The organism is Anaerosporobacter faecicola (assembly GCF_012070565.1).
Taxonomy (GTDB): domain Bacteria; phylum Bacillota; class Clostridia; order Lachnospirales; family Lachnospiraceae; genus Anaerosporobacter; species Anaerosporobacter faecicola.
In genome coordinates, this window is sequence record NZ_JAAQRO010000033.1 from 1 (window position 1) to 92,888 (window position 92,888).

A 92,888-nucleotide genomic window follows, 5' to 3' on the forward strand; every position below is an offset into this window, starting at 1 on the left:
AAACGAATCAAAAAATACAAAGAAAAATGGTGTGCATAAAAAATGACCATACCTCATACGAAGTATGGTCATTCAGTAAACACTCATTTTAGATATTTAACCTGTCTACTTGACAGGGGGCATATCATTTGAAATAACATTCAAAGCCGCCGCTTTTTTAGCAGAAATGTATGTGTGAATATATTGTTTTTACTTGACAAAGCGACATGAGTGTCACATTATAAGTATAGTAAGTTTGTCATGTATTACTTGAATTAGGCTAATGTTTGTACAAACTAGCGAAAGAAAGCTTTATTATTATTGATAAAAGAAGGAGTAAGAGTATTAAGATGGAGGGTATCGATGCCAACTAAAGGAGAACAGACAAGGTCGTATATTAAAGAAAAAGCATATGATCTTTTTGCAGAGAATGGTTTCAATGCAGTAACCATGAAGGATATCTGCGAGAAAACAGGTTTAAGTCGAGGCGGTTTATATCGACATTATGGAAGCACAAAAGAAATCTTTTGTGAAATCTTTGAAGATCTGAATCAAAAGGATTCCTTTCAAGTAGAGGAATTGATTAAGAAAGGACATTCCGCAGAGGAGATTTTATCTGGGCTGTTACAGCAACTCTATGAAGAGATGAATTGTCCAGAGAAGTCCCTAAGTTATGCCATTTATGAATATGCCAATACAGTAGATTTCGCATTCTTTGGGGAAAAGAATGCCATTGGTCGTGAAAAATGGATTCGCTTGCTACAATATGGTATCGAAACAAAGGCATTTCCGGAGGTAGCAGTGGAGGAACTTGTTGATGTTATCCTATATTCCTATCAAGGGGTACGTATGTGGAGCAGAGTGCAACCACTTGATACAAAAATAGCAGATCATATCGTACAACATATACGACGAATCTTAACAAAATCCTAGCGTGAGTTCGTCAAAGAATGTGTTAAGATGGAACAAGCATTTTTTGATGAAGGGAGAAAAATCATGCAAGATATGATGATCGACTTAATGAATCAATATGGGTATCTCGGTATTTTATTGCTGATTGCAATCGAGAACCTGTTCCCACCCATCCCCTCAGAAGTTGTATTAACATTTTCAGGGTTCTTAACAACCTATACGCAGATGACGATATGGGGGGCGGTACTTGCGTCCACAGCAGGAGCAGTTATTGGAGCTATTATTCTATATTGGCTTGGACGAATTCTGAATAAAGAACGGTTTATGCGGATTGTGGAAGGAAAAATCGGACGAATCTTACGTTTGAAAAAAGAGGATGTTGAAAAAGCGGATCATTGGTTTGGAACGAAAGGAAATATGGTCGTATTCTTCGGTCGATTTGTTCCAATTATTCGTAGTCTCATCTCCATACCAGCCGGAATGAGTGAAATGCATTTTGGTCGATTCTTACTTTTAACAACCATTGGATCAGGAATCTGGAATACGGTTTTGATTTTTGTGGGAAGTGTAGTGGGAGAATCCTGGGAAGATGTTGTTGCCATCATGGAGGAGTATTCGTTTCTGACCCTTTGTGTTCTTGGAATTGTGGGAATCATAGCGGTTTGGCTATATTATAAAAAAAGAATACGTAAGCAGTAAGAAGAACATTCTTAAACTATGCACTCGCTGTTCTCAAACGAGCAGATGCTTGCTATATTCATCAGAAAACGCGTGCTCGCTTGGCTACAGCTTTTGACACCCAAATCAGAAATAATCTATAGCGGGAACTCCGTTAAAGTAAAAGAGTTCTTGTGAAATGTAAGAAGTCCCTCGTCCCGTAATTTGCATAGTTCATTTGACATGGCGCTTCGATCGACGGAGAGATAATCTGCCAATTGTTGACGATTGAATGGTATGGTAAATGCATTCGTGCCCTGTTTTGTCGCTTGTGCAGAGAGATAGGCGAGGAGTTTGTCCTTAGTGGAACGTTGACTGATATAGTCCAATTTCTGCATGAGAAATACGTTCTTTCTTGCAAGAGCCTTCATTAGATTTTGAATTAATCTTGTGTGAAAATGGCAAGCGGAAGAACATACAGTTACAACTTTTTGCATATCAAAAAACAATATGGTGGTTGCTTCTGTGGCAACACAGCTAATCTGGAATGCTTCTTGCTTCAGACAAGCATACGCTTCTCCGAAGTATTCACCGGGCATAACTTCCGATAAGATGGTATGGTTACCCCAGTAATCTTCTTTCACAAGGTGTGCACAGCCAGATAAGATAAGACCAATCTTACTCGTGGTGTCCCCTGTATGAAAGATATAGTTGTCTTTTTTATAAGATTGTTCCGTAGCAGATAGACAAGGAAGAAGGCCGACAATCTCATCGGAAGAGATTCCATCGAATAGTTTGGAAGCTTGTATAATAGGAATATATTGTTGTTGTACCATAGTAATCTCCTTATATATTTAACGTATTAGGTAGCTCTACTGGTTCTATTTTGGAATCGGTAGGGCTTTTCTTTTTGTGTTGGGTTTGCGCAAAAGCGCTACTTGACGAATTGTTCCGTTGCGTTGCAACTCCCACAATTCTAAAACATTCCGGGTCCGCATAAAATGCTCCTTGCTCATGTTTAGCGGGTCAACAAGTCATATTCACTTATGTGCAAGCCGGGCGTGAAATGACCTTTTGACCCTTGCAGATGCACGAATTGTTCCGTTGCGTTGCAACTCCCACAATTCTACACATTCCGGGTCCGCATAAAACGCTCCTTGCTCATGTTTAGCGGTTCCCAAGGTCATATTCACATTTGTGCAAGCACAATGTGAAATGACTTTTGGAACCTTGCATCATATTATAATTTAATTATGTTGTAAATACAACAGAATTATGTATGCGATTTCAATATAATAAGGTCACAAGCTTAGTTAAGCGAGGAGTTGCAAAGCAACGTAACAATTCACACATTAGGAAGGGACAAATGTTATGTTTGTATCTTCCATAATAAAAATAGAAAGTTGAGGAGAAGATCGATGGAAAACAATATGTTTTGTTATCAATGTCAAGAAACAGCTGGGAATAAAGGTTGTACAAAAGTAGGTGTATGTGGTAAAAGTGCGGATCTTGCTAATATGCAGGATTTATTAATCTACGTAACGAAGGGATTAGCAGAAATTACAACGAAATTGCGTAAAGAAGGAAAAACTATTTCCAAAGATGTGAATCACTATATAACCTTAAATCTATTCACAACGATTACAAATGCAAACTTCGATGATGAAGTATTCTATACAAGAGTAAAAGAAACGTTAGCAATGAAAAATGACTTGATGAAGCAGTTAGCAGATCAAACTAGTTTATCAGAAGCAGCTACGTGTGATGTGGAAGAAGATAAGAAATCTGGTTTTCTTGCTACATTGAAAACGATTGTGGCAGGGAATAACAGTGGAAAAGAAGTAAATGCTATGTTAAAGGCTAAAGCTGAATCCAAAGAAGTTGGCGTATTAGCCACAGAAAATGAAGATGTACGTTCTTTACGTGAATTGATTACGTACGGACTAAAAGGATTATCTGCATATTCCAAACATGCCAATGCATTAGGGTATGATAACGAAGAAATTGATGCATTTATGCAAGAAACCTTAATGAAGTTAATGGATGATTCCTTAACAGCAGATGATTTAGTTGCATTAACATTGGAAACAGGTAAAGTTGGTGTTGATGGTATGGCACTTCTTGATACAGCCAATACAACAACTTACGGAAATCCAGAAATCACAAAAGTAAATATTGGCGTTGGCAAAAACCCTGGAATCTTAGTTTCTGGTCATGACCTTGCGGATCTTGAACAATTATTGATCCAAACAGAAGGAACAGGAGTAGATGTTTATACACATTCCGAAATGCTTCCTGCACACTACTACCCACAATTAAAGAAATACAGCCATCTAGTAGGAAACTACGGAAATGCTTGGTGGAAGCAAAAAGAAGAGTTCGAAAGCTTCAATGGACCAATCTTAATGACAACAAACTGTATTGTACCTCCAAAGGATTCTTATAAAGCAAGAATGTTCACAACAGGTGCAGCAGGCTTCGCTGGTTGTAAGCACATCGAAGGGGAAGCTGGTTCAAAGAAAGATTTCTCTGAAATTATTGCATTAGCAAAAACATGTGCGGCTCCAACAGAAATCGAAACAGGAGAAATCGTTGGTGGATTCGCCCATGAACAAGTATTTGCATTGGCAGATGCGGTAGTTGATGCAGTAAAATCGGGAGCAATTAAGAAATTCGTTGTTATGGCTGGATGTGATGGTAGAGCTAAAACAAGAAACTACTACACAGACTTTGCAAAAGCTCTTCCACAAGATACGGTAATCTTAACAGCAGGATGTGCCAAATACAAATACAACAAATTAAACTTAGGAGATATAGGCGGTATCCCTAGAGTATTAGATGCAGGACAATGTAACGATTCGTATTCCTTAGCATTGATCGCATTAAAATTAAAAGAAGTATTTGGTCTTGCAGATATTAATGAATTACCAATTATCTACAACATTGCTTGGTATGAACAAAAAGCGGTTATTGTTTTATTATCCCTTCTATATCTTGGTGTAAAAGAAATCCACTTAGGACCAACATTACCAGGATTCCTTTCTCCAAATGTAGCGAAAGTATTAGTAGATAACTTTGGAATCAGCGGAATCTCTACAGTAGAAGAAGATATGGAACTGTTCTTTGGTGAAGAAGTAGCGGCTGCAAAAGCAGAAGAAGGTGTAATCTCCAAAGATATGATCATTGGAGATATCCTAAAGGCAAACCCTGACAATGCCAATGTATTATTGGCTGCTGGAATGCACTGTCTTGGTTGTCCATCTTCACAAGCAGAAACATTAGAAGAAGCTTGTATGGTTCATGGGCTTGATGTAGAAGAACTATTAGCGAAATTACAATAGGAATGTAGATTTTACATGTAAAATATAAAGAAAAATAAAAGGTTATGCAATTCATATTGGGATGAAGGGCATAACCTTTTTGGTATTTGTGTTTTCGATGTAGTATAATACGATTAAGCAAGGACAAAAAGTTCATTCACCTTGTGCTTACATAAAAGGAATATGCCAAAAGGAGAAGGAAGATGTCAAAACCATTATCAGAAATGAGTCTAGAGGAATTGTGGCAGTTATTTCCCATAATTCTATGTGAACATAAAGCAGAATGGAAAGTATGGTATCAGGAAGAGTATACGTTCCTATGCAACCTATTCAAAGCAAAACCAATTTGTCAGATTAGCCATATAGGCAGTACCGCCATTCATGGTATCTGGGCAAAGCCAATTGTTGATCTGCTCGTTGAAATTCCGAAGGAGTGTGACCAAACAGAGTATAAGAGCATTCTTCTACAAAACGGTTATCTGTGTATGAATCAGGATCAGAGGCGAATGACCTTTAATAAAGGCTATACAGAGCACGGATTTGATGAACGAGTGTTTCATCTGCATTTGCGTTATGAAGGGGATAATGACGAAGTGTATTTTCGGAATTATATGAATGAAAATCCAGCATTAGCAAAACAGTATGAAGCATTAAAGTTGTCATTGTGGAAACCATATGAACATGATCGGGACGGGTATACCAATGCAAAAGGCGATTTGGTGCGCAAGTATACGGAGGAGGCCAAGAAACAGAAGACGGTTTTATAAAGAGTGATTCTGTGATATAATGATGCAAGGATCAACAAGTCATATTCTCTTATGTGCAAGCACAAAGTGAATATGACCTTTTGATCCTTGCATCATATATTCATAAAATTACACAGGAGGATAATATGAAAGTATTATTAGTAAATGGTAGTCCAAATCAAAAGGGTTGTACATATACCGCTTTATCAGAAGTGGCGAAGACATTAAATCAACACGGAATTGAAACAGAAATCTTTCAAATTGGAGCAAAGCCAATCGGCGGTTGTCTTGGTTGTGGTACTTGTATTAAAACAGGAAAATGTTTTATGGAGGATACCGTTAATGAATTCGTAGAAAAGGCAGCAAGTGCAGATGGTTTTGTATTTGGTTCCCCTGTCCATTATGCAGCAGCTTCCGGAATGCTAACTTCTTTTCTAGATCGTGCGTTTTATGGAAAAAGTGCCCTATATGCAGATAAGCCAGGTGCTGCAGTGGTAAGCTGTCGTAGAGGTGGTGCAACCGCAACATTTGATCAGATAAATAAATACTTTACCATCAGCAACATGCCAATCGTCTCTTCCCAGTATTGGAATATGGTTCATGGTAATACTCCTGAGGAGGTTATACAAGATGAAGAAGGAATGCAGACAATGCGAACACTTGGTACAAACATGGCATGGTTGATGCAATGTATTCAAGCAGGAAAAGACGCAGGTATCGCAAAGCCTACAAGAGAGAAAAAGATTAGTACGAATTATATTCGGTAAGAAATGAAATTCCGTGTGGTGCCTTTGCAAGTTTGTAAAAGTGGAGTATAATTGTTGAGAATATAGTAAGGCTTAAAAGGTATATGGAGGTAATCACATGTACAATGAATTAACAAAAAGTGATATTAAGAAAATACAAGAGGAAATTGATTACCGTAAATTGGTCGTTCGAAAAGACGCAATTGAAGCGGTTAAAGAAGCTCGTGCACAAGGAGATCTAAGTGAAAACTTTGAGTATTATGCAGCCAAAAAGGATAAGAATAAGAATGAAAGTCGGATTCGTTATCTGGAACGAATGATCAAGACAGCGAAAGTGATTGATGATTCTTCTGATGATGACGTGATTGGTATGAATAATACAGTGGAGTTGTTATTTGAAGAAGATGATACAATAGAGACCTATCGAATTGTCACGACCGTTCGGGAGAATGTATTGAAAGGATTGATCAGTATCGAATCTCCTTTAGGAAAAGCAATTATGGGGCATCGTGTCAATGATCGAATCCATATTCAAGTGAATCCGCAATATGGGTATGATGTTGTAGTGAAGTCCATAATGAATACACCAGAAGATGAGAATGATAGAATACGAGGATATTAGAAGATAAAAGCTGTTACAATAGCAAAGGCTAGCCAATAAAGGATTAGCTATGTAGCAGCTTTTTCTATTTTTTTATGGCTAGATAGTACCATTAGAACAATATTTGGGTAGAAAGAAGGTTAAAAGGTGGGAAAAAAGAAAGTACATAGAATTATTTTTTGCCTCCTATGTATTCTGTTAGTTACTGGTTTGTCAGGATGTAAGAAGAATACTATGGTAGAGAATAGTTTTCAGAATCAAAGCAGTTCATCTACTAAGGAAAATGGGCAGATGCAAGAAGAGGAACAGAAAAAAGAAGGTGAACATAAGCAAGAAGAGGAACAGAAACAAAAAGAGGAACAAAAACTAGATAAAGAACAGAAATTAGATGATGAACAAGAGCAAGATCATCAGGAAAGCGAACTAGAACAGACGAAGGAGTCAAACGAAGAAAAGAATCAGACAAAGCAGAAACAAGAAGAACAGAATGAACAGAATGAACAGGAGTATGAGTCCTATACAGGAGAGATTCCACATATCTTCATCCATGCTTTAATTGCAAATCCAGAGATCAAGGATTCCAATGGACTTATGCGTTATGATGCAGATTGCATTACGGTAAAGGAGTTCGAAAATCTATTAGAAGAACTCTATAACAATGGGTACAGTTTGATTGATATCAATAAGACCTTTTATACAACGAAAAAAGGAAAAATGAAAACTGCCAAAAGTATACAGGTACCAAAAGGAAGAAAGCCTTTGATTTTTTCTGTAGACGATGTAGTGTATGATGTAAAAAAACGTGGAAATGGAATGGTTGATTTTCTTGCAATTGATGAAAAAAAACAGATCGTTTCAGGAACGTATCAAGAAGATGGTTCTGTGCTATATTCCAGTGAGAATGAATTCGTTCCAATTTTGGAAAAGTTTATAGAAAAACACCCAGAGTTCTCAACAAATGGAGCAAGAATGACGTTATGTATGACTGGGTTTACGGGTGTGTTTGGTTATCGTACAGACCGAAACTATGAGGGCGATCGAGAAGAGGAGATTAAGAAAGCTAAGAAAGTAGCCAATCGGTTAAAGGAACTAGGGTATACTTTTGCATGTCATAGTTATGGGCATTATGATTGTACAAAACATACGAAGAAGAGCCTGAAGACAGATTTGCAGCATTTTCAAGAGGAAGTAAAACCTATTATTGGAGATACAACGATTTTCGTCTATCCTTATGGAAAGTTAATAAAACCAGAGGATGAGAGATATCAAGTGCTCCTTGATTATGATTATCGGGTGTTCTGCTCTGTTAGTAATTTCTTCTACTTAAGAGATTATGAGGAAGGTCATTCGATCTATATGACGCGTGTTGCTATTGATGGTTATTCCTTGCGAAACTATAAGACTGTACTCGCACCTGTCATCGATGTTGACCATGTAATTGAACGATAATAGGATATAAACATTTTGTTTTGAGGAATCACATCATTTGTACTAATATATACAGAGAAGTTTGAAAAATACTGAAAATTCGACATAATACATCGATTTATCGAAAACTACTATGATTATTCTGAAAATAGTTATAAATAAATGTTTAGTAGAAGGGAAAAGTTATAGGATTAATGAGCTTTTCATAGAGTATTACGAATACTTTTTATTTGTTGCTTTTACAAAAACCTCTATGATATAATAAGCCGATGTATGTAAAGACGCATTCGTAAAAGGTAAGATGATCTTACGAAGGCACAAATGGTAATTATAGTAGGAGGATTTAAGCGATGAAAGAACTGGGGAATCAGGTTAAATCGAATTCAAATGATGGGATTTATAATGTGAAGCAATTGGGGTTATCGAAGACGATTTTGTTAGGGTTCCAACATACGTTTGCAATGTTTGGTGCAACGGTATTGGTTCCAATTTTAACAGGTCTTAGTGTTTCTACCACATTATTAATGGCTGGTCTTGGAACTTTGTTATTTCATTTATTAACAAAGGGAAAGGTACCAGCATTTTTAGGGTCTTCTTTTGCTTTCCTTGGTGGATATGCAGCTGTTGCACCACTAAAAGATGGGGTAGCAGATCCAACTCAACTGGCGTATGCATGTGGAGGAGTTTTTGTAGCTGGGTTCTTATACTTGATTGTAGCAGGTTTGATCTATGCCTTCGGAGCGAAGAAGGTTATGCGTTTCTTCCCACCTGTTGTAACGGGACCAATTATTATAGCAATTGGTCTTACACTTGCACCAACAGCCATTAATAATTGTAACTCCAATTGGACGCTTGCAATCGTAGCTGTAGGAATCGTTATTGTCTGTAACATATGGGGAAAAGGAATGGTGAAGATCATTCCAATTATGTTAGGAATTGTTGGTTCTTATATTGTGGCATTGTGTATGGGCGAAATTGATTTTACTGCAGTAAAAGAAGCTGCCTGGATCGGAGTTCCATTAACAACAGCTAACTTTGCAAAGTTTGATATTAGTGCAATCGTAACCATTGTGCCAATCGCGTTGGCAACCATGATGGAGCATATCGGTGATATATCTGCAATCGGTGCAACGACTGGAAAAAATTATATTGCAAATCCTGGACTTCATAGAACATTATTAGGAGATGGACTTGCAACAAGTTTATCCGCATTATTTGGTGGACCTGCCAATACAACATATGGAGAGAATACAGGTGTGCTTGCATTGTCAAAAGTATATGATCCACTTGTTATGCAGATTGCAGCAGGAATCGCAGTGGTACTTTCTTTCTCGCCAAAATTCGCAGCAATTGTAAGAACGGTGCCAACCGCGATCATTGGTGGTGTATCCTTGATTTTATACGGAATGATCTCCGCAATTGGAGTTCGAAACGTGGTAGAGAATGCAGTTGACTTTACAAAGAGTAGAAACTTGATCGTAGCAGCAGTAATCTTAGTGAGTGCATTGGGAATTCAGTACCAATATGTGTTTAATGAAGCAATAGGAGCAAATGTTATAAATTCGGGAATTTCTTTTAATATAGGAAATTTTGATATTACATTATCAGGTATTGCAGTGGCAGCGTTAGCAGGTATTATACTTAATGCAATCCTACCTGGTAAGGATTATGAGTTTAATGAAGAATAAAAGCTGTCGAAAGAAGCGACATTAGCACGACGTAAAATTATTCCCAAACAAATAGTAATGAATATGATATAGTATAACAATAATTCCAGTCTAGTTAACAAACTAGACTGGAATTTTTATTAGAAATGGAAAAGGGAGAGTTTTATGTATTGTAGAAATAATGATTCTTGTCACGACAAGATGGATAGATGGAATCGCAAACCAGCATGTGAGAATGTAAATAATACCTGCAGTTATGTAAGGCCAGCCTGCGAATATGAAAAGTCAAAGTGTGGCAGTATGAAACCGGTATGTGAAAAAGAAAAACCAAGCTGCGGTGATAGGAAACCAGTATGTGAAAGAGAAAGACCAAGCTGCGGTGATAGGAAACCAGTGTGTGAAAGAGAAAGACCAAGCTGCGGTGATAGGAAACCAGTGTGTGAAAAAGAAAGACCAAGCTGCGGTGATAGGAAACCAGTGTGTGAAAGAGAAAGACCAAGCTGCGGTGATAGGAAACCAGTGTGTGAAAGAGAAAGACCAAGCTGCGGTGACAGGAAACCAGTGTGTGAAAGAGAAAGACCAAGCTGCGGTGACAGGAAACCAGTATGTGAAAGAGAAAGACCAAGCTGCGGTGATTGGAAACCAGTATGTGAAAGAGATCGATCAAGATATGGCGACATGAAACCAGTACGTGAGAGAGAAAGACAAGAATGTGGTGACAGGAAACCAGCATGTGAAAGAGAAACACCGAGATGCGGTTGTAGAAATGAGCAGATGGAAAATGAAGGCGCAGATTTGAATATTATCTTAGTAAATGATTGTTCTTGTCAGGAATTCATGAGAATGTACGATTGGTATAACTGTTCTGCAGATAAAGCGCATAGAGAATTCATGATTGCAGAGAAGAATCTACGTGATGCGATGGAGTACATGAAGATGGGAATGGAATATAATCAAAAAGCAAAAGAAATTCATAGTTATATGGAAGAATTCCTTGATGGAATGGACGGTACGGATGATGGAGTAGAAAAGGGGTGTAAACGTACTTGTCATGCTTGCAACTGTGATCCATGTAAACAGATGCGTGAGGAATGGATTGAGATGATGGATACCCTGAATACCATTGAGAATGATAGTTTGAAACATACCAAGGAAGCGATTACTTGCTTAATGGATGCACAAAATCTTCATCGTTCGCTATGTCAATTAAAGAATAAAGTTGCGAACACATGCTTCCCAAAATGTTAAGAAAATGAGGGATATATAATGTGATATAAGAGGAGCCATTGCACCAAATCCGATTCGGTTGGTGTAATGGCTCTTTATTCTTATTTTTTTTCGTTCTTATAGCACCAGAACCAATCCATACATTGCAGGTTCATGGATTCCGGATTATCTTCCCTCGCCATTAATTCGGTATAAGTTTTAGCTGGTGGAACTAAGACCGGTTGGTTTTTTGTCCAGTTTGCAGGAGTTACAACGCCCTGTTGGTCGGTAGTCTGTAAGGCTTGTAACAGACGTAGAATCTCTGGAATACTCCGTCCATTGGTTAGTGGATAGATTAGAATTGCGCGGATCACTTGATCCCGATCAATAAAGAACACGTTACGCACCGTTTCAGTTTGGCTGGCATCAGGAGCAATCATACCATACAAACGAGATATGGAACCATCCCGATCGGCTATAACAGGAAAAGGCACCGTGATTCCTGTGAGTTGTTGAATGGTATAGACCCAATCCAGATGAGAAGGATTACTATCAATGCTAAGACCTATGAGATCAGCGCCTAAGTCTTGAAATTGTTGGTATGCCTGTGAAAATGCAACGAATTCTGTAGTACAAACAGGTGTAAAATCACCAGGATGGCTAAAGAAGATGACCCATTTTCCTTTGTAGTCAGACATTTTTTTTGGACCGAATGTAGTTTGTGCTGTAAAATCAGGCGCATGCATTCCAATTGTAATATGGTTTTGTTCCATGAAGATTACCTCCAAAGAATAGATTCTATGGTCATTGTATGCGGTAGGTTGAAGAATGAAGCAATGTTCATTTACATTTTATTGGAAAACGATTACAATATAGGAGATCTGCAAGTGTATTTTTTATATAAGTACAATTGATACTTTAATTGTCTGGGAAATTGATTTATGGTATACTAAATAAATATGAAAAAAAGTGCATATTTGTGGTAAGTATGCAAAGACATAACAATACGTTGTATCAAGAATACTTGCGTATTTTTGGAACATATTGTGATATAGAAAAAAGGAAATCGTATTCAATGAGGGTATCTACAAATGAGAAAAAAAGAAAATGAAAACGCAGAACAAGTAAACGTACAACAGACAAAAATGAAACAAACCAAGCAGAAGCTTTTGAAATTACAAAAAAAGAAACAGAGAAGATTAAGCCATCATAAGATGCTAGTATTGTTAATAGGAGTTGTTCTTGTTAGTACGGTATTGGGAATGATATTCTACCTTCAATATCGTGGAGAAAAACCATTAATATCAAAAGAAGAAAATAAAGCAATCCGAATGATTGAGGATTTAAGTTTACATAACATATCAGCAGATATGGACTATATCAAACAGATAACGGGGACAATCCGCCAGAAAGATGAAGACACATGGAATGCAGAAGAGTATTTTCTGTTAGCAGTAGAGTCCTACATGGATTATAAGGATGCAGAAGCAAAAGACTTATTCCTTGCGGCTATTTCTCATATAGAAGAGAAGACTGATGGATTTGTAAAAGTAGCAACAGGTTTTTATTTGAGTAATTTAGAGGATTGTCAACTAGATGAAATCCTTGAACAGATGAATCAGATCTTCCCTACATTGCGGGTTAATGATTGGAATGAGAATATTGATGTTATCTTATCCTATACCTATGTAGTTATGAATGAAGCAGCGGGAAGAGAAGTATGTATTTCTTATTTTGAGGATATTTTAAAAGAGGAAAAGAAATTGTCGGTATCCACAATCCTTAATGTAAAGAACAATCTTGGTGTTATGTACAGTGCATCTGGGAATTATGCAAAAGGGTTGGAACAAAGTCTGTCGGTAATAGCGTTGGCACAGGAAAAGAATAATGCTTACTTTGAGGCTAAAGCGTCAGCAGATTTAAGTGCCATTTACAATGCCTTAGAGAATTATGAGAAAGCTGAAGAAGCCTCGTATTCTGCAATGGAAGTGAAGATTGACGACCCAATGGAAGCAGTGTTTATTAAGTCGTATGCAATTGGTAATCTATGCCAAGCTGTTTTTGCGGTAGGGGATTATGAGAAGGGGATTGCACTCAGAGAAGAATTGGAATCGCTATATCCAGACTTACCAGAAGAAGAAAGTTACGGGTACCGTGTTAGTATGGAAGTATTTGAAGCGGAATATTACGTGAAGAATGGAGAATTTGATCGTGCTAAGGAATGCATTATCAATGCAGAAGAATACTTAGATCAAGCGACAAGTTCTAGTACGCTGAATACAAGACTGCTGTATCTGTTGGCATATGGTGATTATCTGGCAGCTACTGGGCAATCACAAGAGGCACTTGGCAAATTCAAAGAGGCATTGGAAAATGCAGATTCTGATGCGTACTATAAGAAGATTATCTTGTCGAAAATGGTTGACCTTACTACTGCAGAACATGCAAGCGACGAAGCAATTAAATATTATGAAGCAATTAACCAAATCTATGATGACGAAAGTTCTCGATTGAATAACGATTATGCTGACTATTGCATACAAAAATATAACAATGAACGAGAAAACATTCGTATTAATGAAGAGAAGATTCGACGACGAATCTACTGGAGCAGCATCATCTCAGTGCTCATGATTCTTTTGATTGGGATTCTTATGAAATTAAAAAATCTCCAGAGAACGAACAAGATGGATAGCCTGACCCAATGTTATAATCGAAATTATTTTGAACAAATATATGCGAAACATAAAAAAGAGCAGAATACAATGAACCTGATTATGTTTGATATTGATAATTTTAAGAAAATAAATGATACATATGGACATATGAAAGGAGACGAGGTGCTTCGACAATTAGGAGCAATTGCGAGGAAAATAGTTGGAAAACAAGGACAAGTTTTTCGATATGGCGGAGAAGAATTCGTTGTCATTCTTACCAAAACTTCATTACATGGCGCAGAGGTATTCGCAGAACGAATAAGAGACAATGTAGAACATTTTAAATGGAAAGACATTGGAAAAGTAACAATAAGTGTGGGGGTTGCGTCTAACTCCAATGAAGAGAGGGAAGAAGAACTGCTACTTCTAGCGGATGAATGCTTATACTGTTCAAAAGAAAAGGGAAAGAATCAAGTTACCATTAATGGATATGCATAAAGCAAGGAGGAAGAGACAGTATGGATCGAATCTTAATGGAACAACTATCGAAGATTACAAAAGAAGAAGAGAACATACTGGAAGGAAAAAAAGATATCAACCGCTCTCTCTATACGAAGAAAGAAGACTGGGTGATTGATTGTGACAATTTGTTGCAGAAGGGAAAACTGATTCAGGTACGACCACATACCAGATTCACCCATTTCCCGAAGCACACCCATAATTATATAGAAGTAATCTATATGTGCAAGGGGCATACAACTCATATCATTGATGGGAATGAGGTTGTTTTGCAAGAGGGGGATTTGTTGTTTCTAAACCAGAATGCAGTGCAAGAAATCTTGCCAGCGGGGTATGAGGATATTGCGGTGAACTTTATTATTCTGCCACATTTTTTTGATGTAGCCTTTTCTATGATGGGAGAAGAAGAAAACTTGCTAAGAGAATTCTTAATTGGTTGCTTACGACAGGATTCCAGTGTACCAAGCTATCTGTATTTTCATGTAGCTGATATTCTACCTATACAGAATCTACTGGAGAATATGATCTGGACAATTTGGAATGACCAACAGAATAAACGTAGTATTAATCAGATTACCATGGGGCTATTATTCTTGCAATTATTAAATCATATGGATAAAGTGGAGTATGGGCAGAATCCGTATGAAAAGAATATCGTTGCACATACGCTTTCGTATGTGGAAGAACATTATAAAGAAGGAACGTTGACGGAACTGGCGACATTGATGAACCAGGATGTGTACTGGTTGAGTCGGGAGATTAAGAAATTAACGGGAATGACGTACAAGGAAATCCTACAGACAAAGCGTTTGAACCAAGCCATGTATCTGTTGGTGCATACCAAAATTTCGGTTACTGATATAATTGAGACCATTGGATATGATAATACGAGTTATTTCTATCGCATCTTTAAGAAGCGTTTTGGGAAGACACCGAATGCATATAGAGAACAAATAGACTTAAAAAACACCCTTGACGAACGATAGCATGTATAGTAGAATAATCAAAGAATTGGGAATGAAGTTCTCCCGCGATGATGATCGAAACCGCTTATAAGCTGATGACTTCTGTGAATATCACAGGAGAAGTCGGCTTTTTTTATATACTAGGAAAGTCTTGCGACTTCCCTAGTATATAAACACTCCGTGGGATGCGCACTCGCACATAAGGTAGATGTCAGCTGAAGCTGACAGTGCTCGGCGCGGAGAACAAAGTGTACTTTTAAAGCTGTTATTAACGCGAGAGTGTACGAAGTACACTTTGTTATATATTAGGAAAGTCTTGCGACTTCCCTAGTATATAAACACTCCGTGGGATGCGCACTCGTACATAAAGTAGATATCATTACCGATATGAAGGAGGAGATAAAAATGTTAACAAGTCTTGCACTGATTTTTTTACTGGGACTCTTACTGGGTTCAATATTTCAAAAATTAAGATTACCCGCATTATTGGGAATGATCTTAACAGGAATCCTTTTAAGTCCCCATGGGTTTAATATGTTAGATGATTCCTTGCTAGTAATCGCTTCTGATTTGCGTCAACTTGCTTTGGTGATTATATTGACAAGAGCGGGCTTATCCTTAAATATTAATGATTTAAAAAAAGTTGGTCGTCCAGCTATATTAATGTGCTTTGTACCAGCATGTTTTGAAATCATAGGTATCGTAATCTTTGCTCCACATATTATGGGGGTTACGATCTTGGAAGCTGCAATTATAGGAAGTGTGGTTGCTGCGGTATCTCCTGCAGTAATTGTGCCACGTATGCTTCGATTGATGGAAGAAGGGTATGGGAAAAAACATGGAATTCCTCAATTAATCTTAGCGGGAGCTTCCGTAGATGATGTATTTGTGATTGTCTTGTTTAGCTCCTTTACATCGTTAGCGACAGGTGGGGAGATTAATATGGTGAATTTTCTAAAAATTCCAGTATCCATCGTGCTTGGTATTTTAGTTGGCATTCTAATTGGAATGTTTTTATCGTGTTTCTTTAAAAAATTTCATATGCGAGATTCGGTTAAACTATTGATTCTGCTGAGCTTTTCTTTCTTACTGATTGAGTTGGAGAGCCTCTTAAAATCATATGTTCCAATATCAGGCTTGATTGCAATCATGACACTGGCAATAACCATATATAGAACCTACGAAGTATTAGCGAAACGGCTATCTGCACGATATAACCGATTATGGGTTGCGGCAGAAGTTTTGCTTTTTGTGTTAGTAGGAGCTACAGTAGATCTCAAATACGTATATTCTGCAGGCTTTGCTGCAATTCTTCTAGTTGTAATAGCACTACTGTTCCGTATGGTAGGTGTGTTGTTTTGCTTGGTCCAGACAAAATTAACAAAGAAAGAACGTGTATTCTGTATGATCGCATATACACCAAAAGCAACGGTACAGGCAGCAATAGGAGCAGTTCCATTATCAATGGGTCTAGCGTGTGGGAACAAAGTGCTTACTGTAGCAGTATTGGCAATCTTGATCACAGCGCCATTTGGAGCAATTATGATTGATTCATTTTATAAAAAATTATGTGAAAAAGAGGAAGTGGAGTAAACAAAATATTCCTAGAATAGGTTTTATACAAAGTGAGATAATAACTCATGTACGAGCGAATAAGCTTGTTAATAAACGTATATGGAGGCTATTATGGAAAAAAATCTTTGTATTGGTTGTACCGTAAACAATTGTGAATATCATGCACAAACAGAAAATTATTGTACGTTAGATAAGATCGATGTGGGTACACATGAGAAAAATCCTACAAAAGTCGAATGTACAGATTGTAATTCCTTTGTCTGTAAGTCAGAAGCTTGCAAATAATAAATCATAGAATGATTTAAAGAAATCATATCTTATGAAATAGCAAGTTGGAAAACACGAATGAAAAAGGAAACGAATAGATAAAGAGAAAAGGCTATATCAGAACAGAAACTACCTGTTTTTATCTGATATAGCTTTTTTACGATAGACGGGACTATTGATGCTTAATCAAGTTATTTAATTGAATTTGCTTTTTATAATGCTTTTTGCTATAGTGATGTTGTTGGAAACGAAAGTCATTAGAAGAAGGATTTATGGGGGGAAAACATGACATTACAGCAATTAAAATACGCAGTAGAAGTTGCAAAATTAGGATCGATTAATGAGGCAGCAAAACGTCTTTTTGTCTCACAACCTAGGTTATCCAATACAATCAAAGAATTAGAACAAGAGATGAAGATAGAGATATTTACTAGAACAAATAAGGGAATTCAAGTTACTTTAGAGGGGGCAGAGTTCTTGGGATATGCCAGACAAGTCTTAGAACAGGCAGATCTGTTAGAACAAAGATATGGGGATACAAAACCAGTGAAACAAAACTTTTGTGTATCCACCCAACATTATGCTTTTGCAGTGAATGCGTTTGTGGAATTGATGAAAGAATATGGGCAAGAGGAGTATGAGTGTTCATTACGAGAAACAAAAACGTATGAGATCATTGATGATGTGAAAAATCTTCGAAGCGAGATTGGTATCATCTATATCAATGAGTTTAATAAAAAGGTTATGTATAAATTAATCAAAGAAAACAATCTTACCTTCACTGCGCTTTTTACGGCTAAACCCCACGTATTTATAAGCTCGCAAAATCCTTTGGCAGCAAAGAAATCAGTTCGACTGGAAGATTTGGAGGAATATCCATATCTGTCCTTTGAACAAGGTGATAATAATTCCTTTTATTTTTCGGAAGAAATTCTAAGTACAAGAACGCGAAGAAGGAATATTCATGTGAGTGATCGAGCAACTCTGTTCAATCTATTAATTGGTTTAAATGGATATACCATATCCACTGGAATTATCAGTGCGAAACTCAATGGGGATAATATCATAGCAGTACCATTATCCATAGAAGAGGATATTATCATTGGGTACCTCACGCACAACAATAGTAGGCAGAGTGAACTTGCAAATCGATATATCATGTATATGAAACAATACATTGTCGAAAAAATGGACTAATATTATACGCAATTTCGAAAAAAATGTAAATAAAAACAGAACTAATTGCCTATACTTTCTCTTTTAATTTTACATAATTTATGCTATTATAGGTAAGTTGAAACACCATGTGTAGAAGGGGAGAAAAGAATTGAATATTGAAGTTTTAAAACAAAATGGCAAATTTCGAACATTTCAAGCAAAAGACGAGATGTGCCGAGAAGGTGAATTAGGTGAAACCGTATATCTATTGCTTAGGGGAGAGGCAGTTGTATACATGAATACTAATTTACAGAACGAAAGAATGCCAATTGGTAAGATTTTAGAAGGTACATTTTTTGGTGAGTCTGCATTGCTAGAGGGTATGAAAAGGGAAGCTTCTGTTGTAGCGACAGGAGACCAAACCATCGTGCTTGCTTTTGAATATAAACGATTTCAAGAGATCATTGAACGAGAAAATGTATTGGCGTATAAACTATTAAGGACGTTGTTATCCCGGATAGATGGGGTTATGGATACTTTAATATCAAAGGATCCGGCGTATGTGTTTCAATGTCGCACAGATGATATCTATTCCATGGTTTCTTCCTTGGATGTGGAAACGTTTACTGCAATAGTAACAGAGAATAGAGAATATACAATAACAGCAGTTAAGGCATTATGTGAAATGCTACGATCATCAAATAAGAGGCTATTATCATAGGAGGGTGGATAACACTTCCTATGATTTTTTTTAGGATAATATGTGCAATACGTGCAGTGCGTACTATTGCATCTATCGTATTAATAAGAAATACTACGTTAGATGTATAAAGTGATAAAACATTAATGTGATAATAAAAGAAATACATTCGAATTTATGTATATGCATACCTGAAATAAAAAAAATGCAATTTTATCGCAAAAAAATATGAATAATTTTGTTGCAATATTATAAAAGAGCATGTATAATTTAAAAACAGAATGAATATATAAAACTATATACAGATTGCTTTTGGAAAAAGAGCTTTATTATAAGGATTTACATAGGATATTGGCTGGTTCGAACGAAAGAGACATGGACAGAACAGTAAGAGATAAATTTGCCAATAATGTCATGAATTTCGTAATAAATATGCAAACTTAAATTTTATAATACAATTATGTAAAAAAAAGCCAAAAAAAATACAGTTGACAAACAATTTAAATGACAGTATAATTCATAACTGTATTGAACAAGGGTGTTCTGGTAAACCAGGATACCCTTTTATACCTTTTATAATTTTTTATGATAACGCTTTATCACGGTAAAGTTGAGATGACGTAAAAGAGCATAACAGTGCATTTGTGATTAGAAAAGGTGATCATGATATTGCACACAAAAGAATTTCATTCATTTTAAGATTATTCACACAGTATATGGCATACGAGAGAAGGATAGGAGGAATCCTATCATGTCATCTACAATAGGTTTGCTTGCGAGGTTATTTCTATTGTTTGTGTTTTATACTAGTGTTGTATAATAAATGTAATTAATATTTAAGGAGGAAGCTTTTATGAAGAAAAAAGGTTTGGCGTTATTATTAGCTTTAACACTTACTGTTTCTATGATGGCAGGATGTTCTAAGAATAATAACAAGAAAGACGAAACGACTACTGAAGAGACTACTACAACTGATGATGCAGCAGCAACTGATGATGCAGCAGGATCAGAAACAGCTGAAACAACAAATACAGAACCTACTGGACAAATCATCCTTGGTGATGTAACAGAATTCAATGGTAGTTTCATTGAAGGTTGGGGAAACAACGGTGCCGATGCGGTAATCAAAACATTAATCGGTACATATCCAGGATTTTATGGTACAGCAGAACTTACAAGTACGGATGAATATGTATATAATCCAACCGTATTAGCAAAAGATCCAGAAACGACATTAAACGATGATGGTTCTAAAACATTCAAGTTCACATTAAATCAAGACTTAACATGGAGTGATGGTTCTGCTATCACTGCAAAAGATTATGTTGGTAACTTAATGATCTATGCTTCACCTGCATTTGGTGAAATTGAAGGATCGAATACAGCTGGAAACACTGTTGTTGGTTTTGATGCATATAACAGTGGTGATGCAAAAGAATTTGCAGGTATTCATTGGATTGATGACTATACATTCTCTATTGATATCTCTGCAGAAAATATTCCTACATTCTTTGAAGCAGCTGCTTCAGCAGTAACTCCAGTACCTTTCTCTGTATACGCTCCAGGCGTTGAAATCAAAGATGATGGAAAAGGATGTTACTTATCAGATAACTATACAGCAGATCTTATCAAAGAACCTATGACTGCTGAAAGATACAACCCTACAGTAACTTGTGGTCCTTACAAATTTGTAAGCTATGATTCAACAAATCAAGAAGTTGTTCTTGAAGTAAATGATCAATTCAAAGGTAACTACGAAGGAAAGAAACCTTCTATCCAAAAAGTTATCATGAAATACACAGAAGAAGCTACTCAACTTGATGAGTTAGCTGCTGGTAATGTAGATCTTCTTGCTGGTATCTCTGGTGGAGATAAGATCAATGCTGGTCTTGACTTAGTAGATCAAGGAAAAGCTGATTACGCTACTTACTTAAGAAATGGTTACGGATTACTTGCATTCCACTGTGACTTTGGACCAACTCAATTCAAATCCGTACGTCAAGCAATTGCTTACTGTTTAGATAGAACTACATTCTGTTCACAATATACAGGTGGTTTCGGTTCTTTAGTTAATTCAGAATATGGTCTTGGACAATGGATGTACCAAGAAAAGAAAGATGTTATTGATAGTGAATTAAATCCATACTCATATAGCATTGATAAAGCAAAAGAAGTTCTTGATGCTGATGGTTGGAACTTAAATGAAAAAGGTGAAGCTTACGTTGATGGAACAGATACATTACGTTACAAAGATGTAGATGGCGAATTAATGGCATGTGAAATCCAATGGGCTTCTTCTGATAACTCTGTTGCTCAATTACTTGCAACAATGTTACCAAGTGAAATGGAAAAAGCTGGTATGAAATTAACTACTACTGTAGTTGACTTCCCTACTTTACTTAACAACTATTATCGTGAAGGAATTGATGAACCTCAATTCAATATGTACAACTTAGGTACTGGATTTACTCCAATTCCACAATTTGAATACAGCTACAACACTGGTAAGAGCTTCTTAGGAAACTTCAATACAAACTTCTGGATGGATGATGCAATCATGAACATGGGTTATGATTTAACAAAGACAGATCCTTCCGATCGTGATGGATACCTTAACAAATGGGTTGAAATTATGAAGACAATCAACGAAGAAATGCCTAATATTCCTCTTTACTCAGATGAATATCATACATTCTTCAATCCAAAGGTACAAGGATATGTTGGTGATGATACATTCTCAATTGGATATTCATTAATCTACATGTCAGTAACTGAATAGTTTCGATTGTAGTTTTGTAGAATCTAATGTACACGGAATAGGGCATTCTTATAATGCCCTATTTCCGTGATAATAGAGATATACGCAATTTATAGGTATTACTGCAAAGTAATCAATTACCGTGAAGTAAGAAGCAAATAAGTGTGAAAATATCTCGCAATTTGTGCGACCATAGGGGATGGTTGCATCTCATTGAAAGAATATGGCGTCAGCATAAAGAGCAAGAAAGCAGGTGTGGATAAGATGGCAAAATACATTGCAAAACGTTTGGTGTATATGGTATTTGTATTCTTTATTATGTCGATCTTAATGTTTGGAATCTATAAGATGGTACCTGGTGATCCAGCAAGACTTCTACTAGAAGGTTCAAAAGCAGGGATGAAACCAGAAGTTTACGAAATGCAATATCAACAAGCAAGAGAGCGTTTAGGTTTGGATAAACCAATTCCCGTACAATATGCAGTATGGATTACAAATATGTTAAAAGGTGATTTTGGATATTCATCCAATTACCGTAAAGATGTTATTGATGTAGTTGCACAGCCATTAAGTAATACGATGCAGCTGAATTTAGTGGCGATAGTTGTTGTATTCGCAATAACAATTCCTTTAGGAATTATATGTGCCGTTAAAAAAAGGAGCACTTTCGATAACGTGGTACAGGTATTCTCCGTCGTCGGATATAGTTTGCCGACATTTATTATAGCCCTTGTGCTAATCTGTCTGTTAGCGGTCAAAGCGCCAATCTTCCCAGTTAGTGGTGTTAATTCGGTTGGTTTTACAGGGTCCGCATTAGCAAAAGCGTTTGATAAGTTATGGCATATGGCATTACCAGTTTTAGTTATGGTTTTAGGCTCAATTGGTTCCATTACAAGATACGTTAGAGCCGCAATGATTGAATCTTTAAGTATGGATTACATCAGAACAGCAAGAGCAAAAGGTGTAAGAGAACGAGCAGTTATCTATTCTCATGCATTCCGTAATGCTTTGCTTCCAATCGTAACCATTGTTACTGGTTGGATCATGAGTGTATTCTCTGGTTCTGTTATTATAGAAAATATCTTCTTATGGCCAGGTATTGGTAAAATCTTATTTGATGGGTTAATGCAACAGGATTTCATGGTTGTATTAGCAATGCAGATGTTTTATGTAATTATAGCTCTATTAGGTAACTTGATCATGGATATTGCTTACTGCATGGTTGACCCTAGAGTTAAATTAGATTAGGAGGAAGAGAGAGATGAGCAAAGAAAACAAAGCGAAGAAATCTCGCGTAAGCATCTTAGGCTTATTGTTCGGGAATCGAAAGAAACAACTCTCTTTCTTAGAAGAAGAGCAGTTGCAAAGTCCAATGCGTACAGTCATTAAAAACTTTGTAGCAAACAAAGTTGCAATGGTGTCGTTAATTATATTCCTTATCATATTTTTAAGTGTATTAATTTACCCAGCGGTAAATCACATTGATTTAACTTATCAGGAACAAACGCAGCAAAATGTTGCTCCTGGATTTAATATGATGAAAGTACCAAAGAAGTTACAAGGAAACATAAAAGAAATCTCCGTAGGATCAACCTTCAGTGTTGGTGTGTCCAATGATGGAGAAGTATTCGTTTGGGGTAAGACAAAGATTACTTCTGTAATCGATGTAAAAGATATTCCTGAGAATATGGGAAAAGTTGTTCAAGTTGCTGCTGGTGCAGACCATGTTCTGGCATTGAATGATCAAGGCGAATTGTTTGCTTGGGGTAATTCAAGAAATAAACAATGTGCAATTCCAGAAAACCTAAAGACAGTAAAGAATATCAAGAGAATCTATTCTGGATTCCAATGTTCAGCAGCTGTAACAGAAGATGGTAATGTATACTTCTGGGGTAATACCGGTATTATTGATTTTAAGATTGGTGAATACCAAGGTCAGATCGATAAGATCGCAATCAATTCACAAGGTGTTCTTGGTTTAACAAAAGATGGTCAGGTTGTAAGCTTAACAGCGAATGAACTTGCTTTCTCAAGAATTCCAGAAGAGATGGGAAAAGCAGTTGATATTGCTTTAACAGCACAAACAGGTGCAGCCGTTACAGAAGACGGTAAAGTATATGTTTGGGGTAATAAGACGAAAACCATTCATGAAGGAGAAACACTAGAAGGTGTTGTTTCTATTGAAGGAGGTCGTTATCATTATACAGCAATGTTAGCAAATGGTGATGTTGTAGCATGGGGACATGATGATTTTGGTCAATCTAGCGTTCCTTCAAAAGTGAACAAAGCCAATGTTACTACAGTTTATACAGGATATTACCAAAACTATGCAATCACAGACAGTGGTAAAGCAATCACTTGGGGTCTTAAAGGATATATCTTAGGAACAGATAATTATGGACGTGATGTATTATCTCGTATCATGCACGGTGGTAGAATGACCATGACAATTGGTGCAATTGCCATTATTATATCTGTTACGATTGGTATCATTATCGGTGGTGTATCTGGTTACTTTGGCGGTAAAGTGGATATGATCCTGATGCGTATAGCGGAAATCGTATATGCATTGCCATTCTTACCGTTTGCAATGACCTTATCTGCCATCATTGGTAATAAGATTAATGAGACGCAGCGTATTGCTTTAATCATGGTTATCTTAGGTTTGTTATCATGGCCAGGTGATGCAAGATTAGTACGTGCGCAAGTTCTTGCAGAACGTAACAAAGAATTCGTTACTGCAGCTCGTGCAGTAGGTGTTCGACAAAAAGGTATTATCTTTAGACATATTATCCCTAACGTTGTTTCCGTTATCATCGTTAGTGCTACATTAGGATTTGCTAGTGCGATGTTAACAGAATCCGGTTTATCCTTCTTAGGATTTGGTGTTCGTGAACCAAGACCTACTTGGGGTAACATGCTGAATGGTTGTCAATCTTCAACCGTTATTCTTCAATATTGGTGGAGATGGGTATTCCCTTCTATAGCATTAGGATTATCAACAATTAGTATTAACTTGATCGGTGATGGACTACGTGATGCAGTCGATCCAAAAGCAAATGAACGATAGGAGGGATAAGAAATGGCTCTATTGGAATTAAAAGATTTACACACGTTCTTCCAAACAAAAAGAGGAACGGTTAAGGCTGTAAACGGCGTTTCTTATTCTGTTGACGCTGGTAAGACTTTAGGTGTCGTAGGAGAAAGTGGTAGTGGTAAAAGTGTATCTGCAATGAGTATCTTACGATTATTAGATAGCAATGGTTATGTTGCAGATGGTGAAATCATCTTTGATGGTAAGAACATTCAGGATTGTACGAAGAAAGAGATGTACAAGATTCGTGGTAATGAGATTTCTGTAATTTTCCAGGAACCAATGACAAGTTTGAATCCTGTATTTACTATTGAAAGACAGTTAAGTGAACCATTTATCATTCACCAAGGAATGAACAAGAAGCAAGCAAAAGCAAAGGTAATTGAGATGCTTTCTTCTGTAAAGATCCCTAACCCAGAAAGTGTTGCAAAACAATATCCTCATCAATTATCTGGTGGTATGAGACAACGTGTTATGATTGCAATTGCACTTGCCTGTCAACCAAAACTGTTGATTGCAGATGAACCAACTACAGCACTTGATGTTACAATTCAAGCACAGATTTTGAAATTAATGAACGATTTGAAGAAGGAGAAGGGAACCTCCATCCTATTCATTACCCATGACCTTGGTGTTATCAACCAAATGGCAGATGATGTTGCTGTTATGTACTGTGGTCAGGTAGTTGAGATGGCTCCTGCAAAAAAGATCTTTACTAAACAAAAATATTCTCATCCTTATACAGAAGGACTTATGGAATCCATTCCACGTTTGGATACTCCTGCTGGAGTACGTTTGGAGGCAATTCCAGGTGCGGTTCCTCATCCACTTGATCTTCCAAAAGGTTGTAAGTTTGCACCTAGATGTAAGTATGCTACTGATAAATGTAGAGAGGAAGAACCAACCTTAGTTAAAATTGAGGAGAATCATCAAATCAGATGTTTCTACCCAGAAAAGGAGATGAGAAAAGATGGAAAATAAGAAGAAAGATAAAAAAGTTTTACTTCGCATCTCTAATTTAAAGCAGTACTTTCCTATTAAGAAAACAAGTATGTTCCAAAAAGAACAATTATACGTAAAAGCGAATGATGGTATTTCCATTGATATCTATGAGGGAGAAACATTTGGTCTTGTAGGTGAAAGTGGTTGCGGTAAATCAACTTTTGGTCGTACCTTGTTACAATTATACAAACAAACAGATGGACGTACGATGTATTATGGTCGTCCCCTTGATGAAATCGCTCCACGTTATATGGAGGACACGCTAAAACATCTATCTACTAAGATGAAGAATTATGAGACACATCAAGCAAAAGCGGATCTTCTTCAAAGTGAGTATGATAAACTTACAACGGACGAAGAAAAGTATAATATGCATGCAAAGGTGAAAGAAGCGAAGAAAATTGCCAATGATGCATTTCTTGATATTGTTCAAGTAATCGGTGGTTTCTTTATAGAAAAAGATCTTCAAAAAGTGTCAAATACTTTCTTAAAAGAGTACCAGGATAATGTGGCATGGTGTATTGCCAAGGAAGAACTTAGAAAATTAGAGAGTGAATTCGAAGCTGCTGTTGCAGAGAAAAAGGCGAAGAAAGCTTCACAATCTGATATTGATGCTGCTACAGCTAAGATCAAAGCAAAAGTTGAAGCAAAAAGAAATGATGTAAAGGCAAAACAAGCAACTTTTGAAGCATCAAAGAAAGAAATCGATGCAATGCGTGCAGCATACAAAGGAAATGCAGAGTTCGAAAAATACGAATCCTATCGTGATGAAGGTGTTGATTTAGCAAGATTAACAGAAGAGGAAACTCGTCGTCTTCGTAAAGACTTACAGTTGATCTTCCAGGATCCATACTCTTCATTAAACCCAAGAATGTCAGTAGGACAGATCATTGGAGAAGGATTGAATGCACATAAAGTATTCCATAAGAACAAGGATAAGATGCAGGATTATATCATGCAGGTTATGGAAGACTGTGGTCTTGCTTCGTACATGATTCATCGCTATCCTCACCAATTCTCAGGTGGACAAAGACAACGTATTGGTATTGCTCGTTCCTTAGCATTAAAACCAAAATTCGTTGTATGTGATGAAGCGGTTTCTGCTCTTGATGTTTCCATTCAATCACAGATCATTAACTTATTACTTGATCTGAAAGAAAAAGAAAATTTAACATACTTATTCATTTCACATGATTTAAGTGTTATCAAATACATCAGTGATCGTATCGGTGTTATGTACCTTGGTAATATGGTTGAATTAGCAACGACAGAGGATTTATTCGCTGCGCCTATGCATCCATATACAGAAGCTCTTCTTTCTGCAATTCCAACAACCGATGTTGAGAATAAGACAGAACCGATTCTGATCGAGGGAGATATTCCTAGCCCAATCAAACCACCTAAAGGCTGTAAGTTCCATACACGTTGTAAGTATTGTACGGACATCTGTAAGAAAGTGGTACCAGATTTGGAAGAGATGACACCAGGACATTTTGTTGCTTGTCATCATAAGAGAAATGTTGTAGAATCTAAGTAGTATTTTACTTAGGTTATAGGAAAAGAAAAGACTATTGCCAAAGTTTATGGGGTAGTCTTTTCTTTTTTTTGATATTGTTATAGCATGCTCATGTATAGGAGTATAGGAGGAACTATGTTATTTAGTAAGAAAGCAACAAAAGTATTAGATGAACAGACGGAGTTATTTGAGAATAGAGAAAAAGACAGAGAGAAAAAAGGTCTTGTAGATGATGAACAAGAAAAATTACAGTGGCGTGATCTTGTAGCAATGTGGATTGCGGGATTCATTACATTTGTACCAGCCATACTATTGGTATGTGCTTTATTTGGACTGGTTATTTGGCTATTTTTCTTTCGATTTATGTAGAAGCAATAGTTTTATTAGAAAAGAGAGAATCAAATGAATGTTATAAATTATCAAAAAAAATTAGATCAACTGATTGCATCATTAAAAAAAGAAAATCGTGTTCCAACAGTATTCTTACACAGTTGTTGTGCACCATGCAGTTCCTATTGTTTGGAATATCTAGCGGAATATTTTCATATAACGTTACTTTACTATAATCCCAATATCTATCCGGCGGAGGAATACAACCATCGGGTAGCGGAACAAAGACGTTTAATCGATGCTATGAATGAGAAGGTGAAGTATCCAATTCGATTTATGGAAGGTAAATTTGAACCAGAGAAATTCTTTGCCATGGCGAAAGGACTTGAAAAAGTTCCTGAAGGAGGCGAACGTTGTTATCGTTGTTATGAATTGCGATTGCGGGAAGCAGCAATATTAGCAAAGGAAGGTGGTTTTGATTACTTTACAACCACACTTTCCATTAGTCCGCTGAAGAACGCACAAAAATTAAATGAAATTGGTGGGGAGTTAGAACAGGAATACGGTGTATCCTATCTATATTCTGATTTCAAGAAGAAAAATGGTTACAAGAGGTCTACAGAACTGTCGAAGGAATATGATTTATATAGACAGGATTACTGTGGCTGTGTCTACTCTAAGGCACAAAGACTGGAGGAAATGAAAGAAAGGGGAGAATAATTATGAGATGTCCATCTTGTGGAAGTGAAAATTGTCATATTATTGAGGAATCCGAAACAAAACAAAAGGGGTATGGTGTCTGTTCTGGCTTATGTGGCTATATCATCTTAGGACCAATTGGCTTCTTATGTGGGTTATGTGGAATGGGTGATGGTAAGACAACAAGGCGAGCTTACTGGATCTGCCCAAACTGTGGAAGAAAGTTTCGCGTTTAATAAGTATGAAATACAAAAAAGGTGTTCTTATGAATGATATGTCGTTTAAAGAAAGTAAGAAAAACAATTTCAGTCATGAAGATAAAAAAGAATATGAAACTTGGCTACGTCTGATGAAAATAGGAGAGAAAACAGGCTGTCATCAACGAGCGGATCGAAGTTTCTATTATCATGGGATGCAATTCCCGGTCTGTGCACGTTGCACGGGTGTTTTTATTGCATATATTAGTTCCATTCTATGTTATATCTGTTACATCCTATTCCAGTGCATATTCCGGCGGAAGAAAGGTAACAGGCAAAGTAATACGGGAAACATTTTTGCACTTTTCGGGTGTATGCTTATGTTTTTTGATTGGTTGATGCAGGCATTGCATATAAAAGAATCTACGAATGTAAGAAGACTAATAACTGGATTTGTTGGTGGACTTGGAATTATGCATTTTTATCGAATAATACTACGAGTAATATATAAAAAAGGAAAAGAGCTATTCGGATTCGAATAGCTCTTTGTGTTTTGTTTTATTTTGTACCGTAGATACGGTCACCAGCATCTCCTAAACCAGGAAGGATATAACCGTTTTCATTTAATTTTTCATCCAAAGCACCGATGTAGATATCTACGTCTGGGTGTTCTTCTTGTAAATGTTTTACGCCTTCAGGAGCAGCAATTAAACATAAGAAGTGAATCTTTTTGATTCCTCTTGCTTTTAATTGTTTGATAGCACTAATAGCAGAACCACCAGTAGCAAGCATTGGATCTACAACGAAGATTTCACGTTCGGCAGCGTCAGTAGGTAATTTGCAGAAATACTCAACTGGCTCTAAGGTTTCTTCATCGCGATATAGACCAATATGTCCCACCTTTGCATTTGGAATTAAGTTTAAAATACCATCTGCCATATGAAGACCAGCACGTAAAATTGGTACGATACATAATTTCTTACCAGCAATTTCTTTTACGGTTGTTTTCACTAATGGGGTTTCGATTTCGATATCAGCTAGAGCTAGATCTCTAGTTGCTTCATAACAGATAAGCATTGCGACTTCTGTAACAAGATCACGGAATTCCTTTGTAGAAGTTGTTTTAACTCTCATGATTCCAATTTTGTGTTGAATCAATGGATGATCCATAACGATAACTTTAGACATTTTATACCTCCATAAATGTAGTTACACATTCACTATTATGTTATTAAACCTACGTTCTACTCATTATAACACTCTTGTCCGTGATAGAAAAGCAATTTTTTTGAATTATTTTATATACAAACGTTTCGTTATGTCAGGAAAGTGTGTCTTCATTTATCATAACTCGTTATGTTCTTTTTTATTTCAAATAATTGGTCCATAATTTCTGAAGTAACGGTAGAATGGAAAACATCAAAGGATTGACGAATGGTATCAATCGGGAAATTCCACCATTCGAGTTCGAGAAAACGTTCGATTAGATCTTCCGAAAATCGATATCGAATGACCCTGCTTGGGTTTCCAACGACAATAGCATAAGGAGGTACATCTTTGGTAACAACGCTACCAGCACCAATTACTGCACCACTTCCGATGGTAACACCACGTAAAATATTCACGCCTGCACCAACCCAGATATCATTTCCTAAAGAGCATTCCTTATTACAGGATTCCCAATTACTATGACCACCCATTTCCCATTTGGGATAAACCAAAAAGCTATGAGTTGTAACACGGTTCATATCATGGGTATTACCGCCAATGCTTACATTCCAAGAAATTGAGTTAAACTGGCCCAAGGTAGCATTTCGTATCGTTGTATTAGGACCAGTGTAGCAATACCTTCCAAGCTGTGAGTAAAGAATGGAATTACATCGTCCTAGTTGTACCTTAGTACCGAGGGTGGAATGGTTCACCTGAGTATATTTATCAATTATGACTTCATTTGCAAGGTTGCTTTGTTCAATGTCTGCTTCCTGAGAAATAGAACACTGTAATCCAAGGGTTGAATGGATATCAATCATAAAATACTCCTCCTTTGTATGGTTGTATCACTCTAATTCGTATTATGTACATTGTATAGGAATGACGGTTAATCAATCCTTTTATAAGTATACCATAAATTACTAGAATGTTATGCTTTAAAATAAAGCTGATAAATACGAATGAATTCTTATTAATGATCAAAAAATATTTTCTAAGCAAAATAAAAGCTGGTATAAACCAGCTTTTATTCATTCATTTATAAAAAGAGGAGTCCAGATAGAAAGGGGAAGAAAAAAACTATCTGGTTTTATGAAAAAACAATTTAGTATTGAAACAACATGTTGCTTCTTTATGAATCTTATTATATACAACATATATGAGGATAGTATGGATAAAATATGAACGTTTTGTTAATATGACTCCATGCTTCTCTTTATATTTATTAACAAAACTTTCATTTCATGATTTAGATTGAATAAGGAGATAATAAAAGAAAGGAAAGATAAAATGATAAAAGGATATTCCAAAAAGATATTCGAAAAGATACAAAAATGATATTCCAAAAAGTTTTCTTTTCTAATGTATAGGTAAAAGGGAAGAGAATTCATATGATTTCTATTGATACTATTTGACTGTATAATCATATAATAATAGTAGAGTCAAAGTACGGAACAATCCGTAATACTAGGCGAGAAAGATTTAATATGCATTATGCAGAGAAGGGAAAGATAAGCTTGAAACTTGACGAATAAAGGGAAATATACTAGAATAAGTTAACAAATAAGCAAAGTGTTAGGCGGTGAAGATATGGTTAATGTTTTTAAAAAACTAATACGAACTGAATTTGGTATTAACAAATATAATCAGTATGTTGGAAGTTATCATAAAAAGATGTTAGAAAAGAATTTTGATTATCGTAATCTGAAAAATGAAGAAATCTATAATGACATATATAGCAGTTTGAAAGATAAAGATCTGGAATCTTTGAAAAAGATGTTTGATCGTTTGACAGAAGCCATGCTCCTAGTAGTGAAGATTAGTAGGACATATTTTTCCATTCTTTTGGTATATATATTTGGGGCAATCTTCTTAATTACGAGAGACTTGGTACCTTGGGTAACAGTGGTCAGTATTCTGTTAATGAGTGGTTGCTTCTTGTATAAGACCTATGAATATGTAGTGAATAAGTTTTGCTATATCGATGCAAGAATTATCATCGTATACAAATCAGTGTTGGATCAGCTTCTTCGAGGTAATCCGAATACAATTAAAAAAGTATAATGCTAGAAAAAGTAGAATCCGAACATATAGGAACATTGTATTCCTATTGTTCGGATTTTGTTTATATATAGGAAAGTCCTCCGATATCCTATATAAACCCACCGGGGGATTCGCGCTCGCACATAAGGTAGATATCAGCTGAAGCTGACGGTGCTCAGCACAAAGAACAACGTGTACTTTGAAACTGTTACTAACGTGGAGTGTAAGATGTACAATTTGTTCATTCACGATTGATGGCAATTTGAAGAAGATGCTATATCAAATTGAAATGTTTTAATGCATAGGATATTCCATTGTCATCCACATCTTTTGTAACGAAGGATACCAGTGGAAATAGAGAAGGATCGGAATTACCCATAGCAATACTATGTGGTACATAGGTGAGCATGGATAAATCATTGGTACTGTCCCCAAAAGCATAAGCATCATCAATTGAAAGATTGAAGTGATCAAGCAGAAATTGAATACCTGTAGCTTTGGAATACCCATGTGGTACAATCTCAAAGAAGGAATTGCCACGGTCAATGAATGTAAAATTCTTTTTTTGACTTTCATAAAAGGAAGAATAATCGCTGGTATCCTGCACCCATATCGTAAATTTAGTAAAGTCTATGTCAGAATCATCAAAAGTTCCAAGTTGAAAATTACGAGCTTTCATAGAAGCACGTAAGGAACAGATTGTATCATTCGTTGAGTCTTTATCAAAGTAAACCTTGTTTACACCCTCTAAGCAGGCTTCTAGATTGCATTTCTTTAAATCAGAAAGTACAGAATCCATTACCTCTTTGGTTAATTTTTGGTTTAGTAAGACTTCCTTTTCGTGCAGAATATAAGTTCCGCAACCACATACTAATCCATCAAAATCAAGAGAAAGAATACGATCATCCAACTCTTCTAAGGTCCGTCCTGTATTGATAAATGCCAAATGACCGTTTTTTCTTGCTGCTTCTATTGCAGCTTTTGTATCAGCAGAGATGACATGGGTTACTTCGCTTAGTATTGTACCATCTATGTCAAAAAATAAAATATGTCGGTTCATAAAATCTCCTTTGGTGCTTTGCTTCTTTTTTCCTTCCACATACTAGCATAATAACAAACAAAATTCAACATTGTCCGTGTATTCTATAAGAAATTCTAAGAATATCTTGACGAATGAGGTTTGTTATACTATACTGTCTTTAATGAAAATGATAGTGATTCTCAATAAGGAGGTTTATATATGACGTTATTTGAAGGGGACATCAATCAGGAATATCGAATCGATCAGGTTGAGGTAGAAGGAAATGTTGGAAGAAGGTTACAATCCCTTGGTTTGATCCATGATACATTCATCAAAGTAGTGAATAAAAAAAAGAATGGAGCAATAATATTTAAAGCAAGGGGTACAAGACTAGCAGTGGGAAAAGATATTGCCAAGAAAATCTTGGTTTGCACAAAAGAATGTTAAGCCCAACAGAAATAGGGGAGAATGGAGAGACATATGAAAGAAGAATTGCAAGTAGCATTCATAGGCAATCCCAATTGTGGCAAGACCACACTTTTTAATGCCTATACAGGAGCAAAATTAAAAGTAGCCAATTGGCCCGGCGTAACAGTAGAAAAGAAGGAAGGTGCGTTTAAGTACCATAGTCATCTGTTTAAACTAGTTGATCTGCCTGGTATCTATAGTCTTACGTCGTATACACTAGAGGAAAAATTGTCAAGAGAATACATATTAGATGATACCGTTGATGTAATCGTTGATGTTGCAGATGCATCTTGTCTTGAACGAAATCTTTTCCTTACATTACAGTTGATTGAACTTGGTAAACCAGTAATTCTGGCTCTTAATATGATGGATATTGTAAAAGAGAGAGGAATGGAAATCGATCTGCATCGTTTACCGGAGATGCTTGGTATTCCTGTAATTCCCGTGTCAGCCAGAAAGAAGACAGGGCTTGATATACTTATGCATGCAGTAGCACATCATCAAGTGAAGCATATGGATAGTAATTTGGAACATCATCATGATGGGAATGTCAGTAATCATAAACATAGTCATCATTTGGAATATGCAGTGGTATATAGCGATGAGATTGAAGACAAGATTGATGAGATTATTGATCGACTCTATATGCATGACCCTGATTTAAAAAATCCAAGATGGTATGCCATTAAGATTCTTGAACAGGATCCGGAGATATGCGAACAATTCCAAATCGACTTTTCTGATGTTGTACCACGCAGTTATGAAACAGACATCATCAATCAAAAGTATGATTTTATCGAAGAAATAATAGATGAGGTTTTAGTAAATAAAGAAGAGAAAGCGGCGAAGACGGAAAAAATCGATCATTACCTCACACACCGAGTTCTAGGATTGCCAATATTCTTAGGAATCATGGCACTGGTTTTCTTTCTGACATTTACCATTGGTGACTGGTTAAAAGGATATTTCGAGGTTGGAATAACCGGTATATCAGATGGTGTATTGGCATTGCTGCAACATCTGCACGCCAATGATATGGTTATCTCTTTAGTAGTAGATGGCATTATCTCAGGAGTTGGCGGTATTCTAACTTTTTTACCTAATATATTTATATTATTCTTGGCATTAGCATTCTTAGAGGATAGTGGATATATGTCTCGTGTAGCGTACATCATGGATGGAATCATGGGAAAGATTGGTTTGTCAGGTCGTGCATTTATTCCTATGTTATTGGGATTTGGATGTAGTGTTCCAGCGGTTATGGCAACGAGAGCACTAGAAGACAGTAATGATCGTAGAAAGACCATACTTGTAACTCCATTTATGTCTTGTAGTGCCAGATTACCAGTGTATGTTTTGTTTTCCGATATGTTCTTTGGGAATTATGCAGTAATTGCAGCATTCTCCATGTATGTTATCGGTCTTGTGATAGCCATTCTTATTGCTTTTATCATGACGAAACTTCAAAAGAAGAGTGAAACACATTCGTTGTTAATCGAGTTGCCAGAATACAAAACGCCAAATCTTCATACAATTGTTATCTATGTATGGGATAAAATTAAGGATTACTTAACGAAAGCGGGAACAACAATTTTTGTTGCCTCTATCATCATCTGGTTTATCCTAAATGTAGGTCCACATGGAATCGTAACGGATATTACCGAAAGTTTTGGAGCTGGAATTGGAAAATTCTTAGTCCCTATATTGGTTCCTACTGGTTTAGGTTTGTGGCAGATTGCATTAGCACTCATATCTGGTTTGGCAGCAAAAGAGGTAGTCGTATCTAGTATCGGAGTACTCTTTGGAATCGGAAACATTGCTTCTACCAATGGAAGAAGTGCTTTGCTAGAGGTATTAAGTAATGCGGATTTTACTGCTGTGAACGCATATTCCATGATGATTTTCGTACTCTTGTACACGCCATGTGTTGCAACGATTGCAACAATCAAACGAGAAATGAAATCCGTAAGGTGGACAGTATTTGCCATCGTGTTCCAGGTTGCAGTCGCTTGGTTGGTATCAACGCTATTCTTCCAAATTGCACAGATTCTTATGTAATCGAAAGATAGAAGTTTATTATAAGTAAAGCAATGTAGGAATAATCCAGCAAAGAAAGAAGGAAGGTATATGGTTTCAATTCTAATTGTAGCTGCCATTGTAGCATATGCAGGATTTGTAATACGGAAAAAGGTCAAAGATATAAAAGAAGGAAAATATTGCAGTTGTGGCTGTTCTGGTTGTGGTATGCGAGGACAATGTCATAAGGAATAATACGAGTTGTTGCAGAATACGACTGGAGGCGATTTACGAAAAAACGTAAGATTCAGAAAATATTTTGCAACAGCTTTTTTTGTTTTTTTCTTAAAATTTTGTATTTTTTAAAAGAACCCTTTTAAATTGTGATATAATTTAGTATAATATAGGTATTTAGCACGATAAAAAAAGTAAAAATTAATCGGTACGTAGAATATACATAGTATTAGGCAATTACTTTTGCTAGGGAGGTTTTATCAAATGGATAAAAATCTTAAATTATTGGAACAATTAAGAAAAGCAGAAGTTATGTTAGAGAATGAGAAAGGGTTAAATCTACGCCAAAAACAGGAACTACGCGAACATCAGAATCTGAGTCCCTTTGCCTCGTTTAGTGATGAATCTCTTGGTAGAGATAATTGGGAAGAACCTTGTGACCTAAGAACCGCATATCAACGAGATCGAGACCGAATTTTGCATTGTAAAGCATTTCGAAGATTAAAACATAAGACACAGGTGTTTCTTGAACCGGAAGGTGATCATTATCGGACAAGATTGACGCATACATTGGAGGTTGCACAGAATGCACGAACCATTGCTCGCGCACTTCGGTTGAATGAAGATTTGACGGAAGCCATTGCGCTTGGACATGATTTAGGGCACACCCCTTTTGGGCATGCAGGAGAAAGAGCATTGAATGAAGCATGCAAATCTGGGTTTGAGCATCATATACAGAGTATACGTGTTGTAGAATTACTTGAAAAGCATGGGGAAGGGTTGAATCTGACGCAAGAAGTACGAGATGGTATATTAAATCACCAGACATCGGGAAAGCCAACTACCTTGGAAGGAAAGATTGTCCGTTTATCCGATAAGATTGCCTATATCAATCATGATATAGATGATGCCATTCGAGGGAAGATTATAACGGAGGAGGGAATCCCCGCCGTATACACAGAAGTTTTGGGACATAGCCCAAGAGAACGGCTGAATACCCTAATTCATGATATTGTAATCCATAGTGAAGGTAAAGATGATATTGTAATGTCTCCTGAAGTGGAGGAAGCAATGCTTTCCTTACGAAAGTACATGTTTCAAAGTGTCTACACAAATCCGGTAGCAAAAAGCCAGGAGAAGAAAGCTGAAAACTTAGTAAAGCAGTTGTTTGATTACTATGTGGAACATATAGAAGAATTACCAGAAGAATATTTGGAGATGAGAGAGCAGGTACATGAATCAGAAGAACAAGTAATATGTGACTACATAGCGGGTATGACGGACCGTTATGCGATTAGTAAGTTCAAAGAGTTGATGATTCCCAGGTCATGGGGAATCTATTAGTTAGAAAGGAAAGGCAATCTGATGTATTACCCAGAGGATTTAGTAGAAGAGATAAGACAAAGAAATGATATAGTCGATGTGATTTCTGAACATGTGAAGTTAAAACGTTCTGGAAATAACCATATGGGATTGTGTCCATTTCATAATGAAAAATCCCCTTCCTTTAGCGTTAGTGGTCAAAAACAGATGTATCATTGTTTTGGTTGTGGTGTTGGAGGTAATGTATTTACCTTTGTAATGGAGTATGAGAATTATTCTTTTGTAGAGGCTTTGAAATATCTTGCAGAACGAGCCGGTATTCCTTTACCAGAGGAAGAACAGAATGAAGAGGCAAAACGAAAAGCCGATTTAAAAACCCAACTATTAGAGATTAACCGTCAGGCTGCGAAATACTTCTTTTATCAGTTGAAGTCGGAGAGAGGGAAGATCGCTTATGAGTATTTGACAAACCGTAAACTTACAGACGAAACCATTAAGATGTTTGGTCTGGGGTATTCTAATAAATATAGTGATGACTTATATCAGTATCTAAAACAAATGGGATATAGTGATGAAATCTTACGACAATCAGGTTTAGTAACATTTGATGAGAAAAAAGGTGCCTATGATAAGTTTTGGAATCGGGTAATGTATCCAATCATGGATGGTAACAACCGTGTCATTGGTTTTGGTGGACGAGTTCTTGGACAAGGTGAACCCAAATACCTCAATTCACCAGAGACATTATTATTTGATAAAAGTAGGAACTTGTATGGTTTGAATATAGCAAAAACGGCAAGAAAGCATAATATGCTGATTTGTGAAGGCTATATGGATGTAATAGCTCTTCATCAAGCCGGTTTTACCAATGCGGTGGCATCGCTAGGAACTGCATTTACGGGGTTACAGGCGAATCTTTTGAAGAGGTATACAGACGAAGTATTGCTGACCTATGATAGTGATGGTGCAGGAGTAAAAGCCGCTTTACGTGCAATACCAATCATGAAGGAAGCCGGACTTCGTACAAAGGTCATTAATATGCGACCATATAAAGATCCAGATGAATTTATGAAAGCATTAGGTGCGGAAGAATTCCAAAAGAGGATTGATGAAGCACAAAATAGTTTTTATTTTGAAATTGAGGTGTTACAAAAAGAATACGATCTTAATGATCCAGAACAGAAGACAAAATTCTTCAATGAAGTAGCGAAAAAGTTATTAGTTTTCACGGAAGAGATTGAAAGAAATAATTATATTGAAGCAATCGATCGAATCTATCATATGGGATTTGATAATCTGCGTAAACTTGTTAATCATTATGCTGCAACGATGGTAACAACGCCTACTATGATTAAAAAAGTACAGGAACGAAGTAACAATAAACGGGTTACTGCGCAGGATAGCATGAGACAAGCTAGCAAATTATTATTGACTTGGCTGATTGAGGATACAAGATTGTTTTCGAAAATAAAGGGAATCATTAGCGAAGAAGATTTTGATGGGGAACTTTATCAGAAGGTTGCTGGAATGTTATTTCAACAATACAAAGAGCAAGGTCAAGTGATTCCAGCGAAGATCATTAACCAGTTTGAAAGCAAAGAGGAACAGAATGAAGTTGCTTCCCTTTTCAGTACTACATTTCAGGAAGAGATGAGTATAATGGAAAAGGAAAAAGCATTGAATGATTTGATCTATCGAATCAAGAAATACAGCTTGGACAATCGGAGCAGAAATGTCACGGATATTGCACAAATGCAGAGCATCATCAAAGCACAAGCCGATTTACAGAAATTGCATATTTCTCTTGCGGATGGTTAGAATATTAGTAATTGTGTGAAGTATTTGTAATTTATGAGTTATAACTTAGAGATTGCGAGTATAACTGATTAGGAAGAGGTGGACTACGATGGACGAAAGTATGGCAAAGTTTGTAGAAAAATTAAAAGAGCTTCTTGTGTTTGCTAAATCGAAAAAAAATGTTCTAGAGTATCAGGAAATTAATGATTTCTTCTCAGACATGGACATCGATGAAGAGAAAATAGAGAAAATCTACACATACCTTGAGAAAAATGGGGTTGATGTATTACGTATAACAAACAGTGAAGAGGAAGAAGATCTAGGTCCGGAAGATGATATGTTACTAGATGAGGAAGAGGAGATTGAAGATTTAGAAAAGATCGATCTGTCTGTTCCAGAAGGTATCAGTGTTGAAGATCCAGTACGTATGTATCTGAAGGAAATCGGTAAAGTTCCATTGCTTAGTGCAGATGAAGAAATTTCACTTGCGAAGCGAATGGAAGAAGGCGACGAGAATGCAAAGAAACGTCTTGCAGAAGCCAATCTTCGTCTTGTTGTTAGTATTGCAAAACGATATGTTGGTCGAGGAATGCAATTCCTTGATCTGATTCAAGAAGGAAATCTTGGATTGATCAAAGCTGTTGAAAAGTTTGATTATACGAAAGGCTATAAGTTCAGTACTTATGCTACATGGTGGATCCGTCAGGCTATCACAAGAGCCATTGCTGATCAAGCAAGAACCATTCGTATCCCCGTTCATATGGTTGAGACGATCAATAAATTGATACGTGTTCAACGACAATTGCTACAGGAATTAGGAAGAGAACCACAACCGGAAGAAATTGCAAAAGTCATGAAATTACCAGTGGAAAGAGTTCGTGAGATTCAGAAGATATCCCAAGAACCAGTATCACTTGAAACACCAATTGGTGAGGAGGAGGATAGCCATTTAGGTGATTTTATTCAAGACGATAATGTACCTGTTCCAGCAGAAGCAGCAGCATTTACCTTACTGAAAGAACAACTGGTGGAAGTTCTGAGTACCTTAACAGAACGGGAACAAAAAGTACTTCGTCTAAGATTCGGTTTAGATGATGGAAGAGCTAGAACACTCGAAGAAGTAGGAAAAGAATTTAATGTAACAAGAGAACGAATTCGTCAAATAGAAGCCAAAGCTCTTCGTAAATTGCGCCATCCAAGTAGAAGCCGCAAATTAAAAGATTATTTAGAATAAACAATACAAGGGTCAAAAAGTCATTTCACTTTGTGCTCGCACAAAAGTGAAAATGACCTTTTGACCCGCAAAACATGAGCAAGTAGCGCGAAAGCGCGGATTGCGAATGCTTTAGGATTGCGGGAGTTGCGAAGCAACGGAGCAATACGTGTATTGCAAGGAATACAAAAAGTCATTTCACTTTGTGCTCGCACAAAAGTGAAAATGACCTTTTGACCCGCAAAACATGAGCAAGTAGCGCGAGAGCGCGGATTGCGAATGTTTTAGGATTGCGGGAGTTGCGAAGCAACGGAGCAATACGTGTATTGCAAAGCAACGGAGCAATACGTGCATCTTAAAACTACAAAGAGAAAATGCCATATGATCGGGGATAAATCCATCGTATGGCATTTCTTCTGTTAATTTAATTTGTTATTTAGCTAATAATTATAAAACTAAACATAAAATTAACATAATGCACAAAAAAACAGATAAAAAGTATGAATTGTTAATAAAAAAAATGGTTTTTTTCCTAGAAATGTGTTATAATGTTGGTAAAAATAAGAATAAAATTAGGGAAAAGTGCCAATAAGTAGAGAGGTACAATATGCAAATTTCAAAAAGACTACGTGCTGCAGTAGCACTTGTAACGAAAAATAATCGAGTGGCTGATATCGGGTGTGACCATGCGTATACTTCCATTTATTTGGTGGAGAATAAGATTGCATCTAAGGTTATTGCTTGTGACATTAACAAGGGACCTTTAGAGAGAGCAAAGGAAAATATCGCACACTATGGATATGATTCTGTTATTGAAACTCGTCTATCAGACGGTGCAAAGAAGATAACTCCAGGAGAGGTTGATACGTTGTTCCTTTCTGGAATGGGAGGAGCACTTGTAGTTAAAATCTTGTCCCAAAGTAAGGAAGTTACATTACAGTGTAACGAGCTGATCTTACAACCACAATCGGAAATCTTTTTAGTAAGAAGATATCTTCATGATATTGGATTCGAAATCACCAAAGAAGATATGGTGATTGATGATGGAAAATATTATGTAATGATGCGTGCTACGAAGACGGATGAAGAACAACAATATACCAGTGAAGCGGAATATCTATATGGCGCTGAACTGTTGAAAAATCGTAATCCAATCTTACTTCAGTTTCTTCATAAGGAAAAGAATACCTATGAAAAGATCTTATCGACATTAGAAAAAACACAATCGGATAACTCGATGAAACGAATTTCCGAAGTAAAAGAACAACTAGAATATATAGAAGAGGGATTGGGATACTATGATATGTAGAGAATTGATAAAACATTTAGAGAAGATTGCACCAACGTCCTATGCAGAGCACTGGGATAACGTTGGTTTACTTGTAGGTGAAGATACGAAGGAAGTAAAGAAAGTGATGATTGCTTTGGATCCTTCCACAGAGGTAATCAAACAGGCAATAGAAGAGCAATGCGATATGCTTATTACACACCATCCTTTAATATTTTCTCCGATGAAACGAATCATTGGAACTGATTTTATTGGTAAAAGAATTCTTACACTGATGAATCATTCCATTGCATATTATGCAATGCATACGAATATGGATATTGCCATTATGGCAGATGAATCTGCACGAATGATAGGATTGCAAGAAACAAAGGCACTAGAACCAATGAAGTCTGATTCGGACCTAATTGGTATTGGACGAGTTGGAACAATAACTGCGACTTCCTTGTATGATCTTGCAGTTGAGGTGAAGAAGCAATTTAATCTGAATGATGTTCGAGTAGTAGGTAAACTTGATCAAAGAATTGAAAAAGTTGCTATTTCTACTGGTTCAGGAGAAGATTTCATAGCGAATGCAATTGAGATGGGAGCTGACGTGCTAATTACAGGAGATATCAGACATCATAAAGCATTGGACGCAATGGAAGAAAATCTTTGCATAATTGATGCTGGACATTACGGAACGGAACGATTTATGGTAGAATGGTTAAAAACATATCTACAAGATACAAAACTAACAATCGTTGCGGCAAAAGAGCAATCACCATTTAAAATTGTGTAGAGGAGATTAGGCTATGAGTGTAAAAGTAACTATTAACGGAATAGTAAAAGAGTATGCAGAAAATACCACGTTGTTCGATATCAGCCAAGAATATCAGAAGGAGTATTCTGATGACATTATTCTTGCGTTCGTTGATCATAAATTACGAGAGCTGTTCAAGACTGTTACGAAAGATTGCACAGTAGAATTTGTAACTACAAAGGATTCTGCTGGACAGAAGACGTATATGAGGGGGATGACCCTTTTGTTACTGAAAGCAATCTATGATGAGATTGGAAATCAAAATGTAGAGAAAGTCTTAGTTGAATATGCAATCGGTCCAGGTTACTATTGCGAAATTCGTTCTGATGCAACATTAGATGATGCATTAATTGGGCGAATTGAAGCAAGAATGCACAAAATCGTGGAAGAGGATATACCATTTCAAAAGAGAAGCATTACCACAGATGAAGCAATTGATTTGTTCCGTAATTACCGAATGTATGATAAGGAAAAATTATTCCGTTACCGTCGTGTATCAAAGGCAAACATATATAAACTGGGTGGCTTCGAAGATTATTTTTATGGTTATATGCCTCCTAGAACGGGTATGCTCAAATATTTCAAACTATATAAGTATGATGATGGTTTGATTATGCAGTTACCAAGAAGTTCAAATACAAAAGAGGTACCAGCATTTGAACCAAGACATAAGTTATTTCACGTACTAAAGGAATCCAATTGTTGGGGAAATACCATGGATATTGAGAATGTAGGTTCCCTAAATGATGTGATCTGTAAAGGTGGCATCAATGATCTGATCCTAGTACAGGAAGCTTTGCAAGAAAAGAAAATTGGAGCAATTGCTGAGAAAATTGTTGAAAACCGATCAAATAAATTTGTAATGATCTCAGGACCATCTTCTTCAGGAAAAACGACCTTCTCGCATCGTCTATCCATTGAGTTGCGGACACATGGGCTTAATCCATTACCAATTGCATTGGATAATTATTTTGTAAATCGTGAGAATACGCCGTTAGATGCAGATGGAAATCCGAATTTTGAATGTTTAGAAGCAATTGATATTGAACAATTTAATAAAGATATGCGTGGATTATTAGATGGTCAGCGTGTGGAATTACCTACATTTAATTTTAAAACGGGTAAAAGAGAGTATAAAGGAAATTACCAACAACTTGGCAAAGATGATATTCTGGTTATTGAAGGAATCCATGGATTAAATGATAAGTTATCCTATTCTTTACCAAAGGAGAGCAAATTCAAAATCTACATAAGTGCGTTAACGCAGTTGAATATCGATGAACACAATCGTATTCCAACCACTGATGGTAGATTGATCCGTCGGATGGTGCGTGATGCCAGAACAAGAGGTACTTCAGCGAAAGAGACAATTGCAATGTGGCCTTCTGTTCGAAGGGGAGAAGAGGAGAATATCTTCCCATTTCAAGAGGAAGCTGATGTAATGTTTAATTCTGCATTAATCTATGAATTAGCTATATTAAAATTATATGCAGAACCAATTCTTTTTGGAATTGATCGAGATTGCCCAGAGTATGTTGAGGCAAAACGATTATTAAAATTCCTAGATTACTTTATTGGCGTTAGTCCAGAAGAAGTACCACATAATTCCATTATACGTGAATTCATAGGTGGCAGCTATTTCAAAGTAGACTAAGAAGATAAAAAAAATTAGATAAAAAAAAGTAACTGTTCCATTGTAGAGTGCAATGGGCAGTTACGAAAACGAAGAAGGATAGTATTCTTTTTATGTGAGCAACACTATAAGCCGAGTTCTGTATTAGATGATTATCTATCTAGTCTCACTGTTACCAGTAAGCTCAAGCGACCAACCCGAAAACACGGCGGGCAACCGTATTGTTTTCCATTCGGTCTTGCTTCGAGTGGGGTTTACATAGCCATTCTTGTTACCAAGAATGCGGTAGTCTCTTACACTGCCTTTCCATCCTTACCAACGAAAGTTGGCGGTATATCTCTGTTGCACTAGCCTTGGAGTCACCTCCACCGGACGTTATCCGGCACTCTGCCCTATGAAGCCCGGACTTTCCTCACCTAAGACCTTTCGGTACCAATAGGCGCAATCATCTGTGCTACTCACAGAGATATATTCTAACATAAATTGTTTAGGTTGTAAATCGTAAAATAACTTCAAATGAAATTATAATACCAAAGAGGTATATCTATAGATTTTGATAATGTACTGCTTACAGGAAATGAACAGCATCGTATCATATGCTTTGGTATTTGTTAGTTTCCAATGTTCGAAATAGATTGTTACAGTATGATCTGAATGTGGTCTTAGACACCGTTCATAGCCTGTGTACGGAAAAAAATACACAGTAAAAGAGAAAATATAACATTTATTTTAATTTTAGGACATATATATATAAGCGTGGGTGATATTTGTTTGAACGCGTTAGCAATGCATTCTTTTCATAAAGAATGATATTCATAAATGCTACAAATTAAATAATCATTAGTGGAACATTTGGGGACAAAGGAGGAGAAATTTATGAATTTATTACAGAAGCCATTATCGTTGTTAGAAATCGAGGAGATGTTAGAAAATGAGTTTCGGGATGACCAAAAAGGAATTCGTATAATCGGGGATTTGGACTTAACTTATGAGGATTATTGTTTTTTGGAACTGAAAGCAAAGGGACTTCAACGGTATTCCAATAACATGGTAATGGTAGAAAAGTATCGATTTGTTGTATTAACAACATGGGTATTCGCTTTGCGGTATGGAAATCTTGATAAGATCAATATGGCTAAGGTGAGTAAGAAGTTTACCTCCCTTCAACAGCATATTATGAGGAAATCGATTCATATTATTTCAGAAACGTTCGATGAGTTTGGACTGAATACATACGGTCAAAATACCTATACATTAGAAGGACTACTAACAGCAATTGGTTTGCATGCAGGAATCCCTACCAATGTACAGGAACGACTATTTACTGTTTTGGAAGAATCCATGAATTATCAGGATATGAACCGTTTTGAGCAACAATTAAAGTTTGATCTAGAACCTAGGTTAAGTATGATTTTTTCTTACGTAGGGTCAAAGATGACACGTAAAATATTACTTGAATACCGTGATATCTTTCTTGAATGTAGGTTGAATAACGTAAACATTGAGCAGCTGCTGGAAAGGTATATGAATGTTTCAAAGGGCTTTATAGAAAACCTTGTACGTTGGTGTGAAGAGATGGATTATAATAATACGCATTCACAGAAGCAGTTGATGTATAAATAGAGACCCATAATGAGGCTACTTTTTCATACTTTTAGGGAATAATGTTATGTTTTTCATACATGAATGAATTCATAACGTACTTGTCCATAAAAAATCTTCATGACTTCCCAAGAAGACATATATGTTCTTCTTGGAAGTCTGAAGATTTTTTGTTTTATGCACGAATATCAAAGGAAAATCTTTTTAAGGATGTTGCTGGTTGGTCTTTTTCAATGATATCTTTTACAATATCAACATTTTTCTCTCTTTGAAAGAACTCTGCATGGAAGAGATAACCGTTTCTTGCTAGTCCATCTTCTAGAAGATCGATATTGTTCTTTAGTAGCTCCGTTGAAAAATCATCTGACAGATAGAATTTGGCTTGTACAGAACTTCTTGCTAGAGTGACATGAATATCGGTTGCGCCCAGATTCTCCATATCGAGATGAAGTAAAACACTGATGTTCTCAGGATGCTCTCTGAGATTCTTTTTCTTTGTGTATACATACAGATCACTATGAACATATTGTTCTTTTAGTTTAATTGGTAGTTGAACATAAGGAAAGAGCTGGTTAATCACACGCATGAATTCCATGTTCTCCTGAAGGTTTGATGCCGTGTTGTGCATTTCCTGAAATGCTTCCTTTAATCCTGTGTTTTCTAGGAAAGATCGAATAGAGTTAATCTGTTGATAGGTATTATCGTAAAACTGATTTACATTACCAGAGGCAATGTCTTGTGGAGATAGGGACATTGTGCTTTTGGTATGTTCCTTAAGTACCCATTGAAAAACCTGAGATGAATAGAGGCTTTTGGCATCAACGGGGTTTGTATCTTTCATAGCATTTTGAATGGCACGAAGCAGCTCGTTGGTTCCGATTTGACCATTTATGATCGAATTACGAACCTTTTCGGAGAGTGGAAATGGTGCCAGTGAAAGAGATAAGGTTTGTCTGTTTTGTAAACTGAGAAACGTAGAGAGTTCATTATTATTAAATTGTTGGGTTGTGAACTGATCAAGAACATGTCGTACGATAGGTGCTTGGAATACATCCGTTAAGGAGAGTTTATTACTATTCGTATTGCCCGTTCCATCGTTTGTTAATACCGTTTGTCCTGTTTCTTCAGCAATAACTGGATTCTCTAATGCTGCTGATTGCTCCTTTTCCATCTGTTCAGCCATGGCAATACTATCTTGAATACAGGTAACGACTTCTCGTAAGGAAGCAGTTTGCTGGTGGATACTCTGCTCAAGTGTATTGGTTAAGGCAAATGGACGGAGAAGATCAAGAAGCATCATTTGCTCTTTTTGCCCGGAAAGAACAGAATAGAGAGGAGTTTCTTGAGGAATTGCCGTGTCATCGATCAGAATGTTCATGACACCATCATGAACTGCCATAAAAGTATTGAAATTGGTGAAGGTGCTTACTTTATCTAACATCTTTGGAATCTGATCAGCCAGTACTCCAATATCTTTGCTTAACTGGTGATCAAAATTACGATAATTTTCAAACTGAGTTGAAGTTGCATCCGTAATAGGAAAATCATATTTGTTCATTAAAACCAGTGTACTGATAGAGGCATTTTTATTAAGCAATGATTGCTGGAAAATCTTTTGGATACTTTGCTTATCAATAGACATCTGGTTATTCAGTAATTCTAAGACGATTGTTTGGTTTCGTTCACTTTTTTGAAGGCCTGCTTCTTCCAATGCTTTATTAATTGTTGCAAGTCGAGCTTGGGAAGGTCGGGCAGATATTGCACGTAAAGCAATACCATCTTCTGTTTCCACTGCTTTGAACGTTGCAGTTTGTCCAATGGTTAGTTCGGGATCTCCTTGCAAAGGATATGTGATCGTTTCGCCAAGATCAACTTTAACCGAAACGGTGTTATTTCGAATATCAGTAACTTCCCCGCGAATGATTTGTCCTTTGTCAACGAGAATCTGTCCAGTTGCTGTATAGCTGAGATTACTGGATACAGCAGTAGAAGAAGTACTTCCTGCAGTTGCCTGAAAGGAAGAGGCTTGCCCGTTGGTGAAAGCAGGACGTTTTTTGGGGGTCATGTTGCTTGGATTTGAGCCAACATTTCCAATCGTATTATTTAATAAACTCATTCTTGTTGCTCCTTTTAAGCAAAATTAGTAGATAAACGTGTTTTAGATCAAATTCCCTGGGAGAGAATTTATCACACGAATCAGTCATATTATATATATCGGACTAATTACCTATTTGGTTTAGATGATGTTTTGGAAGTGTTTGTGGGCGTAGTTCTATACATACATTCTCTCCTTGTGTCATAGGGTTAGTATACAACAGAATGGCTGGAATATCACTTGGTTTTTATCTATTATTCTGGCGTTGATTAGATACAAACTAAGATAATAAGGTTAGGTGGGAGAAAACAAAATGATTCTAGCGTGAAAACGGACGATAATTAATTATTTTATAGATTCACGTAAGAAAAGTAAGTAAAAGTATGAAAAAACTTATATAATATAAAAAATGCGCAAAAAATGTACTTAAATATATTGTATTTTTATGCACTTATACAAATGTTATAGAAAATTACATTTTTAGGTTGAATCTATGAAACAACTAGACTATAATCACGTTTAAGAACAAAGGCGTTCTTGGAATCATAATTTACAATTAGATCCAAGAATGCCTTTTTGCGTATTTTCGAATATTCCATAGTATCAAATCATACTGATTTCTAAAAGGAGCGTGTTTTATGAAAATGATAAATTATGAAGAAGTAAACCGAGTAAAACAAGGATTATATGATCCCAGATTTGAACATGATAACTGTGGGATCGGTGCAGTTGTCAATATCAAAGGTGTTAAGACGCATAAGACAGTAGAAGATGCATTACGTATTGTCGAAAATCTGGAGCATAGAGCTGGTAAAGATGCAGAAGGAAAAACAGGAGATGGTGTAGGAATCCTCTTACAAATCTCTCATAGGTTCTTTAAGAAAGCAGTGAAACCACTTGGTATTGAATTAGGGGAAGAAAGAGAATACGGTGTTGGTATGTTTTTCTTTCCACAAGAGGAATTAAGTCGTAACCAAGCAAAGAAGATGTTTGAGATCATTGTTGAAAAGGAAGGATTGGAGTTCCTTGGTTGGAGAGAAGTACCAATCAATCCAGATACGTTAGGACAAAAAGCGATTGAATGTATGCCATATATTATGCAGTGTTTTGTTAAAAAACCAGTTGATATACAAAAGGGATTGGATTTTGATCGGAAACTTTACCTTGCAAGAAGAGTATTTGAACAGAGTAATGATAATACCTATGTGGTATCCCTATCAAGCAGAACGATTGTTTATAAAGGAATGTTTTTGGTAAAGCAACTTCGTTTATTCTTCGAAGATTTACAATGTCCAGAGTATGAGTCAGCGATTGCTACCGTACATAGCCGATTCAGTACGAATACGAATCCAAGTTGGCAAAGAGCCCATCCGAATCGTTTTATCGTACACAATGGAGAAATTAATACCATTCGTGGAAATGCAGATAAGATGTTAGCCCGTGAGGAAACAATGGAGTCACCTTACCTAAAAGGACATATGCACAAAGTAATCCCAGTTGTGAATGCAGAAGGTTCGGACTCCGCAATGCTTGACAATGCACTGGAATTCTTGGTTATGAGCGGAATGGAACTACCATTAGCTGTTATGATTACCATTCCAGAACCATGGAGCAACGATCGGGCAATTAGTAAAGCAAAGAAGGATTTCTACCAGTATTATGCAACTATGATGGAGCCATGGGATGGACCGGCATCCATTTTATTTAGTGATGGAGATCTAATGGGAGCAATCCTCGACCGAAATGGTCTTCGCCCTTCTCGTTACTACATCACAAGTGATGATAATCTTATCTTGTCATCAGAAGTTGGTGTTTTGGATATTCCAGCGGATAAGATCGTGAAAAAAGAGCGTCTTCGTCCAGGTAAGATGTTATTAGTAGATACGGTTCGTGGAAAATTAATCGATGATGAAGATTTGAAAAATCATTATGCGATGAGAAAACCATATGGTGAATGGTTAGATGCCAATTTAATACGATTGAAAGACTTAAAGATTCCGAATAAGAAAGTAATTGAATACAGCAAAGAAGAAAGAGCAAGATTGCTGAAAGCCTTCGGATATACATATGAAGAATATAAAACAACCATTCTTCCAATGGCAAAAACAGGTGCAGAACCGATATCTGCAATGGGAACAGATAGCCCACTACCGGTATTGTCTAACAAAGAACAACCACTTTTTAATTACTTTAAACAATTATTTGCACAAGTTACAAATCCACCAATCGATGCCATACGAGAAGAAATTGTGACTTCAACATCTGTCTATATTGGAGAAGATGGTAACATCTTAGAGGAAAAAGCGGAAAACTGTAATGTACTTAAGATCAATAATCCAATCTTGACCAATACCGATTTACTTAAGATAAAGAGCATGAAGGCAGATGGGTTTAAAGTGGAGGAAATACCAATCATTTATTATAAGAATACTTCCTTAGAAAAAGCCATTGATCATTTGTTCGTGGAAGCAGATCGTGCATACAAGGAAGGTGCAAATGTGCTGATCCTAACGGACCGTGGTGTTGATGAAAACCATGTTCCAATTCCTTCTTTATTAGCCGTATCTGCCCTACAACAACATCTTGTTAAGACAAAGAAGAGAACACGTGTTGCGATGATCTTGGAAAGCGCCGAACCAAGAGAAGTACATCATTTTGCTACATTATTGGGATATGGTGCTTGTGCAGTAAATCCTTATCTTGCACAGGATTGTATCAAACAACTCATTGATAATAATATGCTAGATAAAGATTACTATGCGGCAGTTAATGATTATAACAATGCCATTTTACATGGTATCGTTAAAATCGCTTCGAAGATGGGAATCTCAACAATCCAGTCTTATCAGGGATCAAAGATCTTTGAAGCGATTGGTATCGATAAAAAAGTGATTCACAAATACTTTACAGATACAGTAAGTCGTATCGGTGGAATTACTATAAAAGACATTGAAAAACAAGTAGACCGTCTACATTCCAAAGCATTTGATCCATTGGGATTGAATGTGGATCTGACATTGGACAGTGTTGGTAGCCACAAGCTAAGAAGCAACCAGGAAGAACATCTCTATAATCCAAAGACCATCCATCTGTTACAAGTTGCAACGAGAACAGGTAATTATGACGTATTCAAAGAATATACTGCTTGTATTGATGAAGAGGGAAGTGGCTTGAATCTTCGCGGATTGATGGACTTCAATTTCCCTGCAAAAGGAATTGATATCAAAGAGGTAGAAAGTGTGGATTCCATTGTGAAACGATTTAAGACAGGTGCGATGTCATATGGATCTATTTCACAGGAAGCACATGAAACATTGGCAATAGCCATGAATCACTTGGGAGGAAAGTCGAATAGTGGAGAAGGTGGAGAGAGTCTGGAGCGTCTCCATATTGGAAAAGATGGCTTGAATCGTTGCTCTGCAATTAAGCAGGTTGCATCAGGACGTTTTGGTGTAACATCCGAATATCTTGTTAGTGCCGATGAAATTCAGATTAAGATGGCACAAGGGGCAAAACCTGGTGAGGGAGGACATCTACCGGGCAAGAAAGTATATCCATGGGTAGCAAAGACAAGACATTCAACCCCTGGTGTAAGTTTGATCTCTCCGCCACCACACCATGATATTTACTCCATCGAAGATTTGGCTCAGCTGATCTATGATCTGAAGAATTCTAATAAAGATGCGAGAATATCTGTAAAACTTGTATCAGAAGCAGGGGTTGGTACCGTAGCAGCGGGTGTTGCGAAGGCAGGAGCAGGTGTAATCCTAATCTCTGGATATGATGGTGGTACAGGAGCAGCACCAAGAAGTTCCATATACAATGCAGGTCTTCCTTGGGAACTTGGTTTGGCAGAAACCCATCAAACCTTGATCATGAATGGATTACGTTCAAAAGTTCGGATTGAAACAGATGGTAAGTTAATGAGTGGCCGTGATGTATTAGTTGCAGCATTACTTGGTGCGGAAGAGTATGGTTTTGCAACAGCTCCACTTGTTACCATGGGTTGTGTGATGATGCGTGTGTGTAATCTGGATACTTGTCCAGTGGGAGTTGCCACACAGAATCCAGAACTTCGTAAAAACTTTAAGGGAAAACCGGAATATGTAGAGAACTTTATGCGGTTCATTGCACAGGAACTTCGTGAATATATGGCAAAATTGCGGATTAAAACAGTAGATGAATTAGTTGGACGGACCGATCTGTTGAAAGTAAAAGAGTCCTTCAAGAAAGAACAAGCAAAGAAAGTTGATCTTTCTGCAATCTTGAATACTGACCTTGCGGAAAAAGATATCCCACATACATTTGATCCAAAACAAATCTATGATTTTAAACTGGAAGATACGATTGATGAAAAAGTATTTTTAAAGAAATTACGTTCTTCTATCGTAAATCGTCAGAAGAAGACGATAGAGGCAGAAGTAACCAATATAGACCGTTCTCTTGGTACCATCTTAGGTTCGGAAATTACAAAGCTTCAAGGCACTTCACTAGAGGAAGACACCATTACAATCAAATGCCATGGAGCTGGAGGGCAGAGTTTTGGTGCGTTTATTCCAAATGGTTTAACCTTGGAACTATCAGGTGATTGTAACGACTATATTGGTAAAGGGTTATCCGGTGGTAAGATTATCGTGTATCCTCCAAAAGGATCTACGTTCAAGGCGGAAGAGAATATCATTGTCGGTAACGTTGCGCTATATGGTGCAACTAGTGGTAAAGTATTTATCAATGGTGTGGCAGGTGAACGATTCTGTGTACGTAACTCTGGTGCGACAGCCGTTGTTGAAGGGGTAGGAGATCATGGATGTGAATATATGACAGGCGGTCGTGTAGCTGTACTTGGTCGTACAGGTAAGAACTTTGCAGCAGGTATGAGTGGTGGAGTTGCATATGTGCTTGATGAAGACAGCAATCTATACATGCGATTGAATAAAGAAATGGTTGCAGTTGAACCAGTTACAGACAAATATGATGTGATGGAATTAAAGGAAATGATCGCGGAACATGTGAAAGTTACCGATTCAAAACGTGGAAAAGAAATCTTAGATGATTTCATGGAATACCTACCAAAATTCAAAAAGATCATTCCTCATGACTATCGCCGAATGTTACAGACGATCGTTCAGATGGAGGAAAAAGGACTTAGCAGCGAACAGGCACAAATCGAAGCATTTTATGCAAATACAAGACAATAGAGCCGACAGTAACGCATAGAGAATTGAGTAAGTTTGTAACGTGAAAACGTTAGAATTTAGAAAGGGGCACGTTAAGAATGGGAAAACCTACTGGATTTATAGAATATGAAAGAAAAGGAAATCAGGCGGTACAGCCAAAAGAGCGAATAAAGAATTTTAATGAATTTCATACTCCGTTGACAAGAGAAGAACGTAGAAAACAAGGTGCAAGATGTATGGAATGCGGTGTTCCGTTCTGTCAATCTGGAATGATGATCGGTGGAATGACATCGGGATGTCCACTGAATAATCTTATACCAGAATGGAATGACTTACTATATACGGATAATTTAAGCCAGGCATTAAATCGTTTATTAAAGACGAATAATTTTCCTGAATTTACTTCAAGGGTTTGTCCTGCTCCATGTGAGGCTGCTTGTACTTGTGGGCTCAATAACCAACCGGTAGCCATCAAGGAAAATGAAATGGGAATCATTGAAAATGGTTACGAGAAAGGATATATGAAGGCAAACCCTCCGAAGATTCGAACGGGTAAGAGGGTTGCGGTTATTGGATCTGGCCCATCAGGATTAGCAGCGGCAGATCAATTGAATAAGCGAGGTCATCTGGTAACGGTATTTGAACGATCCGATCGTGTGGGTGGTCTATTGATGTACGGTATACCCAACATGAAATTGGAGAAACATATTATAGATCGAAAAGTCTCTCTTATGAAAGAGGAAGGAATTACATTCGTTACAGGTGCAGATGTCGGAGGAAACTATAAAGCAAGCAAGATTATTAAAGAATTTGATTCGGTCATCTTAGCATGTGGTGCTTCCAATCCAAGGGACATTAAGGTACCTGGAAGAGGAGCGAAAGGAATCTATTTTGCTGTTGACTTCTTAAAATCAACAACGAAGAGTTTATTGGATTCCAATCTTGCAGAGGGGACATATATCAGTGCAAAAGATAAGAATGTTCTTGTAATTGGTGGTGGAGATACAGGAAATGACTGTGTTGGTACTTCCATTCGACATGGTGCAAAATCCGTACTTCAATTAGAGATGATGCCAAAATTGCCAGATTGTCGCACAGAGAATAATCCTTGGCCAGAGTGGCCACGTATCTGTAAGACCGATTATGGGCAAGAAGAAGCAATAGCTGTCTTTGGTCATGATCCTCGTGTTTACCAAACGACAGTGAAAGAGTTCGTTGCAGATGAGTCAGGAAATGTAAAGAAAGCGAAGCTTGTTAAATTAGAGAGCAAATATAATGAAGAAACAAAACGGAATACAATGGTAGAAGTGGCAGGAAGCGAATATGAGGTTGAGGTTGATCTTGTACTGATTGCAGCAGGCTTCCTAGGAACACAAAGCTATGTTGCAAAGGCATTTGGTGTAGATTTGAACGAGAGAACCAATGTAGCTACAGAGAAAGGAACTTACCAAACCGGTGAGGAGAATATCTTTGTTACAGGAGATATGCATCGTGGACAATCGCTTGTAGTTTGGGCAATCCACGAAGGAAGAGAAGTAGCCAAAGAAGTAGATACGCATCTTATGGGATACAGTAATCTACGATAAGAAGAATATGATATATCATACGATGGCGTATAGAGTCTAGTAAAACAAAGTATCATTAATTGAAAAAGATCCTAGTAAGAGAATCGGATTATTCCCTTACTAGGATTTTTTTATGTTATGTAGTAAATGCGGACCGATTAGGAAAGGGAGAGTCTATGAAAAAAAGGATGGCAAACTTAGGGAAATAATGTTGAAAATAGTATAATACAATATAGAAAATGACGAAAAAATTGTGGTAAATATATATAGAATGAGGGTAAAATAGGGTACTTGAATGTTAAAGATTACGAAAGATTCGAAAAAATTCGAAAAAAATTTTGTGCAAACTGTTGATTTGAGTATAGGTTTGTGGTATTAATAATAGTATGATTTGTTAATTAAATACCAGTGAAATTTACTGTGCTTATTGTAAAGTTTGCGAGTACTTGGTAAGCAAATCATAGGCTCTGTGTATAACACAATACACGGAGTTTTTTGGGGAAAGTTTATAAGAAAGAGAAGGAGAGGTATTATGAAGCAAAAAGCTACATGTCGAAGAGTAATCAGTATCCTAATGGTACTGGTTATGGTGGTTACATTGTTGCCAGATCAATTCCGAATGGTCAAGGCAGAAGCAGAGACGGTAAGAAGACTTGATGATAAAGTCGAACTTGTTGTAGGTGGACAACCTTATACTATGAACTTATATAGTGATGGGGTTTATGAAATTGCAGTACCGGCAGCATCTGGTGCAGCAATTGAGGTAAATGTAAATGGGACAAAAGCAGGAAGTTCAACATGGGAAACTGCTGGGACAAATGACGTTTATGTTACCTATAATTCAGTAACAAAGGAAATTCAGAATTCCATCTCAAATAGTGGAGCATTTAAGCAATCTGCAACCTGGGTGGGAAAATTATCAGATCTTACAGGAGCGGATTTAGCTGATTGGACACCAGGGGATGAAAAAGCCGATTTAGATTATATGGGGGGCGGCATATTCCAGAAAACATTCGGGTTTTCAGAGTTAGAATCTGATTTTGTTTTACAGCATGATGGATATAAAGTAGCGTATAACCATGACTGGGGTAACGGAGAAGTTTCTGACGGAGATAAAGTTGCACTTACAATTCCAAGTGGAAGCAATCAGATAACCGTTTATGCAAATTCAAGAACGGGATACATAACAGATTCAGTGAACACACCAACCATTGAAAAAGAGGTTTCCTTAATAGGAAGCATAAGAAATGATGAAGCAGTGAATTGGGAAATCGCACAAGCTGGATGGGAATTTACGAATATAGATGGTTCGTATGCGGTATATAATCAAGTATTTGATGCGGGAACATACGATTATAAAGTAGTATTTAACAAAAATGAATGGGCAGAAGGCGGAAATAATACAATTATATTACCAGATACGACAAATGTAGTATTTGTCTATGATTATTCCACCAACATGGTATATGATTCTGTGAACGATTACAATACAGTAGCAAGTTTTCTTGGATTCCCTGGCAATGGAGAAGAAGAACTGGTTCCAGATAAGATTGTTGCACAACCAGGAGGACAAAGTGTATGGAGAGTAACAGGTAATTGTGCACAGTTTGATAATTGGAATACAACAGGGGCAAATAGTGTTATGAGCCATCTGGTAGGAGAATACTATGCAAAATCCGTTGTATTAAATGCAGGTTCCTATGAGTTCAAGTTTACCAAGAATGGAACTTGGGATGGTGCCATTGGAGGAACAGAGGACAATTTCAAATTAACACTGACAGAAAAAACAAAGGTTAATTTTTATATCAATGATGAGCTGGAAGGAAATGATCGAGCAAGAATCAATATTGATTCATTAGAATCACAAGGATTAAAACAATACATTCCACAACGTACACAAGAAACTTGGCCAAGATTGGTAGGGAATATCCAGACTTTACTTGGAGATGAAGCAGACTGGAATCCTGCATCTGCAAAGAATTTCTTAGTAGATTATTATTTTAATGATACGGAATATCGGATACAAAGAACGATAGCTCCAGAACGTTTTCCAGCAGAATATTCTATAAAAGTAGTATACGGGAATAGCTGGGATTCAGTGGATTATGGAGATGGTACTGATAATCATGTCTTAAAAGTGTTAGATGCAGCAAATGTTACCTTTACAACAACCGTACCAACAGAATTTGCGGATGGAAAAGGTGTACTAAAAGATGATTACAAGCCTCAAAATTCTGCATATGATGGTAAGATTGATACTGCTGAATTGTATTATGACAGCCAGTCAACTACTTACAAGAGTCCATTTGGTGCAATTCCGATGGAAGGGGAGAATGTAACCTTCCGCTTGGCTGCAAAGGCAGGCGATGCACAGCTTGTGAAACTGGAATTAGCAAATAGTAATGATATTGCAAAGACTTATCCTATGAGTATTGTTACTGTTCTAGATGATAAGGATTATTGGGAAGTTACTGTCCCTGCAAAAGATTTTGACTCCATTGGTGTGTGGTCCTATAAGTTTATTGTTGTAGATGGTACGGCAAAGGTAGAGTATGGAGATGATGGTGTCTCAGGTGGAACGGGAGCTTATGCAGAAGAAGGACAAACTGGTTATGATCTTACCGTATATGAGAAAGATTTTAAAACACCAGATTGGATGAAGAATGCAGTTGTGTATCAGATCTTTCCGGATCGTTTTTATGATGGAGATTCTTCCAATAACAATGCCAAATTAGTGGATGGTTCAAGAGGAGATGGTGTTCAACTTTTTGATGGTTCAGAAGGTGCAGCAGGAAATTGGTCGGATTATCCAGAAAATCCAAGACAATCAGAGGAAGCCAATAAACCATATTATCCAGATGCAACCACAGATGGGGTTTGGTCGAATGAATTCTACGGTGGTGATATTAGTGGAATTCGTACGAAGTTATCCTATCTCCAACATCTTGGGGTAACTGCAATCTATCTCAATCCAGTATCATGGGCTGCGTCAAATCACAAATATGATGCGACGGATTACAAACACTTAGACCCAATGTTTGGGGAACCAATCTATAACGTGGCAGGAGATCCGACTTCCGGTTTGAACTATGAAGAGACGAAGAAAGCGTCGGATCTGGTATATAAAGCATTTGCAGATGTATGTAACGAACTTGGAATCTATTTGATTGCAGATGGAGTATTCAATCATGTAGGAGATGATTCCATCTATTTTGACCGTTATGAAAAATATCCAGAGATTGGTGCTTACGAGTATTGGAGCAAGGTATGGAATACCGTAGAGACCCAAAAAGTAACACAAGCAGAAGCAGAAAAACAAGTAAAAGCAAACTACAAGGCACAGATTAATCCGAATACCAATACCTATTATACAGAGGAAGACTTTGTCTATACAACTTGGTTTGAAGTTGGTCCAGATAAGGTTTACGATAAAAATGGAAACTTTGAACGGTATGAATACGAATGTTGGTGGGGCTATGATTCTCTTCCATGTGTGAAGTCTGTTACAGCAGAAGAGACCAACTTGACCAATGATGAGAATGCAACAATAGCGGGAAGTCACGAATACAATAATGTAGAATACCGCAATGAAGTAATTGGTTATGAACTGACAGGAAAGTCAGATGCAGCAGCACAAGAAGCAATGCAAGAAGCCAATTCTCAAAGATGGTTGTGGATGGGAGCCAATGGATGGCGACTTGATGTTGCACCAGATGTATCCGATGCAACATGGCAGCAATTTAGAAAAGCAGTGAAATCGGCAGCGGGTTATACGGATGCCAATGGTAATACAATTGCAGATCCAATAATTCTAGGAGAAGAGTGGGGAGTTGCAACGAAATATCTCTTAGGAGACATGTTTGATTCCGTTATGAATTACCAATTCCGTTCCGCATTACAGAATTTTATCATTAATGGGGCAGATGCTAAGACATTTGATGCGCAGTTGGAAACAATTCGAGAGAACTACCCAGAAGAAGCATGGTATGCGATGTTAAATTTGGTGGATTCCCATGATACCGTTCGTAATATCACGAAGATTGACAATCCAAGTTGGGAAGAAGAGAATACAGCGAATGCAAAAGAAGCATCGGAACGAGCAATACAATTACAGGCATTAACAGCAATCTTTCAATTAAGCTATCCAGGGGCTCCAACCATCTACTATGGAGACGAAGTTGGTGTAACAGGAACGAAAGATCCAGATTCTAGACGTACCTTCCCATGGGAGCGAATCAATGCTAGTACGAATGAAATCGCTACTGCATATGCAGATCAATATGGTACGCTATACAATACATATGTTAATGCAGCAAATGTTCGTAATGCGAACAAAGAGCTATTCGCAACTGGTGATATTAAGACAGCATATGCAGAAGGAAATGTTATCGCATATGCAAGAAAGAGTGATACAAAAGGTGGTCTGGCAGCAATTAATACATCGGATCAGGCAGTAACCTTTGAAGCGGATGTTACCGACTTCCTTCCAGAAGGATTGGTTCTTAAAGACCAATTAGGCAGTTCAGTACAAAGCGTAGTAAATGGCGGAAAAGTAAACATTACAATTCCAGCATATTCAGGAATTATGATGGTTTCCACACAAGGATTTGATGAACTTCCTGTAGCACCTACTACGGTAACAGCAGTTGAAACCAATGGTGCAAAAGGAAAGGTTACCGTTTCTTGGGATGCAGTGGAAGGCGCAGATTCTTACGGTGTGTATCGTGCATATCTAGATGGTGCAGACAAAGAATTTCTTGCAACTGTTACAGAAACAACATATGAAGATACAAGCGTAACCAATGGTACAAGATATTATTACTACATCAAAACAAATAAAGATGGTTTATCAAGTAACTATAGTACTTATGCCTCTGCATTACCATCGTATGAAATTACTTCCCTTGGAAAACCAAGCGATGCGCAAGACGTAACATTAGGTATGGGCAATACGACAGAAGAGATTACAGCAACGATTGCAATACCTGGATTGACGGATGATGAGCAATATACGAATAAAGATGTACCAAACCTTTCTTTGATGCTATTCTATTATACGGGAGAAAAAGAGAGTGCAGAAAGCGTGAAACTGCGTTACAAAGAAGATGTCCTTACGGATGGAAAAGTAACTGCCAAAACATATAGTACGTCCTTCGAACCGACAAGAGTAGGAGAATATAGATATTTTGCAAAAGCTACTGTTAATAATGGCTATACCTTTACTTCTTCAGAAGAAAATGTACTGACTGTTATAGCATCTGCGAATACGGATAAACCAGTAAAACCAGAATTACAACAGGCATTATCAGAATCAAATCGTGCTACACTGAATTGGACTTGTGAAGATTCATCTGTGAAAGGATTTGATATCTTCCGTAGTCAGGCAACGAAGAATGGGGAAGGTGCTGTAACATTTAGTGAATTCCAGCGTATTGATACGGTTGATGCAGCAACGAATGGTTATGTTGATTATGCAGTCAATAATGATACAACCTATAAGTATTATGTTGAAGCATTTAATGAATATTATAATCGAACAAAATCTGAGATAATCGAAGTTACACCAAAACTTGTAATGGTGGAAGTTACTATGCGTTTGACGATACCGACAAAAGTTTATACGTCAGCAACGGATTCTATCTATATTGCTTCCGATGCGAATGGCTGGACACCAGATGGATGGGAACTGAAAAAACCAAGTGGTGCAACAGACGGCAATATCGTGGAATACACCTTCAAGATGATGGCAGGTAAGAAGATTCAATACAAGTATACAAGAGGTTCCTGGGAAACAGAAGCATTAACAAGTAGTAATCCAAACGATACAACTTCAGCAGGAAACTATGGATATAGTGCCATGGACACGAATATTCCACTTACAATCCGCAACCAAGGCGGAAATAAGATGCTTGTAGAAGATTATGTATTACGTTGGGTTGATATGCCATTAATGATTACTGTACCAAGAATCTCCTATGGAAATGAGGATATTAGCTATGAGACAACAGAGGAAACCTTTGATCTGCAAGCAAGCGTCCCTATGGGAGGTATATTTACCATCAATGGTACGGATATTAATTCCATTCAAGCTGGAGCGCTTGATGCGTATGGTAATGTTCGTTTAAACAAGATTCCTTTGGAAGTTGGAGTGAATACCTTCGTTCTTCATATTGAGCCAACAGAAGATACAAAGAAGAAAGAATGGTTAACGGATTCAGGTAGAATTGAAACACAGATGACTGCCACAAAAACGATTACCATTACAAGAAAGCAAAGTGGTGTACAAGAAGGGGATAAGGAAGACGATAAAGGAGAAGGAACGAATACAGGAAGCAATGGATCTGCTCCTTCTAGTGAACCAAGAATAGTTGGACAAAGTAGTACATCAGGCTGGGAAGCAATCAATGAAAGTTTGGTTCGTATGGTGAAAGATTTAGACAAAGAGCAGATAGAGGAAAAAGTTGTGGAAGTTATCATGAATGAAGCAACAAAAGTTCCTTATAAGATCTTTACCACAATAGCAGGTACTTCAATCAAATTGGTATTGATAACAAAAGATTATCAATGGACGATTGAGGGAGAACGCATTGATACTGGCATTTTATCTGAACTTAGCAAGTCAGATGAGGCGATAGATCTTGGTTTTGTAAATCTTGATAAAGATACGAAAAAGCAAGAAATTGATACCATCTTAGAACATACATTAGCTAAGAATAAGGATACAAGAAAGGTTACTGGTATTACGTATTTTGAATTAGCTCATGAAGGAAAATTCCCATTCGAAGCACAGTTAACATTTACGGTAGGAAAAGAGTATGCAGGAAAAACTATTTTCTTAAATTATGTAAATGAAAAAGAAGATCAAGTAGAACCACAATGCTATGTACGTGTAAAGGATAACGGCCAGGCTACTGTTCGTTTCGAACATGCTTCAAAGTATGTAGTAACCCTTGAAAATACAGTTTTACCTACATTATTAACGAAAAAAACACTTTATACAGGAAGTACATATAAGATTGGAACGAAAGTTAAGAACTCTTTACCAGGTGATGCGGCTACTTACTATACGAGTAAGAAATCTGTTGTATCAGTAAGTAAATCAGGAAAACTTACGGCGAAAAAAGCGGGTACAGCAACGATCACCACTCGATATGTACAAAACGGTAAGGTATATGTGTTCTTAACAAAAGTAACTGTGAAAAAACCATATATTAAATTGACAAAGGTTCCAACGAAATTAAAAGTCAAAGAAAGCTTTACCTGCAAAGCAAAAGTATATGGAGCAAAAGATTCCCTTGTATGGTCAGTTTCTGATACAAAAGTCGCTTCAATCAATAAGAAAACAGGAAAGATCAAAGCGAAAAAGGCTGGGAAAGTAGTTGTTACTGTAAAAGCAGGAGATATTACAAAGAAATTCACAATAACAATAACAAAATAAATAGTTAACATATGAAAATGGGATTTCGTATTCCATAATTAAAAACAATTTTCATTGAATGGTGCATAAGGAGAAGGTATAATACCGAAATCAGAATGTACTATTCGTGAAAATTGTTTTTTTTAAACGAATTCTTCTCTTTAAGCGAGGGGCATTATTGAGGTTTGTATCAAGTTAAACTATAAGTTGCATTTATAGGTATAAAGATGACTTGAGAAATCATGGTAGAAATGGTATGATTAGTATTACAATACGCATTTATCCAATTGTATCTCAATTCAATGGAAAATGCTAAGAGAGGACATAATAGGAAAGTGGAGGAGCTGTATGAAAAAAAGAAAGATATGGTTTTGCATTTTACTAACTTGCGCTTGTGTAGCCACGGGATGTGCAAAAGAAAAGACAAAAAATAATAACACAGAAACAGAGAACAAAACGGAAACACAGGATACGACGCAAAAGGAGAATACACAAGGGTGCAAAGTAGAAAAGGATAAGATTACCATTCATTTTGAACTCTATCAGGTGAACACGGAAAAGCAAGACGATGGAAAGATGAAACTCAATGTAGATGGGTTTGATGCCAGTTATGATGAAACCTCAATTCCATTCCTTTCTTATGTACTTGCATTACCACAAGATACAACATTGGATAAAATCAGTACCGCCAATTGGTCAGATACGGTGAATACGTTAGAAGATGTTGATCTTGCGGATCTTAAACTAGCTCCAGTGTCAGAAGATAGTAGCAGTGGAACCTTGGAAGAAACCAGTGATTCTGGATTTAAAGTTCGCGTATTTTCACAGGATTTTCAAGGAATCCCAGTTGTATATGTTTCAATATACCCAATTACATATGATAAAGAAAAAAGTCAAGTTCAATTTGTACAAAGTGGTGACTTTGAAATTGCTTTAAAACAAGAAGCTTGGGATCTTTCCCATTATGATTCACCAGAACGAATTAAGAATGTAGTAGATAATCCAGAATTAGTTGATTCCTATAAGGTCTCAGAAAACTAGGTTTTTGATTCATTAAACTTTGACACATATCACAAGGGTCAATTGCAAAGATTGTATAAGACAATTAATTGACAGAATTGGACTCAGACAATTGTAGAAAGGAAAAAGCGTATGAAAGTATTAAAACAAAACGGTGCAAAGAGATTTCTAGCAAGCCTCCTGGTGATTATTCTGGCAGTTTCATTGATGCCAAACTTATCCACCAAACCAAACAATGTTGTAGCTGCAAATAAGTCAGCGTATGAAGATGTAACGGAGATTGAATTAAATTATTATTTTGGTGATCTTCAGTTTGGAGAAGGAGAGCATGGAAAAACAGTTGATATTGATGGATTGACGAAAGTAAACGATGAAGGAATGCCAAATTTACCTTCGAAATCAATCTCTGTATTGATTCCAAGTGGGAAACAGGTAGCTGGTGTTAGAATTGAAACATCAGATGAAGAAAGATATGAGAATATTCTTGTAGAACCTGCTTCTGCCATCGTATCTAGTATAGAAGAAAATAATGAAGATGTAACAGCAAGCTATGATGAATCTGTGTACAAAAAAGGTGAAATTTATCCGAAAAGCAATTATGGAGAAGGTTCAACAAGTAGTACAAGAGGTTACCAAGTATATAGCATGTTATTATATCCTGTACAATATCAAGAACAATGCATCACATTTACAAAACATATGAAAGTTGTTCTTAAGTTAGCAGAGGAAGAGGCACAAGCTTCCGTTCAGGCTAAAAAAGGAAGTGCTGTTTTCGTTCCAACCAAAGAAGATGAAAGCTTCATTTCTGATAAAGTGGAAAATATCGAAGTAGCAGCATCGTATTATGAGAAAGCTGACGAGACCATTACTTATTCTGCATTATTAGGAAGTGATCCATGTGATTATGTGATCATTACTTCAGATGAGTTGAAGACAGCATTTGAACCATTAGCAAATAATAAGATTGCAAGAGGATTACGGGCGAAGATTGTTACCACAAGTGAAATCTATGCAAGTTATGTGGGAAGAGACCAAGCGGAACAAATCAGAAACTTTATCAAAGATGCATATGCATGTAATCATATCAAATATGTTCTCTTAGGTGGAGATGCGGATGGTGATACGCCAATCGTTCCAACTCGAATCTTGTATTGTGCACCTGTTACAACCGATACAACAACTTCACTTGCTTCCGATTTATATTTTGGTTGCTTAGATGGAGATTTTGATTCCAATGCAAACAATACATTTGGAGAAACATCCGACAACGTGGACTTTACATACGATGTATTAGTCGGTCGTGCACCAGTAGATGATGTAACAGAAGCAACAAATTTTGTTACAAAAACAATTGCGTACGAGAGCAGAGAACAAAATGCAAAAGTAACTCTTGTAGGAGAAGTATTACAAAGTAATAGTGATGGTTGTACATCAGAATTAGCAGCTGAACTTCAAACAACAATGGATGCGGGAACCTTAACAGATAATCTTCGTCTTGTAAGAGACCAGATTGTAGATGACACCTATGTTTCCTTATACTATGATGCAAATTCTTTCTTAAAGACGGTATTCGTTAATGATATGTCCTTGTTATTAGATTTTTCAGAATTGCTCGTATCATATCATAAGGATTTTGCCCAACTAGTAAGTACCGGAGCTTGTTCTGATCAGATTACAAAGTCTGATATTAAGAAAATTCAAGCATTTTGTACAGATTTAAAAGAGGCAATGAAAGATACTTCTGCAACTTATGCAAAGAAAGACAAATTAATTGAAGAAGTAGAATATGCCATTGACTATGTAGGAATGGCAGAAGGCAAGACCTTTGATGAAATTATTCTTTCAAGTAAATTTGCAGATTCTAGCAAAACATCAAGTACGGTTTCCTATAATACAGTAGATGGTGAAGATGATGAAGAAAATTATATCTTCGGTGGTGACTACATGGATGAAATCAAAGATGGTGCCACAAGTAAAAATGGAGGCAACGATTTTGTAACAGTTGGATTCCCAGACAACTATAATAAGAATACCTTATATGACCGTGATTACAAAGACTACAATTGGCCAAAATCAGAGGTTATTTCGATTATGAATAGTTCTCCTGAGGTTGTGAATCATTTGGGGCATTGTAACAATACAACCTTGATGAAGTGTTCTGTTGAAGATATGGAAAGTTTGACAAATCAACAAGCATTTTTCGTATATTCCCAAGGTTGCTATGCAGGTGCTTTTGATGGTATGGATACCAGCGATAACTACACTCAACCAGATTGTGTAGCAGAACAATTAGTTGTTAGTAATTCCGTAAGTGGAGCATATGCTTGTATTGTGAATTCTAGATATGGCTGGTACAGCCGTGTTGGTACCGATGGACCTTCCCAAGCATACAATCGTAAATTCTGGGATGCAGTATTTACGTCTTCTGAAACATCAAGAAACATTGGTAGTATGTTGGCGCAGTCAAAAGAGTATTTTATTAAGTATTTATCTGGTTATGACAGCAGTACCGCAATGTTATTCTGTTATTATGAACAAAACTTATTAGGTGATCCAGAAGCATCACTTTACACCATAGCCAACAAGGTAGAAGTGCCAGCAACGTCTGTAGTTGTAAATCTTGGTAAGAATGTGACCCTGGAAAAAGGAAAGAGCTTGAAAGCGACTGCCTTCTTATATCCAAAGAATAACACAGATACTGTTTATTGGAAAACTTCAAATCGTAAGATTGCGACAGTTAGTGAAGACGGAACGATTAAAGCGAAGAAGAAAGGTACTGTTAAGATTACAGCAAAAGCACTTGGTGGGAAGACATATGTAACAACAGTGAAAGTAATTGATGCACAAAAATCTAGTAAAGCAACAAAGAGTGTTACATTATCACAAACAACAGCAACATGCTTACGTGGTGATAAAGTGACACTAACGGCAACGATTAAAGGTAGTAAGACGGGATTACTTTGGTATTCTTCTGACATTAACGTAGCTACGGTTACTAGTAAGGGTGTAGTTGATGTAGTAGGTGCAGGTGAGTGTATAATCTACTGTCGTACAGCGAATGGAAAACAAGCCAAATGTACCATAACTGCTACTTTACCACCAATTGTTGAAGAAACACCTAATCCATAAGATTCGTAGGAGGATTTGTATTGAAAGAATATATACTTCGAGCGATATTCTGGGCAATTGCAATTATGATTGGATTAGCAATTGTTGCACGAATAGAAGGTGATGCAATTAACTTGCTGAAACTTCTGATCTATGGATTGACCATGGGAGTTGTTGACTTCCTAGTTTCAATGATTACTCGTAAGGCAAAGAAAAATAAATAATCGTTTTAGTTAGCCTTGTAAATGCTAGAGAGATTGTACTCTTTAGCATTTGCAGGGCTTTATTTATGATGTAAAAATTAACCTGTTTTTTATTGACACAAGAGGTCTATTATGATAGACTTTACAAAAAGAAGGTCTATTGAAGTAGACTTAAGTTGATTCGATTTCAACTACAATGACCTGCAATAGCCAAACGAACATTGAACAAAAAGGAGGACATATGGAAAACTATAAGTTATATGATGGAGAATATCGTTTTGTTAACTTAGTATGGGAGAACGAGCCAGTAGGTTCGGGAGAACTGGTCAAATTATGCAATGAAGCATTTGGCTGGAAGAAATCCACCACCTATACTGTTTTGAAGAAATTGTGCGATCGAGGTATTTTACAGAATGAAAACGCAATTGTAACAGCACTTGTGAATAAGAAACAGATTCAACGTTATGAAAGTGAAGCCATATTGAATAAAGCATTCGATGGTTCATTACCACAGTTCTTAGCTGCCTTTTTAGGGAATAAGAAGTTAAGTAAAAAGGAAGCGAATGAGTTGAAAGAATTAATTGATGCACATAGAAGGGAGTGATGGTATGGAATGGTTGATCGCGATATTTGGGGAGATACTACATAGAAGTATCTTAGTAACAATCCTGATTTTGGGAATCTTTTTTCTTAGATTATTCCTTAAGAAGATGCCAAAAAAGATAGCTTATGTATTATGGATTGTGGTATTTGTTCGGGTACTCTGTCCATATTCGATTCCCTCTCCATTAAGTGTGTCATCTATTGTTACGAAGAACATTCAGGAAAAATCAACGGAGAAGAACACGAATACCTATAAGCAGGAAGAAAGTAACTTGCAGGTGTCTATAGGAGGACAGCTGATACAGAATCATCAGAGTAGCATGGATAATCGCAATAGAATACTAGGGGAAAAATCTTCAGTAGACCAATTTAGTGAAGGAACACCAAAAACAGAAGCATCAAAAACAGATACACCAAAAGCAAGTACATCATCTATTTTTTCTATATTAGCAATAATATGGGGATTAGGCATGGTAGCCTTATGCATATGGAATGGCAGAAAAATTATGGGTATAAAGAGAATACTTGGAATTGCAGTAAAGAAACCAACCAATCTTGCATATGTTGTATATGAGTCAGATCGGATACCAACACCATTCGTCTTTGGTCTTTTTCGACCAAGAATCTATCTGCCAATGAACCTATCAGAAGCAGATATAAGTAAGGTCTTGCAACATGAGAAGGTGCATATTCAGAGAAAAGATTATCTTATTAAGATGATCGCGTATCTGGCGGTAATATTACACTGGTTTAATCCGTTAATATGGCTAGCATTTGCTGCATTTACCAAAGATATGGAGATGTCTTGTGATGAGCAGGTAATAGGGAACCAATGCGATAAAGAAAGAGTGGATTATAGTATGACGTTATTATCTATGGCGATGGAGCAACCATCACCAACGTGGAGTCCTATTGCTTTTGGTAATGACCATACGAAAGAACGAATCAAACATATTCTTACCTATGAAAGAATATACAGTCGAAAACGACTGATTCCAGTTGTTGCCATTCTATTATTGCTTGTTGCTTGTACGAATGATCCAGTTAATAAAACGCAGGAAGAACAAAAAGGATATGGATTCTCAGCAACAGAAGGGGCTGAAGCGGAACAAACAAAAGCAGAAGGACCCACAGAGGAGGAACTGACGATGGATATGCTAGAGCAAGAAGGGTATTCTTCGGCATGTATAAAGGAACTTGCTGCTAATCGGACAGAATATATTGGCGATAATTCCAAAGTTGGGACGCTTGTTTCCCTATTGCCCGTTTATGAGAATGTGGATCGGAATGAGATTGAATTAGATACGAAAGAAAAACCTTATGGATTAACGATCTATTATAAGCAAAAGGAAGAGAAAGATAAGACTACAGACTATCTTCCCATCTATCGAAATGCAATTATATTGCTGGCAACCATCGATAATGCAGATTGGGTATCACAGATCTGTTTTTGGAATAATCCAGCATTATCGTCCCTTTGTTTTCAAGTAAAGATCAGTAGGGACGAAGTAGAGAAAAACTTAGGAATCACATTCTCCTCTTATACAAAAGATGAGGAAGGACTGACAAGATTACTTATGGATTTGACAAGTGATACGTTTATTGACCATGTGACGGAATATATAGAGCAATTGACACCTGAAGAATAATTTGGAAAGTAGAAAGAAAGTCATATTATCTCATGTAAGCCTTATAATTTTAGCATTTGAAGTTGTTTGACATAATTATAGTAAAATTAATAAATCCCATAAACTTTTAATGCATTCTTAATACAATATATGGTAAAATTGTGTATAATAATGTAAGAATCATAGTCATAGTGAAAAAGAGATTGGAATAGAAAAGAGGCGCGATATGGAACGGGTATTTACGATTTGTATGATTGTTGGCTTTACAATACCACTTCTATCTTTAATCTTAGGACAGATTGGTGATATCCTGGATAATTTGTTTGATGGTGTCTTCAATTTGTTTGAAGGTTTATCTTTGCATACGCATTTTGAGGTTGGTAATCTAGAGCTGTATTTGTTGCCATTTTCTATGCAAAGTTTATGTGGAGGGTTGTTAATCTTTGGTGCAGTAGGAAAACTGCTTATAAGGAAGACGAATCAAACGGTATGTATTATCGTTGCCGTTTTATTCGGCTATTTGATCGCTGTTTTGCTTCAAACGATGATTCAGAAACTGAAGCATGTAGAGAATACAACTTATTCCAAAGAACAATTACTTTTATTCGATGCGAAGATCATTAATGCAATCATTCCAGGTGGATTTGGTTGCGTGAGTGTTACTACATTAGATGGTATAACAACGTCTTATCCTGCAAAAGCAACTATAGCAGAAGGTATACCACAAGATACGAAAGTAAAAATCTTATATTTTGAAAAAAATATTGCAATTGTGGAAAAAGTTGAGGAAACATAGAGCACTTGCTCTGTTTCACTATAAATGCCTAATGTTAATGAGGCTAAGGAGGAAGCAAAAATGCCAGAATATTTAGAAAATATGTTACCGGGTATCTTCATTGCGGTGGGGATTGTAATCATTTTGATGGTTATCTTGTCCATGTGGAAAAAGGTACCACAGGATAAAGCCGCTGTTGTTACAGGTTTGAAAAAACGAATCATAACCGGTGGTGGTGGTCTAGTCATTCCTGTATTTGAACGAATCGACTATATCTCATTGGGAAATATTCAAATTGATGTAGTTACCGATGAAAGTATGTCTTCACAAGGCGTTCCGATTGCTGTTATTGGTACGGCGGTTATAAAGGTGAAGAATGAACAGGCTTCCATCTTTAATGCGATTGAACAATTCACAGGGAAAAACGAGGGAATGATCGAACAATCCATTCGTAGTACAGCAACAAATGTTTTGGAAGGTAAGTTAAGAGAAATTGTTTCAACCATGACGGTAGAAGAAATTTATCGAGATCGAGAAACATTTTCATCGAAAGTACAAGAGGTTGTTGGTACAGAATTGATGGAGATGGGCTTAGAGGTTAAAGTATTTACGATCAAAGACATCAACGACAGCAATGGTTATATTCAAGCACTTGGTGTAAAGCAGATTGCGGAGAAAAAGAAAGATGCAGAAATTGCAAAAGCAGAAGCAGATCGGGAAACCCAGATTGAGACATCAAAGGCAAGACGTGCTGGAGAGCAGGCAAGATTACAAGCGGAAACAGAGATTGCGGAGGCTACAAAGTTAAAGCAAGTACAAGAAGCTGCCTACATGCAGGAACAACAAGCTGCGAAGGCAAAAGCAGATGCAGCCTATGATATTCAAAGAAATATTACATATAAAGAAGTTGTAACTGCCCAGATGGATGCAGAACTGTTAAAACAAGAACGTCAGAAAGATGTTGAAGCTGCACAAGTACAGATTATGATTACAAAAGAGCAGAAAAACATCGAACTGGCACAGAAACAGGCAGAGCGTAAGAAGGAAAGTTTACGGGCTGAGGTAGTAGAACCAGCTATTGCAGACAAAGAGAAGCAGCAAACAATAGCAGATGCAGAAAAATACCGTAAGATTGCAGAAGCAGAAGCCCAAGCGCAGGCACAGAGAAGATATGCAGAGGCAGAAGCAGAAGCTCGTAAAATCAAAGCGGTAGCAGAAGCAGAAGCAATTAAGCAGACAGGTCAGGCAGAGGCAGATGTAATCAGTCAAAAGGGTGTTGCAGAAGCGAATGCCATTCGTGCAAAAGGTATTGCAGAAGCAGAAGCAATGGAAAAGAAAGCAGAAGCATATCAGAAGTACACGGGTGCTGCAGTTGCAGAGATGTTGATCAATGTATTGCCAGAAGTTGCAGGTAATATTGCCAAACCATTATCGCAGATTGATAAGATCATCATTATGGATGGTGGAAATTCTGATGGAAATGGTGTATCTAGTGTCGCATCTAATGTTACTGGTGTAATGACACAAGTCATGGAATCAATGAAGGAAGTAACAGGAATTGATCTATCCGATCTTGTTAAGGCAAAAGGGTATGATGCACAAGTAACAAGAAATGTGAACATACAAGCAAGTAAAGATGTACCAGAATTAAAAGACTTGTCAGGGATAAAAGAAGTAGCCATGCTAAATGAAGTAAATGAAGTTTCTGAAGTACATGATGTAAAGGTAGCAAACGAAGCTAAGGAAGTAAAAGAAGATAAATAAGTAGTAAGTAATATAAAGAAGTAAATAAAATAAGTTAAATTGCAAAAAGATGCAATGATACTAGAATTGTAATATAATAAGAGGTGGGAGAGTCTACAGGAAAGGAAAAAGCAAACCAAACTTCCGCCTCTTGTATAGAACGAGTTTTATACAAAGAGCGTTTGCACATTGGTACGATGTTGTATTTGAGGTAGTTCGAATGAAAAATAAAGTTAAGTTATTAGCAATCAATATACGTCTATTTATCACGAAAAGAAAAATATTATGTACGGTCATTTTATGTATTGTTCTGGTTGTATGTGGTTTCTGTACATTTTTGGCTATGCGAAAACAGAGATTTGGATTATCCAAACAGCAGATGATGGAGGATTATGAGGCAGTAGAACAGATGTTGAAAGAAAACTATCCTTATTGGAGGCTTTTGGAACGAAATAATCAATCAATAGATAAAGCATTTGAAACACGATATGAAAAGATGCAGGAATGTGATGGAGATAGTAACTATTATAATATCTTTTTCAATACGTTTAACCAATTAAGTAATATGGGTGGATTAAATATTTGTGATTATTGGAGATATTGCTATACCCAAGATATACGCCAACGGTTTGCAGAAGAGCAGAATCAATATGCATTGTCAGTTCTTCAGTCCAAAGAGAGTAAGAAAGCGTATAAGATTTTAAAATATATTCATAATACAAGAGATTATCTTTCAGAGTTTAGGGATAGGAAAGTGAAGACGGTTTTACCAGATAATATTGAAACCCAGATTGTAAAGGAAGATGAAATTGCCTATCTTGGAATAAAAACTTTTGACTTTGCATATGTGAAGGAAGATAAAGAAGAAATCATGAGTTTTCTGGAAAATATAAAATCCTATAAACATTTGATTATTGATGTCCGAAGTGTTTATAGTGGAGTGGCAGATTTTTATAAGGAAAATCTTGTCGCACCTAATATTGGTGAAGCCCTAACAGCGGAACAATATTTGCTTTTTAAAGGTGGGGACAACAACCAAGTATTCCTTCAGTCACTTTATAAGAGTGATGAAATTAAGAATATTGATACATTACCAGATTATCCACAAATTAGTGAGGAAGATTTGGAGGAAATGGACCTATATGTCCAAGATGCAATTACAGTAGAACCCATTGGAACACCTATATTCCAGGGAAAAATCTGGTTACTGACAGATCAATATACGTATGGAGCAGCAGACCAGTTTGCGTATTTCTGTAAGAAAACGGGCTTTGCTACTGTAGTTGGTGAGACAACAGCAGGGGGAGGACTTGGTATTGATACATTCCTTTATCAGATACCAAATAGCCACTTATTCATAGAATATCATGGGGATTACCCGATAAATGAGGATGGATCCTGTAATTATATACAAGGTACAACTCCAGATTATTTAACAAGTAATGAGAATATAGAGGAAGAATGTATGAAACGCATAGAGAATGGTGAAAATTAGAGTAAAAGTTTCGAATAATTATGTCCAAAACCCCTGAAATATGGTATACTATAGATATAAAATCAATGCAATATCGGATTCTTATATAGGTCTGATTTTGATGGACTGACAAGAGTATGAATGGAGGGATTGACATGAATAAAATCATTACAATTAGTAGACAGTACGGAAGTGGCGGTCGAGAGATCGGGGAAAAACTAGCGAAGGCATTAGGCATTCCATTCTATGATAATGAATTGATTACGAGGGCTGCAAAAGAAAGTGGATTTGCAGAATCTGTATTCGAAAAAGCGGAAGACAAAGCGACGAATAGTTTACTTTATTCCATTGCAATGGGAATGGGAGCTTATGGTAATCAGGATTTTGGATTTGCAAATTTATCTTTAGATGATCGAATCTATCTTGCACAATCGGATGTGATTCGGAAGATTGCAGCAGAGGGACCATGTGTAATCGTGGGTAGATGTGCTGATTACATACTAAAAGAGAATCCAAATGTAGTGAATGTATTTATATGGGCAGACATAAAGAGTCGTATTGAACGTGCAACAACGAAGTATGATATGTCATTAGCAAAAGCAGAAGACAACATACTTAAGATTGACAAGAGAAGAGCAAACTATTACAATTATCATGCCAATGAAAAATGGGGTAGAGCAGAGAATTACCATCTATCTATAAAGAGTGATTTCGTTGGAATTGACAACGCAGTTGAAATTATTAAATTATTTGTGGAAAAAGGTGTTTAATCAGAATGAAAGTTAAGGATAAGATGAATAAACAATACACCTTGATATCCATTTATGTTATCATCACATGCATTATCATCTATTGTCTCAGTATTGTTGCAAAAGATGCTCCGGGTATACTCAATGCAATTATGGATAAACTTAATTGGATCTTGCGTGTAATGAAGCCAATACTGTTAGCTTTTGTATTTGCTTATTTAACGGAACCACTGGTGAATTTCTTTGAAGATCACTTTAATAGGTGGAAAATTTTCAAAAGAGTGCAGAACTGCCGAACTTATGCAGTTGTTACAACGCTATTGCTCATATTAATTGGTATTACGGCATTAGTTTCCATGCTTGTTTATAGTGTGACGGATCAAGTCCGCTTTGCTAATTTTGATGATATAGCGGTTATCGCTAATGAATACGTAAAAACAGTGAATGATTTCTATAATCAGATATTAGACAAATTAAGCAGTCTTAATATTCAATCGACAGAGCTGAATGCCTATATAAAAGATGCTTCTACGTTTTTATTAGATGGCTTAAAAGGATTTGCTAATTCAATCCTTGCTTCGATTTCGAACATCTCTGGTTACCTGACAACAACAATATTTGCATTGATTATTGGAATCTATTTTCTGTTAGATGGTGCAATGATCAAGAATTATATTAGCAGGGTTTCAACCGCATTATTAAGTAAAAAAGTAAATCGCCATATTCGTCAATTTATTAAGGATGCAGATATCGTATTCTCTGGCTATCTGAAAGGACAATTGACAGATGTGCTTGTTATGATGATTTTAATCAGCGCAGCACTTTCTATAATTGGTGTGAAGTTTGGTATTGTAATTGGTGTGTTAGCTGGACTTGGTAATTTGATCCCTTATTTTGGACCATTTGTTGCATATGCTGGTACAATTTTAATCTGTCTGATTAATGGGGATTATAAGCGTTTGATTATTGGTGTGATTGCCTTATTCATCATTCAGACGATTGATGGTAATATTATTGGACCAAAATTATTAAGTAAGAGCATTAAAATTCACCCACTATTGGTCATTATATTTTTAATTTTTGGTAGTGCAGTTGGTGGTTTCTTAGGTATGATTTTAGCAGTACCAGTCGGTGCATTAGTTAAAGTTCTTTTTGTACGTTTTATTGATCATCGTATGGAGCTTAAAGAAAAGGAAGAAGATTTGTGCGAAGAATTGCATGAAAAAGTAGAACGAAACGGAAGAAATAGAAGAGAAGAAAAGCCAGTGACAAAAGAAAATAGAAAAGATCAGAACGTAAAAAACCAGAAAGAAATTCTACGAACTTCATCGGTAAAGAAACAGTAATAATTGAGCATATCATTATTAAAATGGAAGGACTTTTTGGACGAAATATATGAGAATTTGTATTTCGTCTGAGAGGTCTTTTTCTTTCTGTTATTTAGCGGGATTGTAAGAAAAACTTAAGAAAAAAATACTTCTATATTTGTCAGATTTAGAGTAGGATTGTAGATGTAGGAATGTATGTATGAAATTGGAAGAAGAAATACATATGGGATTATACATAGGGAGGTGAGAGTGTGGCAGAGGAAAGAGAAAAAGTTATTGAAGTTTGTAATGTAAAAAAGGTTTATCGTATGGGTACAGAACGTATTGTAGCTGTGGATGATGTCAGCTTTGATATTTATAAAGGAGAGTTCTGCTGTTTACTTGGAACCTCAGGCTCTGGTAAATCGACGTTGTTGAATCTGATGGCAGGAATTGAAAAACTATCCAGTGGACAGATTATTATTAAGGGAAAGAACATTCATAAAATGAGTGAAAAGAATCTGGCCAAATTTCGTCAGAAGTATTTGGGATTTGTGTTTCAATCCTACAACTTGATGAATTCAATGACGGCGTTAGAGAATGTAGAATTTCCATTGGTTTTTAAACGAGTTCCTGTAAAGAAGAGAAAAAAACTGGCAAGAGAAATGCTAGTTAAAGTAGGTTTGAAATCAAGACTGGAACATAAGCCAAAACAGATGAGTGGTGGTCAGCAACAGAGAGTTGGTATCGCTCGTGCATTTGTTGCAAAACCAGAGATTGTATTTGCCGATGAGCCAACAGGTAACTTGGATTCGAAGACAACGATGGAAGTTATGAATCTTATCAAAGAAATTGCAAGTACGAATCATCAAACGATTGTTATGGTTACTCATGATCGTCGTCTGGCGGAATTTGCAGATAAGATTATACATATCTTAGATGGTAAGATTCAAAGCGTCGATCTTGTAGAGAAAACACCGAATACGAAACAGGAGATGGAAGAGAAGGCTGAAGAGAAGAAGGAATACCAAATGAAAGAATTCAAGGAAGATGCAGAAAATCAATTACCAGGTGAACAACTGGTTGAAGATAAAGAGGCTCCTTTACAGGGACAAGAGCTGATCAAAGAACAAGAGTTAGCGTAAGAAAAAGAATGACCTATTCAAGGACAAGAATCGTTGACAAAGATTACAAACTAGAAAAGAGATTTAACATTTAGTGGAAGAAAGATCTGGAGGAGGAAAAAGAAAGCATGAAAAGTAAGAAAGGAAAGAAATTGCTTTCCTATTTAACAATATTCACACTTATTATTGCGAATTTGTTAGGAAGCGGTTTTGTTAGTAAGGCAGAGGGTACGAATGTAAAATTAAAGGGCACATTTGAAACAGTACAAATTACTGCAGGAGCAACGCAGCATGTTAAAGTTCCATTTAAGTTAAATACTACTTCATATTCAAGTGTGGATAATGTAGATTTTACAGTAGAAGCTGTGAAATCAGATACACCGATTAGTGTAATATCTGATGTTTCAGTAAAACTAGCAAGTAATTCGACGGAAGTTTCCCTGTTATCTCCTAATGTAAATTATTTATTGGAGTTTGATATTGAAGCAAAAGAATTAGCTAGCAATGGAACGTATGCATTTAATATTGTAGGTACCGCTGATTATTTAGATACAAGTGGGGATGTTCCGGACTATAGTACTTGTACATTAAGTTTTTCAAAAAAACTATCTGTAAAAGTTTCTGGAGAAAAATCAGCTTCCAAAATTAAAATTAGTAATGTATCCTATGAGGAAGAAGTTAATCGTGGAGATGAATTTGAAATTACATTGGATCTTACGAATACGGGAGATTTAAAAGCAAAGGATGTAAACGTTTCACTTGGAGATTTTTCTACACAGACAGATATTGTACCAGATAATGCGAGCACAGAATTATCCATGGGAGATATGGCATCTGGTAAAAAGCAAAGTATAAAATTTCCAGTGAAAGTTGCTTCCAAAGCAACAGCTGGTTCCAAAGGTCTGAAAGTCACAGTAACTTGGAATGATGATAAAAAAGAAGGATATACAACATCTACCAGTATTTATATCGATGTAGTTGTACCAGAAGACCAAGCACAGAACAATGGAAAACCAAACCTTGTTATTTCAGACGTAACACAAACCCCAGATGCACCTACCGCACAGGGAAGAGTTGTTGTTGCATTTACCGTTAAGAATAAAGGAAAGACTACAGTAAAACAATTAAAGTTCACACCAACAGGATTAGCATCAACAGGGCTAAGTCCAACTTCATCAAAACCATACATATACATTGATGAATTAAAAGCAGGAAAATCAAAAAAGGTAAAGATGGAATTTGATCTTTCAAAGGACATAACAGAAGGATTACATGAATTAGCCTTTACTTTTACGTACAAATACTTAAACAAAGATGGTACGGATTATGAAGAAGGATCAGAGAATGTGAATTTATTTGTACGAGATGTGCAAAATCCTACAGAAACCGTGAATACAAGTGTACCGAAATTAATCATTAGTGATTTTAATACTGGTGATGAAAAACTAAAAGCTGGTTCAGTCTTTACATTCTCTTTTGATGTAAAGAATACCCATGCAACTATGGCAGCAAAAAATATTAAGGTAACCATTTCTTCGGAGAATAATATTTTCTCCCAAACAGAAGGAAGTAACAGTTTTTATATTGAGCAAATTCCAGCGGGAGCAACGGTTACAGAAACAAAAGAATTAAAAGTAAAAGCAGATGCCGCATCCAATGCATATCCATTGAAGATAACTTTTGAGTATGAATATGAAGGGAAAAAGTCAAGTACAGACGGTAAAACAGAAGAGGAAGGTACTGCTGAAAAGACGGTAGAAGAAACATTGAATATACAAGTGGCAGAGAATGCGAGACCAGTGGTGCAAGACATCTATCTGAGTTCTTATGACGGTTCTCGAGTAAATGAAGTAACCACGTTAACATTTAACTTCTATAATATGGGAAAATCAACATTAAACAATGTAACAGCAACCGTAGTAAGTGATTATTATCAAGCTTCCGATACATCAACCAAATTTATTGGTAATGTGGAAGCTGGTGCAGGTAATACGTATGAGATTGATGTGATTCCAATTATGGAAGGGGATTGCCCTGGTCAGCTAAAGATTACGTATGAAGACAGCAATGGTGATATTGTAGAATTGTTTGCTGATTTCACAAGTTTCATAGAACCACAACCAACGATGGATGAAGGAATAGGTGATATGGGAATGGAAGAGATGCCAACTGTGGAAGAAGCAAAGAAAGCAATCTTGCCAACTTGGTTGTTTATCGTTTTGGAAGTAGTTTTGTTCGTTGTAACAATCTTTGTATCTAGAAAAGTAGTTATCTCATTATATAAGAAAAAACTACGTAAGCAGGAAGAGGAAGACATCTAAGAAGGGAGATGAAAATCGATGGAAAATCAATGGTTTATGGCAATGGGAGAACATAGCCTTGTGAATAATACAGCTACTACAACAACAGAAGTTACCGTTGATGGAGAAGCAACAGAAGAAAATTTGTTGGATAGTACGGAAGCAACGACAAATTCTAGTACAACGGATTCTGCCTCTACAGATATGGCGACGACAGACACAGCAGTTGAGGGAGAAAGCACGGATGAATCAGCAACAGAAACAGAGGAAGCACCGGAAGGTGAAACGACTGATGGGGAAGTTACCAATACAGAAGCAACAGATGGGGAGTCCGTTGATGGAGAAGGTACGGATACAGAAACAACCGATGTAGAAGGAGAGACAACAACAGAAGGCGTTGATGCGGCTGTACCTGAAGGAGAAGTGATTGATGCCTCTGGCGATGCAGATATGGCAGGAATGGACATGACAGGAATGGATGAGTCCATGATGGGGGATATGACAGGATCTACAGTAAAGGATCCATTCTTATCTAGCCCGGTACCAATCATTGGAATATCAGCAGCTACTTTGGTAGTTGGTATTCTATGTGGAATCTTACTTGCTAAGAAGAAAATAAAAAAAGGAATTGATCTGTATGAAGATTAGTGATCTGATAAAGATGGGGCTTCGAAATCTTAGTCGACGAAAAGCAAGAACAGCATTAACTGTTGTTGGTGTTGTCATTGGTACCATATCCATTGTTGTAATGATCTCAATTGGTATTGGTATGAATACAGGATTTAAGTCTCAAATAATGGAATTAGGAAGCCTAACTACTATCACCATAAGCAAATATGCGGATATCAAGAATGATAAAGGGGAGTATATTGATACAAAAGAACAAATTATCAATGAGGACCTATTGAATACAGTAAAAAATTTAGATCATGTTAAGACAGCAAGTCCTGTCTTAAATGCAGACTTAACTTTAATGATCGGTAAAAAAATTGAAGGTTATGGATATAGCCTTGTTATGGATTTAGAAGCGCTGAAAGAATTTGGATTACCAGATCTAGCATATGGGGAATTTCCTACAGAGGAAAATCAAGATGTTATTATCATGGGAAGTGAAGTCCCTAAGAATAACTTTTATTCTACCCAAGGATATGATTGGAAATCCTATGAATTTCAGCCTGGTAAAGATAAATTATTGGCATATATGAATCTATATAACTATGAATTGGAAAATCCAGAAAAAAGAGCAGAGTTTTATTTGGGTTATAATATAGCTGTTCTGGAACCGAATTCCCAATATGATTACATGTGCTATATGTCTTTAGACACGTTTAATAAATGGTATATGAAATCTATTGAGTACTTAAAAGCTTCAGATAAAAAGAAAGCAATCCGTGATTTGAAGGAATATCAACAGATCATGCTGAATGTGGATAATGTTAAGAACGTAGATAAAGTGGAAAAGAAGATTAAAGAGATGGGCTATCAGACAGAGAGTTTGAATTCCTTTACCCAACCACTTGAACAAACATCAAACATGATGCAGATGGTATTAGGTGGAGTTGGAGCTGTAGCAATGTTGGTATCAGCAATTAGTATTGCGAATACCATGATTATGTCCATTTATGAAAGAACAAAAGAAATCGGAGTAATGAAGGTACTTGGTTGTTGTATTACAGATATCAAGAAATTATTCTTGTTTGAAGCAGGAATGATCGGATTGATTGGTGGTGTTATCGGTATTGGGTTAAGCTATATTGCATCATTTTGTATTAACAAATACGGAAAGCCATTGTTTGAAGCATTAATGAAATCAACTTCTGTAACATACGAAAATACCATAACTACAAATTTCTCTATCATTCCATTCTGGTTACCATTTTTAGCAGCGGGATTTGCTATTGCAGTCGGTGTTATATCTGGTTATTATCCTGCCAAACGTGCTACGAAGATTAGTGCGATTGAAGCAATGAAGACAGAGGGGTAATGCCTCCCTTTTTGCAATTAGGTCATCCAATTTGGGCATTGCACTCGTATGCCATCACAGTATTGTGTTAGGATCGGCTGCTTTACATTTGGTCTTGATAAATAGTTGTTAAAGATCGTATCCACAACAACAGAGATGTTATCGAATATATTTCTCTCGGGCATCCACTTATGGTCAAACGCAGTGGAAGAAGTAATCGTAAAGTTGTACCCTTTGTTTCGATACCATTCCGTATAGACACGATTTAGGGTAAAGGACATGATAGCTAAAACATTTGCCTGAATTGTAGCCTCTGGCCAAGTCGCATAGATTTCGCTGGAGGCTACATTTTTTATATAATCACGGTAAAGCACATAATAATTTCTAGCAGAGTTGTCAGTAGGTGGTCCGTCATGGACAACAATATATTCTGGGATTACAACGCGATCTAATACAATATCGAAACTAGATACATCCTTGATTTCATCTTCTGCTATTTTTGGAGGGTATTCTCCATATAGTGTGTGTGGTGGTATAACATAAAGTTCGGATGTATCTGGACGGTCCGTTTGAGGAAGTAGCTGTGTATTCTGTACAGCTGTTACATTTGGTAAGATCTGTGAACCAGAAACGGTAAAGTCTTCAAAACCTGGTGCGGATATCTGTAGGGTATATTCGGAGTATGGCTGTGCGGATTCTGGTTCTAAGCTGTAATCCAAAGGTGGTGTAGGTAGTTCGATGGTATCAGTTCGACCAATAGAATTGGTTGTTAATTCTTCAACGACATTGGTAGGGTCACCTGTACGGGTAATACGTATCGTGGCATTTTCGATGGGACGTAAGTTCGCTTGGGAATTTACCCGTACAAATAACCTGCCAAGAGATTGTGTTTCAACTTGTGCGGGATAGACGTAATTTCTCATGGGATACCTCAATTCATAATAAGATATAGTATTAAGATATGTTATGAAGTGGAAAGTGTTAGTGAAATAAAAGATGGAAGAAATAAAATTTGTTCTTGTAAATCTATAGAAAATCGAGTATAATGTGTCTAACTAAGTTTGTATTTGTAAAATAACATGGTTGGCAATGATATTTCAAAAATGGAGGTTGATCGTATGGCAGTAAGTGGTATTTATAATCAATTAAGTACGAATTATGAGCATTTATCTACGATGAAGAGAATCAATTCTGCAGCAGATGATGCAGCCGGATTATCCATTTCTGAAAGTCTTAAGAGTCAGTCAGGTGGATATGATGCAGCAACGAACAATACAGCGAATACGAAGAACATGCTGAATGTTGCAGACGGTGCACTTAGTTCAATTGCAGACAGCTTACAACGAATCAGAGAGCTTAGTGTTCAAGCAAGTAATGATACTTATTCCTCTGATGATAAAGCAAGTATGCAAGATGAAATCAATCAATTAAAGCAACATATTTCTGATGCTGCTGGAAACACAGAATATAATACAAAGAAGTTATTAGATGGTAGTGTTACTAGTGTGAATACAGCTGCTACAGCAAATGGTTCTAGTATTCAGACGAAGTTACCGAATTCGACTCTTGATGCTCTTGGGATAGCCGATTACGATGTAACCGGTAGTTTTGACATTTCCAAGATTGATGATGCAATTAAGAAAGTGTCTTCATCAAGAAGTGAAATTGGTGCTTCTACCAATGCTTTAGATTATGCATACTCCAATAGCCAGTATACCAGTCAGAATCTTACAGCGGCAAGAAGTCGTATTGAAGATCTTGATGTTCCAAGATATGTATCGGAACTTAATAAAAATAAAATATTGAATGAGTATAGATTGTTTGTTCAGTCAGCAAAGACAGGGCAAGCAACTAGAGGCATTTCCATTTTATTGGGAAACCGATCCTGATGAATGGTATATAGAAAGGATATTTTGAAATCATTGATTTTAAAATATCCTTTTTTGAGGAGAAAAAAGGAAAGACAAAAAAAGAGTATTAATTTTTTTTGCCCTTTTATAAGATATTCGATTGAATAAGGGGAGTATCAGTTGGAATTGCATGATCGGATTATCTTGCTTTATACCATAAGGATTGGTACATAGAGGTATAGAACATTTTTTGCTAATTGTAGCAAATTGTATATAAAAACAAGATTATTTACACAATTGTATAATAATTCAACATAACACGAAAATAATGTATAATATACTTGTATTTAGATTATTTCTGTGGTAGAATGATAAAAATTTATCCTGATATAACTAGGATATAGACTAATTTCTTTACGAATTAGAATGGTATTATGAAATGAGTGACAAAAGATCATATTTATCATGTATTGTTAAGAATGTAAGGTAAACACTACAATGTTATTTAAGAAAGGAATAGGTATTAATATATGAAAGCGTTTTTAATACTTGAAGATGGCAATGTATTTACGGGAAAAAGTATTGGTTCAACAAAAGAAGTAATAAGTGAAATCGTATTTAATACTTCAATGACAGGTTATCTAGAAGTACTAACAGATCCTTCATATGCTGGTCAGGCGGTTGTAATGACATATCCGTTGATTGGTAACTATGGTATCTGCTATGAAGACATGGAATCTCTTCAGGCTTGGCCAGATGGTTATATCGTTCGAGAGATTGCAAGAAAACCAAGCAATTTCCGTTCACAAGATGGAATAGAAACCTTTCTTTTAAAACATGACATTCCTGGTATCTGTGATATTGATACAAGAGCACTTACGAAGATCCTTCGTGAAAAAGGTACGATGAATGGTATGATTACCACGAATGAAAATTACAATATAGAAGAAGTAAAAGCAAAATTAAAGGCATATACACCAGCAGGGGTTGTAAAGAAAGTGAGCCGTTTGAATAAAACAGAGTATCCTGCTGATGAAGGAACAGATAAGGGACTTCATGTTGCTCTTATGGATTTTGGCTCAAAAAATAACATTACCAGATGCTTAACTAAGAGAGGATGTCATGTAACGGTTTATCCTGCATTTACATCTGCAGAAGAAATCTTAGCATCTAACCCAGATGGAATTATGTTATCCAATGGTCCTGGAGATCCAAAAGAATGTACGAGTATTATAGAAGAAATCAAAAAATTGTATCAGAGTGATGTACCAATCTTTGCAATTTGTTTGGGACATCAGTTAATGGCACTAGCAAATGGTGCAGATACACATAAGATGAAATATGGTCATAGAGGAGCAAATCATCCAGTTAAAGACCTTGCCACCAATCGTGTATACATATCATCTCAGAACCATGGATATGTTGTAGATAGTAGTAATCTTGATGAAAAGATAGCAAAAGTAAGTTTTGTTAATGTAAATGATGGAACAGTTGAAGGTTTGGAATATACAGGTAAGAAGATCTTTACCGTACAGTTCCATCCAGAAGCATGTGCTGGTCCAAAAGATTCTGAGTTATTATTTAATAAATTTATTACTATGATGGAGGATTGCAAATAATGCCAAAGATTGAAGATATTAAAAAAGTATTAGTAATTGGTTCTGGACCAATCGTAATTGGACAAGCAGCTGAGTTTGACTATGCTGGTACACAGGCTTGCCGTTCTCTTAAAGAAGAAGGAATTGAAGTTGTGTTAGTGAACTCCAATCCTGCAACGATCATGACAGATAAAGACATTGCAGATCGTGTCTACATTGAGCCATTAAACCCTGAGATTGTAAAACAATTGATTATAAAAGAAAAACCAGATAGTGTACTTCCAACATTAGGTGGCCAAGCGGCATTAAACATTGCAATGGAATTAGAGGAATGTGGCTTCCTGAAAGAAAACAATGTTCGCTTGATTGGTACAACATCTCTTACAATTAAAAAAGCGGAAGACCGTTTGGAATTCAAGACAACAATGGAGAAAATCGGCGAACCTTGTGCACCAAGTGAGGTTGTTACAACGGTTGAAGCTGCAATCGCATTTACCAATACCATCGGTTACCCTGTAGTTATTCGTCCTGCTTACACATTGGGTGGAAGTGGTGGTGGTATCGCCCATGATGAAGAACAGCTGATTGATATCTGCTCCAATGGTCTTCGTTTAAGCCGTGTTGGTCAGTGTCTGATTGAACGCTGTATTGCAGGCTGGAAAGAGGTTGAATATGAAGTAATGCGTGATTCCAATGGAAACTGCATTACCGTATGTAATATGGAAAACTTAGATCCAGTTGGTGTACATACGGGAGATAGTATCGTAGTGGCACCTTCACAGACATTATCGGATAAGGAATACCAGATGTTACGTAGTGCTGCCCTAAATATTATTGATGAGTTGAAGATTACAGGAGGATGTAATGTACAATTTGCTTTACACCCAACTTCATTCGAGTATTGTGTAATCGAGGTAAATCCACGTGTTAGTCGTTCCTCTGCATTGGCATCAAAAGCAACGGGATATCCAATAGCAAAAGTTGCTGCTAAGATTGCACTTGGTTACACCCTTGATGAGATTCCAAATGCAATTACGAAGAAAACATATGCAAGTTTTGAACCTGCTCTTGATTATGTTGTTGTTAAGATTCCTAGACTTCCGTTTGATAAATTCATCTCCGCAAAGAGAACATTAACAACACAGATGAAGGCAACTGGAGAAGTAATGAGCATCTGTACGAATTTTGAAGGTGCTCTTATGAAAGCAATCCGTTCTTTGGAACAGCATGTGGATAGTCTTGAGAATACGGGACTTTATGATGGCTTTGATAAAGAAAGAATACTTGAAGAACTTCATAAAGTAGATGATCGTCGAATCTATGCAATTGCACAGGCATTACGTCTTGGTATCACGTATGAAGAGATTCATGATATTACCCAAATTGATGAATGGTTCATCGATAAGATTGCAATTCTTGTTGAGATGGAAGAAAAATTAAAAGCTTCGGAATTAACAAGAGAGTTGTTATTAGAGGCTAAGAAATTAGAATTCCCTGATAAAGTAATTGCAAAATGGACAAAGAAAACAGAAAAAGAGATCAAAGAATTACGAAAAGAATATAACATTCTTGCTTCCTTCAAAATGGTTGATACTTGTGCAGCAGAATTTGCAGCCTCTACGCCTTATTACTACTCTTGCTTTGACAATGAGAATGAAGTAGATGCGGTGAAGACAAAGAAGAAAGTCTTAGTTCTTGGTTCTGGTCCGATTCGAATTGGACAAGGTATTGAATTTGATTATTGTTCTGTTCATAGTGTATGGTCTCTTAGAAGAAGTGGATATGAAACAATTATCGTAAACAACAATCCTGAAACAGTAAGTACAGACTTTGATATTGCAGATAAATTGTATTTTGAACCATTGACACCAGAAGATGTGGAAAATATCGTTGATCTGGAAAAACCAGATGGTGCGGTAGTACAGTTTGGTGGACAAACTGCGATTAAGTTGACAGAAGCCTTATTGAAGATGGGGGTTCCAATCCTTGGTACAAGTGCAGAAAATGTTGATGCAGCTGAAGATCGTGAATTATTCGATGATATCTTAGAAGAATGTTGTATTCCAAGACCATCTGGAAAGACGGTATATACGGTAGAAGAAGCGTTAGCAGCAGCAAATGAATTAGGATATCCAGTGCTTGTACGTCCTTCTTATGTATTAGGTGGACAAGGTATGCAGATTGCTATTAATGACCAGGATGTTAAAGAATTCATGGGCATTATTAATCGAATCGTTCAAGAACACCCTATCCTAGTAGATAAATACCTAATGGGTAAAGAAGTAGAAGTTGATGCCGTATGTGATGGAACAGATATCCTGATCCCAGGAATCATGGAACATGTGGAACGTGCAGGTATTCACTCTGGAGATAGTATCTCGGTATATCCAACCCAGAATATATCAGCAAGAACCAAGAAGGTAATTGAAGAGTATACAAGAAAATTAGCCAAGAGCTTACATGTTATTGGTTTGATTAACATTCAATTTATCGTTTACCAAGATGAGGTGTATGTAATTGAAGTAAATCCTCGTTCTAGTCGAACTGTACCATATATCAGTAAAGTAACAGGTATTCCAATTGTTGACCTAGCTTCGAAAGTAATCTTGGGAGCAAAAATCAAAGATCTTGGTTATACACCTGGTTTACAAAAAGAGGCAGATTATGTTGCAGTAAAGATGCCTGTATTCTCTTTTGAAAAATTACGTGGTGCAGATATCAGCCTTGGACCTGAGATGAAGTCAACAGGAGAATGTCTTGGTATTGCAAAGAACTTTAATGAAGCACTCTACAAAGCATTCTTAGGTGCAGGAATTAACCTTCCTAAGCACAAAAAGATGATCTTGACAGTAAAAGATGCGGACAAGATTGAAGCGATTAGTGTTGGTAGAAGATTTGTAGATTTGGGATATACCATCTACGCTACAAGAAATACAGCAAAAGTATTGAATGAGAATGGGGTTCATGCAATAGCAATCAATAAGATTGAACAAGAGTCTCCAAACCTTATGGATTTAATACTAGAGCATGAGATTGATTTGGTAATCGATACTCCTTCCCAAGGAGCAGAACGTTCCAAAGATGGTTTCTTGATTCGACGAGTTTCCATTGAAACAGGTGTTACTTGTTTAACATCACTGGATACAGCCAATGCATTACTTACAAGTTTAGAAACTGCTGAAGCAGATAAGAAAAATCTAGAGTTAATTGATATTGCAAAGATAAAATAATATAAAAATAACCAGTCATGTGTTTCTATCAGTATGGAAAACATGACTGGTTAAAAAAATGTTGGGCATGTTATAACACACGTCCAACATTTTTTATATATCAAATTTTTCTTATTATATGACCTTCCAGGGGATGTACACTCGCACAAAAGGTAGATGTCAGTTGGAGCTGACTGTGCTGAGTTTTGTTTATTCGTTTGCCATACGTTTCACTTCTTTTAATCCATTGGTGAATGCAGGGATTAATAGAATAATCATTGTAACGAGTGCTTCTGGTAGTATATAGGTCGCATTGTAAGTGATGGTATAACCAAGAGCAGTTTGTCCTTCTGGAGCCCATTGACCAAAGAAAACATATCCGGAAATTGCATGTGCAACATAACGTCCAAAAACACCGAGGATATATCCTTTTAAAAGACCGTATTTGGATTTATTGAATACACCAGATAGACCTAGTAAGCCAAATGCTACGGGAAAATCAAGTAGAAGTTGAATTGGATGATAGATACTTGGGTCAATCACTAATTGTAGAAAACCATAAGCAATACCAGTCATTACACCAATCTTAGCACCATACAGATATCCAATAAAACAGATAAAGAACATACTGAATAGAGTAGCGGATCCACCAAATGGTAAATCAACGAATTTGATAAATGAGGTAACAAGTGCAAGAGCCATGGAAACCGAAGCAAATACTAATTGCTTTGTTTGAATCTTTTTGGATTCTTTCTTACTAAAGTAAACAATAGCAAGAAGTACAACGATCAAAGCAATAAAAAGAATATAACTTGGTGCTTTCAAGGAGTAACCATCGTCAGCGTTACCAGTTGCAAAATAATTCATAATTCCTAGATACATAAAAAATCCTCCCTTTCAATTGCTAAGGAGGAGCTCGTTGGGTTCATATCATTCCATTGACAAAATTCGCCATATAAATGGAATATGTACAAACATGTGCTTCCTTACGCTGGTGTTATCCAGTTCAAGTTATGAGGGTTGTGCATGTTGCACTTCTCAGCAGTAAAGCTCCCCTAGCGTATCTATGTTTTACGTGAATACTATAACAAGGGAAAATGGTTCTGTCAATGACATTTGAAAAAGTTCGTTCTTTTATTGCATATAGTGTATGGAATATGTTAAAATCGAAATCAAAATATCAACCGTAAAGAAAGGAAAACTACCATGAATACAAAGAATTATATATTATTTGACCTAGATGGCACATTAACAGACCCGAAAGTTGGAATTACAAAAAGCTTTCAATATGCTCTTAAACATTATGGAATTGAAGAACCAGACCTTGATAAATTAGAAGTTGTTATAGGACCTCCTTTACGTGATTCTTTCATGGAGTTCTATGGATTTACAATGGAAAAGGCAATTGAAGCAGAAAGCAAATATAGAGAGCGCTTTTCAACAATTGGTCTGTATGAGAATGAAATCTATGAAGGAATTGCACAGATGCTGGAAAAACTAGTAAGTCAGGATATGCATCTGGCAATTGCAAGTTCGAAACCTACTGTATTTGTAGAGAAGATTTTAGAACATTTTTCAATTAAGCAGTACTTCGAACATATCATTGGCAGTAACTTTGATGGAACAAGATCCAATAAAGCAGAGGTAGTTGATGCGGCAATTGCCGGATTTGGACAAGTTGCAAAAGAGAACATTCTTATGGTTGGTGACCGTAAATTTGACGTGATTGGTGCTCATGAACGTGGTATTGAATGTGTTGGTGTCGTATATGGTTATGGTGGAGAAGAGGAATTACAACAAGCTGGAGCAGATTACCTGGTATATACAGTAGCGGAATTGGAGGCATTACTTCTATAATTGAAGTATGCACTAGATACTATGAAATGCTATGCACGATGTGTTTTTATACTATAAAATATTCAAAATTTCTTTATTTGGGCTATATTTCATAAGTTTATGCACTTTTTAGCATGTATATAAAAGAAGTATGGTATATTATGACATGCTAGGTTGTTTCATGTAATATTTTATGGTATAATAGTCCCATTACAGGAAGAAACGAGCAGATGTTTGAATGTGTTTGCTTGTTTAACGGTACAGGATACAATTGCACGAATGGAATTGTGTAGGATAAGAGATTAATAGACTGCGAGGTTAAATAAGGATGAGTAAAGCAGCAGGTCAAAGTGTAAGGAAGACGCCACCTTCCTATGTCAATTTGATTTTATCATCAACTAGAGTGGGAAATGTATTACGGGCTGATGATGAGTTTTATGATAGAATTGGAATGACAAAAGAACAATTTGCAAGAGAATTCAAGGATAATCTATTGCAATTAGTGGAAAAGGATCAAAGAGATGAAGTTTGTCAAGCCATTGTATTAGGAAACAACAGTTTGTTTAAGTGTATTATACATGGTTCCACAAAAATTAATAGTACATTAATGCTAGGATATCCTATTGAGCATAAGGAAGAAAAAGGAATCTGTGCGATGATCCTATTTGATTCATTTGTGGAAGAGGTCGGAGAAACATTGGTAGGAAAGAGCGGTAACTCCAATAATTTGGATTGCTCTGAAAATGATGAGGTATTTAAAGAAATTATGATTCGGCAAGTGGCTTCTAAGGAACCATTGGATGATGAACGATATCGCTTGGATAAGGTAACTGGTTTGCCCAATGAAATTCAATTCTATGATATTGTAAAACGGACTATGATGCGGGAACCAAATCGGAAGTATGCAATTGTGTATACTGATTTTAATAGTTTTGGCTATGTGAATGAAATGTATGGTTACCTAGAAGGAAACCGTTTTCTTGCATTGTATGCAACTATTATGAAGCGTGAACGCAATCTTGTTAAAGAAATGACAAGATTATCGGCAGATAATTTTATTCTGTTTATTGAATATGATTCCGAAGATACCGTCGCAGAACAGATTAAGCAACTAAATGAAGAGTTCGTTGATCAATGCTATGATGAACGCAAAGGAATAAAATTGATCTTAAGTAGTGGTATTGCTTTCTTAGAGATAGGAACACCAATCCGTTTAGCAATTGATAACGCCAATATGGCTAGAAAAAGCGTAAAAGGAAAATCACATATGACATGTGGTGTATTTGATAAGAAAATGCAAGATCGAATCCAATGGGAATCCCATGTGAATCAATGTATGGAAAATGCCTTATTGATGAAACAATTTTGTGTATATTATCAACCAAAGGTTGACTTAAAGACAGAGGAGATTGTTGGTGCTGAAGCGTTGGTTCGCTGGATTGTAGATGGTAAAATAATACCACCAAATCAGTTCATACCGATCTTTGAGAAGAATGGATTTATAGAAAAATTGGATTTCTTTGTTTATGAAGAGGTTTGCAAATTCCTTAGAAAGCGATTGGACCAAAACCAGAAGGTTGTTCCAATTTCCGTGAATGTATCGGGCGTACATTTGTCAAATCCTTATTTTGTTCAGCAAGTAAAATCATTGGTAAAACGTTACCATTTACCAGCGCAGTTAATTGAATTGGAATTAACCGAATCTGTCTGCATTGAGAATTCCAGAGAAGCAATGGATACGGTGAAACAATTCCGCCAGAGTGGATTTGTTGTTTCGATTGATGATTTTGGGTCTGGATTCTCTTCCTTAAATCTACTAAAAGATATAGAAACGGATATTATTAAATTGGATCGACAATTTTTCCGTGAAGGAGAGATGCATCGAGAAGAACAGATTATCATATCCAGTATTGTACATATGGCAAAGCAATTGAACATGAAAGTATTATCTGAGGGTGTAGAAACATCTGCACAATCAGAGTTCCTAAAGGGAATTTTATGTGACATGGCACAAGGATTTTATTTTGCTAAACCAATGCCATTAGAGAATTTTGAAAAAACAATATAGGAATAATAGCAATCAAAAAAGGTTTCACCAGTTATATGTAAAGAATCGGACATGAGATGTCCACATTCTTACGAATAATTAGGTGAAACCTTTTTTGTATACTAGGGTTTGGGTGTCAAAAGTCCTGATTTAGTTTGAGGTGCGTCAATTTGCACAATTTAAGTTTGTCTAACATGTAATACAGGATATCGTTCACTCCGGGCACGCTCATGCCCGCTGAAGTTCGTAGTGGTACATAAGGCTTATTCATGCAAACGACGGATTAGTTGATAAATTACGCAGTTTTGAATTACGAGAGGTTTGGTGTGAGCAAAGAAGATGATGCCATCACTTGGTGCTATAATCTGAGAGATAACTTCTCCTTCTAACGGATCAATTACTTCTGCCAATAAATCTCCGAATTTGACTTCGTCACCAGGAGCTTTTAATCGATGGTAGATTCCCGATACGTCAGCACGAATTGGCAGCAAAGATTCTTCTTCAATAACACTAGCAATAAATCCATTGTGGCAGTTGTATTTGATAATTCCCATTCTGGTTAAAAAGCGTAGGACAGAAGATACCGCTTGCCTTGCAGACGGTTCATCAATTTGATCGGTTGCATTGGTATATACAGAGAATGCATTGGTATCATTTAATTGCCAATTATAATTTAAGGTTGTTGTATCGAATGGCTCTGGTTTCCGTGTAAGAACATAAGGGAGACCAAATAAGTTTGCAAGACTAGTATTTTGATGTCCCGTTTCCATCATACGAACATGGGGAATGAAATCTCCGGGGGTATGAAAGCTAGCAAACTGTATTCCGTAACTATAACCTTTGGTTTTTTCGAAGATGGCATTGGCGATTCTTTCGGTTGTTTCGCCGGAAGGATTTCCAGGAAACATACGGTTAATATCTGTTTTATCAAGCGCCCAAAAACGCTTCTCTACATTGATAGAAAAATTGTTGACACATGGAATGACAAGAATCTTATGGTTGTTAAGAATATGACCATTTTTTTCTACCTGTGCCAGAGTTTTAATCAATTGGGAGCACACATAAAGCTGTTGTACTTCATTACCACGTGTAGGTCCAACGATACAAGCGGAGCTTTCCCCGCTACCAAATGTATAACCATAAATGTTCATATTTGCACGAAAGGGAGCATCTAAGGTATAGATTGTTTCTTTTAGCATGTACTTGTACCTCCTAAGATTCGAGCAATTAAAGAACCATTGTAAACGACAGGATATTCTCGCAAAGTAAAGACGGTTCCACTACATGGGGCAAGAATATGTTCTTTGATCGTTCCATTCAAGGAATCGATGATGTCACCTACACAATCCCCTTTACAGATGCCTTTCCAATGAGAGATGGCAGGTACAAAGATGCCAGAGGCTTCAGCATGGATCATCTGAACTTGTCCATCGGTAGAGACAATTGGTTCACGGATTTCAGCGACTGGTCCACTCCATATTCCTAATTCTTTCATAAGATTGAATAAACCATCTACTAATTGCAATCCATATTCTTTGGTCAAACGCATTCCTACACCCATCTCTACGGCGAGTGATGGTACGCCCAAGGAGTTCAGGCTATGTACGAGAGATGATTTGAGGATTGTGACAGAATCGTTAACCCAGACAAAATCCACATTCAATAATTTAGAGTATTGGAGTAATGTATCTACATGATCCGCACTGATTCGTACCTGTGGAATCTCACGAATGAAAATATTACTTGCATGCAGATCAATACATAAATCGGAACCTAAGATGTCTTCAATAATCGTAGCAGCGACACATTCCGCCATATCGCCCTCTTCATTACCAGGAAAGTTACGGTTCATATCAAGATCAAAAGTTGGAACACGTCTTGTAATGGACTCTAAACCAAGAGGATTAACATAAGGATAGATATCGACAATTCCATTCAGATATTGAAGATTTGCATTAATTCTGCGTATCATTTCGTAACAAACAAACTGTCCTTCTAATTCATCACCGTGAATTCCGGTGACGATACAGATTCGTTTTTCTTTACCATTCAGTGTAAGCGGAAGTAAACGATTTTTTTTAATGTCCATGGATTCAACAACAGGCAATCCTACCGAAATAATATCTTTGATCATAGATGTTACTTCCTTCTTTCTATAAGTTATTAACTATACAATCTACGACAAATATGTATATGTCAGTTGTCGTCCTAATAATGATACAATACAATCGAAAAGGTGTCAAATTCCTACCAGAAAAGCTAACAAATGGAAGAAAAGAAACAAAATAACATAATAAACTCAAATTAAACCGAATTTAAACCATTAACATTGTTTTTCTAATAAATAAAGGATATAATGTAACATATGAGAAATTCCGAAGGAATTTCAAGGACTTACACGAAGTGGAAGTCCGAACTCCGAAGGAGTCATATGTTAACGTTAGAAATACCGAAGGGATTTCTAACGTCTATTGTAAAAGATGGAAGAATAAAAAAGAAATTCCGAAGGAATTTCAAGGACTTACACGAAGTGGAAGTCCGAACTCCGAAGGAGTCATATGTTAACGTTAGAAATACCGAAGGGATTTCTAACGTCTATTGTAAAAGATGGAAGAAAAAAAAAGAAATTCCGAAGGAATTTCAAGGACTTACACGAAGTGGAAGTCCGAACTCCGAAGGAGTCATATGTTAACGTTAGAAATACCGAAGGGATTTCTAACGTCTATTGTAAAAGATGGAAGAATAAAAA

General features: G+C 36.6%; 68 protein-coding genes, 1 other RNA gene and 2 riboswitches. Of the genes, 58 read left to right on the forward strand and 11 right to left on the reverse strand.

The window, feature by feature from the left end; translation table 11 throughout:
* The first annotated feature begins 342 nt into the window (after window positions 1-342).
* On the forward strand, window positions 343-912 hold the full coding sequence (locus tag HBB17_RS14755) for a TetR/AcrR family transcriptional regulator (RefSeq protein ID WP_167958280.1): 570 nt from the start codon (window positions 343-345) through the stop codon (window positions 910-912).
* Between the two features lie 27 nt (window positions 913-939).
* Window positions 940-1,590, forward strand: coding sequence for a DedA family protein (locus tag HBB17_RS14760; protein WP_238483764.1), 651 nt, complete (start codon window positions 940-942; stop codon window positions 1,588-1,590).
* A gap of 116 nt (window positions 1,591-1,706) precedes the next feature.
* Here HBB17_RS14760 and HBB17_RS14765 read toward each other — a convergent pair whose 3' ends face one another.
* The gene (locus tag HBB17_RS14765; protein WP_167958281.1) at window positions 1,707-2,384 is read right to left on the reverse strand and encodes a Crp/Fnr family transcriptional regulator; all 678 of its coding nucleotides are present in this window, start codon (window positions 2,382-2,384) and stop codon (window positions 1,707-1,709) included.
* A gap of 582 nt (window positions 2,385-2,966) precedes the next feature.
* On the opposite strand from HBB17_RS14765, the gene hcp reads away from it, so the two are divergent.
* The 8 genes from hcp to HBB17_RS14805 all read left to right on the forward strand — a co-directional run bounded on the left by hcp (window position 2,967) and on the right by HBB17_RS14805 (window position 11,304).
* Window positions 2,967-4,889: a hydroxylamine reductase gene (gene hcp, locus HBB17_RS14770; protein ID WP_167958282.1), complete on the forward strand. Its 1,923-nt coding sequence runs from the start codon at window positions 2,967-2,969 to the stop codon at window positions 4,887-4,889.
* A gap of 182 nt (window positions 4,890-5,071) precedes the next feature.
* The gene (locus HBB17_RS14775) at window positions 5,072-5,635 is read left to right on the forward strand and encodes a GrpB family protein (protein ID WP_167958283.1); all 564 of its coding nucleotides are present in this window, start codon (window positions 5,072-5,074) and stop codon (window positions 5,633-5,635) included.
* A gap of 125 nt (window positions 5,636-5,760) precedes the next feature.
* Entirely contained in the window at window positions 5,761-6,381 is a 621-nt protein-coding gene (locus tag HBB17_RS14780; RefSeq protein WP_167958284.1) for a flavodoxin family protein, read from the forward strand.
* Between the two features lie 97 nt (window positions 6,382-6,478).
* Complete coding sequence (locus HBB17_RS14785) at window positions 6,479-6,982, forward strand: GreA/GreB family elongation factor (RefSeq protein WP_167958285.1); 504 nt, start codon at window positions 6,479-6,481, stop codon at window positions 6,980-6,982.
* Between the two features lie 126 nt (window positions 6,983-7,108).
* Complete coding sequence (locus tag HBB17_RS14790; RefSeq protein WP_167958286.1) at window positions 7,109-8,410, forward strand: polysaccharide deacetylase family protein; 1,302 nt, start codon at window positions 7,109-7,111, stop codon at window positions 8,408-8,410.
* A 329-nt stretch (window positions 8,411-8,739) separates the two neighbouring features.
* Window positions 8,740-10,077, forward strand: coding sequence for a uracil-xanthine permease family protein (locus HBB17_RS14795; protein ID WP_167958287.1), 1,338 nt, complete (start codon window positions 8,740-8,742; stop codon window positions 10,075-10,077).
* Window positions 10,078-10,369: 292 nt separating this feature from the next.
* On the forward strand, window positions 10,370-10,738 hold the full coding sequence (locus HBB17_RS14800) for a hypothetical protein (protein ID WP_167958288.1): 369 nt from the start codon (window positions 10,370-10,372) through the stop codon (window positions 10,736-10,738).
* A complete protein-coding gene (locus HBB17_RS14805; protein ID WP_167958289.1) occupies window positions 10,735-11,304 on the forward strand; it encodes a hypothetical protein in 570 nt (189 codons plus the stop codon). The genes HBB17_RS14800 and HBB17_RS14805 overlap by 4 nt, the downstream gene beginning before the upstream one ends.
* Before the next feature lie 80 nt (window positions 11,305-11,384).
* Here the strand turns inward: HBB17_RS14805 and HBB17_RS14810 are convergent, their stop codons facing one another.
* Entirely contained in the window at window positions 11,385-12,035 is a 651-nt protein-coding gene (locus HBB17_RS14810; protein ID WP_167958290.1) for a peroxiredoxin, read from the reverse strand.
* Between the two features lie 318 nt (window positions 12,036-12,353).
* On the opposite strand from HBB17_RS14810, the gene HBB17_RS14815 reads away from it, so the two are divergent.
* The 15 genes from HBB17_RS14815 to HBB17_RS14885 all read left to right on the forward strand — a co-directional run bounded on the left by HBB17_RS14815 (window position 12,354) and on the right by HBB17_RS14885 (window position 29,241).
* Window positions 12,354-14,417: a tetratricopeptide repeat-containing diguanylate cyclase gene (locus tag HBB17_RS14815; protein ID WP_167958291.1), complete on the forward strand. Its 2,064-nt coding sequence runs from the start codon at window positions 12,354-12,356 to the stop codon at window positions 14,415-14,417.
* A gap of 20 nt (window positions 14,418-14,437) precedes the next feature.
* On the forward strand, window positions 14,438-15,424 hold the full coding sequence (locus tag HBB17_RS14820) for an AraC family transcriptional regulator (protein ID WP_167958292.1): 987 nt from the start codon (window positions 14,438-14,440) through the stop codon (window positions 15,422-15,424).
* Window positions 15,425-15,442: 18 nt separating this feature from the next.
* Window positions 15,443-15,515, forward strand: a riboswitch (Fluoride riboswitch).
* A 293-nt stretch (window positions 15,516-15,808) separates the two neighbouring features.
* Window positions 15,809-16,996, forward strand: coding sequence for a cation:proton antiporter (locus HBB17_RS14825; RefSeq protein WP_167958293.1), 1,188 nt, complete (start codon window positions 15,809-15,811; stop codon window positions 16,994-16,996).
* 93 nt (window positions 16,997-17,089) lie between these two features.
* The gene (locus HBB17_RS14830; RefSeq protein ID WP_167958294.1) at window positions 17,090-17,263 is read left to right on the forward strand and encodes a DUF1540 domain-containing protein; all 174 of its coding nucleotides are present in this window, start codon (window positions 17,090-17,092) and stop codon (window positions 17,261-17,263) included.
* A gap of 267 nt (window positions 17,264-17,530) precedes the next feature.
* A complete protein-coding gene (locus HBB17_RS14835; protein WP_167958295.1) occupies window positions 17,531-18,442 on the forward strand; it encodes a LysR family transcriptional regulator in 912 nt (303 codons plus the stop codon).
* A gap of 130 nt (window positions 18,443-18,572) precedes the next feature.
* Window positions 18,573-19,124, forward strand: a complete 552-nt coding sequence (locus HBB17_RS14840) for a Crp/Fnr family transcriptional regulator (RefSeq protein WP_167958296.1) — start codon at window positions 18,573-18,575, stop codon at window positions 19,122-19,124.
* 832 nt (window positions 19,125-19,956) lie between these two features.
* Window positions 19,957-21,882 (forward strand): ABC transporter substrate-binding protein, encoded by a 1,926-nt coding sequence (locus tag HBB17_RS14845; RefSeq protein WP_167958297.1) that lies wholly within the window; start codon window positions 19,957-19,959, stop codon window positions 21,880-21,882.
* A gap of 192 nt (window positions 21,883-22,074) precedes the next feature.
* On the forward strand, window positions 22,075-23,109 hold the full coding sequence (locus HBB17_RS14850; RefSeq protein WP_330588237.1) for an ABC transporter permease: 1,035 nt from the start codon (window positions 22,075-22,077) through the stop codon (window positions 23,107-23,109).
* Between the two features lie 13 nt (window positions 23,110-23,122).
* Window positions 23,123-24,931, forward strand: a complete 1,809-nt coding sequence (locus HBB17_RS14855) for an ABC transporter permease subunit (protein WP_167958298.1) — start codon at window positions 23,123-23,125, stop codon at window positions 24,929-24,931.
* A 12-nt stretch (window positions 24,932-24,943) separates the two neighbouring features.
* On the forward strand, window positions 24,944-25,936 hold the full coding sequence (locus HBB17_RS14860; protein ID WP_167958299.1) for an ABC transporter ATP-binding protein: 993 nt from the start codon (window positions 24,944-24,946) through the stop codon (window positions 25,934-25,936).
* The gene (locus HBB17_RS20695) at window positions 25,926-27,494 is read left to right on the forward strand and encodes an oligopeptide/dipeptide ABC transporter ATP-binding protein (RefSeq protein WP_167958300.1); all 1,569 of its coding nucleotides are present in this window, start codon (window positions 25,926-25,928) and stop codon (window positions 27,492-27,494) included. Before HBB17_RS14860 ends, HBB17_RS20695 begins: the two co-directional genes overlap by 11 nt.
* Before the next feature lie 114 nt (window positions 27,495-27,608).
* Window positions 27,609-27,842: a hypothetical protein gene (locus HBB17_RS14870; protein ID WP_167958301.1), complete on the forward strand. Its 234-nt coding sequence runs from the start codon at window positions 27,609-27,611 to the stop codon at window positions 27,840-27,842.
* A gap of 33 nt (window positions 27,843-27,875) precedes the next feature.
* A complete protein-coding gene (locus HBB17_RS14875) occupies window positions 27,876-28,523 on the forward strand; it encodes an epoxyqueuosine reductase QueH (RefSeq protein ID WP_167958302.1) in 648 nt (215 codons plus the stop codon).
* A gap of 2 nt (window positions 28,524-28,525) precedes the next feature.
* On the forward strand, window positions 28,526-28,738 hold the full coding sequence (locus tag HBB17_RS14880; RefSeq protein ID WP_167958303.1) for a hypothetical protein: 213 nt from the start codon (window positions 28,526-28,528) through the stop codon (window positions 28,736-28,738).
* 5 nt (window positions 28,739-28,743) lie between these two features.
* Window positions 28,744-29,241, forward strand: coding sequence for a DUF2085 domain-containing protein (locus tag HBB17_RS14885; protein WP_238483765.1), 498 nt, complete (start codon window positions 28,744-28,746; stop codon window positions 29,239-29,241).
* Window positions 29,242-29,257: 16 nt separating this feature from the next.
* On the opposite strand, the gene upp is transcribed toward HBB17_RS14885, so the two are convergent.
* Together upp and HBB17_RS20670 are read right to left on the reverse strand one after the other, a co-directional pair.
* Window positions 29,258-29,887: a uracil phosphoribosyltransferase gene (gene upp, locus HBB17_RS14890; RefSeq protein WP_167958304.1), complete on the reverse strand. Its 630-nt coding sequence runs from the start codon at window positions 29,885-29,887 to the stop codon at window positions 29,258-29,260.
* 149 nt (window positions 29,888-30,036) lie between these two features.
* Entirely contained in the window at window positions 30,037-30,729 is a 693-nt protein-coding gene (locus HBB17_RS20670) for a CatB-related O-acetyltransferase (RefSeq protein WP_274380791.1), read from the reverse strand.
* Window positions 30,730-31,498: 769 nt separating this feature from the next.
* On the opposite strand from HBB17_RS20670, the gene HBB17_RS14900 reads away from it, so the two are divergent.
* Complete coding sequence (locus HBB17_RS14900; RefSeq protein ID WP_167958305.1) at window positions 31,499-31,972, forward strand: hypothetical protein; 474 nt, start codon at window positions 31,499-31,501, stop codon at window positions 31,970-31,972.
* Window positions 31,973-32,225: 253 nt separating this feature from the next.
* Here the strand turns inward: HBB17_RS14900 and HBB17_RS14905 are convergent, their stop codons facing one another.
* Window positions 32,226-33,011 carry a Cof-type HAD-IIB family hydrolase gene (locus HBB17_RS14905; RefSeq protein WP_167958306.1) on the reverse strand — a complete coding sequence of 262 codons (786 nt, stop codon included), beginning with the start codon at window positions 33,009-33,011 and terminating at the stop codon, window positions 32,226-32,228.
* A 180-nt stretch (window positions 33,012-33,191) separates the two neighbouring features.
* On the opposite strand from HBB17_RS14905, the gene HBB17_RS14910 reads away from it, so the two are divergent.
* The 9 genes from HBB17_RS14910 to HBB17_RS14950 all read left to right on the forward strand — a co-directional run bounded on the left by HBB17_RS14910 (window position 33,192) and on the right by HBB17_RS14950 (window position 43,767).
* Window positions 33,192-33,419, forward strand: coding sequence for a FeoA family protein (locus HBB17_RS14910; protein WP_167958307.1), 228 nt, complete (start codon window positions 33,192-33,194; stop codon window positions 33,417-33,419).
* A 33-nt stretch (window positions 33,420-33,452) separates the two neighbouring features.
* A complete protein-coding gene (gene feoB / locus HBB17_RS14915) occupies window positions 33,453-35,498 on the forward strand; it encodes a ferrous iron transport protein B (RefSeq protein WP_167958308.1) in 2,046 nt (681 codons plus the stop codon).
* 69 nt (window positions 35,499-35,567) lie between these two features.
* The gene (locus HBB17_RS14920; protein WP_167958309.1) at window positions 35,568-35,711 is read left to right on the forward strand and encodes a FeoB-associated Cys-rich membrane protein; all 144 of its coding nucleotides are present in this window, start codon (window positions 35,568-35,570) and stop codon (window positions 35,709-35,711) included.
* Window positions 35,712-36,002: 291 nt separating this feature from the next.
* Entirely contained in the window at window positions 36,003-37,034 is a 1,032-nt protein-coding gene (locus HBB17_RS14925) for a deoxyguanosinetriphosphate triphosphohydrolase (protein WP_167958344.1), read from the forward strand.
* A 21-nt stretch (window positions 37,035-37,055) separates the two neighbouring features.
* Window positions 37,056-38,831 carry a DNA primase gene (gene dnaG, locus HBB17_RS14930; RefSeq protein ID WP_167958310.1) on the forward strand — a complete coding sequence of 592 codons (1,776 nt, stop codon included), beginning with the start codon at window positions 37,056-37,058 and terminating at the stop codon, window positions 38,829-38,831.
* A gap of 88 nt (window positions 38,832-38,919) precedes the next feature.
* Window positions 38,920-40,044, forward strand: coding sequence for an RNA polymerase sigma factor RpoD (rpoD, locus tag HBB17_RS14935; RefSeq protein WP_167958311.1), 1,125 nt, complete (start codon window positions 38,920-38,922; stop codon window positions 40,042-40,044).
* Between the two features lie 586 nt (window positions 40,045-40,630).
* On the forward strand, window positions 40,631-41,332 hold the full coding sequence (locus tag HBB17_RS14940) for a tRNA (adenine(22)-N(1))-methyltransferase (RefSeq protein ID WP_167958312.1): 702 nt from the start codon (window positions 40,631-40,633) through the stop codon (window positions 41,330-41,332).
* A gap of 4 nt (window positions 41,333-41,336) precedes the next feature.
* On the forward strand, window positions 41,337-42,092 hold the full coding sequence (locus tag HBB17_RS14945) for a Nif3-like dinuclear metal center hexameric protein (protein ID WP_167958313.1): 756 nt from the start codon (window positions 41,337-41,339) through the stop codon (window positions 42,090-42,092).
* A gap of 13 nt (window positions 42,093-42,105) precedes the next feature.
* Complete coding sequence (locus HBB17_RS14950; protein ID WP_167958314.1) at window positions 42,106-43,767, forward strand: nucleoside kinase; 1,662 nt, start codon at window positions 42,106-42,108, stop codon at window positions 43,765-43,767.
* 91 nt (window positions 43,768-43,858) lie between these two features.
* On the opposite strand, the gene rnpB is transcribed toward HBB17_RS14950, so the two are convergent.
* Window positions 43,859-44,207, reverse strand: an RNA gene (gene rnpB / locus HBB17_RS14955) — RNase P RNA component class A.
* Window positions 44,208-44,622: 415 nt separating this feature from the next.
* Here rnpB and HBB17_RS14960 point away from each other — a divergent pair.
* Window positions 44,623-45,369, forward strand: coding sequence for a hypothetical protein (locus HBB17_RS14960; protein WP_167958315.1), 747 nt, complete (start codon window positions 44,623-44,625; stop codon window positions 45,367-45,369).
* Between the two features lie 154 nt (window positions 45,370-45,523).
* Here the strand turns inward: HBB17_RS14960 and fliK are convergent, their stop codons facing one another.
* Entirely contained in the window at window positions 45,524-47,464 is a 1,941-nt protein-coding gene (gene fliK, locus HBB17_RS14965) for a flagellar hook-length control protein FliK (RefSeq protein ID WP_167958316.1), read from the reverse strand.
* A gap of 617 nt (window positions 47,465-48,081) precedes the next feature.
* On the opposite strand from fliK, the gene gltB reads away from it, so the two are divergent.
* The 17 genes from gltB (at window position 48,082) to HBB17_RS15050 (ending at window position 79,620) form a co-directional block, all read left to right on the forward strand.
* Window positions 48,082-52,641, forward strand: coding sequence for a glutamate synthase large subunit (gene gltB, locus HBB17_RS14970; protein WP_238483766.1), 4,560 nt, complete (start codon window positions 48,082-48,084; stop codon window positions 52,639-52,641).
* Between the two features lie 77 nt (window positions 52,642-52,718).
* Window positions 52,719-54,206, forward strand: coding sequence for a glutamate synthase subunit beta (locus HBB17_RS14975; RefSeq protein WP_167958317.1), 1,488 nt, complete (start codon window positions 52,719-52,721; stop codon window positions 54,204-54,206).
* 511 nt (window positions 54,207-54,717) lie between these two features.
* Window positions 54,718-61,623, forward strand: coding sequence for an alpha-amylase family glycosyl hydrolase (locus HBB17_RS14980; RefSeq protein ID WP_167958318.1), 6,906 nt, complete (start codon window positions 54,718-54,720; stop codon window positions 61,621-61,623).
* Window positions 61,624-61,950: 327 nt separating this feature from the next.
* Complete coding sequence (locus tag HBB17_RS14985) at window positions 61,951-62,643, forward strand: hypothetical protein (protein WP_167958319.1); 693 nt, start codon at window positions 61,951-61,953, stop codon at window positions 62,641-62,643.
* Between the two features lie 111 nt (window positions 62,644-62,754).
* Window positions 62,755-65,751: a C25 family cysteine peptidase gene (locus HBB17_RS14990; RefSeq protein ID WP_167958320.1), complete on the forward strand. Its 2,997-nt coding sequence runs from the start codon at window positions 62,755-62,757 to the stop codon at window positions 65,749-65,751.
* A gap of 20 nt (window positions 65,752-65,771) precedes the next feature.
* Window positions 65,772-65,954 (forward strand): hypothetical protein, encoded by a 183-nt coding sequence (locus HBB17_RS14995; RefSeq protein WP_167958321.1) that lies wholly within the window; start codon window positions 65,772-65,774, stop codon window positions 65,952-65,954.
* Window positions 65,955-66,174: 220 nt separating this feature from the next.
* A complete protein-coding gene (locus tag HBB17_RS15000) occupies window positions 66,175-66,537 on the forward strand; it encodes a BlaI/MecI/CopY family transcriptional regulator (protein WP_167958322.1) in 363 nt (120 codons plus the stop codon).
* A gap of 4 nt (window positions 66,538-66,541) precedes the next feature.
* Window positions 66,542-68,185, forward strand: coding sequence for a M56 family metallopeptidase (locus HBB17_RS15005; protein ID WP_167958323.1), 1,644 nt, complete (start codon window positions 66,542-66,544; stop codon window positions 68,183-68,185).
* Window positions 68,186-68,390: 205 nt separating this feature from the next.
* A complete protein-coding gene (locus HBB17_RS15010) occupies window positions 68,391-68,960 on the forward strand; it encodes a hypothetical protein (RefSeq protein ID WP_167958324.1) in 570 nt (189 codons plus the stop codon).
* A 60-nt stretch (window positions 68,961-69,020) separates the two neighbouring features.
* Window positions 69,021-70,703, forward strand: coding sequence for a flotillin family protein (locus HBB17_RS15015; protein WP_167958325.1), 1,683 nt, complete (start codon window positions 69,021-69,023; stop codon window positions 70,701-70,703).
* 199 nt (window positions 70,704-70,902) lie between these two features.
* Complete coding sequence (locus HBB17_RS15020) at window positions 70,903-72,177, forward strand: S41 family peptidase (protein ID WP_167958326.1); 1,275 nt, start codon at window positions 70,903-70,905, stop codon at window positions 72,175-72,177.
* Window positions 72,178-72,311: 134 nt separating this feature from the next.
* Window positions 72,312-72,926 (forward strand): cytidylate kinase-like family protein, encoded by a 615-nt coding sequence (locus tag HBB17_RS15025; protein WP_167958327.1) that lies wholly within the window; start codon window positions 72,312-72,314, stop codon window positions 72,924-72,926.
* 5 nt (window positions 72,927-72,931) lie between these two features.
* Window positions 72,932-74,251, forward strand: a complete 1,320-nt coding sequence (locus HBB17_RS15030; protein ID WP_167958328.1) for an AI-2E family transporter — start codon at window positions 72,932-72,934, stop codon at window positions 74,249-74,251.
* Between the two features lie 290 nt (window positions 74,252-74,541).
* Window positions 74,542-75,357: an ABC transporter ATP-binding protein gene (locus tag HBB17_RS15035; RefSeq protein WP_167958346.1), complete on the forward strand. Its 816-nt coding sequence runs from the start codon at window positions 74,542-74,544 to the stop codon at window positions 75,355-75,357.
* A 107-nt stretch (window positions 75,358-75,464) separates the two neighbouring features.
* Window positions 75,465-77,657 (forward strand): COG1361 S-layer family protein, encoded by a 2,193-nt coding sequence (locus HBB17_RS15040; protein ID WP_167958329.1) that lies wholly within the window; start codon window positions 75,465-75,467, stop codon window positions 77,655-77,657.
* Window positions 77,658-77,675: 18 nt separating this feature from the next.
* Window positions 77,676-78,284, forward strand: coding sequence for a hypothetical protein (locus tag HBB17_RS15045; protein ID WP_167958330.1), 609 nt, complete (start codon window positions 77,676-77,678; stop codon window positions 78,282-78,284).
* The gene (locus HBB17_RS15050) at window positions 78,274-79,620 is read left to right on the forward strand and encodes an ABC transporter permease (protein WP_167958331.1); all 1,347 of its coding nucleotides are present in this window, start codon (window positions 78,274-78,276) and stop codon (window positions 79,618-79,620) included. The genes HBB17_RS15045 and HBB17_RS15050 overlap by 11 nt, the downstream gene beginning before the upstream one ends.
* 17 nt (window positions 79,621-79,637) lie before the next feature.
* Here HBB17_RS15050 and HBB17_RS15055 read toward each other — a convergent pair whose 3' ends face one another.
* A complete protein-coding gene (locus HBB17_RS15055) occupies window positions 79,638-80,522 on the reverse strand; it encodes a carboxypeptidase-like regulatory domain-containing protein (protein ID WP_167958332.1) in 885 nt (294 codons plus the stop codon).
* 195 nt (window positions 80,523-80,717) lie between these two features.
* Here HBB17_RS15055 and HBB17_RS15060 point away from each other — a divergent pair, with 195 nt between their 5' ends.
* The 3 genes from HBB17_RS15060 to carB all read left to right on the forward strand — a co-directional run bounded on the left by HBB17_RS15060 (window position 80,718) and on the right by carB (window position 86,277).
* A complete protein-coding gene (locus HBB17_RS15060) occupies window positions 80,718-81,488 on the forward strand; it encodes a flagellin (RefSeq protein ID WP_167958333.1) in 771 nt (256 codons plus the stop codon).
* A 491-nt stretch (window positions 81,489-81,979) separates the two neighbouring features.
* A complete protein-coding gene (locus HBB17_RS15065; RefSeq protein ID WP_167958334.1) occupies window positions 81,980-83,068 on the forward strand; it encodes a carbamoyl phosphate synthase small subunit in 1,089 nt (362 codons plus the stop codon).
* Window positions 83,068-86,277 carry a carbamoyl-phosphate synthase large subunit gene (gene carB, locus HBB17_RS15070; protein WP_167958335.1) on the forward strand — a complete coding sequence of 1,070 codons (3,210 nt, stop codon included), beginning with the start codon at window positions 83,068-83,070 and terminating at the stop codon, window positions 86,275-86,277. The genes HBB17_RS15065 and carB overlap by 1 nt, the downstream gene beginning before the upstream one ends.
* A gap of 189 nt (window positions 86,278-86,466) precedes the next feature.
* Here carB and thiT read toward each other — a convergent pair whose 3' ends face one another.
* A complete protein-coding gene (thiT, locus tag HBB17_RS15075; RefSeq protein WP_238483767.1) occupies window positions 86,467-87,138 on the reverse strand; it encodes an energy-coupled thiamine transporter ThiT in 672 nt (223 codons plus the stop codon).
* Between the two features lie 84 nt (window positions 87,139-87,222).
* A riboswitch (TPP riboswitch) is annotated at window positions 87,223-87,323 on the reverse strand.
* Between the two features lie 139 nt (window positions 87,324-87,462).
* Between thiT and HBB17_RS15080 the strand changes: the two genes are divergently transcribed.
* Entirely contained in the window at window positions 87,463-88,113 is a 651-nt protein-coding gene (locus HBB17_RS15080; RefSeq protein WP_167958336.1) for an HAD hydrolase-like protein, read from the forward strand.
* Between the two features lie 307 nt (window positions 88,114-88,420).
* Window positions 88,421-90,160 (forward strand): putative bifunctional diguanylate cyclase/phosphodiesterase, encoded by a 1,740-nt coding sequence (locus HBB17_RS15085; protein ID WP_167958337.1) that lies wholly within the window; start codon window positions 88,421-88,423, stop codon window positions 90,158-90,160.
* 242 nt (window positions 90,161-90,402) lie between these two features.
* Here HBB17_RS15085 and HBB17_RS15090 read toward each other — a convergent pair whose 3' ends face one another.
* Together HBB17_RS15090 and HBB17_RS15095 are read right to left on the reverse strand one after the other, a co-directional pair.
* Window positions 90,403-91,338, reverse strand: coding sequence for a M14 family metallopeptidase (locus tag HBB17_RS15090; protein WP_167958338.1), 936 nt, complete (start codon window positions 91,336-91,338; stop codon window positions 90,403-90,405).
* Window positions 91,332-92,273 (reverse strand): M14 family metallopeptidase, encoded by a 942-nt coding sequence (locus HBB17_RS15095; protein WP_167958339.1) that lies wholly within the window; start codon window positions 92,271-92,273, stop codon window positions 91,332-91,334. Before HBB17_RS15095 ends, HBB17_RS15090 begins: the two co-directional genes overlap by 7 nt.
* Window positions 92,274-92,888: the final 615 nt, after the last annotated feature.

What these genes read in the sequence shown, in the direction of transcription:
- upp (WP_167958304.1), bottom strand. Translation starts at nt 29,887, where the DNA reads ATGTCTAAAGTTATCGTTATGGATCATCCATTGATTCAACACAAAATT.
- HBB17_RS15025 (WP_167958327.1), top strand. Translation starts at nt 72,312, where the DNA reads ATGAATAAAATCATTACAATTAGTAGACAGTACGGAAGTGGCGGTCGA.
- HBB17_RS15060 (WP_167958333.1), top strand. Translation starts at nt 80,718, where the DNA reads ATGGCAGTAAGTGGTATTTATAATCAATTAAGTACGAATTATGAGCAT.
- HBB17_RS14940 (WP_167958312.1), top strand. Translation starts at nt 40,631, where the DNA reads ATGCAAATTTCAAAAAGACTACGTGCTGCAGTAGCACTTGTAACGAAA.
- HBB17_RS14760 (WP_238483764.1), top strand. Translation starts at nt 940, where the DNA reads ATGGAACAAGCATTTTTTGATGAAGGGAGAAAAATCATGCAAGATATG.
- HBB17_RS15095 (WP_167958339.1), bottom strand. Translation starts at nt 92,273, where the DNA reads ATGATCAAAGATATTATTTCGGTAGGATTGCCTGTTGTTGAATCCATG.
- HBB17_RS15045 (WP_167958330.1), top strand. Translation starts at nt 77,676, where the DNA reads ATGGAAAATCAATGGTTTATGGCAATGGGAGAACATAGCCTTGTGAAT.
- HBB17_RS14875 (WP_167958302.1), top strand. Translation starts at nt 27,876, where the DNA reads ATGAATGTTATAAATTATCAAAAAAAATTAGATCAACTGATTGCATCA.
- HBB17_RS14880 (WP_167958303.1), top strand. Translation starts at nt 28,526, where the DNA reads ATGAGATGTCCATCTTGTGGAAGTGAAAATTGTCATATTATTGAGGAA.
- HBB17_RS14925 (WP_167958344.1), top strand. Translation starts at nt 36,003, where the DNA reads ATGTTAGAGAATGAGAAAGGGTTAAATCTACGCCAAAAACAGGAACTA.
- HBB17_RS14805 (WP_167958289.1), top strand. Translation starts at nt 10,735, where the DNA reads ATGAAACCAGTACGTGAGAGAGAAAGACAAGAATGTGGTGACAGGAAA.
- HBB17_RS14905 (WP_167958306.1), bottom strand. Translation starts at nt 33,011, where the DNA reads ATGAACCGACATATTTTATTTTTTGACATAGATGGTACAATACTAAGC.
- HBB17_RS14910 (WP_167958307.1), top strand. Translation starts at nt 33,192, where the DNA reads ATGACGTTATTTGAAGGGGACATCAATCAGGAATATCGAATCGATCAG.
- HBB17_RS15050 (WP_167958331.1), top strand. Translation starts at nt 78,274, where the DNA reads ATGAAGATTAGTGATCTGATAAAGATGGGGCTTCGAAATCTTAGTCGA.
- HBB17_RS14990 (WP_167958320.1), top strand. Translation starts at nt 62,755, where the DNA reads ATGAAAGTATTAAAACAAAACGGTGCAAAGAGATTTCTAGCAAGCCTC.
- HBB17_RS14860 (WP_167958299.1), top strand. Translation starts at nt 24,944, where the DNA reads ATGGCTCTATTGGAATTAAAAGATTTACACACGTTCTTCCAAACAAAA.
- HBB17_RS14920 (WP_167958309.1), top strand. Translation starts at nt 35,568, where the DNA reads ATGGTTTCAATTCTAATTGTAGCTGCCATTGTAGCATATGCAGGATTT.
- HBB17_RS14900 (WP_167958305.1), top strand. Translation starts at nt 31,499, where the DNA reads ATGGTTAATGTTTTTAAAAAACTAATACGAACTGAATTTGGTATTAAC.
- HBB17_RS14855 (WP_167958298.1), top strand. Translation starts at nt 23,123, where the DNA reads ATGAGCAAAGAAAACAAAGCGAAGAAATCTCGCGTAAGCATCTTAGGC.
- HBB17_RS14775 (WP_167958283.1), top strand. Translation starts at nt 5,072, where the DNA reads ATGTCAAAACCATTATCAGAAATGAGTCTAGAGGAATTGTGGCAGTTA.
- HBB17_RS14780 (WP_167958284.1), top strand. Translation starts at nt 5,761, where the DNA reads ATGAAAGTATTATTAGTAAATGGTAGTCCAAATCAAAAGGGTTGTACA.
- HBB17_RS15010 (WP_167958324.1), top strand. Translation starts at nt 68,391, where the DNA reads ATGGAACGGGTATTTACGATTTGTATGATTGTTGGCTTTACAATACCA.
- HBB17_RS14830 (WP_167958294.1), top strand. Translation starts at nt 17,090, where the DNA reads ATGGAAAAAAATCTTTGTATTGGTTGTACCGTAAACAATTGTGAATAT.
- HBB17_RS14845 (WP_167958297.1), top strand. Translation starts at nt 19,957, where the DNA reads ATGAAGAAAAAAGGTTTGGCGTTATTATTAGCTTTAACACTTACTGTT.
- HBB17_RS15065 (WP_167958334.1), top strand. Translation starts at nt 81,980, where the DNA reads ATGAAAGCGTTTTTAATACTTGAAGATGGCAATGTATTTACGGGAAAA.
- HBB17_RS14820 (WP_167958292.1), top strand. Translation starts at nt 14,438, where the DNA reads ATGGATCGAATCTTAATGGAACAACTATCGAAGATTACAAAAGAAGAA.
- HBB17_RS15080 (WP_167958336.1), top strand. Translation starts at nt 87,463, where the DNA reads ATGAATACAAAGAATTATATATTATTTGACCTAGATGGCACATTAACA.
- rpoD (WP_167958311.1), top strand. Translation starts at nt 38,920, where the DNA reads ATGGACGAAAGTATGGCAAAGTTTGTAGAAAAATTAAAAGAGCTTCTT.
- HBB17_RS14950 (WP_167958314.1), top strand. Translation starts at nt 42,106, where the DNA reads ATGAGTGTAAAAGTAACTATTAACGGAATAGTAAAAGAGTATGCAGAA.
- HBB17_RS14785 (WP_167958285.1), top strand. Translation starts at nt 6,479, where the DNA reads ATGTACAATGAATTAACAAAAAGTGATATTAAGAAAATACAAGAGGAA.
- HBB17_RS14975 (WP_167958317.1), top strand. Translation starts at nt 52,719, where the DNA reads ATGGGAAAACCTACTGGATTTATAGAATATGAAAGAAAAGGAAATCAG.
- HBB17_RS15015 (WP_167958325.1), top strand. Translation starts at nt 69,021, where the DNA reads ATGCCAGAATATTTAGAAAATATGTTACCGGGTATCTTCATTGCGGTG.
- HBB17_RS15035 (WP_167958346.1), top strand. Translation starts at nt 74,542, where the DNA reads ATGGGTACAGAACGTATTGTAGCTGTGGATGATGTCAGCTTTGATATT.
- HBB17_RS14960 (WP_167958315.1), top strand. Translation starts at nt 44,623, where the DNA reads ATGAATTTATTACAGAAGCCATTATCGTTGTTAGAAATCGAGGAGATG.
- HBB17_RS14980 (WP_167958318.1), top strand. Translation starts at nt 54,718, where the DNA reads ATGAAGCAAAAAGCTACATGTCGAAGAGTAATCAGTATCCTAATGGTA.
- carB (WP_167958335.1), top strand. Translation starts at nt 83,068, where the DNA reads ATGCCAAAGATTGAAGATATTAAAAAAGTATTAGTAATTGGTTCTGGA.
- feoB (WP_167958308.1), top strand. Translation starts at nt 33,453, where the DNA reads ATGAAAGAAGAATTGCAAGTAGCATTCATAGGCAATCCCAATTGTGGC.
- HBB17_RS15030 (WP_167958328.1), top strand. Translation starts at nt 72,932, where the DNA reads ATGAAAGTTAAGGATAAGATGAATAAACAATACACCTTGATATCCATT.
- HBB17_RS15090 (WP_167958338.1), bottom strand. Translation starts at nt 91,338, where the DNA reads ATGCTAAAAGAAACAATCTATACCTTAGATGCTCCCTTTCGTGCAAAT.
- thiT (WP_238483767.1), bottom strand. Translation starts at nt 87,138, where the DNA reads ATGTATCTAGGAATTATGAATTATTTTGCAACTGGTAACGCTGACGAT.
- HBB17_RS14795 (WP_167958287.1), top strand. Translation starts at nt 8,740, where the DNA reads ATGAAAGAACTGGGGAATCAGGTTAAATCGAATTCAAATGATGGGATT.
- HBB17_RS14985 (WP_167958319.1), top strand. Translation starts at nt 61,951, where the DNA reads ATGAAAAAAAGAAAGATATGGTTTTGCATTTTACTAACTTGCGCTTGT.
- HBB17_RS15020 (WP_167958326.1), top strand. Translation starts at nt 70,903, where the DNA reads ATGAAAAATAAAGTTAAGTTATTAGCAATCAATATACGTCTATTTATC.
- HBB17_RS14825 (WP_167958293.1), top strand. Translation starts at nt 15,809, where the DNA reads ATGTTAACAAGTCTTGCACTGATTTTTTTACTGGGACTCTTACTGGGT.
- HBB17_RS14870 (WP_167958301.1), top strand. Translation starts at nt 27,609, where the DNA reads ATGTTATTTAGTAAGAAAGCAACAAAAGTATTAGATGAACAGACGGAG.
- HBB17_RS15000 (WP_167958322.1), top strand. Translation starts at nt 66,175, where the DNA reads ATGGAAAACTATAAGTTATATGATGGAGAATATCGTTTTGTTAACTTA.
- HBB17_RS15005 (WP_167958323.1), top strand. Translation starts at nt 66,542, where the DNA reads ATGGAATGGTTGATCGCGATATTTGGGGAGATACTACATAGAAGTATC.
- HBB17_RS14885 (WP_238483765.1), top strand. Translation starts at nt 28,744, where the DNA reads ATGAAATACAAAAAAGGTGTTCTTATGAATGATATGTCGTTTAAAGAA.
- HBB17_RS20670 (WP_274380791.1), bottom strand. Translation starts at nt 30,729, where the DNA reads ATGATTGATATCCATTCAACCCTTGGATTACAGTGTTCTATTTCTCAG.
- HBB17_RS14835 (WP_167958295.1), top strand. Translation starts at nt 17,531, where the DNA reads ATGACATTACAGCAATTAAAATACGCAGTAGAAGTTGCAAAATTAGGA.
- HBB17_RS20695 (WP_167958300.1), top strand. Translation starts at nt 25,926, where the DNA reads ATGGAAAATAAGAAGAAAGATAAAAAAGTTTTACTTCGCATCTCTAAT.
- HBB17_RS14765 (WP_167958281.1), bottom strand. Translation starts at nt 2,384, where the DNA reads ATGGTACAACAACAATATATTCCTATTATACAAGCTTCCAAACTATTC.
- gltB (WP_238483766.1), top strand. Translation starts at nt 48,082, where the DNA reads ATGAAAATGATAAATTATGAAGAAGTAAACCGAGTAAAACAAGGATTA.
- HBB17_RS15055 (WP_167958332.1), bottom strand. Translation starts at nt 80,522, where the DNA reads ATGAGAAATTACGTCTATCCCGCACAAGTTGAAACACAATCTCTTGGC.
- dnaG (WP_167958310.1), top strand. Translation starts at nt 37,056, where the DNA reads ATGTATTACCCAGAGGATTTAGTAGAAGAGATAAGACAAAGAAATGAT.
- HBB17_RS14815 (WP_167958291.1), top strand. Translation starts at nt 12,354, where the DNA reads ATGAGAAAAAAAGAAAATGAAAACGCAGAACAAGTAAACGTACAACAG.
- HBB17_RS14755 (WP_167958280.1), top strand. Translation starts at nt 343, where the DNA reads ATGCCAACTAAAGGAGAACAGACAAGGTCGTATATTAAAGAAAAAGCA.
- hcp (WP_167958282.1), top strand. Translation starts at nt 2,967, where the DNA reads ATGGAAAACAATATGTTTTGTTATCAATGTCAAGAAACAGCTGGGAAT.
- HBB17_RS15085 (WP_167958337.1), top strand. Translation starts at nt 88,421, where the DNA reads ATGAGTAAAGCAGCAGGTCAAAGTGTAAGGAAGACGCCACCTTCCTAT.
- HBB17_RS15040 (WP_167958329.1), top strand. Translation starts at nt 75,465, where the DNA reads ATGAAAAGTAAGAAAGGAAAGAAATTGCTTTCCTATTTAACAATATTC.
- HBB17_RS14810 (WP_167958290.1), bottom strand. Translation starts at nt 12,035, where the DNA reads ATGGAACAAAACCATATTACAATTGGAATGCATGCGCCTGATTTTACA.
- fliK (WP_167958316.1), bottom strand. Translation starts at nt 47,464, where the DNA reads ATGAGTTTATTAAATAATACGATTGGAAATGTTGGCTCAAATCCAAGC.